This is a genomic window from Paenibacillus sp. 4624 (assembly GCF_050435065.1).
In the GTDB taxonomy this organism is placed as follows: Bacteria; Bacillota; Bacilli; order Paenibacillales; family Paenibacillaceae; genus Paenibacillus; species Paenibacillus amylolyticus_D.
Genome location: NZ_JBNDJR010000014.1, coordinates 57,672 through 142,186 on the forward strand (window position 1 = coordinate 57,672; position 84,515 = coordinate 142,186).

Annotated in this window: 73 protein-coding genes, 1 pseudogene and 2 riboswitches (1 of these 76 only partly in view); of the genes and pseudogenes, 22 read left to right on the forward strand and 52 right to left on the reverse strand. The window is 47.4% G+C overall.

Annotated features, from left to right (window positions below):
- From ABIE27_RS26380 to ABIE27_RS26390, 3 genes are all read right to left on the reverse strand, one after another.
- A protein-coding gene (locus ABIE27_RS26380) for an ABC transporter substrate-binding protein (protein WP_123065624.1) crosses the window boundary here: on the reverse strand, positions 1-49 show its 5' end (the start). The gene continues 1,253 nt to the left of window position 1, outside the view; only the first 49 of its 1,302 coding nucleotides appear in the window; it begins with the start codon at positions 47-49; its stop codon lies off the left edge, out of view.
- Between the two features lie 453 nt (positions 50-502).
- A complete protein-coding gene (locus tag ABIE27_RS26385) occupies positions 503-1,339 on the reverse strand; it encodes a carbohydrate ABC transporter permease (RefSeq protein WP_090918608.1) in 837 nt (278 codons plus the stop codon).
- Entirely contained in the window at positions 1,339-2,220 is an 882-nt protein-coding gene (locus ABIE27_RS26390; RefSeq protein ID WP_090918610.1) for a carbohydrate ABC transporter permease, read from the reverse strand. The genes ABIE27_RS26385 and ABIE27_RS26390 overlap by 1 nt, the downstream gene beginning before the upstream one ends.
- A gap of 143 nt (positions 2,221-2,363) precedes the next feature.
- Here ABIE27_RS26390 and ABIE27_RS26395 point away from each other — a divergent pair, with 143 nt between their 5' ends.
- Complete coding sequence (locus tag ABIE27_RS26395; RefSeq protein ID WP_123065623.1) at positions 2,364-4,202, forward strand: cache domain-containing sensor histidine kinase; 1,839 nt, start codon at positions 2,364-2,366, stop codon at positions 4,200-4,202.
- A 5-nt stretch (positions 4,203-4,207) separates the two neighbouring features.
- On the forward strand, positions 4,208-5,836 hold the full coding sequence (locus ABIE27_RS26400; RefSeq protein WP_123065622.1) for a response regulator transcription factor: 1,629 nt from the start codon (positions 4,208-4,210) through the stop codon (positions 5,834-5,836).
- Between the two features lie 82 nt (positions 5,837-5,918).
- On the opposite strand, the gene ABIE27_RS26405 is transcribed toward ABIE27_RS26400, so the two are convergent.
- Positions 5,919-6,884 (reverse strand): arsenic resistance protein, encoded by a 966-nt coding sequence (locus tag ABIE27_RS26405; RefSeq protein WP_429351913.1) that lies wholly within the window; start codon positions 6,882-6,884, stop codon positions 5,919-5,921.
- 229 nt (positions 6,885-7,113) lie between these two features.
- Here ABIE27_RS26405 and ABIE27_RS26410 point away from each other — a divergent pair, with 229 nt between their 5' ends.
- Positions 7,114-7,872, forward strand: coding sequence for a tryptophan-rich sensory protein (locus ABIE27_RS26410; protein ID WP_123065620.1), 759 nt, complete (start codon positions 7,114-7,116; stop codon positions 7,870-7,872).
- Between the two features lie 137 nt (positions 7,873-8,009).
- Here the strand turns inward: ABIE27_RS26410 and ABIE27_RS26415 are convergent, their stop codons facing one another.
- The 4 genes from ABIE27_RS26415 to ABIE27_RS26430 form a co-directional block, all read right to left on the reverse strand.
- Entirely contained in the window at positions 8,010-8,384 is a 375-nt protein-coding gene (locus ABIE27_RS26415) for a RidA family protein (RefSeq protein WP_090918620.1), read from the reverse strand.
- 130 nt (positions 8,385-8,514) lie between these two features.
- On the reverse strand, positions 8,515-9,195 hold the full coding sequence (locus ABIE27_RS26420; RefSeq protein ID WP_123065619.1) for an oxidoreductase: 681 nt from the start codon (positions 9,193-9,195) through the stop codon (positions 8,515-8,517).
- A 75-nt stretch (positions 9,196-9,270) separates the two neighbouring features.
- Complete coding sequence (locus ABIE27_RS26425) at positions 9,271-10,536, reverse strand: MFS transporter (protein ID WP_123065618.1); 1,266 nt, start codon at positions 10,534-10,536, stop codon at positions 9,271-9,273.
- A gap of 106 nt (positions 10,537-10,642) precedes the next feature.
- Entirely contained in the window at positions 10,643-12,052 is a 1,410-nt protein-coding gene (locus ABIE27_RS26430) for a sensor histidine kinase (protein ID WP_123065617.1), read from the reverse strand.
- Between the two features lie 237 nt (positions 12,053-12,289).
- On the opposite strand from ABIE27_RS26430, the gene ABIE27_RS26435 reads away from it, so the two are divergent.
- Positions 12,290-12,943, forward strand: a complete 654-nt coding sequence (locus ABIE27_RS26435) for a phosphatase PAP2 family protein (RefSeq protein ID WP_123065616.1) — start codon at positions 12,290-12,292, stop codon at positions 12,941-12,943.
- Here the strand turns inward: ABIE27_RS26435 and ABIE27_RS26440 are convergent.
- The 6 genes from ABIE27_RS26440 to ABIE27_RS26465 all read right to left on the reverse strand — a co-directional run bounded on the left by ABIE27_RS26440 (position 12,936) and on the right by ABIE27_RS26465 (position 18,434).
- Entirely contained in the window at positions 12,936-14,453 is a 1,518-nt protein-coding gene (locus ABIE27_RS26440; RefSeq protein ID WP_429351940.1) for an HD-GYP domain-containing protein, read from the reverse strand. The genes ABIE27_RS26435 and ABIE27_RS26440 overlap by 8 nt on opposite strands.
- A 328-nt stretch (positions 14,454-14,781) precedes the next feature.
- Positions 14,782-15,774 carry an anti-sigma factor domain-containing protein gene (locus ABIE27_RS26445; protein ID WP_429351914.1) on the reverse strand — a complete coding sequence of 331 codons (993 nt, stop codon included), beginning with the start codon at positions 15,772-15,774 and terminating at the stop codon, positions 14,782-14,784.
- Positions 15,771-16,367, reverse strand: a complete 597-nt coding sequence (locus ABIE27_RS26450; protein WP_123065613.1) for an RNA polymerase sigma factor — start codon at positions 16,365-16,367, stop codon at positions 15,771-15,773. The genes ABIE27_RS26445 and ABIE27_RS26450 overlap by 4 nt, the downstream gene beginning before the upstream one ends.
- 1,149 nt (positions 16,368-17,516) lie before the next feature.
- Positions 17,517-17,645, reverse strand: coding sequence for a YjcZ family sporulation protein (locus tag ABIE27_RS26455; protein WP_429351941.1), 129 nt, complete (start codon positions 17,643-17,645; stop codon positions 17,517-17,519).
- Between the two features lie 538 nt (positions 17,646-18,183).
- On the reverse strand, positions 18,184-18,288 hold the full coding sequence (locus ABIE27_RS26460) for a YjcZ family sporulation protein (protein WP_240037016.1): 105 nt from the start codon (positions 18,286-18,288) through the stop codon (positions 18,184-18,186).
- Positions 18,289-18,329: 41 nt separating this feature from the next.
- Positions 18,330-18,434 carry a hypothetical protein gene (locus tag ABIE27_RS26465; RefSeq protein WP_017690880.1) on the reverse strand — a complete coding sequence of 35 codons (105 nt, stop codon included), beginning with the start codon at positions 18,432-18,434 and terminating at the stop codon, positions 18,330-18,332.
- Between the two features lie 516 nt (positions 18,435-18,950).
- Between ABIE27_RS26465 and ABIE27_RS26470 the strand changes: the two genes are divergently transcribed.
- Entirely contained in the window at positions 18,951-20,072 is a 1,122-nt protein-coding gene (locus tag ABIE27_RS26470) for a hypothetical protein (RefSeq protein WP_429351915.1), read from the forward strand.
- 384 nt (positions 20,073-20,456) lie between these two features.
- On the opposite strand, the gene ABIE27_RS26475 is transcribed toward ABIE27_RS26470, so the two are convergent.
- The gene (locus tag ABIE27_RS26475; RefSeq protein WP_090918642.1) at positions 20,457-20,783 is read right to left on the reverse strand and encodes an MTH1187 family thiamine-binding protein; all 327 of its coding nucleotides are present in this window, start codon (positions 20,781-20,783) and stop codon (positions 20,457-20,459) included.
- A 770-nt stretch (positions 20,784-21,553) separates the two neighbouring features.
- Here ABIE27_RS26475 and ABIE27_RS26480 point away from each other — a divergent pair.
- The 4 genes from ABIE27_RS26480 (at position 21,554) to ABIE27_RS26495 (ending at position 27,811) form a co-directional block, all read left to right on the forward strand.
- Positions 21,554-23,887 carry a ribonucleoside-diphosphate reductase subunit alpha gene (locus tag ABIE27_RS26480; RefSeq protein WP_123065609.1) on the forward strand — a complete coding sequence of 778 codons (2,334 nt, stop codon included), beginning with the start codon at positions 21,554-21,556 and terminating at the stop codon, positions 23,885-23,887.
- A gap of 232 nt (positions 23,888-24,119) precedes the next feature.
- Positions 24,120-25,151: a ribonucleotide-diphosphate reductase subunit beta gene (locus ABIE27_RS26485; protein WP_123065608.1), complete on the forward strand. Its 1,032-nt coding sequence runs from the start codon at positions 24,120-24,122 to the stop codon at positions 25,149-25,151.
- A 231-nt stretch (positions 25,152-25,382) separates the two neighbouring features.
- Entirely contained in the window at positions 25,383-26,756 is a 1,374-nt protein-coding gene (locus ABIE27_RS26490; RefSeq protein ID WP_429351916.1) for an Imm51 family immunity protein, read from the forward strand.
- Positions 26,757-26,776: 20 nt separating this feature from the next.
- A complete protein-coding gene (locus ABIE27_RS26495) occupies positions 26,777-27,811 on the forward strand; it encodes a phosphotransferase family protein (RefSeq protein ID WP_429351917.1) in 1,035 nt (344 codons plus the stop codon).
- 239 nt (positions 27,812-28,050) lie between these two features.
- Here the strand turns inward: ABIE27_RS26495 and ABIE27_RS26500 are convergent, their stop codons facing one another.
- Positions 28,051-29,862 carry a S9 family peptidase gene (locus ABIE27_RS26500; RefSeq protein ID WP_429351918.1) on the reverse strand — a complete coding sequence of 604 codons (1,812 nt, stop codon included), beginning with the start codon at positions 29,860-29,862 and terminating at the stop codon, positions 28,051-28,053.
- A gap of 319 nt (positions 29,863-30,181) precedes the next feature.
- Complete coding sequence (fosB, locus tag ABIE27_RS26505; RefSeq protein ID WP_123065604.1) at positions 30,182-30,604, reverse strand: metallothiol transferase FosB; 423 nt, start codon at positions 30,602-30,604, stop codon at positions 30,182-30,184.
- A 160-nt stretch (positions 30,605-30,764) separates the two neighbouring features.
- Between fosB and ABIE27_RS26510 the strand changes: the two genes are divergently transcribed.
- From ABIE27_RS26510 to ABIE27_RS26520, 3 genes are all read left to right on the forward strand, one after another.
- Positions 30,765-31,664: an SDR family oxidoreductase gene (locus tag ABIE27_RS26510; protein ID WP_123065603.1), complete on the forward strand. Its 900-nt coding sequence runs from the start codon at positions 30,765-30,767 to the stop codon at positions 31,662-31,664.
- A 66-nt stretch (positions 31,665-31,730) separates the two neighbouring features.
- The gene (locus ABIE27_RS26515; protein WP_429351919.1) at positions 31,731-31,856 is read left to right on the forward strand and encodes a hypothetical protein; all 126 of its coding nucleotides are present in this window, start codon (positions 31,731-31,733) and stop codon (positions 31,854-31,856) included.
- The gene (locus ABIE27_RS26520) at positions 31,853-33,463 is read left to right on the forward strand and encodes a gamma-glutamyltransferase family protein (RefSeq protein ID WP_429351920.1); all 1,611 of its coding nucleotides are present in this window, start codon (positions 31,853-31,855) and stop codon (positions 33,461-33,463) included. Before ABIE27_RS26515 ends, ABIE27_RS26520 begins: the two co-directional genes overlap by 4 nt.
- A 109-nt stretch (positions 33,464-33,572) precedes the next feature.
- On the opposite strand, the gene ABIE27_RS26525 is transcribed toward ABIE27_RS26520, so the two are convergent.
- Positions 33,573-34,040 (reverse strand): hypothetical protein, encoded by a 468-nt coding sequence (locus ABIE27_RS26525; RefSeq protein WP_429351921.1) that lies wholly within the window; start codon positions 34,038-34,040, stop codon positions 33,573-33,575.
- Between the two features lie 195 nt (positions 34,041-34,235).
- The gene (locus ABIE27_RS26530; protein WP_154985266.1) at positions 34,236-34,721 is read right to left on the reverse strand and encodes a hypothetical protein; all 486 of its coding nucleotides are present in this window, start codon (positions 34,719-34,721) and stop codon (positions 34,236-34,238) included.
- Between the two features lie 516 nt (positions 34,722-35,237).
- Between ABIE27_RS26530 and ABIE27_RS26535 the strand changes: the two genes are divergently transcribed.
- On the forward strand, positions 35,238-36,245 hold the full coding sequence (locus tag ABIE27_RS26535) for a BMP family lipoprotein (RefSeq protein ID WP_429351922.1): 1,008 nt from the start codon (positions 35,238-35,240) through the stop codon (positions 36,243-36,245).
- Between the two features lie 24 nt (positions 36,246-36,269).
- Entirely contained in the window at positions 36,270-37,922 is a 1,653-nt protein-coding gene (locus ABIE27_RS26540; protein WP_429351923.1) for a methyl-accepting chemotaxis protein, read from the forward strand.
- Between the two features lie 871 nt (positions 37,923-38,793).
- Here the strand turns inward: ABIE27_RS26540 and ABIE27_RS26545 are convergent.
- From ABIE27_RS26545 to ABIE27_RS26605, 13 genes are all read right to left on the reverse strand, one after another.
- Positions 38,794-40,539, reverse strand: a complete 1,746-nt coding sequence (locus ABIE27_RS26545) for an NAD(P)H-hydrate dehydratase (protein WP_429351924.1) — start codon at positions 40,537-40,539, stop codon at positions 38,794-38,796.
- Between the two features lie 193 nt (positions 40,540-40,732).
- Positions 40,733-41,365, reverse strand: a complete 633-nt coding sequence (locus ABIE27_RS26550) for an NAD(P)-dependent oxidoreductase (protein WP_123065598.1) — start codon at positions 41,363-41,365, stop codon at positions 40,733-40,735.
- A 404-nt stretch (positions 41,366-41,769) separates the two neighbouring features.
- Entirely contained in the window at positions 41,770-43,557 is a 1,788-nt protein-coding gene (locus tag ABIE27_RS26555) for an alpha/beta hydrolase family protein (RefSeq protein WP_429351925.1), read from the reverse strand.
- Positions 43,539-45,119: a hypothetical protein gene (locus tag ABIE27_RS26560; protein ID WP_429351926.1), complete on the reverse strand. Its 1,581-nt coding sequence runs from the start codon at positions 45,117-45,119 to the stop codon at positions 43,539-43,541. The genes ABIE27_RS26555 and ABIE27_RS26560 overlap by 19 nt, the downstream gene beginning before the upstream one ends.
- Positions 45,116-45,913 carry a hypothetical protein gene (locus ABIE27_RS26565; protein WP_429351927.1) on the reverse strand — a complete coding sequence of 266 codons (798 nt, stop codon included), beginning with the start codon at positions 45,911-45,913 and terminating at the stop codon, positions 45,116-45,118. Before ABIE27_RS26565 ends, ABIE27_RS26560 begins: the two co-directional genes overlap by 4 nt.
- Positions 45,894-48,644, reverse strand: a complete 2,751-nt coding sequence (locus ABIE27_RS26570; RefSeq protein ID WP_429351928.1) for a lanthionine synthetase LanC family protein — start codon at positions 48,642-48,644, stop codon at positions 45,894-45,896. Before ABIE27_RS26570 ends, ABIE27_RS26565 begins: the two co-directional genes overlap by 20 nt.
- 120 nt (positions 48,645-48,764) lie before the next feature.
- Positions 48,765-48,902 (reverse strand): hypothetical protein, encoded by a 138-nt coding sequence (locus ABIE27_RS26575; protein ID WP_161556981.1) that lies wholly within the window; start codon positions 48,900-48,902, stop codon positions 48,765-48,767.
- Positions 48,903-49,075: 173 nt separating this feature from the next.
- Positions 49,076-50,371 (reverse strand): MFS transporter, encoded by a 1,296-nt coding sequence (locus ABIE27_RS26580; RefSeq protein WP_161556980.1) that lies wholly within the window; start codon positions 50,369-50,371, stop codon positions 49,076-49,078.
- Entirely contained in the window at positions 50,349-50,729 is a 381-nt protein-coding gene (locus ABIE27_RS26585; RefSeq protein ID WP_151458099.1) for a hypothetical protein, read from the reverse strand. Before ABIE27_RS26585 ends, ABIE27_RS26580 begins: the two co-directional genes overlap by 23 nt.
- A gap of 257 nt (positions 50,730-50,986) precedes the next feature.
- Positions 50,987-51,400: a GNAT family N-acetyltransferase gene (locus ABIE27_RS26590; RefSeq protein WP_429351929.1), complete on the reverse strand. Its 414-nt coding sequence runs from the start codon at positions 51,398-51,400 to the stop codon at positions 50,987-50,989.
- 68 nt (positions 51,401-51,468) lie between these two features.
- Complete coding sequence (locus ABIE27_RS26595; RefSeq protein WP_151458098.1) at positions 51,469-52,254, reverse strand: imm11 family protein; 786 nt, start codon at positions 52,252-52,254, stop codon at positions 51,469-51,471.
- A gap of 101 nt (positions 52,255-52,355) precedes the next feature.
- On the reverse strand, positions 52,356-53,183 hold the full coding sequence (locus ABIE27_RS26600) for an imm11 family protein (RefSeq protein WP_123065589.1): 828 nt from the start codon (positions 53,181-53,183) through the stop codon (positions 52,356-52,358).
- A 110-nt stretch (positions 53,184-53,293) separates the two neighbouring features.
- A complete protein-coding gene (locus ABIE27_RS26605) occupies positions 53,294-54,103 on the reverse strand; it encodes an imm11 family protein (RefSeq protein ID WP_429351930.1) in 810 nt (269 codons plus the stop codon).
- Between the two features lie 134 nt (positions 54,104-54,237).
- Between ABIE27_RS26605 and ABIE27_RS26610 the strand changes: the two genes are divergently transcribed.
- On the forward strand, positions 54,238-55,158 hold the full coding sequence (locus ABIE27_RS26610; protein ID WP_123065587.1) for a hypothetical protein: 921 nt from the start codon (positions 54,238-54,240) through the stop codon (positions 55,156-55,158).
- A 139-nt stretch (positions 55,159-55,297) separates the two neighbouring features.
- Here the strand turns inward: ABIE27_RS26610 and ABIE27_RS26615 are convergent, their stop codons facing one another.
- The 4 genes from ABIE27_RS26615 to ABIE27_RS26630 all read right to left on the reverse strand — a co-directional run bounded on the left by ABIE27_RS26615 (position 55,298) and on the right by ABIE27_RS26630 (position 58,782).
- Complete coding sequence (locus ABIE27_RS26615; RefSeq protein ID WP_123065586.1) at positions 55,298-55,531, reverse strand: YezD family protein; 234 nt, start codon at positions 55,529-55,531, stop codon at positions 55,298-55,300.
- Positions 55,532-55,689: 158 nt separating this feature from the next.
- A complete protein-coding gene (cysW, locus tag ABIE27_RS26620; protein WP_123065585.1) occupies positions 55,690-56,568 on the reverse strand; it encodes a sulfate ABC transporter permease subunit CysW in 879 nt (292 codons plus the stop codon).
- Between the two features lie 135 nt (positions 56,569-56,703).
- Positions 56,704-57,543, reverse strand: coding sequence for a sulfate ABC transporter permease subunit CysT (cysT, locus tag ABIE27_RS26625; protein WP_090918690.1), 840 nt, complete (start codon positions 57,541-57,543; stop codon positions 56,704-56,706).
- Positions 57,544-57,696: 153 nt separating this feature from the next.
- Positions 57,697-58,782 (reverse strand): sulfate ABC transporter substrate-binding protein, encoded by a 1,086-nt coding sequence (locus ABIE27_RS26630; protein WP_429351942.1) that lies wholly within the window; start codon positions 58,780-58,782, stop codon positions 57,697-57,699.
- A gap of 622 nt (positions 58,783-59,404) precedes the next feature.
- On the opposite strand from ABIE27_RS26630, the gene ABIE27_RS26635 reads away from it, so the two are divergent.
- The gene (locus tag ABIE27_RS26635) at positions 59,405-60,088 is read left to right on the forward strand and encodes an S-layer homology domain-containing protein (RefSeq protein WP_429351931.1); all 684 of its coding nucleotides are present in this window, start codon (positions 59,405-59,407) and stop codon (positions 60,086-60,088) included.
- Positions 60,089-60,430: 342 nt separating this feature from the next.
- Here ABIE27_RS26635 and ABIE27_RS26640 read toward each other — a convergent pair whose 3' ends face one another.
- Both ABIE27_RS26640 and ABIE27_RS26645 read right to left on the reverse strand, forming a co-directional pair.
- Complete coding sequence (locus ABIE27_RS26640; RefSeq protein WP_123065584.1) at positions 60,431-61,057, reverse strand: nitroreductase family protein; 627 nt, start codon at positions 61,055-61,057, stop codon at positions 60,431-60,433.
- Between the two features lie 265 nt (positions 61,058-61,322).
- Positions 61,323-61,784 (reverse strand): RrF2 family transcriptional regulator, encoded by a 462-nt coding sequence (locus ABIE27_RS26645; RefSeq protein WP_123065583.1) that lies wholly within the window; start codon positions 61,782-61,784, stop codon positions 61,323-61,325.
- 431 nt (positions 61,785-62,215) lie between these two features.
- Here ABIE27_RS26645 and ABIE27_RS26650 point away from each other — a divergent pair, with 431 nt between their 5' ends.
- From ABIE27_RS26650 to ABIE27_RS26660, 3 genes are all read left to right on the forward strand, one after another.
- Positions 62,216-62,941, forward strand: coding sequence for an MBL fold metallo-hydrolase (locus ABIE27_RS26650; protein ID WP_429351932.1), 726 nt, complete (start codon positions 62,216-62,218; stop codon positions 62,939-62,941).
- Positions 62,938-63,513, forward strand: a complete 576-nt coding sequence (locus ABIE27_RS26655; RefSeq protein WP_123065581.1) for a TetR/AcrR family transcriptional regulator — start codon at positions 62,938-62,940, stop codon at positions 63,511-63,513. The genes ABIE27_RS26650 and ABIE27_RS26655 overlap by 4 nt, the downstream gene beginning before the upstream one ends.
- A gap of 1,045 nt (positions 63,514-64,558) precedes the next feature.
- Positions 64,559-65,044 carry a CcdC family protein gene (locus ABIE27_RS26660; RefSeq protein ID WP_192895131.1) on the forward strand — a complete coding sequence of 162 codons (486 nt, stop codon included), beginning with the start codon at positions 64,559-64,561 and terminating at the stop codon, positions 65,042-65,044.
- A 423-nt stretch (positions 65,045-65,467) separates the two neighbouring features.
- Here the strand turns inward: ABIE27_RS26660 and ABIE27_RS26665 are convergent, their stop codons facing one another.
- Entirely contained in the window at positions 65,468-66,481 is a 1,014-nt protein-coding gene (locus ABIE27_RS26665) for an NADP-dependent oxidoreductase (protein WP_123065580.1), read from the reverse strand.
- A 365-nt stretch (positions 66,482-66,846) separates the two neighbouring features.
- Positions 66,847-67,593, reverse strand: coding sequence for a type I methionyl aminopeptidase (map, locus tag ABIE27_RS26670; protein WP_429351933.1), 747 nt, complete (start codon positions 67,591-67,593; stop codon positions 66,847-66,849).
- A gap of 209 nt (positions 67,594-67,802) precedes the next feature.
- On the opposite strand from map, the gene ABIE27_RS26675 reads away from it, so the two are divergent.
- Positions 67,803-68,012 (forward strand): hypothetical protein, encoded by a 210-nt coding sequence (locus ABIE27_RS26675; RefSeq protein ID WP_123065578.1) that lies wholly within the window; start codon positions 67,803-67,805, stop codon positions 68,010-68,012.
- Positions 68,013-68,196: 184 nt separating this feature from the next.
- On the opposite strand, the gene ABIE27_RS26680 is transcribed toward ABIE27_RS26675, so the two are convergent.
- The 3 genes from ABIE27_RS26680 to ABIE27_RS26690 all read right to left on the reverse strand — a co-directional run bounded on the left by ABIE27_RS26680 (position 68,197) and on the right by ABIE27_RS26690 (position 69,856).
- Positions 68,197-68,928, reverse strand: coding sequence for a serine/threonine protein kinase (locus ABIE27_RS26680; protein WP_429351934.1), 732 nt, complete (start codon positions 68,926-68,928; stop codon positions 68,197-68,199).
- Between the two features lie 11 nt (positions 68,929-68,939).
- On the reverse strand, positions 68,940-69,062 hold the full coding sequence (locus tag ABIE27_RS26685) for a hypothetical protein (RefSeq protein ID WP_429351935.1): 123 nt from the start codon (positions 69,060-69,062) through the stop codon (positions 68,940-68,942).
- Between the two features lie 98 nt (positions 69,063-69,160).
- A complete protein-coding gene (locus ABIE27_RS26690; protein ID WP_151458097.1) occupies positions 69,161-69,856 on the reverse strand; it encodes a hypothetical protein in 696 nt (231 codons plus the stop codon).
- Between the two features lie 579 nt (positions 69,857-70,435).
- On the opposite strand from ABIE27_RS26690, the gene ABIE27_RS26695 reads away from it, so the two are divergent.
- Entirely contained in the window at positions 70,436-71,389 is a 954-nt protein-coding gene (locus ABIE27_RS26695; RefSeq protein ID WP_123065576.1) for an L-lactate dehydrogenase, read from the forward strand.
- A gap of 167 nt (positions 71,390-71,556) precedes the next feature.
- On the opposite strand, the gene ABIE27_RS26700 is transcribed toward ABIE27_RS26695, so the two are convergent.
- The 6 genes from ABIE27_RS26700 to ABIE27_RS26725 all read right to left on the reverse strand — a co-directional run bounded on the left by ABIE27_RS26700 (position 71,557) and on the right by ABIE27_RS26725 (position 79,295).
- A complete protein-coding gene (locus ABIE27_RS26700; protein ID WP_123065575.1) occupies positions 71,557-74,265 on the reverse strand; it encodes a PAS domain-containing hybrid sensor histidine kinase/response regulator in 2,709 nt (902 codons plus the stop codon).
- Positions 74,266-74,567: 302 nt separating this feature from the next.
- On the reverse strand, positions 74,568-75,302 hold the full coding sequence (locus ABIE27_RS26705; RefSeq protein ID WP_123065574.1) for an ABC transporter permease: 735 nt from the start codon (positions 75,300-75,302) through the stop codon (positions 74,568-74,570).
- A gap of 1 nt (position 75,303) precedes the next feature.
- On the reverse strand, positions 75,304-76,020 hold the full coding sequence (locus tag ABIE27_RS26710; RefSeq protein ID WP_123065573.1) for an ABC transporter permease: 717 nt from the start codon (positions 76,018-76,020) through the stop codon (positions 75,304-75,306).
- Positions 76,017-76,931: an ABC transporter ATP-binding protein gene (locus tag ABIE27_RS26715; RefSeq protein ID WP_090918727.1), complete on the reverse strand. Its 915-nt coding sequence runs from the start codon at positions 76,929-76,931 to the stop codon at positions 76,017-76,019. The genes ABIE27_RS26710 and ABIE27_RS26715 overlap by 4 nt, the downstream gene beginning before the upstream one ends.
- 97 nt (positions 76,932-77,028) lie before the next feature.
- Entirely contained in the window at positions 77,029-78,615 is a 1,587-nt protein-coding gene (locus ABIE27_RS26720) for a HAMP domain-containing sensor histidine kinase (protein ID WP_123065572.1), read from the reverse strand.
- The gene (locus tag ABIE27_RS26725; RefSeq protein WP_123065571.1) at positions 78,612-79,295 is read right to left on the reverse strand and encodes a response regulator transcription factor; all 684 of its coding nucleotides are present in this window, start codon (positions 79,293-79,295) and stop codon (positions 78,612-78,614) included. Before ABIE27_RS26725 ends, ABIE27_RS26720 begins: the two co-directional genes overlap by 4 nt.
- 362 nt (positions 79,296-79,657) lie before the next feature.
- On the opposite strand from ABIE27_RS26725, the gene ABIE27_RS26730 reads away from it, so the two are divergent.
- On the forward strand, positions 79,658-81,412 hold the full coding sequence (locus tag ABIE27_RS26730; protein WP_123065570.1) for an alpha-glycosidase: 1,755 nt from the start codon (positions 79,658-79,660) through the stop codon (positions 81,410-81,412).
- A 242-nt stretch (positions 81,413-81,654) separates the two neighbouring features.
- Here the strand turns inward: ABIE27_RS26730 and sdaAA are convergent, their stop codons facing one another.
- From sdaAA to ABIE27_RS26745, 3 genes and pseudogenes are all read right to left on the reverse strand, one after another.
- Positions 81,655-82,590 (reverse strand): L-serine ammonia-lyase, iron-sulfur-dependent, subunit alpha, encoded by a 936-nt coding sequence (gene sdaAA / locus ABIE27_RS26735; RefSeq protein ID WP_123065569.1) that lies wholly within the window; start codon positions 82,588-82,590, stop codon positions 81,655-81,657.
- Complete coding sequence (gene sdaAB / locus ABIE27_RS26740; protein ID WP_123065568.1) at positions 82,580-83,269, reverse strand: L-serine ammonia-lyase, iron-sulfur-dependent subunit beta; 690 nt, start codon at positions 83,267-83,269, stop codon at positions 82,580-82,582. Before sdaAB ends, sdaAA begins: the two co-directional genes overlap by 11 nt.
- A gap of 113 nt (positions 83,270-83,382) precedes the next feature.
- Positions 83,383-83,518: riboswitch (glycine riboswitch) on the reverse strand.
- Between the two features lie 4 nt (positions 83,519-83,522).
- Positions 83,523-83,649: riboswitch (glycine riboswitch) on the reverse strand.
- A gap of 131 nt (positions 83,650-83,780) precedes the next feature.
- Positions 83,781-84,515, reverse strand: a pseudogene (locus ABIE27_RS26745) (collagen-like triple helix repeat-containing protein); the annotation flags it as partial.

The following is an 84,515-nucleotide window of genomic DNA, read 5'->3' on the forward strand; positions in this document are numbered from 1 at the left end:
CTGAAAAAGCAATGAGCATTAGCAATGTTAACTTTGTCATTCTTTTCATAGATACACTCTCCCTGTAAGTAGTTTCACTTTTACCGCCTGCACCTCTTGCTTACCCTTTTACTCTTTACTTCGTTTGTTTAAGATGACCCAGTCTTTGTTTATAATTCTTTTGCTTACTATATAGATGAACTAACGCAATGCCCACAAATGGTATGCGCAGTTGATCACGGATTAACGAACAAGCCGACTCTTGTCTCTCACTGTCTTTCCCTGCTCTGCTCCGGCGCATCTGTCCAAGCCCTGCGGGCAGATGTGCCTTTTGCCCGCCACCGTGCGAGGCAGGAGCGGAGGCATCATGATGCGCTGGAGGAGCGGAGCGTTCGCCTTTGAACCTCGGGGGCTTCCTTAGCCATCATACATTCAGGCCCCCCAGGAGCAACAGCGACCGAAAGCGCACATGATGACGGAGTGACTTCCCCCGCACTCTCCCCGGAGCGACCCGCCCTCGCACCTATCCTTTAACGGAGCCGGCAGTAATACCCTGAATAATATACTTCTGCATCAGCAAGAAGAAAATAATGATTGGCATGATCCCAAGTACCAGAGCAGGCAGAGCCAGATCCCACTGTTTCGTATATTGACCGAACAGCGCGAAGGTTGCGATTGGAATGGTGCGCAGATTGGAGCTTTGCAGGATCAATGATGGCAATAGATAGTCATTCCAAATCCAGAGCGTATTCAGAATGATGACGGTTACATACATCGGTTTCATCAGCGGGAATACGATGCGGAAGAATACTCCATAGGCCGAACTTCCATCGACACGGGCTGCTTCCTCAATCTCTAAGGGAACCGATTTAACGAATCCATGAAACAGGAAGATGGACATCGGTGCTCCAAACCCGAGATAACAGATAATGAGTCCGCCGAGACTGTCGATCAATCCCAGATTGCTGGTTACCGTAACAAGCGGGATCATGATAGACTGGAACGGAATCACCATTGCCGCAATAAACAGGCCGAATAATATCCGGTTGAACCTTGTATTGCTGCGAACCATGCGGTACGCGGCCATGGAACTGATCAGCACAAGCAACAGATTGCTGACGATCGTTACGATCAGCGAGTTCATGAGCGCCGATGGAAAACTAATTTTCTCCCAAGCGTTCGCGTAGTTGCCCCACTGGAACACTTCCGGCCAGGCAGCCGAATTGGTAAGCAGGTCACCGAAGGTTTTGACCGAATTCACAAACAGGAAGTAAAACGGAATCAGGAACAACAATCCGATCAACACCATCACAATTTCGGTAATTACGGTACCGAAGCGATAATTTTTTGTTGTCTCCATCAGGCTTCAACCTCCTTGCTCTTCGTCAAACGAACCTGAACCATGGTGATGATGGCAACGATAACAAAAAATATAAATGCTTTAGCGGTTCCAATACCGTACCGGTTGTTCACGAAGGCCTCATTGTAGATATTGAGTGCAACCGACTCGGTTGAGCCAAACGGACCACCCTTCGTGAGTGACAAGTTGAGATCAAACATTTTGAACGACCAGGAAATCGCCAGGAACAGACAGATGGTTACACCAGGCATAATGAGTGGTAAAATAATGCTCCGTAGCACCTGCCCGCGGCTGGCTCCGTCAATTTCGGCAGCTTCCAGCAGATCAGGTGAGACATTCGTTAAGGATGAGATATAGATGACCATCAGATAACCGGCGGTCTGCCATACAAACACGATGACAATTCCCCAGAAGGCCGTCGGCTCATCTCCCAGCCACGGGAGATTGAAGAAGGACCAGCCCGTCACGTCGCCTACTGCTGAAAACCCTTTCACAAATATGAATTGCCAGATAAACCCGAGCAGCAATCCACCGATTACGTTAGGCATAAAAAAGATCGTACGCAGAATATTTCTCGTCTTGAGCGGTTTGGTCAGGAAGTAGGCCAGGAAAAAACCGATGACATTGGTGAGGATCACCCCTACAACGGTGAAGCGTACTGTGAACCAGAATGCATTCTGGAACTTGGGATCGTTTGCAAAAATATGCACGAAGTTATCAAGCCCAACCCAGTTAATGCTGGCAGATACTCCATTCCAATCCGTAAAGGAATACATCATGCCAAGCAGGAAAGGGACCACGATGATGAGAATAAAAAATACAACGGAGGGACCCACGAACACAAGCTGCTGTAACAGCTGTGAAGATTTGCGATGCTTCATATCGTTCTCCCCTTCTATAGATGGATGATATTGGTCTCTTATTCTATTAAACTCCAAAATCGTGAAGGGAAACACCGACACTCGTGAACAGTTGGGTGTAAAATATTGTCCTCTCTTGACGAGTCACCAGAAGGGGTGTACTGATGTCCAAATATTACAGTATCCGCACCAAGCTCATCGCCTTTATGCTAATCGCAACGACGATTCCACTGCTGGCTTCGATCAGCATGACCTTTATTCAGACCAAGACAGCCCTGCGAGAACAAGCACTGGAAGAGAATAAACGTCTTATTTATCAGGCTTCAACCAATCTCAACAATTACGTCGATAACGTAGCACGGGCCTCGCTCGCCGTATACAATGATCCCAATTTCCTGCGGAATCTGGCTAAATTGCCGGGGGATTATCGGGCTGTTGCTGAGGTATACACAACGTTGCAAACGATCAGAGCCGCTGTACCGGATGTATTCCAGCTCTATCTGCATTCTTTTGTATCCAACCAATCCACCTTGATTACCAATCCTTTCCCAAAACGCGAGGAACGCAAGCAAGCTTATTCCGATTCACTGCATGGTAAAACGGGGGACGGAGGATCGGATATCTGGGTAGAATCTGCACATATGAGTCATACCTATGGTTTCAAGGCGGCCTCTCCTGATGATTCACCAAGAACCGTGATTACCCTGCATCGGATCATCAGGGATATCCCATCTCCTGAACGGCTGGGCGTTCTAGCCATTGATCTTAACATGAACAGTATTGCCGCAATCTGCAGCAGACTGTATGATCCAGCTAAAGAGCAGATCTATGTGGTCGATGGGCAGAACCGGATTGTTTATCAAGGACGAACCGAGGTACAAGCGGCCAATGAGGCTGGTCATCTGCAGCAAGTGGCAGGAAGTGTGCTTGAAGATGGACGAACCCTTGCCGGTTCGGCACGGAATGCTGCTGGTCATTTTGAACAAGATCATTCCATGTATGTATATCAGCAGCTCGGAAGCAACTATGCGGATTGGACCATTGTGAAAGAAATTCCGAATGAAACGTTATATGCAAGAGCTACAGCGCTAACTTGGAACAATGCGATGATTGCCATTGCTGCGTTACTCCTTGTAATCGTGGCAACGCTATTCATTTCCATACGTATTACAGGTCCGCTCAGGCAGCTCATGCGATACATGAATCAGATTCAGGCAGGCCGCCTGCATGTAGATATCCGTCTGTCGAGCCGGGATGAATTCGGGGTGCTTGCGAGACATTTCCGGGATATGATGGATACTGTGAATAACTTGATCTTGCGAGAGTACCAGCTGGAACTTGCGAATAAAACGAATCAGCTCAAAGCATTGCAAGCACAGATTCACCCGCATTTTCTATATAACACTTTACAATCCATTGGGACTCTGGCGTTACAACAGCAAGGGAAAAGAGCGTATACCTTACTTTCTTCCCTGTCCAAAATGCTGCGCTACAGCATGCGGGATCAGACCCGTGTAACCCTCCGCGAGGAAGCAGAGCATGCTCGGCTGTATCTGGAGCTGCAGCAGGAACGTTTTGGTGAACGACTGGAGGTACACATGGATTTTGCAGAGGATACATTATCTGTTCAGATGCCTCGCATGACATTGCAGCCATTAATTGAAAACTATTTCAAACACGGAGCCGATGTACAGCCAGGAAAAGGATATATCTCCATCACTAGCCGCCGGGTTGACGAGCACTGGATAGAGATTGAACTGATTAACAACGGTCCAGTTATTCCTGAAGATAAACTGATTGAAATACGCGAATGGCTGCAACCCCAAGAGACAGAATCTGCAATGTCCTCTCCGGATTCTGCCATGTCCGAATCCATCGGCATTCGCAATGTGGTACGCAGACTTGCACTCAACGCTCATCCCGGCATGCCTGCCAGGATCGAAATCGATAATTTAGAAGCAGGCGGTGTAAAACTTCAAGTCAAACTATACGCGGGAGAGTGAACAACATGAAAGCACTGCTTGTTGATGATGAACAGCATGTCCGCCATGCCATCCAGCTCCTTGGTCATTGGGATGACCTGGGGATCGACATATTGCTCGAAGCAGCAGACGGAAATGAAGCGATCGAGGCAATCACAGCGCATCAACCTGAGATTATACTGAGCGATATGCGCATGCCCGGCAAGGATGGAATGGCACTACTTGAATGGATTTCAGCACATGCCCCACATTGTAAAGTCATTGTCATTAGCGGATACGACGATTTTGAACTGGTGAGACATGCAATAAGGCATGGCGGCATGGACTACTTACTAAAACCCGTCGAAGCAGACGAACTGAATGCCTCTTTGATGAAGGCAGTGAAATCTTGGGAAGAGGAGCATACCCTACGCGCAGAGTCCACCAAACAATCCATCGTGGTTAATCGCATGCGCCCGCATTATCAGGATCGCTTGCTCACCGAGCTGGCCATTGGCAGAGGTAACACTTCCGCACATATTCAGCGATTACAGGAAGAATTGAATCTCCCCTGCCTCATTCCGATGTGCTGTGTAGCCGTCACCAGTCTGTCTCATCTGGATGCGGATTGTTTAGCTAAATATCGCAGTCAGCCAGATCTGCTCGTATTCTCCGTGCTCAACATCTGTGCGGAGATGATGCGTACACCGACAGAAGGGGTTACATTTCGTCAGCTCAACCAGCCGGATGAAATTGTACTGTTTCACTGGGGGGCACTGTCCTCACTGACACGCATCCTGGATAGCATTAACGATGGATTGGAACAGACGATTCAGCGCAGGCTTCATTTTGGGGTATCTACCTGTGAAAACTACCCTGCCGGTATTTCGGGAGCCTATTTGGATGCCAGCTCCAAATTGTGGAGGCGCAACACCATTGGTACGCGGCGGCGTATTCACTCTACCCTTGAATCTTCGAGCAGGAATAAGGGCCAACGTTTGACTGCTTTTGAAGAGCCTATGCGCATAGCAGCCTTAAGTTGTCATGCTGCCAGTGTAACCGATACCGTCACAGAGTGGCTTGAGCCGTTTACCAAGCTAGAGGTGATCGGTGCAGAGCAGCTGCAACAATGGATGCAAGAGCTGGAATGGATGCTGAGCCGTTGGCTGGATGATGCCGAAGGTCAGTTCTCCCCGGAGGAAGAAAGTGCCGAAGATCAATTTCCTCCTTTTGCCGAATTGCCTTTCGATCCTGAAGGTCTGCTTTCGTTCCCGCTTCTTCGTTCCCTGCTAGAGCAACGATTGCTTGCAGCCGGAAAAGCACTCACAGCTCAGCGTCACGCCGATCCTGATCCTATGCGTGAAATCGCTCGCTACATGGAAACTCATTATCAGGAGGACTTGTCATTGCAACAGATTGCTGCACGCTTTTATCTGAGCAGGGAGTACATTTCTCGTAAATTCAAACAACAGTTCGGATTGAACTGGTCAGAATATCTCGGCAAGCTGCGGATTAACAATGCCAAGCTCCTGCTCCAAAACCCTTCCCTGCGAGTTGCCAAAGTCTCGGAAATGGTCGGTTTTCAGGATGAAAAGTATTTCAGCAAAGTATTTAAAAAAATAGAGGGAATGACCCCTGCGGAATATCGTAAAACCATCCTACAAAGAGGTTCATAACAAACCTGTTTCGATTCCAAAAGAGGACTTCTCGACACATGCTGTCGGAAGTCCTCTTTATGCCTTACGTTTACACAGCCTCTTACCGATCTCGCAAAATCACAAGCGGTACAAGGCGGATATAGATTAGCTCTCCTGCAAGCTCCACCATCGTCTGCGTGACAATTACCGCGGCCGCAATGGTTGCCCACTCTGGTGAGAGCGACAATGCCAATGGCAAAACAACCAGCGAATTTCGGGTTGAAGCACTAAAGACTATAGCTCGGCCAGCACCCGTATCGAGTTGGAAAAGTTTCGCAATAATTCTCGATATCCAGGGCATAATGATAAGGAACGCAGCGTAGATCGGAATGACATCCACAATACTGTTCAGATCATTGTAGACCTTGCCAATCTGGGAAGCTACAACGACGGCCAACGCGATTGCCATCATTGGAACCGGAAACCATGCCGTAACATGAAGCAACCGCTGCGCACTTCCGCCTTTGTTGGCTAATATTTGTGTCATCAATGCGAGCAACAACGGAACCACAATTAGTAGCAAGAAAGCCTCTACAAATGGCCCTGCCCTCATTACTGCGGCTGCATCACTGCCCATGAATAACCAAAGATACCCTGGAAGCAAAATTATCTGTACTACAAACAACAGTGGAGTTGCTGCCAGCATCAGCTTCTCGTTCCCCCGTCCCAGCTGTGTAAACACGATGACATAATCGATACAGGGGGTTAACAAGACTAGATAGACTCCCATCAACACACCAGACGATTGCGGAAAAACAAGCGTAAGCAGCCAAACCACAATAGGAACAGCGATAAAATTCGCGATGAGCAGCGCAGCCATAAAATGCAGATTGGACCAGGATGCCCGAAGCTCTGTAAACGGAATCTGCACAAACATGCTGTAGAGGAGCACAGCAAGAACCGGTGACACCGCATTATGAAGTAGACTCCCCCAAGCTGGAGCGGCTAGCCCAATCCATGCACCTGCACATAGAGCCATCACATAGAACCAGGTCTGTTGTCTCTCCATTGTTTCTCTTATTATCATCTCTCTCCCCCTATTGCCTGAAAAAACTCATAAGGACATATTCACACCTGCATCTGCGTACATTGGGAAGAGTGCAACTCCGTTCCAATAAGCTTGACCGAGCGAGGTTTTCGGAAGATGTACGTTCTCAAATTTAGTACACATGTTATTAAAACGAGTCTTTAGTGGGTATATTCATTGTAGACTGACCCACGGTTCATTACATTTGTTAAACCAAGGAGGAAACGTCATGTCCCGTAACAATCCGTATAAGTGGTTAAACGCCCTCGGTTTTATTGCTGTTATTATTGTAAATTATCTCTCCAATGCTCTGCCCATTGGCGGCAAGACCAACAAGGAAGTTTCGGATATGTACCCTGTACTGCTGACCCCTTCGGGCTATGCCTTTGCGATATGGGGTCTGATCTACCTCCTTCTCGCCGGATTTATCATCTATCAGTTCACCCCCGCGTCCTGGAAAAACAACTCGATTACCCGTCTAGGATACTGGTTTCTCGCCAGCTGCGCCTTTAATGTCGCATGGATTTTCGCTTTTCAAAATCTAAAGACCGGACTCGCGCTGCTGATTATCGTATTGCTGCTGCTTACTCTGATTATGCTATACGTCAAAACACGTGCGATCAGCATGCCAACAACGGCTGAAATCTGGCTAGTCAAACTGCCGTTCAGCATCTATCTCGGATGGGTTAGCGTAGCAACCATCGTTAACACAGCCGTTTATTTGTACAAAATCGGATGGGATGGATTCGGCATCAGTGAAACGGCGTGGACGATTATCATGCTGATCGTCGGTATGGTTCTGGCCGTGCTTGTCAGCTTCCGTTACCGTGACAGTGTGTACCCACTCGTATTCACTTGGGCATACATTGCTATCGCTCTCAAACAAAAGGATGTCATTTCTGTCTACTATACGGGGATTATCATTGCCATCGTTCTGGCGATTTACGCCGTGTGGCTGTTCCTTGCACGCAATCAAGACCGCGATTGAGCACCCTTTTCTATTATAAAATAAACCGAACGCAAAAAGCCGATTTTCAGGTCAAACGACCTTAATCGGCTTTTTGCTGTAATGGTATACGCCACAGGATTCGATCGCTCATCCTGTGGCAAGGCTGAAATATCATCCTATTTCAGCGCGATCACTTCAATCTCCACCAGTGCATCTTTCGGCAAACGCGCAACTTCCACAGCACTACGTGCAGGATAAGGCTGCGTAAAGAAGCTGCTATATACTTCATTGACAGGAACGAAGTCATTCATATCCTTCAGGAATACGGTTGTTTTCACCACTTTATCCATGCTTGTACCTGCTGCTTCCAGAATCGCTTTAACATTACTGAGAGACAGGCGAGTCTGCTCCTGTACATCTGCACCAAATTCACCGGTTTGCGGATTCAGACCAAGCTGACCAGATGTATAGATAAAATCCCCTGCATCTACTGCCTGACTGTATGGACCAATAGCGCCCGGCGCCTGCTCGGTCGAGATTGCTTTTTTCATTCGACAGGTACTCCTTTGCGTTCGCTGCCCTGCCACGACATGGAGACAAGGCATGCTTTTATTTTTAAAGCCTATTATACCATGCACCCGTTCTGACAAGAAACGCTTATTGCCTGCGCCCTTGCAAGTCTCAAGCGTCCTGCACCCCAAGCACATGAATCACTTCATTGGGATAAACATGATTGCCCTTTGTCTGCACCATAGCGACATTTCTCATGGCTTGAGCAATCGTTGACGCTTGAATGGCCCGGTACTTGTCTAAACGGCCTTTCATCCAGCGGTCCAGAAAAGTCATAACATGCGCAGCGAATTGTTCACCCGGACGTTTCTCCCCGCGATCCCCCAGAATAAGGGATGGACGGAAAATGTGTAACGCACGGAACCCGATACTCGAAAGTGCATCCTCCATCTCACCTTTGGTCCGACTATAAAACACACGCGAATCCGCACTCGCTCCCATGGAGGAAATCACTAGCATCTGCTCCACACCATGCTGCTTTGCCAGCGTCGCTGCACGAACCGGATAGTGGTAATCCACTTCACGGAATTGATCTTGGCTGCCTGCTTTTTTAATCGTTGTGCCCAGACAGCAATACAGATCGTCGATCCCTGCAAACAAGTGCCCCTGACCTTCAAGCTGTTCGAAGTCCACAACGTATTGCTTCAGCCCGGGATGTTCCAGATCAAGTCTGCGCCTGACCAGAATGCGAACCTCACTGTATGCAGGGTGCCCCAGCAGACTGTGAACCAAAAGCCCACCCACAAGTCCGGTAGCCCCGATCACCATCGCTTTGCGTTCAGGATGATGCATCTCTTCAACCACCCCAATCTAATCATATATAGCTGAGTATCCTATTGATGAGTATCGTGATCCGCTTTTCTGTTTCTATTTTAAAAGAACCCGACGTCCCAAAGTAAACGTAAGCAGCAGCATCACTGTACCAACCATCACTTGGAATCCGTAGGTGGATATCCAAACCATCGCTTCCGAGAGAGTTTCCATCTTCTCGTACAGCCAGCCGCCAATCAGCGGGCCAATAAACGACGTTACGCCAGTCAGAGCTGAATAAACGGCTATAAACATCGGTCTTTCACTTTTCGGTGTATCGCCAATCGTAAAATTAAACGCGAGCTGGTTGAAACCGCCAACGCCAATCCCGAGAAAGATGTGGGACAGGAACAACGCAACCAATACCGGGGCAAAGGACATCAATCCCCACGACAGGCAGGACAAGGCGATGACAGGCAACGTCCAGAACAATAGCGTTTTGTTACTGTATCTGGCATTCAGGTTGCCCCAAATATAGAATCCTCCCATCATCACCAGCGTCTGCACAACCGTGATCAGAGAGACCATCTGATAGCTGACATTTAACAGATCCAGCATAACGTAAGAATAGAGAGGAACAATTAATGTCTGAATCAACAGCCATGCCGCCAGAAAAATGGTCGCTTTCAGGAAAACCCGATCCTGAAACGGTTTGATGAACATCCGTGAGAACGACTTTTCGGTCGACCGTTCAAAGGGCAGATCCGGATAGAAGAAATAAATAACCGTATTGGCGATGGCACAGATCCATACGGGAATAAACAAAATCAGAAAACCAGTCTCTCCCGGATAACGATCCAGCAAAATTCCGCCGCCAAATAAACAAACGCTTCCAAGTGCATTCAGAATCGTATTTCGTATCCCGAAATAACGTCCTCTTACCTTGGCAGGTACGATATCCCCAATCAAGGATGTCCAGATCATACCACCGATGGTATTACATATGAATGCAATCGTATACAAGCCAATAAAAACACTGACCCACCATTCCTTAGGGAAAATGAACGGAATTAATCCTGTTGCACTCCACAAAATACGGTGACCTCCAACGAACAGCAAAAGCGCGCGCTTACGGCTCCGAATACGTTGCATCCAGTATGCCGCGCCGATCTGCGCAATGTTTACAAACGTGGTAATCGCGAGCACAAAGCCAATATGTCTCGACCCGGCCCCAAGATACAGCAAAAACCCGGTTAGAAATGGACCACCCAGCAACGTTTGCAAAATAATTGCCGGTACGCCTTCCCATGTTGCAATTGATAAATTCGTGCGTTGTGTCGAACCCTTGCGCCGTGGCTTGCCTATGAACGAAGAGGGGTTCATCTTGACCGTCTTCTGAATGGGGATACACTCCTTAGACCGGGTAAAGCTTTGCCGGCCGATACTAGTTGTCACCCCAAATTCTACTCACGGCACAGAGGTTGTCAACTCATTTTTTCACGGTGAGTGGAAGCCACAGATGGAAGATACTTCCCTTGCCCGCAGCACTCTCGAGTTTGATGGATCCACCCAGCAATCTCGCCAGATCTCTGCTGATCGAGAGGCCAAGTCCGGTTCCCCCAAATTTACGGCTAATCGAACCATCAGCCTGCTGAAATGCTTCAAATATGGAATGATGCTTGTCCTCCGGAATGCCGATCCCTGTATCCTGAACCGAAAAAACAAGCCACTGACTAACCATATCTGCCTGTTTAGTCTGTTGGGTACTCACGGTTAGAGTAACCTTCCCTTTCGGCGTAAATTTGATGGCATTGGACATTAAATTCCGCAAAATCTGCTGCACGCGCTGTGGATCAGACCAGATTGTATCTGGCAGTCCTTTTTGTTTCTCCAGCACCAGTTCAATTCCTTTTTTGTCAGCAACGAGCCCAAAATGATTCATAGCATCTTCAATCAGTTGGCTCAGGCTGATATCTTCAAGTACAATATCCAGTCGGCCAGCTTCGACTTTAGACAAATCCAGAATATCGTTAATCAGTCTCAGAAGCTCTTGTCCAGACTGATCAATCATGTCTGCAAAACGTACAATTTCCTCCTGGTCCATCGTATCCGCATTCTCGCTAATCATCTGGGCAAAATTAATCACACTGTTCAGTGGTGTGCGCAGTTCATGCGACATATTCGCCAGAAACTCGGACTTGTACTGTGAGGCAATCGTCAATTGGTTGGCTCTCTCCTCCAGTACAATTTGCGCTTTCTGCAACTCCTCTTTCTGCACAGATAAAAGCCGATTCGTACTCTGGATCAAGAGAATCCGATTTTGTTCATTCTGAAAATCCCGTAAGATGAACGCAAATATAAGACTAAGCAAGATTCCACTAGGAAGCGTATAAGGCATAATGTGTGAGAAGAAATATGCGGTAGGAATGACACCTACTAAGGCGATGTTCACACTGTTAACAACATTAACAATCACTGTAACGATGATGCCTTTGACAATCAGCCTGTAGTTGCTGCGCCGCATCCAAATATTGAGGCCCGCACAGAGTAATCCAAGAAGAGACATATTAATAACCGCGGCGACGGTTGCATCGGAAATACCAAAGGTCAGCCTAGACAGACCGATTCCCACACCTATAATTATGACACTATAGGGTTGCCTGTACGACAGAACAGCAACAATTAGAGGTACATAACGAAGATCAAACACAACTTCATCATTCAACTGAAATCCAAACACCGTGCTGATCCAGCCTGCAAATATAAGCACTAGCACGGAACAGACCTGTTTCACTTGGGAAGAGGTGCGTATAACGATATATTTATAGAAAACACTTGCAAGATAAGCAATCGTAATAAGCATCCCCATATTGAGTACGAACATTTTCGAAAATTGCATGCATTCACTCCTGTTGTTCGACGTTATAACCCCAATGCTTATTTCGTTCGTATTTTTACATCATATCATGCTAGACCTGCCCCAGTATGGAAACATCGTCAAAAAGAAACAAAAAAATACACAAAATCAAGATTCAATTTGTGTGTAAGACATAGTAAAATATATTGTTGTTTCATTTTTTATATTTATCGCTATAATCATGTTTGCTTGAAACATGATGAAAGGAGATTTACAGCTGTGCAATTGTTAAAAGATAAATCCTACTGGCTGTCGCTTAGTCTGATGTTATCCCTGGCTGTCATGGGACTTTTCTATGATATTTTGAACAGTCCGGATCGTGGATATGTTATCCTGAACTCTCCAATTGACCGGATGCTTCCTTTTATACCCGCAATGTCGATTCCCTATCTGGGATGGTACCCGTTTGTATTCGGCGTGCTGGCCTATCTGTGTGCCAAGGATCGACTTATGTATTATCGGGTCTTGTTATCCATGAACATCTGTGTCTGGATCTGTTACCTAATCTACTTCAACTTCCAAACTATGGTTCCTAGGCCGGAATTAAATGGCTCTGGCTTGGGTGCAGTCGTCATCGGATGGCTCTACAGCCAGGATCGTCCTTATAACTGTTTTCCCAGTATTCATGCCCTGCACTCTTATCTGGTGATGCGTGCCGTTCTATCGGTTTCAACCATCCGTAAATCTGTCAAGGTGGCGGTAGCTGCCGGTGCATCCCTGATTATCATCTCTACACTGCTCATCAAGCAACATGTCATTTACGACGCACTGAGTGCAATTATTCTTGGTGAGTGTATCTTCACGATCATTACGGGTCTATCCCTTTATCGCCGTCGCAGAAAAGAGTCCAAATGGACTGAGGGGATCAACTAACCCCCTCTTCCGGCTTTTGGTCCAGTTGTTTCTGTCGTCTCCACTCGTCAATAAATAAACCTGCATAATAGGGGTCCCACTGGGTCCCCTTTCCTTCTTCCAGAATCATAAGCGCTTTCTCATCACTCATTCCATTCCGGTACGGTCGATTTGACGTCATCGCATCAAACGCATCTGCTACCGCAATAATACGGCCGAACAGCGGAATTTCCTCGCCTGCCATGCCATCAGGATAACCTTTGCCGTCATACCTCTCATGGTGGGATCGCACTCCAGGTAAGAAGTCTGCCATAGCATCCACAGGCTCAATCTGAAGCAAAATACTCTCTCCTAATACAGGATGCGTACGAATAATTGCAAATTCCTCATCACTGAGCTTGCCGTCTTTGAGTAATACCTCGTCAGGTATACCAATTTTTCCGATATCATGAAGCAAAGCTGACTTGTACAACAAGTCGGCCTGTTCGTCATTCATGCCGCTGAGCCTGCCGATCATAATGGAATACTCCGCTACACGCATGGAATGTCCCGCCGTATACTTATCCCTGGCATCCAGTGCAGCCGCAAGCAGAGAGAAGTAACTTTGCAACAGTTGCCGATTACGCTCCTGCCTCATCTCTAGCCGACTAATCATCATATTGAATCCCGAGATCAACTGCGAAAATTCATCTGAATACAAATCCGGTGTTCTTCTGCCGAACTCTCCTTCTTGGATTCGGTTCATCTCATGTGTCAGTTCTGCAACCGGATCACGGACATCCCGAATCAACAGCCAACTGCCAACCATGGAGAATCCTGCGCCCAAAATGACGATGAGCACACCCCACAACGTATATTCTTTCGCAAACAGCGGGTCTATGTACTGGAGCCGAATATAGGTAGCCAGAAAAAATAAACAAAGCGGAAATAAACCGATGAGTGCAGTGCTGGTCTGAAACTTCCGCTGTATCGGGATCAGGATACGTCCGCCAAGCGAAGGTTCCATTCCATACAACAACTTGCCTCTACGGCGAACTTCGAGAAGTAGCGGCCTCACTGCCCTCACTGTGAGGTAATACTCAATCAGGGCATGCATAATGGCTATCAACAATGCACACATCGCTGCAATCATGACATATCCATAGGGTATTTCAAGCCAGCCTGTGGATATCATCCACAGTGTAAGCCCTGCCGCAGGCACAGAAAAACCTAGCATGTGCGGCCCAAGAATACGATATATGGTTTGTCCCGGAAAGCGGTGAATTCGTTCGTACGTCCGATTTAATTCAGCCATTTCATGATGCTCGGCAGCGAAGAATTGACCTATTGGTCCTAGTTGAGCCCACAGCGTAATCACTTCTGCAACCAGCATAAACAGAATCGAAATGAGCACAACGGCAACCAATCGAACATATTGAATATTGGGTATCTGCAAGGTTGAAATCATCACCACGGTGCCCACAATAAAAATGGCTGATAACGAACCAATGAGATAATTGCGTAGCAGACGGAAGATAAATGAACGATACACTTCCAATCCAATCCCTCGCTCTCTATGTCTAACCCATTCTGCCTAGATAAAAAAGGGAGAATAAGGATGCTTCCTCCTATATGTTTATCGGCTATTCCCACGAAAAAAATTAATAAGATCCATGCGAATAATGCTGCAATATTCTGCTTAACTGTCTTCGGGGATTGCTTCGGGGATTGCTTCGGGGATTGCTTCGGGGATTGCTTCGGGGATTGCTTCGGGGATTGCTTCGGGGATTGCTTCATAAAAGGCCGCTCCCTGGGGGAGCGGCCTTTTATGAAGGTTTCGTTACGAATTTTCCATTAAAGCTCCTTTGGCGATTTGGCTTCTAGCTTGTTTTCATTTTAGCCGCCAAAATCATTGTGCCTCGTGGTTGATCCCCCAGAGCATCCGGTTCAAGCGTGATCGCTACGGTGTCATAATCGTTCGCTGAATCCAGCGTGTAATAGACCGCACCTGTACCGTCATGACTTAAGAACGTCCCCGCATTCTTAGGGGTATCCCCCTTGATCAGCCAGACCTGAAATGCCTGATTGCCTTCCAGTGCGGGCAGTTTCTCTGCCTGTACCACGAGATGTGTGCCTTTGCTGTCAATCACGATGGTCGCTAGACCTTGCGCAACAATATCTTGTGTTGCCGGGCTCAGTTTGACGGCCTCTCCCGTTTGCATGCCCTGCGCCGGCGCCAGCGCTGAGACGAGCTGTTCTTGCAGCTGTGCGTTCTGCACTTGCGCCTGAGCCAGCTGCTCCTGCGCGGCCGATACGCCTTCGGCTTGCTGCGTCAGCAAGTCGATGCGGCTCTGCAGCTGCGCCGCATAAACACCGAGCACCAGCGCCGCTGCCGCGAGGCCCGCACTGGCTGCGCGCCAAGCGCGGCCACCGCGCGCACGCGCGCGCGTTTGTGGCTGTCCCAGCTGCGCCTGGGCAGCCTCTTCGGCCCGGGCCGCAGGCACCGCCACAGGCGGCAGGCCAGGCCCGGGCTGCGCCGCACGCTCATGCTGCGGCGCAAGGTCTTCCTGAAGCACCGCGGATGCGGGTGCTTCAGACTGCTGCGCAGGAGCGGCCGCCGGCGCTTCGCCGGCGCTCTCCTGCGCCTGACCGAGCACGCTGCCCAGCACGCGTGCTCGCATGCCCGGCGGCGGTGCCACAGGGTCCGCCGCAAGTGGCAGGAAGCCGGTTACTTCCTGCAATTCCCTTACCTCCTGACGACAAGCTTCGCAATTCGACATATGTGCTTCGAATGCCGCCACTTCCTCTGCTTCCAGTCCACCCAGCACATACATCGGTGCCAGATCAGACCACTCCTCATGTCGTTCTATCATGGATGTATGCCCTCCCTTCCCGCGTCCGGATGCAATTCAGCATCAGCAAGTAACTTCTGGAGCTGGCGCATGGCAAGCCTGACACGGCTCTTCACCGTACCCAGCGGAATCCCGAATCGGCTGGATACCTCTTGTTGCGTTAAACCTGCATAATATATCGATTCAATCACTTGCTGCTGGTCCTCATTCAATTGGGTTAACGCCTCTTTAATGCGTGTACCTTCCCATTTGCGCTGGACCTCTTCTTCTGTATTTGTATATTCGTCAGCATACGCCGCCAATGTCTCATGCTCAACTGAAGTGGCCGCTGCTCCTTTCGATCTCCGCCTCAGCATGTCCACCGCGATGTTGCGCGTAATCGCAAACATCCATGTGGTCAGCTTCCCCTGTGAGGCATCAAATCGTTCCGCTTTATTCCAGACGCGCAGAAAAAGTTCCTGCACGGTCTCCTCTGCCGTCATCGAATCACCAACAATTCGGTAGGCAAAAGAATAGACGGCCCGTTCATATCGGTCATATAGCAGTTCCAGTGCAGAAGCATCACGTTCTGCAATTCGTTGCATCAACCTGCTGTCCTCTATCGATTCAGTCATCCGAGGGCCCCTTTCTGTATCTTCCCTCATATTATAACCTACGCAGAAACGTTTGAAGAGGATTACCCTTAATAACATTTTTTTGAGATATTTCTTCCAAACATTCCGAATATACTCTTCAAGTTATTTCTTCTGGGCATTTTTTTGTGTTATTTTTTCAGAACATACTTTTCGAGGTGTTTCTTCTGATTTTTCCGAAAATATTTTCTCTTTCTTTCATAAATATAATGCATCAAAATAATATTAACCTTACTCACAATCCTTCGCTGAGCATGAAACTCCAGACTCAAATGAAGACCTAAACTCGTGCTTCAAGGAACACCCTTCCTTTTTATTGCAATAAATTACAGACTGTGATATGATATAAAAGTTGTATAAACAACCTCATATGATTTTCTGTCTTCTTTTTAACCCCGGAATATTTTCTTCATGCTGCGACCGCAGCGAATATGCTAACTAACCTATGGAGATTGACGAACCTGAATCACAATAACCCGGTAGACTAAGGGTTTACAAGATGTTCCCATTCACACTGGCGCGGTCATCGGAGCCGCAAGGACAAAAGAGAGGTAGGGCTTTTGTTGTTTTGGATATCATTTATTCTTGAGAAGATTGAGAACATACATCAAGCACCCGGAATTGGGTTCCGGGTGCTTTTCTATATTCTAATCCTCTTAGCCAACTTGCCGCACTCTCCTCCCAAATCGAACAGATTCCACATCATGCTCACCAAGCAAGCTGCCCTACAATCTGCCTCAGATCGTTACACATGCACGGGTGAGCTGGCGGTGAACTTTCTTTTCTAAATTTCGTAAACCAACGTCTCTAAATTTCGTAAACCAACATCGAGTTATGTAAGTCTACAGTATTAAATTTCATTTGGACGTTACAAACCTTTGTGACCGTTAGTTACTCCAACTCCTTAGCCATGTCCCCCTCTCCGCAACAAAGCACACCAAAAAAAAGATAACCCCGCTGCCGGAGTTATCATGTAAATAATTATAATTTCCTTATATTCTCCCTTATATTCTTTGTCTGTCAGAAAGACTCTTGGGAGAAACGTATCTGCAATCGAGTAAATCCAGTCAGGCTTTCCGATTGGCCTGATGTTGCAGTTCACGTTTGAACTACGGTCTCTCAACAGAGGTTTTAGATAAACATGGTTTTGGAGATGATTACGAGCAGAATGAATAAAACAAGAATGGTTCCCATGGAGCTCCAGATGCCTCCACCATAACCATAGGCAGGTGCGCAACCATGGTGGTACCCCTGCACCATCGGTGCTTGATTCGGCTGGTAGCCATAAGGCATTGTTCCGTAATTGTACATTTCTTGACCTGGATATTGGTATCCGTACATATGTTCATGCCCTCCTTGTTGTCCGTAAACTTGCCCCTGTCCGTTCGGTGAGTTCGGTTTAACTTCGCTCATCGTCATGCCTCCTTAACATTTGCCTACACCTTAAGCTATGTATCTGCCCTACAAGGCGACCGGGCTATGGCCCTCATGATCACAAAATAGGCGTTTAACCCTGACCCTTATCTTTATTTGCATTCTCTCATCCTTCTGCTCCCACTTGTTCTTACTCTCCACTATCTCCCTATTTTCCTTTTCTGATCATCCCACTCCTGCTTTGTTACAAGTCGTAGAACTCCCTACTTCGTCTCATGCCACTATTATTTCTCATATCCCCTTCTAACGAGCGCCCAAAATGAACAACGTTACAACGTTTAGTAGATTGGGCTCTCTTCTCTTACTTAACGCAGCTTGTCCAGTCTCATAAAACCCTGCCGGCTAACCGGCAGAGCACGACACATTATACCCAGAACGACTTCGTGATGATAACGAGCAGAATGAACAACACCAGGATTGCTCCAGTGGAAGTCCAGCCGCCGTATCCCATTCCTCCTACTTCACTCATCTTAAACCCTCCCCCACGTGTGAATTTACCAAAACCGTTTATTAGATCAGGAATGCTTTAGAGATGATCACCAGCAAGATAAAGAGAACCAGAATCGCGCCAGTCGATGTCCATGCACCGCCGTATCCACCAACTACTCCACTCATGTAAAACCCTCCTTTGATTTGAGGTACAGTTCACTATATGCATCAGACACACAACCGACCGGGCGCAGATGTAAAATGGGCAGATTTCCAGTTTAGACTATATTTTTCACCAAGAAGAAATGTATTAGTTAAGCTTATAAATACATCCTTTATCGCCTTTCACTTATCTTAATTACTACTTAGTGTTATAATTTATTAGATTTGCGGCATTTGTGTTCCTAATATTGGGACATTTGCTACCCCTTTATTCAGGAGGGCTGCTATTCTAAAATCTATGTGGAAAGGAGTATTTCTGCTTGTCTTAAGCAATGTATCCATTTGTTACGAGGTGCAGTAGTTTTTAGATTGAATCAATCCATATCAATTATTAAAGTCTGATTAGATTGTTAATAACGTACGAATGACCAACCTTTATCCTGAAGAATTAAAAAAGTACAAATTTTAGAGTTTGGCATTTCACCTGATGACTGGAGTAAAAAACCCAACCGATGGGAAGCATACTAGGGGATTAGAAAAATGAAAACACGGGTTATGATTCTTGCTTTAACCGTACTGCTCAGCGCTTGCGGTAATTCGGAAACAACGAAAACAGCTGACAACAAACCCTCAGAAACAACGAATGCTGCTGAAACTGTCAAAGCTGAAGCTAAAGAAACAAAATATACTACATATAACGGGGAAGGATTTTCATTTTCATATCCTGAGTCTTGGAAAAGTGTAGATACAAGTCAAATGCACGCTGCGGTGAAGGGCGCGTTCTCAGACCAATCAGGAACAAAGAAGTTTGCAGATAACATTAATTTAACGATCGAAGCCAACACGTCAGGTTCAATCAACCCTGAGGAGCTTGCTAACAATACAGCAGACTATTATGTGCAAAATGGTGCGTCGATTGGTATCTCCGATTATAAGAAGACCAATTTTAGTATTAAGCCTTATAAAGACATAAATGCTGGTGTACTTGAAGGAAGTTACACTAATTCCACCGGTACTAATGTAGTTCTAGTTCAGTACATGATTCCAACAAATACAGACCTGTATACCTTAACCTTAACTTATGGCAAAGATTCATATCGTTCAGATGAAGTCAGTGATATTCTTAATTCCTTGAACATTACTTCTCCGCTGACGCAAACAGCTGTAACTACATCTGCCGGAGATTCATCGTCCGCAGCAACTGCCGCTGATTTCTTTAACGATCTTACATCATCCATCTCATCTGAGACAGCCGTGATGGAGCAGGAATCTTATAATTTTCTCGCAAAACATACCGGACTGTTCCCTGCAGATACTGCTGAGCTTCGCAAAAAGGTAAAAGGACTTGTCAAAGCCGATGTGACCACCCGACATCTCAATAAAAATGTAGCCAACTACTATGAAAATTTTGTGAAAATAAGCGGACAGGTTATTCAGGTGGAAGAAGACAATTCACTCGGATCACCCATTTCTATCTTGCTACTAGAGGACGATTACGCAAATTATATTACAGCCATATATCCTGCCTCGACCGGAGACTTGCTTGATGGGGACTATGCCACTGTTATTGGCGTACCTATTGCTAACTACTCCTTCGATAATGTTGGTGGCGGATACACCAATTCTACTATAATGGGTGCCTCTTTAATCATTGCTGAATAGTCAAGGTAATAAATGGACAAGAACAGGTCGGCTTAATTATAATTAAGCTGGCCTGTTTGTTGTAGAGTTCTTTTTTGAACGCCACATAATCACAAAACCTCGAACTGTTTTCTCAATTGGATAAAAATGGATAGAAAACGAAGTTTGAATAAACGTATGAGTTGATGCCCCCGTTTACTTTTGGCATATGGCTTATCGTTCTTGATATAGAGCAGAGCAGCACGTATTGTGAGACACGGTCAAAAACTCAAAAACGGCAAGTCCCTATTGGAACTCGCCGCGTAAAATAATTTTATGCAGTTTTTTAGAAAACCTCAGCCTGGGAGCGGAATAATCCACCATGAGTTGCCCACAGCCTATCTTCTTTCCACTCCATGTCTTTTCTCAATTCGGCCTGTTGTGTAGTGAAATCAGCTTATCCTGTACGGATTGCAGTTTCTGCACACTGGAAGCGTCCGGTTTATCACGCCGGTCATCGATTTTCACGGATGTGGAGACACGCTGGGCTCCTGACAGAAACGGAGCTTCATGCAAAGCCGCGATGGCGGTGAAAACTTCGTTCAGCGGGCCTTCAATAATGGTGCTCATCGAAGTCAACTGGTATGTAATGCCGCGTTGCCTTTCCAATATCTTTTGCATGTCTGCTACATAACTACTCAGACTGGTGGTTCCTGTTCCAATCGGAATAACGGTTACTTCTGCAATTGCCACTTCGCTCTGCCTCCTCTGGGCACCGTTCGAACCGTTGCCGCTCAAGTTTTAGTCGAGTTTTGACTGATTTTATTTTACCAGTTTAAAGTACTCCAATTCAAACTGACGTGATGACGTCATTCCAAATCCCGTAAATTTTTTTTCGCAGAATCTTCAAATCTTCCAGTCCTTTTCCTTTGCGGATTCCTTGCTTAAATGGTATACTCGGAATTACGTTTTATGGTTTCCCCCCTGTTTACAAACACTATATGTTGGGGTACATTAGTATGACAGCAACAAAATATAGTGAAATGGGATACCCCACTTCTTATATCCAGCATCTGGAATCTATCGAAAAACAAGATGAAATCACCTCCAAAGGCACGTCCCTGTAGGTGTAAATCGCTTTCTCGAAGACAGGGCTGGCTTGGAGGTTAACGGGGCTGTTTAGACTGCGTCCGTTATCTTTATTCACAGGTACGTAAATGATCAGACAACAGCTTACATACAGCAACTTGTTCTGTAGAAGTCATGCATAGATAAGACTGTTAAAAACCAGAACATGAATGGGCATTTTCAGCCGTAAGGCAAGGGGAATGCTTTTTGTATGAGCAGGTTCTGACCACTCCTTGTCGCATGATTTCATCCCAAACGTATCTGGTTACTGCCACTGTAGTCCGCAAAATCCGTTTTCTACTCACCGTTGTAGACCTCCAATTCTTATTTTCAAAGAATTGTTTAATTTATTTTTTTATCATTATTTTTTTATCATGTGAAAGCGAGGAATATTCATGCCACAAGTTGTGACCAAGCCGAACAATCGCCAGCTTGCCTTTGACGAGATGCGCATCTCGGTATATGCCGACCGTATCCTGGAAGGACTGGACATGCTCGACAAGGAACGTCTGGTTCGCGGAGTAACGAGCAAACTTCGTCGTGACGAAGTTACCGGAGATGAGATCAGCAACGCTTTTATGATGAGCGCTCTGGAACTGGTAACGAAAGAAGAGCCGAACTGGAAATTTGCAGCAGCGAGATCCCTGCTTACTTCCCTTTACAAAAAAGCGGCGACCAACCGCAGATACAAATCCTACCCGGACGAACCTTATGGTGCATTCCATCCACTGATCGTTGACCTTGTCAAAAAAGGCATCTATCGCGAAGAGTTGCTGGAATGTTACACCAAGGAACAGATCGACGAACTTGCGGAGTGCATTGACTACCGCAACGATCTGCTCTTCGATTACATCGGTTTGCTCACACTGGCTGAGCGTTACCTCGCCAACGATTTTGATGGAAAAGTCATGGAATTGCCGCAGGAGCGTTACATGGTTATCGCCATGTACCTGATGCACCAAGAGCCTGCCGAGAAGCGTATGGATCTGGTGAAAGAAGCCTACTGGGCAATGAGCAACATGTATATGACGGCAGCTACACCGACAATGTCCAATGCAGGTAAAAAGGTAGCCGGACAACTCTCCAGCTGTTTCATTGATACGGTAGATGACTCACTCGAAGGGATCTTTGATTCCAATACAGACGTAGCCCGTTTGAGCAAAATGGGCGGCGGCATCGGCGTATACCTCGGTAAAGTCAGAGCGCGTGGTTCAGACATCCGTGGCCACAAAAATACAAGCTCAGGCGTTATCCCTTGGATTCGCCAGTTGAACAATACAGCAGTTAGCGTAGACCAGCTCGGAACACGTAAAGGAGCAATCGCGGTTTACCTGGACGTTTTCCATAAAGATATTCTGGCTTTCCTTGATCTCAAGCTGAACAATGGTGACGAGCGGATGCGTGCGCATGACGTTTTCCACGGTATCTGCCTGCCTGACCTCTTCATGGAGCGTGTCGAAAGTCGTGGTGAATGGAGCCTGTTCTGCCCGCACGAGACCAAAAAAGTGATGGGCTGGAAAGATGAGAACGGCCGCGCACTGGGTCTGGAAGACTTCTACGATGAAACTCAGGGTCAAGGTACATTCCGCGAGAAGTATGAAGAAGCCGTGAATCATCCGCTGTTGTCCCGTATTACGGTACAAGCGATCGACATCATGAAACGTGTGATGAAATCGCAGCTTGAAACAGGTACGCCGTACATGTTCTACCGTGACACTGTAAACCGTGCGAATCCGAACCGGGCACATGGCATGGTATACTCGTCCAACCTGTGTACTGAAATTATGCAGAACCAATCCGCTACCGTGGTGGAAAAAGAAGAACTGGTGACTAAAGATGGTCAGACACGCATCGTGATCTCCAAAGTACCTGGTGACTTCGTGGTCTGCAACCTGAACTCAATCCACTTGGCTCGTGCAGTACCTCATAATGTACTGGAGCGCTTGATTCCGATTCAGGTTCGCATGCTGGACAACGTGATCGATATCAACAACATTGAGGTGCTTCAAGCTCAGTACACGAACAGTCAGTATCGCGCTGTCGGTCTGGGAACATTCGGACTGCATCACCTGCTTGCACTCGAAGGCATTCGTTGGGAGTCCGAGGAAGCTGTCACATATAACGATAATCTGTATGAAAAAATTAATTACCTGCTCGTTCAAGCCAGCATGGAACTGTCCAAAGAAAAAGGACATTATCCGAAGTTCAAAGGCTCCGATTGGGAAAGCGGCCATTACTTCGACCAACGTGAGTACACGACGGGTGAGCGCGTAGGCGAATTTGTAACTACAGATCAATGGAAAGAACTGCAAGCACAAGTGAAACAAAACGGTGTACGCAACGCATGGATGTTTGCTATCGCACCAAACGGTTCCACCTCCATCATCGCCGGTTCAACAGCAAGTATCGATCCACTGTATGAGCTGTTGTCCTATGAAGAGAAAACAACATACAAAATTGCCAACCCGGCACCGGATCTATCCGAAAAAACGATCTGGTACTACAAAACGGCATTTATGGTAGACCAACATGCGTCCATCAATATGGCGGCAGCTCGTCAGCGTCACGTTGACCAGGGTCAAAGCTTCAACCTGTATGTTCGTCCGGATATCAAGGCGACTGAATTCCTGGAATTGCATCTTCACGCTTGGAGAGCCGGCATGAAATCGACCTATTATGTTCGAAGCCGTGCATTAACGATTGAGGAATGTGATTCCTGCGCAAGCTGATCCGCATAAGCATTGTAACATCGTGATAGACATGGGTCCCCCATCCTGCCACGCTGACTAAGATGACCACCGGGGCATCCTGTTTTGAATGCAAAATAGCGTTGCCCTGGTTCTTTTTTGCCCAAAAACTGACCATAGCATCGCAAGATGTTAACTATATGCCAAGACAGATACACGCTTGTTCTGTCATCGTCTTTTTATAGTGTAAATTCATTCAAGGAGTGAACGTACTATGCAAGTACAGAAAATTTTCAATACCGAAGCGCCTAACCAGTCGACCCGTATTATTGAAGGTGAATGCTCGGGTATCCTGAACTGGAACGACATTCGTATGCCTCATATGTACAAATTGTACAAAGTATTGCTACTCAACCACTGGATTGCGGATGAAATCCCTATGTCCAAAGATGCTTCCCAGTTTGCCCAACTGGACGAAGAAGAAAAACGTACGTTCAAAATCAATATCTCCCTGCTGGCTGTACTGGATTCTATGCAAACGATGTTTGTTGGCGACGTGAAACGTTACTTTACAGACTCTTCCCTTGAAGCAATCTCTGCCATTATTGGACAACAGGAAGTCGTGCATAACCAATCTTACTCCTACGTGCTGTCTTCGATCGTATCCGATCAGGAGCAGAAAGAGATTTTCGAGTATTGGAAGCATGATCCAGTCTTGCTCGATCGCAACCGTTTCATCGCCGATATCTATCAAAACTTCCGGGACAATCCGTCTCCACAGACGTTCTTCCAAGCGATGGTTGCTGACCTGATTCTGGAAGGTATTTTCTTCTACAGTACATTTGCGTTTTTCTATAACCTGGCTCGTGACCAGAAAATGATGGCAACCAGCCAGATGATCTCGTACATCCAGCGGGACGAAAACCAGCACTGCTACTTCTTCGCGGAAGTGTTCAAACAGCTGCTTGTGGACTTCCCTGAACTGAACACACCTGAAAACATGGACTACGTGTACAAAACGATTGACCGCGCCGTTGAGCTGGAAACGAACTGGGCACATTATACACTTAGCAACGTTCGCGGCATCGACCTGAACGAGCTGGAAGACTACATTAAATACACAGCGAACAAACGCTTGCGTCTGATGGGTATGGAAAAGGCATATGAAGGCGTGGACGTGAACTGCATGCCTTGGATCAAACCATTCTCCGACGAAGCGTTGAATGCAACGAAAACCGACTTTTTCGAAGCCAAATCCCGTAACTACGGCAAAGTGGGCGACGATAACGGATTTGACGATCTGTAAGAATATAGATTCAGACAAAGCTCTTCATCGGATAGGAATCGAGTAATCTAACACCATATTGGATGCCTCGATGCGTCCTGCCAATCTCGACGATAACGGATTAACACTGCACACTCTCTCATGCTGGGAAGCTTTACGACTACCAGCATGAGAGAGTGTTTTTTTGTCTCTAAACCTTGTAAAATAGTGGGTAGAGTTTCCTATTCTTTTACTATGAAAAGAGGTCTAATCATGGATAGAGAGTTGCTGGAACAGATCAACACGTGGCATGCGCAGGAAGATTATGCTCTCATTGTTAAACGTCTTGAGGCATTACCCGAAGCCGAGCAGGATGCCGAAACGATCGGACAGCTTGCAAGAGCATATAACAATCTGGAAGAATATCGTATAGCCATTAAACTATTACAAGGCGTCAAGGAACAAGGCAAACTAGATCCGTTATGGCATTTCCGGTTAGGTTACGCCTACTGTTACGTCGCTGAATACAAGCTGGCGCTGGCAGCTTTTGAAGAAGCTAATCGACTGGAGCCCAATGATGCGTCTACCCTGGAATACCTGGACTGGATTCGCCCCAAAGCAGCCCAAATGGAGCGGGACCGTAATCGCTGGCAAGCAGAGCAGGCGGAATGGGAGCACAGCGGAACACTGAACCAGTTCCAAGCGGCTTCAGGAACATACGATCCTGCAACGTTCTGGCGATATAGCGATTATGCACAGGACAACCATGTATCTGCACCTTTTGACGAGGAATTGAAACAATCCATTGAACAGGAACTCGGATACAAACTTCCCGCTTCATATATTCAACTGATGAACAAACAAAACGGCGGTCTACCCGCACGCACAACGTTCCCGACTCAAGCGGGTACAAGTTGGGCAGAGGATCATATCGCCATTTCAAGCATCTTGGGTATTGGACGGGATAAGATGTATTCCCTTGGCGGGGAGTTCGGCAGTCGCTTTATGATTGAAGATTGGGGGTATCCTGACCTCGGCGTTGTCATCTGCGATTGCCCTTCCGCTGGTCATGACGTCGTTATGCTCGACTATCGCTTCTGCGGGCCAGAAGGCGAACCTTGTGTCGTTCATGTGGATCAGGAGAGCGATTATGAAATCACGTATCTGGCGCCGAACTTCGAGGTTTTCATTCGGGGTTTGCTGGACGAAGAAAACTTTGATTTGCTTGACGAGAATGACTTTGACACGCTTGATGAAGAACAAGCAGTTACTGCTGTATTCACAGAGAACCAAAGCGTGACAACATTCTCTAAAGAAGCCATTGCCCCTTTTAGGTTCATTGATGCAGGAACCAATTCCTATTCCGTGATTCTGAATGCGGGTACATATCTTCAAGACGTATTTGACTCACGTGCAGATGAAGGTTTCGAAGGTGGCGGTTACGATTGGGCCTCCCTCGCATCTGTGTTTCTTGAAGAAAAGATGCCGCATCTGACTTCGGTTATTCGTTTTGATCCGGAAGCCGATATGTTCTGTGCATATACGAATGACAAGGACGCTCTCATATCCTTTATTCTTGGCTTTAAGCAAGCCTGTGAGCAGTACGACCTTATTCTTGATTTATTTTCCCGAGCTGAGCTGGACTAAGAAGAGACAAGGAGCCATCTATGACGACTCGTATTTACTTTGCCACCAAAGGCCTCGGTCAAATCTCGGAACAAGATCTGCAACAGGCACTTGATTGTTTCAATCTCGGGGCACTAGTCCAATTCCACCGGACAGCTGAAGGGGTGATGGGGCAAACCTTGCTCGTTCAAACCACGGAAGGTGAGTTTATTCTGAAAGGCAATCCATTATACAATGGACAGTTTCAGGAAGAGCAGTTTTTCGTGGAGCAATTAGCGGCGCGCACAACCATCCCTGTGCCTGTTCCCTATCAGATTCAGGAAGACACACAGCTACTCGGTTGGAGTTACGTAATGATGCCGAAGCTGCCTGGAAGCCATTTATATGATCCTGTTTTTCAAACGACTCTAACTTCACAAGATCATGAAGAAATTGCAGATGTATTGGCTGAAACGTTAGCCGAACTACATCACTGGAAAGTTCCAGATGCCGGAGAATACGATCCAGTGGCAGACAAAATCATGCCTTTTGCCGGCTCGTATCTAGACTGGCTATACGGAAGCATCCGCCACTGGTTACACGATGCGGAAAAGTATTCCGTGATTACTGACGATGATGTACGCTGGGTGGATGAGCAATTGAAGCAGTCCGAAGCTGCATTTTTAGTCTCGTCGGTTCATGAATTTGTCATGGGAGATTTCAAAGTTGAGAATTTTCTTGTGCAAAAAGCAGACCCGCCTGCGTCCCCGTGGAAAATCAGTGGATTATTTGATTTGACGACGGCTTATTTCGGTGATGGCACAGCCGATCTGACTAAAATAACCGCAAGATACCTCCGGGAAGATCGGCCTGATCTGGCTGCGAGATTTCTTCATCATTACCGGGAAAAGGTCTGTGCAGACGATGTGGAAAAATGTATTCATTTTCGTTCGCGCCTTCTTATTCATTTATTATATCAACGTATTCTGTGGTGGAGTGAAGCGAAGGCGAAGGGACAGGTAACTTGGGAAGCGGATCTGTCTTTTGCTCCGTGGGCTAAGCAGTATATTGAGAAGGTACTTACTTTGCTGGACTAACGTCCAGAAAGTAAAACCCGCTTGCGACTTGCAAATGCTAAAGGACTCTATCACTCCAAGTAACTATGGTAAAATAAAGGGTACCTGACGTCCTAAAACGAAGATAGCCAGTGATCCTAGTGATCACTGGCTATCTTTTGTTGCTCTATAGTAGAGTCGATGTCTCCATGTCTGCATGAGCTGCCTCTAGTCAACATATGAATGATCCGCTGAGTTATATCGTGATCGAACCATTCGAATCAAACCTGTGTAACAGGAGTCTCTTGATGTTTTTGCAAAAACTCTACCATTTTGCGGTAAACCAAAATTTCATTTGTTCTTCTGGAGAAACCATGGCCCTCATCATCCAATACGATGTACTCGACGTCTACACCTTTCTCCTGTAGTGCGGCTACAATCTGGTCAGATTCAGCCTTAACCACCCTTGGATCATTGGCTCCTTGAATGACCAGCATCGGGTTCACCATCTGATCCAGATACGTAATTGGTGAGTCCTTGGTCAAGCGTTCACGGTCGCGCACCGGATCACCCAGCCATTTATCCATCATTGGCTTCCAGTCCTCCGGTACAGATTCCAGGAAAGTAAACAGATTGCTTGGGCCAAAAATATCAATAGCTGCACGGAACAGCTCTGGATGACGACCTGCAAGCAGCAGGGTCATATAACCCCCATAACTGCCGCCTACCACAAATAAACGCTCTGGCGAGCTAATCCCCTGATCAAACATCCACCCAATGCCTGCAACACAGTCCAGTCTCGGCCCTTCTCCCCAATCCCGCTCAACCATCTTCACGAATTCAGCACCATATCCCGTACTGCCCCGGAAGTTCGGAGCAAAGATATTGTACCCTTGTGCGAGCAACAATTGAAACATAGGACGCAAAAACTTGGCTTCCGATGCCTGTGGCCCGCCATGCGGCCAGAATACACTGTATCCGTTCGCCTGTTCTGGCTTCGCTTGAAAGAGCAGCGCTTCAATCTCCAGCCCGTCATAGGAATTGTATCGCACCACATCTGGATATACGAAGTCATCCGGGTTCAGACCGGTTACTCGATTGGCTGTTAACGGCTCCCAGGACTCAGAGCCTACGATGAGGCGATAAATGTTGTGGGGCTGCACAGCGCCGCGTCCAAGAATGTACACGTTACCGGATTTGGTCACGTTTACCTGTTCAATGGTATCGAGCGGCATGTCCATGCGGCGAGGTTTTTCAGCATCTTTTTCCAACACATACATGTGATACTCCGGCCCGGTCAGTGTCCAAATATATAACGTTTCAGATGCCTCATGCCAGCGGATTTTATCTACATCTTCACCCTCAATATGACACAACGCACGGAACTCTCCTGTATCGATGACATACTCAGCTACATAGGCATATGCCGAATTGTCATTCGTAATCAGCAACAAACGATCATTCCCCGCAAACAAAACATAGGGAACCTGACTCTGCCGCTCCGTAACCGGTACTATGGAATGAGATTCCCCGTTCCGGTGCAGATGGGCAGTCTGATACGTGTTGGAATACATTTTGATGATAACATAGGCTTCTTCATTTGGACTTACTGCAATAAGGCTGCTGGTTACCTCTTCTCCCTGATACAAGAGCTCGTCTTCTCCAGTCTCCAGGTCATGAAGGCGTGCATTCATATAATTCGGATTACCCGAACTGGTGTTATAATACAACCGTTTTCCGTCCTCAGATAAATGAGCATAATAACAGCGGTCACTCGGATCAGCTGGAACAATCGGAAGCGGAACTCCCCCCTCCGGTGGCAACGCATAGAGGTGATAGTTTTCGTTCCCATCTCGATCAAAAGCGGTTAGCAGATGACGCCCCTGCGGATCAGCCTTAATAAATTGACTGCTTTGGTTCAAATACGTCAAAGGATAAGGATATCCCCCAGGCAAGTCCATCGCCCAAATATTCGGTTGACCATTCAGGTTGCTATCCATATACAACTTCTTCTCATCTGCTGATACGGCAAAATGCGAAATACGATACGTCTGGAAATACTGCTCCACATCCGGTTTCGGAAACTGAATCATGATAAACCTCCTTAAGATGAAACCCATGAATTTAACATTGGTAAATTAAGGTGCTATTTGTCCAGTTTATCGTTTCTTCCATCATATTCACAATAGATATGTGAGCTTTAATTCCATTTTCTTTTATAAAAGCGAACGAACGGTAAATAATGAAAAGGCGGCATCTTGGTCGATGCCGCCCTTACTACTTTCATTTTTGCTATTCTATTAAAAACCTGAACATCTGAAGATTTATCTAATCTTCTTGTTCTACCTCCATCTGTACCACACAAACGGTTATCTAATAGATAACCGCCTGATCATAGTGCTGATGTATACGTTATTCCGAATAAAAGGTCATATGCGGTTTATCCTCACGATAATAGTCCAACCGTTGCTTCAAGCTGCCTGTGTGCAGTTCAAATAAATGTCCGTCCGGGTCTGTAAAATAAACCGATCTCCCATCCCGCTCATCTCTTGCTCTTCCGGGAATAATATCGGCTCCTGCAGCTCGCAGCTGCTCCACTGATACGTCAAACTCTTCTTCTTTTACCGTAAACGCAATATGGGTATAGGTTCGTTCCGTATAATTCCGAAGGACATCCTCCTGGTTCAAAGCAATCCAAAGACCCGCCAGTTCGAAGTAGGCCAGTTTGCGTCCTTTCACCTGAATTCGGGCACCGAGAGCCTGCTCAAAGAACGTAATAGACCGCTCCAGGTTCGATACGGAAAAGCACAAATGATTAATTCCCTGAATGTTCATAGAGCTCCTGACACCTCCACCAAATTTAAAGGGTTACCCTCTTATTATGGTATATATTTTCTGTAGAAAACAAGCTTGTAGCACCGCCAGACTGCATCTTTTTATGGAGGAATGCATAGGGTAGGCTTATCAAGGAACGTTCAAGGAGGATATCCAAACCATGAACCCTGTCTATCCATTTTACGGTGAGAAGACGGTATGCAAACCACAAAAATTAGCTTTTCCGCCCCAACACCAGGAACAACAGCCCGGTCTGGAATCGCTGATGGTTCCCGAACCGATCAGTGAAGACCCTGCTTATATTGGCAGTTGCAAACTTCAAGGCAAAGTTGCGATCATCACGGGCGGCGATAGTGGTATCGGGCGGGCGGCAGCCATTGCTTTTGCCAAAGAAGGTGCAGATGTTGTGATCGCTTATTTATATGAACGAAACGACGCAGAATGGACACGTGACCGAATCGTGGAGCTGGGGCAGCGCTGTCTGCTCATCGAGACGGATCTGCGACTAAAACCAAACTGCGAAGCGGTCATTCACAAGACCATGGAAACGTTCGGGAAAATCGATGTACTGGTCAACAACCACGCCGTACAGTATGTACAGCAAAGCATTGTCGACATCACCGAGGAACAGCTCTATCATACGTTTCAAACGAATGTGTTCTCGTATTTCTTCCTGATCCAGGCTGCCCTTCCCCATCTGTGCCAAGGGGCTTCCATTATTAACACCGCCTCTATTACAGCTTACAAAGGGGATGTACGACTAATTGATTATTCATCGACCAAAGGGGCTGTCGTCTCTCTCACCCGGGTTCTCTCCCAATCGCTGGCTGACAAAGGCATCCGTGTAAACGCCGTGGCTCCTGGGCCCATCTGGACGCCGCTTATTCCTGCCAGCTTCTCGGCTGAAGATGTGCAGGTATTTGGTACCGATACGCCTCTGGGGCGAGCAGGTCAACCTTACGAGCTGGCTGCAGCCTATGTCTATCTGGCGTCACGTGATTCCTCCTACGTCACCGGCGAATGCATCCATGTCAATGGCGGGGACATGGTGACAACGTAAGGGCTACTGGCATGAGTATGTGTACGTTCAAACGACTTTGCTTATTTTCTACGTTCCTGCCCCTTAATGTCAGGTTGGATTTGGATGTTGTGGCAGGAGATCGGCTTGTCGGTTCCGAAAAGGGTTAGAAGCTACAGTCCGGTTAAACAACGGAATCTGACATCTCGCGACAAGGAGCTGATTGACGAATGAACTTTGATCCCCTCTACCAACCTTATTCCTCGTACCGTGTGCCGGTATACGCTAAGCAAGGCATGGTCGCTACGTCGCAGCCACTTGCTGCGCAGGCTGGTCTGGATGTGTTGAAGCAAGGCGGCAATGCGATTGATGCCGCCATCGCCACAGCGGCAGCACTCACCGTGCTGGAGCCGACCTCCAATGGCATTGGCGGCGATGCCTTTGCCCTCGTCTGGACGGAGGGCAAGCTGCATGGCCTGAATGCCAGTGGCCCTGCGCCTCAGAGCATTTCGATTGAGGCGCTTCAAGCGGCAGGCTATTCGGAGATGCCGAAGCTGGGAGTTGTGCCGGTGACGGTGCCTGGCGCACCGGCGGGTTGGGCGGAGCTGAGCCGTCGGTTTGGACGGCTCCCGCTGGCGCAAGTACTGGAACCCGCTATCCGCTATGCGGAAGAAGGTTACCCGCTTGCGCCGGGGCTGGCCCGCCACTGGGCACGGGCAGCCGAGGTCTATGCACGCCAGGGGGATGCGGCTGCAGGGCGTGCGTGGTTTGAGACGTTTGCCCCTGGCGGGCGCGCACCCGCGGCGGGGGAACCGTGGCGCTCGCCGGGCCATGCGGCCACGTTGCGCCGGATTGGCGAGAGCGAAGCGCGAGACTTTTACGAGGGAGAACTGGCGGAACGCATCCACGCTTTTATGGCCGAGCACGGCGGTTACCTGACACGGGATGACTTGAAGGCTTTTCAACCGGAATGGGTTGATCCGATCTCTGTTTCCTACCGGGGTTATGATGTATGGGAGATTCCGCCGAACGGGCAAGGACTCATTGCCCTCTCCGCACTCAATCTGCTGAAGGGATTCGACTTTGCCGAGAAGGAATCCGTTCTGAGTTATCACCGGCAGCTGGAAGCGATGAAGCTGGCTTTTGCCGATGGAGAAAAATACATTACGGAAGAACGAAAAATGGGCGTATCCGTGGAAGAATTGCTGTCCGAAGCCTACGCCGCAGAGCGGCGCAAGCTGATTGGGGATACCGCACGTGCACCCGAGGCAGGTGATCCGCGCGGAAGCGGAACCGTGTATCTGGCCGCAGCAGACGACGAAGGCAACATGGTTTCTTTTATCCAGAGCAACTATATGGGCTTTGGTTCAGGTCTGGTAGTGCCGGGCACAGGCATCGCACTTCAGAACCGCGGACATAACTTCTCGCTCGACCCGCAGCACACCAACGCACTGGAGCCGGGCAAACGCACCTATCATACCATTATCCCTGGATTCCTTACACAAGGCAGTGAAGCCGTTGGACCATTCGGGGTCATGGGCGGTTTTATGCAACCTCAGGGTCACGTACAGGTCATTATGAATACGATTGATCATCATCTGAATCCGCAAGCCGCACTCGATTCACCTCGCTGGCAGTGGACTAAAGACAAAACGATACTGATCGAGCAAGGCTTCCCTCCTCACATTGCGCAAGCCTTAGCTCGCAAAGGACATGATATCCAAACCGAGCTTGATTCGTCCCAATTCGGACGCGGGCAGATCATCTGGCGCAACCCGGATACAGGTGTGTTATGCGGCGGAACGGAAAGTCGGACGGACGGATCGATTGCGGCATGGTAGATAAAAAGACTAAAAAAAGAAACCTAAACACTATTAGTCGTTCTAAAGTGTTTAGGTTTCTTTTTTAAGAGATGAGGTTTTACTGTATAGAATTCATTTAGTATCTGCCTCATTTGTTTTTCATTTTTTTCACAATCTTCAAGATTAGCACTAATCCCCAGTCGATAATATGATAAAAAACCGCTATGGAGAGTGCAGACCAGTAATCAGATATATATATACCATTAAAACTTGAAGCTAAAATGTAAATAATTATGCTATCTATGACAAGTGTAATCGCATTACGAGTATATTTAGAAACCTGTCTCTTGAATCCATAATTTAAGATAGTAATAATTATGGGATGAACCAAAGTCTCGAAAAGAAGAAATCCAATAATGATAAGCACTGAAAAAACAACAATATCTCCAACTTGATCAAAATGAATAAAACTACTAACTTTTTCGAAGCTATAAAAAAATAAACTGTACAATGTTATAAAAATTATCATAGGCAAGATGATCAAAGAAGCTAATAAAGGAATAAGCCATATCTTAACCTTAAGAGAAGGCGGGGTTTCCTTTTCTTTACCACTCATGTAATTGATTATCCAGTTTAGAGCAAGTAAGAGAATTAAAAGTAGTATGATGATGATGATCCAGTGTGTTAAATTCATAATTCCTCCAATTATAAATCCATTTTTTAGTATAAATACCTTATATAAATAAAAATATACTTTACTTCATTAGAAGTAAAGTATATTTTTGCTTGATTTAATGAAATATAACCAATTTTAGAGTCCTGCCAACCAAACGATGTATTTTGCGATCTCATATGCTTCTGCTGGTGGCACTCCAATTCCCACAAGGCCCGTTGCAATAATATTTTCTTGCCAATTGGTAATGGAGTCTAAGAAATCAGCGATTTTGCCAGAATATTTTGTTACATAGTTTCCAGCACTAGGGCTAAGTTTTGAAAGAAGTTTACCTAAATAATCTCCACCATAACGTAATGCAGAGGTTATAGCTTTTTTTATAACGTTAGAAATGAGGTTTTGTGTACTTACATCTCCATTATTTTGAGCAGTTGGAGTCACAATTACTGTGTTTGGTAGTTTACTGGAAGGTATTGTCGAAACACTACTTCCATTTAGTGTAGAACTTGAAATAGAAACGGTTTTCACAGGAGCTGGACTGGCCATAACTGTTACTGGAACAGATAAAGCTCCCATTAAAATTCCCGCAGCTAGAGTAGATGCAATAGTTTTTTTAAACTTCACAGAAAAAATCCTCCAAATCACTTATATTTAAATATTTGGATTATAACCCTTTTATTTCAGCGCTATTTATTTTATACAATATTTTATGCTAATTTGTATATACTTTCGACAATAAAAGTAATTATATTGCTTTTATTTACATAAAAGTACAATAATCTACATATATCTCTTTCTTACTCTGAACCTAAGAAAAAGAGTTTACACCGTTTATCAATTAAATCCCCACTCTAATCATATTGAATTGTCTAGCTATTAACATTTCTTTACTCGGTACCTTTCACAATTAGCCTATAAGTTCTTATAAGAATGATTAAACAACATAATTGTAAAAACTATGTATAATTCATGAAATAGATTTATGTTTCTGTAAATTTTCATTAGAGATCATAAAAAAACGGCTTTTTTCACCGATATAGATAAAGGGAAAAACTCGTTGCATAGATGATTGGGGTTCATCCATCTTCCAGTATATTTCCAGATTAATACATAAAAGCATACAGAAATGAGGGCATCTCAATGAAAACAAAGTTGTACATCCGTATGGGAATCACCGTACTCATGGCCCTGACGCTGATCTTGTTAGCTGCTTGTTCAACCGGCTCTAAAACAGCTGCCACTGACGTAAAGACCAGAGTGGGAATTGTACTTACAGAGGTCGGTCTGGGAGACCGATCTTTTAATGATGCGGCTTTTAACGGACTGGTCAAGGCGAGAGACGAGAAAAGCATTGTTTTTGACTATCGTGAACCAAGCAAGGAGTTAACTGCCGAAGCTTCGTTTGAGGAATTTTCCAAAGACAAATTCGATCTTATTATTGGACTCAGCGATACCGTAAAAGCAGATATGGAAAAGGTCGCTGCCAAATATCCTGACCAGCAATTCCTTCTGATTGACAGTACGTCTGACCTGCCTAACATTGCTTCCATATCATTTCGTGCGGAGGAAGGAAGCTATCTGGCAGGAGTAATCGCAGGTATGGCTTCCAAGGAGAAACATGTCGGTTTCTTGGGTGGAATGGAAATTCCCGTGCTCAAAAATTTTGAACAAGGCTTCAAACAGGGTGTGCTCGCCGTTGACCCGGAAGCTGCTGTAGATATTGTGTACGCTGGTGACTTTGGAAATGCCGATCTGGGCAAGCAGCTTGCAGAGCAAATGATTCAAGAGAAAGGTGCTGACGTGATTTATGTGGCCGCTGGCCTTACCGGTGTCGGCGCACTGAATGAGATCCAATCCCTCGGCAAATACGCCATTGGTGTAGATACGGATCAATTCTTTTTGGCGGAAAAAGCAATTCTTACATCTATGCTGAAAAATGTAGATGTCTCCATCTACAACGCCGTGAAGTCATTTATCGAGAACAAACATACCTTCCCGAAAAAAGAAATCGTAGAGGGTCTCGCCGAGAATGCTGTAGGCTTGACTGCGCTGCATAACATCACGCTGAGTGATGAACAACAGCGGACCTTCGATGATCTCAAAGCCAAAATTTCTTCGGGTCAAATCAAAATTACAGTGAATCCATAACCCACGATTCGAGGAGGTTCGCATATGAAACTACAGGGAAAGCTTATTGTCAATGCTCTGATCTCACTGCTTCTATGCCTTGCGCTGGTCGCTTATATTATTATGGAACTGCTCAGTATGAATGCAAAAAATCAAAACCTGGTACCTGCGATGCTCAAGGTAAGTGAACTGAACTCCAATCAGATTCAAACCCAGCAGGCGCTGGATGTCTACTCCTTCTCGATGACTGCCGGCAATCAGGAAGCTGTACTGCTTCTTTTAAAAGAAGGCCAAGCCATGATTAAGGAACTCAAAGGTGGATTGCTGGAAACGGATCAGGAGCTACAGCTCATCCAAACGGTTCAAACGAAGCTGCAAGCACTGGATCAAGGCGCAACCCAAGCGATGAGCAACATGGACAGTGCAGAAGCCAAACGTTACAGTGCCCGGGTTCGAGGCATACAAAATGACATCTACTCGCTGAATGAGATAACGCGGGAGCGCTACACTCAATATACGCTCGATCTGGAGAGTGACATCCAGCAGACATGGCAGATTGCCCTTGGCGGGGCTGCCCTTTTGTTCATCGCGGTCATGCTGTTTAATATGTATACTTCTCGTCAGATATCCAAGCGTATTCGTCTGATTAAGGATGCTGCCGGGCATATTGCCAGTGGTGACCTGACCCAAATGTTGCCGGAACCTCGGGGTAAAGATGAACTGGACGATCTGAGTCGTTCCTTTGGACAAATGACGAATAATATTCGCGGAATCATCCAATCCATTGACACGGCGGGGCAGCGAGTGGATCAGATGGCTCAGGATATTGATCGCGGTAATGATACGGTACAAGCTATCGTACAGCAGGTGTCACGTACCACAGAAGAGTTGTCCGTGGGCAGTCAAAAAATTGCGGAAGATCTCAGCGAAACGGTTATGGTCGTAGACAAAATGCAATCAACCTTTAACTATAATCTGGAGGCTACCTCCCAATCTGCTAAGGATGGACGCGATGTTCTAACCACAGTGGAAGAGGGGAATAAGGCGATTGAAGAACAGCTGCGACTCGCCGAAGTAAACCGCCACGCCATGTCCGAAGTGGAGCAGACCGTGCTGGAGCTGGCAGAGAGCGCGGCTCGCATTACAACGATGACGGGATATGTATCCGAGATCGCCAAGCAGACCACCATGCTCTCCCTGAACGCTTCCATTGAAGCTGCACGTGCCGGGGAAGCCGGACGCGGATTCGCTGTTGTGGCTGGAGAAGTGAACAAGCTCGCGGAGCAGTCTGCTCAATCGGTTAAACATATCTATGCCGCGGTAAACGAGATAACAGCCTCAATGGAAAAAGTAAAAAGTTCCGTGGTGCAAAGCATGCAGCTCTTTGGCGAACAGGAACACGCCACCGGTCAGACGCAAAAATCCTTCTCGGCGATCCGTGAGAGTGTGGAGCGCATCAGCGAAGGCATTCAGCAGCTTGCTGAGGACATGACACAATCGAGCAAACTTAGTTCACAGGTGCAACAAGCGATTGAAAACATCAGCGCGATCACCGAGCAATCTGCAGCCAGCAGTGAAGAAATCACCGCTTCCACCGCAGAGCAACAACGCTCTTTCTCCGAAGCCAGTATCAAGGTCAAGTCACTTCGTGATATTAGTGCCGAGATGCATCAGGAACTCCAGCGTTTCCGTCTGTAAGAGGAGTCCGAAAACCAATTCTGCTTCAGGAGTGGCTCATCTTCACGAGCGGGGAAGTCGAAACCAGTGATTAATCGTTCGCCCGCACGGAGTCACCGCATAAGTTACCCATTGGTCATATGGGGGATGAGAAAATAGCCTTTCAACCGCATAGTAAAGTAATCGATGAAATTGCACTATATATGCGCGTGGAGTACGAGGACTATGTGAGCGCAATGTGACCGGAAATTTATCCTAACGATCTCAGATGACCTTATTTGCATGATTCTGAGTCGTTTGAAATTCTAACGATCACCAGATAGCTTATCTCGGCCAAAATGCGGGAAAACGTCCTCTTCTCATAATAAATGATTGAAATAAGCTTCCCTGAGATCGTTAGAAAAGAAAATGGGTGAATTCGTGCCAAATAAGGTTTCTCATGATCGTTAGAAATGTTCACCCTGAACAATTGGGATTGGCACTTTGGAACGTTGCCTGGTCAACACTTGAGTAGGTAGTAGGTTATCTTAGTGAGTTGGGACGATAGAATGTGTGCAATAGTTAGATTCGTGAGTTGAGCTGACAGAGTGTGCGACGGGCAGGCTCATGAGTTGGATTGACGGTATGTGCAACAGCAATATTTAGGTTCATGAGTCGAGCTGACGAAATATGCGATAGGTAGATTCATGAGACAGGTTGATACTGCAGCAACGTTTGTAAAAGCAGCGCTATTGTGATGTTCTTTCATTTATAATAAATTAACTTCATATCAAAAGGAGCCTGCCATTTCTGGATGGGGCTCCTTTTGATATGTTTATACTTTTATGTGATACGTACTGTACTTAAACCTTATTGCTTCCGTATGATGTTGCACACTGGTTCGAAAATATCTTTACAGTGCATCGATAATATCTCCTGCCAGCAGGGAAGATGGATCGCCGCGATGCAATGCTGCCCGTTCGGCGGCCTGTCCATGCAGGTATACACCGAACGCGGCGGCTTGCTCCGCGCCTAGTCCTTGGGCGAGCAGACCGGCGATGATGCCGGTCAACACGTCTCCTGCGCCGCCCGTTGCCATGCCGGCGTGGCCGGTGGTGTTGATGTACGCCTCGCCGGAAGGCGTTGCGATGACCGTTCGTGCTCCTTTGAGCACAAGGGTCACGCCCTGCTCGCGGGCGTACCGCGCAGCGTGTCCAATTCGGTCACGCTGCAATTCGGGGGTCGACATGCGCAGCAGTCGGCCCATCTCGCCAGGGTGCGGCGTCAGTATGGTCGCCGCACTGCGCTGGCCCCAGGTGCGTGGCCCATCTGGGCCTGCATCTGCCAGCATGTTGAGGGCGTCCGCGTCGATGACGAGCGGACGATCCGTCTGTTGCCACAGACGGCGCAGCCAGTCGGTGTCGCCTTTGAAGCGACCAAGGCCCGGGCCGGTCGCAAGCACGTCGCGGCTCTCCGCAAGGCGCAGCACCGCTGCGGCGGAAGCCGCATTCCATTCGCCGCTGTTGCCATCGGCTGCAGCGGCGAGCATCAGCTCGGGCACGGTGCCGATGACATGCGGCAGCAGTGCCGCGGGCAGCGCCCATGTGGCGAGCCCGCAACCAGCGCGCAGCGCGGCTTTGGCCGAGAGCAGGCCAGCGCCGCTCATCGGCATGCTTCCTGCGGCCAGCAATACATGGCCGTAGGTGCCTTTATGGCCGTCCGGTGCCCGGCGACGGCCTGTGTCCACGCGCAGCGCACCCCGCAGCACCTCGTCCGTTAACAAACGGACCGAGGGGCCATGCTCTGGCGCAAGGCGCGCGGGAATGCCGATGGCGCGCACAACGATACGCCCCGCGGCAGAAGCGCCCGGGTATTGTACCAAGCCACGCTTAAGCAGCGCAAGGCATACCGTCACCCGGGCTTCAATGCACGGCTCGTACACCTCACCGGTGTCGGCGTCCAGCCCGCTTGGCACATCGGCGGACACGACTGGCTTACCGCTGTCGTTCGCCGCGCGAATCAGCGCCGCGTATGCTCCGCGCGGCGCCCCCCGCGAGCCGGTGCCCAGTAACGCATCGACGATGCCTGTGCACCGGCTAAAGTCCATGGCTTCGCGCCCGTGGACAACGGCAGGGATGCCGAGCTTCGCAGCGGCATCCCGTTGCACTGCGGCTTCGCCCTGCAGTGCAACGGGGGCATCGGCGTAGACTAACGTCACGCCCAGCCCCGCTTCAACCAAATGGCGCGCCGCAACCAGCCCGTCACCGCCATTGTTGCCCTTGCCGATCAGCATGTACCAATGCTGATCACCGGGATGCGCCATCACCAGCGCCGGATCGGCGAGGATGTCACCCCCGTAACCGACACGATCGCCGGGCCCGGTATGTGCCCGCCAAGCCTCTTTCTGCTGGCCACGATTAGGCCAGCCATAACCCCCATCACCGCCCTCAACCTGACCATTTCCACGCTGAGCTTTATCGACTTCTCCGCAATTGCCTCCACCACGATCATTATCAAGCATTCCTTCCCGGCACAGCTTGATGACTTCCTCGGCGATGGCTCTGCCCGCATTCTCCATCAGACTGACCGCAGGAATGCCAAGCTGCTGAATCGTATACTCGTCCACAGCCCGCATCTGATCAGCGGTTACGATAAACAACACTCATCCCTCCCCGGTCGCATTAATGAATAGCACTGTTTACAGCATCACAAACATGGGTCTCCCCTTCTCATAAGTTTTACATTGCCATTAGCTTCACCATCAATCGTGTGTCACTCGTTTTCCGATCATGCATGCCTTATGGGTTTTCCATCCATTCATGTCTCATTAGTTTTCCGCAACGTATGATTCGTTAGTACCCCACCGTAAACCTCGCTTGAATAAACTGCGGATCATCCAGTTCATCCACCAGAGCTGCGGCAAAATCACCTACAGAAATGCTGCTTTCGCCCAAATCATCCGTAATGACACGGTTCATGCCAATCCGGAATTGACCTGTTCTGCGCCCAGTAGTAATCGTTGCTGCCGGACTCATATACGTCCAGTGAATATTCGATTCTTCAAAAAGTCCATAAGCATCCGCATGAGCCTGCGCAAGAGGTTTGATTTCCTCCGGGAATCCGGGGGTATTCATCAGCATCTCGCCTGAATCGGTCATCAGACTGCCTGCTCCGCCAACAACAACCAGACGTCCAGCATTTGCGCGGCGCACGCCCTCAATCAGTGAACGCGTTACTTCCAGCAGTTCCTCTTCTTCGCCAAACTTCGGCCCGTAAGCACTCACTACCGCTTCTTGTCCCGCTGCAAAATCAGCAACCTGATCCGGGTTAAGCACATCTCCCTGCTCCACACGCAAGCGCTCATGCACCATCTCCACCTTGGACGGATCACGTACGACTGCTGTCACTTCATGCCCACGATCCATCAATTCCCACAAAATCGTCTTGCCAATCGCTCCGGTCGCTCCAAAAATCGCTACTTTCATATCCGAATCCCTCTTTTCTATCGATGTCATCTAATTCACATACCGTTATTTTAATACTTAATCCTATTGTTATATACCTTAAACGGCTCACGCCATCTTAAACCGGATAAACCCACTTGTAAACTCGAATCTTCATTAGCGCTGCCAACGCGCCTCAGCCGAGCATTCCTATTTCATCCATGCATGATCAAGTTCTTCATCATTTTCTTACAGGTTTCTTGCCCTTCTCTAGCTCAGATCTGTTCTCTAATCCATTCTCCATCCACCTCTCTATTCATCCCTGCTTTGCCCCTCTTCTCTCATCCAAACTAATATCGCGTACGCCAAAAAAGCCGCACAGGCGGCTTCCACAGTTCTCCTTGATCATCTTATCCTGGCTGCTTATCTTGGTTGCTTACTCTTGTTCATCTTAACTTCGTTGCCTGTTCTGGCTGAATTACCCTGTTTTGAGTTAAAAAATGAACCGCCCTCGCCGCCCAGATTCGCTCTGCATACACCTCATGCTGCAGATCATCAATGATATGCATCTCAAGTTGCCTGCCTTTCGCCTCTACAGGCTCTTTCCGCTTCAATATCTCCCGATATAAGTGCTCCGTCTGTTCCACCGGACAGAGCTGATCATTCCGGCCGTGAACAAGCTGTAGATCCACTTCACACAATGCAGACGCATAGGTTAAAGGACTTCTATCCCGCAGTGCGGATTTATCCTGTAACAGTTCTCCAATTTCCGTTTGCAAAAATGATCTTAGCTTCGCACCACCACCGGCGTACAAGCTGCTCAAATCTGTAAACGGTGCACAAGCCACGACGTTGCTCCACAGCTCCGGCTTTCTGCCCGCAGCTAACAGCGCTAGGTAAGCTCCATAACTGACGCCGTACAGTGAAACTGCCGAATAGGAACCTAGAACCTGCTCTCGGATCAACCGAATAACGTCCGCATCCACACCGCCCCAATCATCCTGAATACGTTGCTTGTAATCAGAACCGAATCCTGAACTGCCTGGATAATTCAGCCCGATCACCCTCACTCCAGCCTCATATAAACGTGCAATAACCGGACTGTAACTATCCAGAAGGCAATTATGTGGCCCACCGTGCAGATAGATGACTGCCTGTTCTTTACCTTCCGGATGGATATCCATATAAGGAATGAACGCGTTCCCGTAACGCATGTGTTTGTACTTGGTCTCTGGTTGCTTTACAAGATTACTTATAGGCCCATCTCCATGCTTGACAGAAAGTGGAGTAATGTGACCAAACGATTCAGATATTCTACATTTTGCGGGCACCGGGGCGGTCGTAATGGACTCGTATTTTCCAATAAGGTTTTGTTTGTCCCTGCTGTGAACCGCTTGTGTTAACGTTCCCGGATAATCACACAGTTCAAATGTTTTTTCTCCATCCAGCGTGTACTGAATGTATTGCCACTTACCACGCAATATTCCCTCGCATAAGATATGCTGTTGATCCACATCCAGCTGGATACGAATCAGCTCAGAGAACGGCTCACTGTGCTCCAGACTGCCATGAACAACACGCTCCTGAACGCTCATCCAGCCAGGACAAAAACCATCTTCCATCGGAATGCAGACAGCAATCCGATCACCCTGCTTGTCCATAACCGGATAAGCATACTCCTGATAAGGAATTTCCCGAGATGATCCGTTAGCTTTCCCGTAAAAATAAACTCTGCCGGCTCCACCCACATTAACACCAATCTCTCGCTCAGTCTTGGCCCAGAACACAAATTGCAGGTTATCCAGTTCCGGAGTAACCCACTCGGCTTTTTCTTGTACAGGATCATACAGCCCGATCTGCACAGTCCCTGAACGATGCCTAACCGCAAAAAGTAGCTGGAGTTGTCCATCTTGCCAGGCAAGCTGCATCACCGGAAACGGTAATTTTAGAGAGAGCGTTTGAATCACTCTTATGTGCTCCCGTTCTTTTTGGAATACATGAATCCATCTCTCCGTCTTCTCCTTGGTAATCGCCGCCACTTGACCTGTACCGATAAATAGAACATGCTGTACAGTCTGGCCCAATCCTATCCAATGATCGGAAAGACAATGCTTGGCTTGGACATCGCCAGCATCGTCAAGCTCACACCATTCGCATGTTTGGTCGTCATAACACAGGATCATGCTCGTCCGCTCCCGGTTCACACTCATTCGGTTCAGGAATGGATCGCCCAACCGGATTCCCTCCCCTCATGCCAATGCTTGAATTGCTCCCAGGAATCGAGCTGTATTTCCAACTTGAGCGTAAGCTGATGATGTGTGGCCGCTGCTGCGGCGCTCTCTGTTCCCAAACTACTTAACGCTTGCCGGATCAAACGGATTTGCTGCAGATTGGATGCTGGCAATCCCGCAATCAGAAGACGATACACCTCCGCTGCACGTTCCTCTTCCCCTTGCTGGATCAGCACCCCAGCCAATTCAATGGAACGTTGCAGCAATTTGGAAGGAATTGAACCTGTCTTCATCCTTAGCACCTGAATCAACATCTTGTATTCTAACTCCTGTTCGCCGAGTTGTTGATATACCGACATTTTTAATTGAAGTATATGCCCGAGCCAACCCGAGTACACACCTGTGCAGAGCTTTTCGGCAGCTATTAGTGTCGTTTCCGCATCCATGAGAAGTCCTGCCCGGATTTGCAGCCCAGCAATGTTCAGAGCCGTTTGAATCTGAAAAACATGCCGATCCGGCCCTGGGGGGAGTTCACGAATACGCATACCAGCCCGCTTCTCCAGTTCAATTGCACGTGAGATATGGCCTTCCTGCATCTCAATTAATGCTTCACCATTATCTAGTGCCGCCTCTTTTCCAATGCGATAGACTTCGTTTAATTCTTCATGCTCCAGAACGGCCCGGGCATTGGCATAACATTCTCTTGCCGCGGCATAATCATCCCCAGTTTTGGTTAATAGCTGACCCAGTTCAAACCACAGAATGGCCTGCTGCGCGGCCGATAATTGTTGGAATATGGCGTTTTGACTAAAAAAGCGAAAACAAGCCCTGTACCGCAGGCGATTATCCGATTTGCACAACAAAACCCAAGCCAGCCTGTTATAGAGAGCCAGTGCTTTACGATGTGCTTTATGTTGAAGTTTGCCTTGGGTTTGATCTTGGGTTTGATCTTGGGTTTCACTTCGGACTTCCTCCGTACTTCGCACTGTCGTTTGCGTTTCCCCTTGGCTATCCTCTTCTTCGGCCTCATCGTGTCTACCAGCCATTCGCAGCTGTTCATTTAACAAAAGCCGGGTCTGTTCCGGCGTATCTCTCACCAGTGAAACAGCCAGCCTCGAGACATGTCGGGGAAGGTTAACTCTCACGGGATATTGGTGAAAAAATAACAATACGCTTACGTCCTTTAGTTTCTGACGATAGAGCAGATGATGAATGGCTCCAAGGTCTGCAGGGTGCAGACCAGAGACCACCTCGACCAAAATCCATTTCCGTGGTCCCGGTGCCCAGCCGGCTCGATGAAATCGGAGCAATGCATTTTTGCACGCCACCAGATCATCAATCGGGTGAACCGGGTTCAACTGATAAATGAGTGGCAGCGTGTGATACGCATCATCAAGCAGAAGGTGAAGCGCCTGATCCTGCCAATGCATACTTAACTTTTGAAGTTCATGCTGCACGAGATCCGAACGTCCCTCAACCACAAATAACCCTGGTTCATGGCTCGCACGAAACCATTTACTTCTCAGATCATGATAGTCCGTACTTTCCAGCAAAACAGGTTTCATGAGGACTCCCCCTCTTTCCTGATCCGGCATACATGTATTAGTTCAGGCACCTGCTGTAATGGCAATGCACTCATCAAGCGATAGCTGCCCTGATTGTTTGCATCAAGAGAAGCTTTGATCTGCAGTTCCGGGTCGGAACTGCACTGATGGAGAGCATAGGCAACAAGCCACCGTGCCCAGCCCTTGCGTTTTGCCGCAGGGATGGTGAATATATGTGACAGAAGGATGCTACCGAACTCATCACTTAACAGACAGCCTCCGATCTTCGTTCCTTCCAGTTCCACAAGTCCCGATCCGTCCAGTAAACGCCCATACACCCCCTCATAAATATCCTCCACTGCCTTGCGAGCAGCTTGGATTCCGGGGCAGGTTAAATCACTGGTATCAAGCAAATGAGCCATAGCTTCCGCTTGACCATCAGCGGGTTGCCACCTTCCAGCCTGATCCGGCATTACCGGAACAGAAATGTGCTTCCGTTTACCGTAAAACCGGTATCGTTGAGCCAGCACATCTGCCTTATACCCGAGCCTTTCCCATGGAAACGAGGCAGGTGCAGTTACATATATAGAGGAGTAAGACAACTTGTCCAATAAGGTTGTGATCTGTCCTTCCCAATATGCATGAGATGAAGCTTCGCTCCACAGATCCATCATATATTGACCTTCCCCATGATCTATTACCAGAATGGAAGAAATCGCTTCTCTTTTTCCAGGCTCACTTGCGTAGTATCGATCCCCGACCTTTACGGATTCATGCTGACATTGGGGCAGGATATCAGCTATGGATGTTTGCATCATATACCTGTACCTCCCTGGTCTGGTCGAAGCCTGAATGTACCAGCGGTTCAAAAGAGACCGCAGGATAAAATCGACGAAGCAGAAAAGAGTAAATCCCCATGTATCCTGTCATATAGTCCGGAGAGAAGGATTCCATATCCTCCAGTGGCCACATCCACAAGTCTTCCTGCTCATCACTGCGAAGCACGTATAGACTCTGTGTATACTCTTTCAATTTTCCTTCATATCTGCCAGGAAAACTCCGATTGGCCATGATCAAAAAGTCTCCATTACCTGCAATCCCATGACACTGGCCGAAAGAAGCAAATATGGTCGACTGGGCGACTGCATCTGCGGCCTGCTGACCAAGTCTGTAACATACCGGATCTTGCAGAACCTCGGCTGCAGTCAGTAAAAACCGACCTATACCCGCAGAACCATTACACCAATGAACCCAGAGAGCGTCCGGCTTTTCGAGGGAAGCAGGCCATAACCTTACCCCATTCTTTCCTTCGTGACTTGCACGTTCCAGCGTGTCCACAATGCGCTTCACTGCCGAATAATACTCGGCTTTCCCCGTTAGCTTCGCTAAGGCAAGCAAGAAATAACCGATTCCTGCAACGCCATGTGAGAACCCATACGAGTGGTGGCTTTTTTTATCCGACTTGTCCTTCACTTCCCATATGCTCATCCCGTCTTCTGTTCGCTTTTCCTGTTGTAAAATCATTTCACCGAGTTCATCAGCTCTCGTTAAAAGCTCGTTACAGTCCCCAAGATGATGTATCTCCAGCAGCATTAACCCCAAACCTGCTGCTCCATGACTGATATTGGTTTGAACCGGGTCATGTCTCGTCATCTCCAAGGCAAGATTTTCAGCAATGCGAAATAACGGTTTATCATCCAGCGCATCTGCTGTCTGTGCCAGCGCCCAAGGAACAGCACCATAACCGAAATACAGGCTCTCTGGCGTTTCCCCGGGAACATACGGCGTATGATTTAATATCCACTCCAATACTTCACGTGAATACTGATAATACTGTCTGTTCTGCGTGATCTGACCAAGTTGATGAAAACCGTAGGCCATGCCCGTCCATCCAAAGTTGAAATTGGCCGGGTGGAACATTTTGCTCATACTATTTTCGGGATATAGTTGGTGAGCATTGTTCAAATCAAGGGATTGATACAATTTGTTAGCCATAAGCTCGGCTTGATGAAGTACTTCTTCGTCCGTCATGCCTGCTTCATTCGTACGCGAAGATTGCTCGCTCCCTGTTAAATCGCCCTTCTCTTGCTCACACATACGTATTAGCTGTTCACGTATTTCAGATAAATCGTTATATCGTCCAGACATGATCTCGATCCCCAGACTCCCCAGCCCAAGTAGCTGTCTATCATTGAGATTGTCCAAGTATGCTTGTCCAGCAGACAGATGAGACTGTCTGTATTTCAGATAAGGGTCCATGGAGGTTGCCATGTAATAATAAACGGCTCCCAGCGCGTAGAGATCATCGGAGTATTCCGATCGCTGACTGTGCTCTCTTCCTCGAAGCACATAACCAGGCGTGTGCCCTGTTAATGGTTTTACCTGACTTTTGTTATCTTTCACATAGGCTAACTCCAGATCGATCAACCGCACACTTCCGTCAAGCAACACCACAATGTTGTTCGGCGTGAGATCGTTGATGACAATACCTCTGGCGTGAAACTCGTGCACAATATCCAGAATATCTGAGCCGATTCGGTAAAATTCTGCCTCATTGCCATCGGCAGCTACATGTCTGCGGTGGATGTACTCGCGCAAGCTGATGCTCTCGAAGTATTCCAGAATCAGATATCGATTCCGTTCTGCGCTGAACAGATCGATTGGCCGCGGAGTATACCCTGTATCCTTCATCAGATCTAGCACATGATACTCGTTATCCAGATAATCATGGGCAGAACGTCCGGCACCATCCACACGCATGAGATGAACCGCTTCTTTCATGACAGCCTGCTCATGCCGGGACGTGGAGACAAGAAATACGCCTCCTTTACCTGACTTTTTGAGCACCCGCCTCACACGGATTTTACGTATTCTAAATTCATTGTTACTAGAATTATTCGGATTGTTTACTGCCTCATTTTCTTGCTTCCATCCGGTCTGTATGCTCACCAGTTCTTCCGGCTCATCTATCCACTCGGGTTTGTATCTGCCAGGTGTTCTTCGATCTTCCTCCAGTTTACCTTCCGGGTTCTGGATGGCATATACCTTAGCACCAGAGTAACGATCATAATAGAATCGGTCTACAAAAGCCCCGTAGCGATAAAATACACATGAACTTCCCCGGTAAGCCCGATCTGTAGGGATCGCGGGGCCTTTAAGATCACCCGTACATGCATACATCTCCTCAAGCAATTGTATAAATTGTTCATCACTGCGTGCATAAATCGTCATACACTTCCCGGTTTGGGGCAGCGGTGTAGAACCATTGGATGCTTCAATTAACTTCAGCCCGCTGTTTACGACTTTCCACATTACACCATACGTTGTCAGAATCGGTGTAATCCTTCGTAGCAATTCAGCTCCCTCCACAGGGATAACCGATAAATGAATTTTCCAGCCCTGTGCCGGAAGTGTTAATTGTCCCGGTTTAAAACAAATCCAATGGCCGTCATTCGACCATTGGATGGAGTCGGGGAGATCCCGGATTATATGTTGCAAAGCGTTCTCATAGGCGTCCTTCTTTTCAGTCAGGCTTGCTGATTTCAATGAGAATCACTCCTTTTTGAAGTAGAGTAAGAGGGGGAGGTACAATTATTTTAGTTTAGTAATGCGAAATCAAAGACTTATCTTAAAGAATCATTCAGTGGTTCGAGACGATGAAGAGTTCTAAGCCTCTACAACGATTGTTTGTGAGCTTGTCCAGCTGCACACTGTACACAAGCTAGTTTCTTCGAACATGTTGTTATCCTCTTCAACCTCCAGAGCCATCAAATCCTGTACAGATAAAATTTCCTTGTTTTCCATGATAAATTACCTCCCATTTGTCTCCCCCTCTTAATAAACCAAATTCTACATAAAATTTTAAATTCCTTCTTTTTAATTGAATTTTTTTACAAAAATTATTTACGTAATCCATATATAGTTGTAATACCTGTCATAACCTTTGTTTTTTCCTCAAAAAAAGGAATGATCTAACATCAAATTTCAGACGGAATCGAGGATTTTCTGTGTGAGGTATGTCCTGCTCGATCTTCTCGAAAAGGTCTGACGAACAGACTAGCTGTGCCCATAAAAATAACAAATATGCCGATTCCCATGTACACCCAGGATGGACTATAGGCTTCAATTAACCATCCTCCGAGTAACAAGCCGAGCGGATTGCTCACCCCACTCATAAGTACCCCCATACTATTCATGACACGTCCTCTTTTTTCTTCCGGTGTAGATAACAGAATGGAAGTGACTAACGGTACATTTACAAGAGCAAGCCCCAGCATTAACAGGAAAGAGCAAGCAATGGCAAAGTACAAGTTAGGAACCATCGGCATCAACAGCAAGCTTGCGCCAGAGATCAGATAACTGATTAAGAACCAGTGGGCTAGTGACAGACGTTTGGCATACTTTCCACTGAGCAAAGAACCAACGATACTGCCAGCGGCAAAAGCAGATTGAAGCAACCCATATCCTTGTGGCCCGGCTTCAAGCACCATATTGGCAAAAATCGGCGTGAAGATATGTAGCGGGGCTCCTGCAAAATTGATAATGGCACCAAAGATAATACAGCATGCCAAAACTTTGTTCGAAAATAAAAAGGTGATGCCCTGCATGCTGTCTCTGACAAAACCTGAAAATCCTTTTTGTTTGACCACTTTGGTCGCAGGGATACGAATAAAGGCAATAGCAAGTGCGGATAACAGAAAAGTGATCGCATAGATGAACAGGATCGACTGTACGGAGATGAAGGCAATTAAAATTCCTCCCAAGGCATAACCGAGCAGTTCTATCGTTTTGGAGGAAGAGTTCAATAGGGCATTGGCTGGAGCGAGTTGCTCTGCCGGTTTGGGCAGAATCGCCGGAATGACCGTCTGAGTGGCAGGGTTGAACATGAAACCGAGAATCGCAATGAGCAGATTGGCCGCATAGATATGCCACGGAAGCATGCTGCCCGTCAGAAATAGAATCGCAAGGATACAAGCAATAACTGCTCTCCATATGTCGGTCCAGATTAGCAATTGTTTCTTTGGCAGACGGTCACTAATCGTTGCAAGCGGGATGCCCAGGAAGGCATAGATCAAATAGGGAAGCATCGGAATCAATGCCGCAGCAAGTGCGGATTCAGTTAACTGCAAGATGTACCACATCGTGGCCATGGAAAATAAAATCTGACCTGCACCGGAGACAAGCCTGCCCACGAGTAGCACTGTAAAGGAAGGTATTCGCAACACGGCAAGGTAGCCGTCTTCGCCAGTCTTATTCGTTGTTTTCTGGTTCATTTCCATCGCCTCCGATCGGAATCTCTCCACGTTCATCCGCTTGTTTTAATCGAGCAACCAGACCCGATTCTTGTATTCTGCGTTGCATTTTGGCTTTGACTTGTTCCAGTTCTGCCGTGTACTCCTGCATCTCGTGAAACAGCGTCTGGTGAGTGCGAATTCCTTCCCGAATCAGCATCGCAGTCGCATCCGAGCGGTTTTTGGCGAGTTCCAGAAACACCATTTGGTCGATCACATCAATCTCATCCTGACTTAATCGAACAGAAACCACCCCCTTGGTGCCTGAAAGATTTTTAGCGGCCTGCTCCATCGATCGCTCGACCATTTGATTGAACTGTATTTTTTGATTTTTGTTCAACATATTTCCTCCATTCTCATTGTGAATTGCTGGCATAGGTCACAAAAAGATCATTCGTTAGATTTGTATAACCTAGTTTAAGTAGTTGAACTTGTATTCAGAATTTATAATTTGTAATTCGTAAATCGTAAATTGTATTTATTTTACATTATCATGTAAAAATATGGTTGTAAAGCAAAAAACCTTTGGTTTCCCAAAGGTCTATGGTCGTTATTTTTATGACATCGGCTTTTTGTTGTTAGGTTCCGGTTAAAACTTTACTCTCCCTGTCTCCACCACATGCCTTCTGATTTCGGGCTCGTATATTCAAAACCAAATTGAGCATACAGACGATCCGCAGGCACATCGGCCAGCAGGCTGACCACCCCCCGCGCAGGCACGGCTTCACGCAAATAGTTCATAATTTCGATCATAATCAGTTTCCCGTATCCCTTCCCTTGAAGATCAGGATGCACTGCAATATCGACCACTTGAAAAAAACAACCACCATCCCCAATGACACGTCCCATCCCGATGAGAACATCAGCTTCTCGCAAACATACCGCAAATAAGCTGCGCGGCAGCCCAATCTCAGCCCCCTCCCGGCTCATCGGACTCAGTCCCGCAATCTGCCGCAATGCCAAATATTCAACCGCAGCCGGCGGTGCATGTTCAATTTTCACCTCATCCATCCAATGCTCCCCTTCCTGTTAGAATCTCTATAACCAGAATTAATTCTAAATCTTAGCTTTTAATTCCTTCATAACCTATGACATTTTTCTGATGACTTGACCTCATGCCAAGATTCGAATAACAACACTGGTGGAATATACGTTGGCATCATCCATTGATAGGACAAATCTTTCAGCAACTCACCCAGCCAAAATTGCCCTTGATCATCCAGCTTCATTTTCCATCGCCCGCTGATCATCGTTTTTCCCTGATCCACAAGTTCACGGGCATCCTCATAGGCATACTCTTTTCCTTTGTTTTGTTCTATCAATTCAAGTGCAGCATCATACAATCGTTGCTGCTCATCTTCCTTCTCTTGGGTAAATTCGGAGTCAAAAATTAGCGTAAAATCAAGCCCTTTAAACTTATGCTGATTCACTAATTCTTTAAATTCTTCTGTTACATAAATTTGGTGAGATGCGGTTTCCTTCAGCTTAAAAATCGCTGTCCCGTTTCGTATTTTAGATACATCGAAGAATATTTTATTGAACCTGGAGAAACGCCCCCTAGAGGTATACATCACATCCGAACGTTTCCAATCCACACAATCAAGGATAGTGACCACATTAACAGCGTATAGATCCAAGCTGTCATGCAACAATTCAAGAAACTCTACATGTGACTGTAACAAAGAAACCAATGCATCTCTTACTTCACCTGTCACAATGAGTTTTCCTAGCGTAAAATCCGGGAAGTCATGATAAACTCTTTTTTTTAACGTGACTACCTTAACTGGCTCCCAAAGTTCTTTTAACGGGCTACCATTAAAATCAGAATTAAGCAGGTGCTCTGAATTTTCTAAATTTATATCCATACTTTTCTGATGGCCACTCAGTTTGTAGACTTTCAGTATCCTCATCTTCTTTCTAACATTTCTATAGGGTAGGGGCATAGTAATAGGTTAATTTCACGTGCTTATTGTTCCAGAAGATCAGCCTCATGCCAGGATTCCAATAACAAGACTGGTGGAATGTACATTGGCATTATCCATTGATAGGACAAATCTCTCAGCAACTCACCCAGCCAAAATCTTCCCTGATCATCCAGCTTCATTTTCCATCGCCCGCTGATCATCGTTTTCCCCTGATCCACAAGTTCACGTGCATCCTCATAGGCATACTCTTTTCCTTTGTTTTGTTCGATCAATTCAAGTGCAGCATCATATATTCGCTGCTGCTCCGCTTCCATTTCCTCAGTAAAGTCAGCATCATACACTTGGGAAAAACTAAGTCCTTTGAATTTATGCTCCTCAACCCATTGTTTAAACTTTTCAGTAACAAAAACCTGTACACCTGGAGTTTCCTTAATCTTAAACATACACGTTCCATGAGGTATTTTGGCAGGATCAAATACAAGCTTGTTAAAACGGGCCCATGATCCGTCTTTAAATCTCCCAATCTCAGAACGGTTATAATCAACACAATCCAAAACATTAACGACATTGAGCATAAACAATTCTTCATTATCATTTGTTAAAGGTAGAAACTCCACTTCACCTTCTAATAATTGATCTTTGTCCATCGCCTCTTTCACTCTTTTTGAGATTATAGGCTTACCAATAACATAATCAGGAAAATCATTATACGTTCTTTTGTAGAGAGTTTCTAAATTTATACTGGTCCATTCCGTTAACTTAGATTCACCATGAAAATCACTATTAATTGGGTGATCATCATTATCGACTGCTGCTAATAATTTCGATTTTTGATCATTTGTAAATTTATAAACTTTTATATTGTCCACCTCGCTAATAAATTACCTAATCCCCAATTCTAATCTTCCTTCGAGTAACCCCTTACGCACACACTCAATTCTATAGGGTAGGAGCATAGAAATAGGTTAATTTCACATGTTCATTGTTCCAGAAGATTAGATTCATGCCAAGATTCCAATAACAACACTGGTGGAATATACGTTGGCATCATCCATTGATAGGACAAATCTTTCAGCAACTCACCCAGCCAAAATTGCCCTTGATCATCCAGCTTCATTTTCCATCGCCCGCTAATCATCGTTTTTCCCTGGTCCACAAGTTCACGGGCATCCTCATAGGCATACTCTTTTCCTTTGTTTTGTTCGATCGATTCAAGTGCTTGCTCATACAATCGTTGTTGTTCGTCTTCCTTCTCTTGGGTAAACTCGGAGTCATATACTACGTTGAAATTCAAACCTTTGAATTTATGTTCTTCCACCACTTGTTTGAATAGATCGGTAACGAACACCTCTACGGTGGCGGTCTCTTTTATTTTAAACATATATGTATCCGCTGGGATTTTAATAAAATCAAACACTATGTTATCAAACCCTGCCCATGATCCGTCTCTTTTCTTCCTTATATCGGAACGATTCCAATCCACGCAGTCCAATACATTTGTAACATTTATTACATATAATTCTAGTTCATCATGCTTTAAAGGGAGAATCTCTACTTCCTTGGAGATGTAGGATTCAAGCACAGTTTTAACGTTTCCATTTATAATTGGTTTCCCTATAATCAAGCTAGGAAAGTCACTATGTCTTTTTTTGTACAATGTTTTCACAGTAGTTGGAGTCCAGATTCCACCTTTTATATCCCCGCTAAATCTTGAAGCCAACTCGTGATCCCAATCTAAAATCTGCAACTCCATACAACTATCTTTATGTCTTAGTTCATATAACTTCAAAAAATCCCCTCCTCATTTTTTCTTGATCCAATGATTCAACTGCTTGAATTCATCTACTTCCTGTGTAATAGTGAGAGAAGGCTTGCGTAAAGCGTGTTCAGATACGTCAAGTTGGTTGTAAAGGAGGAAATATCGTGTTTCAACGTTGGTTGGATAACCTGTTATCACATCCCGATGCTACGTTTATACTGCTTGGTGTTGCTGCTTTGCTTCTGGCAACTTATCTATGGTCCGCCACAGAAATTCGGCGCAGCCATGAAAGGCATATGCAGAGGATACGAGATACATTATACATAAGCACAGGCCTTTTGGGACTACTTACCATTTGGGAACAACGAAAATATGAAGCTACCGCGCAGGAACATCATGAGTTGTTACAAGCGATGCAAGCCTGCAAAACGGCCTCATGCCTCTCCCCGCAGCTTCAGGATCAGATTCGTGACTGCGTTAAAAATGAAGATGCCGCCAGGCTTGCTCTGATGGGTAAAGCACTTGAACGGGAGTGCACTGCACTATCGGATGAACTCAGCCGAAATACATATTCGTTGCACTGGGGCCGTGTGATCTGGGCCATTCTCAGGCCTGCCGCCGAACCTGCTGCACTCGCAGCCACGGCACTTTTAATCGGAAACTTGTTCTACACAAAGCGTATCGCTAGTACGTCCGTAGATTCCTGGGATAACCTGTTGCCGTGGTTTCAGGCCATTTCCCTCATGCTTACGATACTATACGGTTATCTGCTTTGGTCCAGTCCAAAGCGTGGCACTTCAGGAGCACTGGTCAAATGGCTATCCCTCTTGATCGCACTCTGCTCTTTGCTTCATCTGATCGGACTTGCGGCGGCACCTTATGCCCTTGCTCTGCAGCTTATTCTGTTTGTTTCCGGATTCGGGTTAACCGGATCACGCTCCCGCAGTGAACGCCCATATGCCGGACACGCAGAAATAGATGAGAACAGTAGCTATAGCAGTATGGCTACACCAGGAAATGAGGCTGCAGTAGAGGATACTCACTCCCCTGTGACACCTCGCAGATCTGTATCGGCATCCGACTAGTTCACAGGCTCGAAGTGAAAAGCCCAGCCTCCATATGCACACAAAAATGGCTGTCCCTATGTCATCACGACGATAGGGACAGCCTGTTTATTTTCCGAATCAAGCATGTAACACAGGATTTTCTTAGGAAGAACGACTATTATCCTTTCGCACTCGCGTTTGATCCACGAACGGAACGGGCGGAGCTGCTTCTAGCCCCGGATTTGGAGGCGCTGCCTGAGGACGTATTTTCAAAACGCTTACGCTCGGTTCGCTCCATCTGCACAATTTGTCCCTCATGTACCACGATGTGCAAAGAACCAAATTCCATGTCATCCAGCTGCCCGGCAATTCGGTTTAACCATACCTCATCCACTTTTAACGGCTTAGCCACTTGAGCCGCCTCCTCTTCTCGGGTGATCACCCGTTATTAATCCTGTACGCACCTGTGTTTCAAAGGTTGAATTATAATTCATCCTTATCCAACCTATATACTTGGTTTATACAATATCAGGGCTTCCAGCAGCTGTCAATTGATATTTTGATGCAACACTATGCCTTTTCCGAAACAGCTTTATGACCAAGCCAGCTCTTGAGCAGCAACGTAGCTAAAGCCAAGATTAACAGTAGCGAAGCAACGGCAAATGAGGCGGAAAACTGATATTCGTTATACAAAATCTCTACGTGAAGCGGCAAGGTATTGGTTTCTCCACGAATGTGTCCGGATACAACCGACACTGCTCCAAACTCACCCATAGCACGTGCATTACACAGGATAATTCCGTAGAGAAGTCCCCATTTAATATTGGGTAGTGTCACGCTCCAGAAGATGCGCCACCCGGAGGCTCCAAGTGTTACAGCCGCTTCTTCTTCTCGCGTGCCTTGATCCTCCATCAGTGGAATCAACTCTCTCGCCACAAAAGGAAAGGTGATAAATAACGTCGCAATCACGATTCCCGGCAGTGCAAAAATGATTTTGATATCATGCTCGGCAAGCCAGGGGCCAAACCATCCGTTTGAGCCAAACACCAGTACAAAGATCAAACCGCCAACGACAGGCGAGATGGAAAAGGGAAGATCGATCAGTGTGATGAGCAATCCTTTACCTTTGAATTGGAACTTGGTGATGACCCAAGCCGCTGCCACGCCAAAGATCGTGTTGAGCGGAACGGTTATTGCGGCAACCAGCAACGTCAGCTTCAGTGCAGACCAGGCATCCGGTTCCGTCAGTGCAGCGATATAGACCCCCCAGCCTTGCTTCAACGCTTCCATAAGCACGATGAACAGCGGCAGGATCAGCAACCAGATCAGGACGAGACTCGCAAGTCCGATCAGCAGCCATTTTACCCAAGGCGCTTCTGTTGTGGCGCGATTTGTACTTCGGCTGGTTTTTACGGGTGAGACAGAACTAAGAGGGACAGAACCCGCCATACTTACACCTCCTTCGGTTTGGTGAGTGCGCCACGTTGTGGCAATGTAAATCCATCCGGGCCGCCACGAATGGGCAAGCCGCACGGACAGAATGTGAAGTGATCAGGCACTATTCTGGCTCTCCTATTGCTCCGATCACACCCTCCCTGCCTTCCGACTCCAGCGTTGCAGGGAATTGATGATGAGCAGCAAGATAAACGAGATCAACAAAAGCAGCAAGGCTACGGCTGTAGCTCCTGCATAATCAAACTGCTCCAGCTTGGACATGATGAGCAGCGGTGCGATTTCCGTTTTCATCGGCATATTGCCTGAAATAAATACAACCGAACCATACTCACCTATGCCCCTCGCAAAAGCTAGCGCAAAACCCGTTAGCAGCGGTGGGATTAAATCCGGCAGCAAAACGGCACGGAATATCCGCCATCGCCCTGCCCCCAGCGTCGCCGCTGCTTCTTCCACCTCAGCTTCCAGCTCTTCCAGCACCGGCTGCACTGTACGCACGACAAAAGGGATGCCGATGAACATAAGTGCGAGTGTAATCCCCACTTGAGAGTATGCCAGCTTGATGCCGAGCGGTTCTACAAATTGTCCGATCCATCCATTTCCGGCATAGATCGCCGTCAGGGCCACCCCGGCTACGGCCGTGGGCAGCGCAAATGGAAGATCAATCACCGCATCGAACAATCTCTTACCAGGGAATTCATACCGAACCAGCACCCAGGCCAGGAGCAGGCCCAGAAACAAATCGATTAGCGCCGCCGCACCAGCTGTCAAGAAACTGACCCGGAACGAAGCCAGCACCCTAGGATTGGTAGCCACCTCCACCATCGTTGCCCAGGTTAATCCCGTGGAGTTAAATAACAGTGCCGTCAGCGGAATCAGCACCACCAGACTCAGGTATAACACGCTGTACCCCATCGTTAATCCGAATCCCGGCAGCGTCCGCCTTCCCCGGGCTGCGATAACCTTGCTCATGCCTATTCATCCTCTCTGCCGTCAGCCGGTCGGGCTGGTTGGCCGCGTACAGCCCAATGTGTGCTTTGACTGGTTTGCTTTGATTGGTTGTTTTGATCAGTTTGCTTTGATTGATCTCTTTTACTCGCTTTTGATGCTATTGCCCCGTTATTCTTAGCTGCCCGGCACGTAGATTTGGTCGAAGATACCTCCATCATTAAAGTGTTTGGCTTGAGTATCCCGCCAAGTACCAAAGACATCTTTTAACGTAAACAGCTCCAGCTTCGGAAACTGATCTTTGAATTTCTCCTTTACGCTGTCCAGCGTAGGCCGGTAGTAATTTTCGGCAGCAATCGTCTGGCCTTCTTCGCTGTAAAGGTATTTGAGATAAGCATCCGCCACGTCGCGAGTGCCTTTTTTGTCTACATTTTTATCCACGATCGCTACAGGAGGTTCAGCCAAAATGCTGATCGAAGGCACAACAATGTCGAATTTATCCGGCCCAAGCTCCTTTACCGACAGGAATGCCTCGTTCTCCCAAGCCAGCAGGACATCGCCAATACCTCGTTCCACAAATGTTGTCGTTGCCCCGCGTGCCCCCGAATCCAGCACAGGCGCATGCTTGAACAACTCTGCCACGAACTGCTTTGCCTTCTCTTCATCGTTGTTGCTATGCTTCAGGGCGTAACCCCATGCCGCCAGATAGTTCCACCGCGCTCCGCCCGATGTCTTCGGGTTCGGTGTAATGACCTGGGTGTCTCCTTTGATTAGATCGTCCCAGTCCTTGATGCCTTTCGGATTGCCCTTGCGCACCAGGAACACAATTGTGGACGTGTACGGCGAGCTGTTATGCTCGTATTTGTCCTGCCAGCCTGCGTTAATCAGACCTTTATCCTCAATCGCATCGATATCGTAACCCAGTGCCAGTGTCACCACATCTGCGTCCAGACCGTCAATGACGGAACGGCTCTGTTTACCCGAACCTCCGTGAGATTGTTTAATGGTCACTTTCTGGCCTTTCTCTTTCAGCCAATGGGCGGCAAATGCTTTGTTATATTCTTCATAAAGTTCCCTTGTCGGGTCATAGGAGACATTGAGCAGTTCAACTGCTTTATTGCCTTCCTTATTCCCATCTGTCCCCGTTCCTGTTGCTGCACCTGCCGCACTTGACCCGCCGTTATCTGATCCGCAAGCCGCCAGCACCCCCGTTAACACCAATGCCAGCCCAATTAGAATTCCTTTGTGAACTCTCTTTTTCATCATCTTACACTCCCCCCGATATAAACTTGCATGATCAACTACAGGTCGGCAGAACAGCGGTACGCACCAGAAAAGGACAAAAAGACGGAGGAACCCCCTGCGCACTCTTCCCTTCATTAAGTCATACCGCCTCCTAAAGTCGTGTATGCTTCATCGGTAAAATGCACTGTGGTGTTCCTCCGTCTATACGGTGAGAACGCTATGCTGTTCAAGTGCTTGCACTCATGTGTCTGTCATGACCCATTCCGCAAAACAATCAGTCATTTTTATTATTCCTACCTGTTTAGTAAGTTATATACGTATAATAAAGGCAGTCTATATGACTGTCAAACGTTTTTTCCGCTTTTTACCGAAATTTTGTACCATTGACAAAAAAGAGGACAATGAACGATAACGACTGAACCATTAAACAGATCAGCGCTGAGCCGTGGCCAGTAACCGTACTATTTTCACGACTGTTCAGCAAAATGATGAGTCAATCGCCACCGATTACCGGAACCAATCCAAAGAATAAATTTGTGGAAAATTAAAGCAACCTTTTGCACAAAAGGGTCGTCTATAGGAGCAAATCACTTTAAAACAAAGGGATATGAACTTCCTGGAAAAGCGAGGCGATACTGAAATGAAGAAAAATATTATAGCAGCCTTTACGGCAGGAGCCCTACTTACCCTCTCCTTAAGTGCGGGCCCTCTCCATGCTGCGCCGTCAAAATTTACGGATACTCAAGGTATTCCGGGTGCAGACAAAATCGAATCTCTCCATCAGGATGGATTAATCAAAGGGGTTAGCGATAACTTGTTCAAGCCAGAAGAACGGCTGAGTACCGCGCAAGGCGTTCAATTGATCGTAGACGGGCTGGACTTAAACCTGAACGCTATTCGTTTTATTAAAATGCCTGTGCCTAGTGATTATTTCTCTGATGTAAAAGACGGTGTCTGGTACAGCGATGCTTTCATCCGCGCACAATACAACAGCATTAAGCTACCGCAAAATATTGATCCATCCAAACCGCTCACTCGCGAGCAGTACACCCTGTTCCTCATGCAAGCGATTGAGGCCAAAGGTGGTCTGCCTATGATCAAAATACAGCCCGTAGACATTGCGGACGAGAATGAGCTTACACCAGAGTACCAAGGTGCCGTACAGCGTTCTCTGGTGCTGAAGATCAGCGCACTTGATGCGAACGGACAGTTCCATCCGAAACAAGCCATTACTCGCGCTGAGGCTGCCGTGATGATGTACAATGCCATTCAGCACATGGAATCCTTCTTCACACCGCAAATCCCGGAAACACCGGAGAAGTAAAAGGTATCTCGGGGCAAAAGAATAGAATTGCAAACCCCGCATCTTTTCTTCTTTGGAAAGTGCGGGGTTTTGTGTACAGCCTGAGTGTAAGTCTGCGCCTAAGGATTGGGATTATGTTCTGATATCAGCTTTGCCTGATCCTGTATTCATATCCTATTTTATCATGCACAAAAATTTCCAGTCATACAAAGAGCGCCTTTACCACGGTCCTTCAATGAGCACACAGCAAGCCGTAATCAGTACCCACGAGCTGTAGAAATAGCAAAAAAGCGAGTACTGCCCTCCGATAAGAGGATGTACTCGCTTAGAATATTACTGCCTATAATCCACGTTTAGATGGACTTAGAAAGAACCTTTTACAACGACTTCGGACAACGGGAAGCGACCTGATGGACGAGCTGGCTCAGCAGCTTTACCTACAGTAATCAGCAAAGTTGGCACAAAGCGTGCAGGGATGTTGAACGCTTCGATCAATTGTTGTGGGTTGTATCCGCCCATTGGGCAAGTGTCGTAACCCAGTGAACGTGCTGCCAGCATAATGTTTTGGGAAGCAAAAGAAGCGTTGCGGATTGCTTCATCACGAGCGATTTGCGGGTTTTGGTAAGCACCGTTAATTTGACCCACCAACGCGTCACGAACTTCAGCAGGCAGCGCGCCAGCTTCAACAGCTTGATCGTAAATGAATGTATTGCGGTTCGCTTCCAGATCACCAAGAACGGCAATCGTAACAGAGCTGTCCACTACTTGTGTTTGTCCGTAAGCGATAGGCAACAACTTTGCTTTGTCTGCTTCGGATTCAATCACGAGGAATCTCCAGTGTTGCAAGTTCCAGGAAGACGGGGCTTCGGAAGCTGCAGTCAAGATTGCGTTCAGGTCAGCCTCTGGCAATACAAAACCTTTTTCATACTTTTTAACTGCGTGACGTTCGCTAATGACGCTGAGTGTTTCATTTTTTTCAGTAACGGACATGTGTTCCACTCCTTAGTTCTGTTTGGAATATTATATTTTTACGTTCGCAAAGCACGCCTTGAAAGCCAATCCGCCCCAAGCACAGGCCTTCCGAAAATAACATCAGCGCAGACGAACGCTCCCCATCTGTGTTCACGTTATGCCCGGAATTACCTCAACTTTCAAACTCTTTCACACCGGAGCATACGCCTCTCTTACACTTTTCTCCCATGCCTGTTTAACCACATCATCATGCACTTAAAGCCATGACTCTGACAGCACCCATTCAAGTCTTCTCTTTGGTAGATACACCTTCCATCGGAAACGGTCCTTCCCCACGCTCAATGCTTTGCTTCACATCAAGTATCGATATGCGGTCGAAATAAGCGCTCAGCGCCTCTTCCCCTCCATCGTATATAGCCCCCATCACACCCTGCATATTAGAGGAAACTTTACACGGTGAACCCGATTCACCTGAACACCAGCTTGGCCCGAGCGAACCTCCGGCGACCAGTCTGTACACTTCTCCAAGCTTAATCTCTTCACTTGGCCGACTAAGCAGGTATCCCCCATGAGCACCTTCTTTGGTCGTCAAGTAACCATGTTTACGCAGAACACTCAGTACCTTGCGGACTCTGGCCGGGTGTGTGCCCACACTTTGAGACAGGTCTTCACTGTTGGCCATACACTCGCTTCTCATTGATAGAAAAACAAGACAATGCACCGCAATGGTAAATTCGCTGTTCATAACTTACTCCCTTCCCGGCATACAACACCGATGAACTTCATTCCAAGGTAAGTATAACTGTCATTATATGAGTAACAGTTATGTTTGTCAACATTTGCTCCTGAACGTCATTTGATCATAGATTTCCCTGTTATATCAATACTTACACTCTCGCGGGTGATCTGCCGAAGGCTGATTCAAAACCTGAGGTTGAAAACGTTCTATGCATAAAAAAGTGAGCCTTTCGCTTCGCGAAGGGCTCCAATAAGATAGACATATGAAAGGGCTTACGTGATTATTATAATCGCTAATCTTCATTTTGAAAACGCTTTTTTTGTAAAGTTTGATTTTAAGCTGATTTAGGAGTTATCCCGTTATGCTGAAAATTTATATTGCGTAAACTAATGGTATTAGTTATATTACTAACATCATTAGTTTTAGGAGGATTTCCGATGCGTATCACCCGTGAGTACGATGTTCACCAAATCTCATTCCTTCCCCGTCTCTTTCCGGTAAATGTCTACCTGGTTGAAGAGGATCAAGCCTTGACTCTGATTGATGCCGGAATGCCCTTTAGTCTCAAAGGTATTCTGGAGACATCCGCTTCCTTGGGGAAACCCATCACCACCATCATCCTGACTCATGCCCATGCGGACCACGTTGGGGCGCTTGATGGTCTTAAGGATGCGCTCCCCGATGCTGAGGTATGCATCTCCAGCCGAGATGCCAAGCTGTTAACCGGGGACACATCGCTGTTGACGCACGAGCCGCAGACCCCGGTACGCGGCAGTGTGCCCAAAGGCATCCGTACGAAGCCGGATCGCCTGCTCAAAGATGGCGACCAGATCGGATCGCTGGTCGCTATTGCTTCTCCAGGCCATACGCCTGGGCATATGGCCTTCATGGATACACGCAGCCGAGTGTTGATCGTCGGCGATGCGTATCAAGTGCGCGGGGGCCTCGCCGTGTCCGGCCGCGTGCGCCCGCTCTTCCCGTTCCCTGCGCTGGCCACGTGGAATCGCGAAGCGGCACTAGCCAGCGCGAAGCGCCTGGCGGAGCTGGAGCCGTCCGTGCTGGCCGTTGGCCACGGACGAATGCTCCGCCAGCCCGCGGCGGGCATGCGCGCGGCAGTCGCTGATGCGCAGCAGCGACTGCACCCAGCCGGGGGGCAGCGATGAGCCCCCGGCAAGGTCTGGATCGCGGCGCGCTGCTTGACGCCGCGATCCAGATCGCGGACAGCGACGGCTTTGAGGCGCTGACTCTTGCCGCTCTTGCGAAGCGGCTGGATGTGCGCTCGCCGTCGCTCTATAACCACATCAGCGGGCTCCCGGGGCTTCGCCAGGAACTGGCGCTGATGTCAGTGCAACAGCTTGGCCTTGCCGTAAACGAGGCTGCGGCGGACCGCACCGGCGACGAGGCCATTCAAGCCATCGCCGCCGCTTATATTGGCTTCGTTCGCCAGCATCCCGGGCTCTATGAAGCCTCATACCATGCACCCGACCTGAATGAACCGCAGCTCGCGGCATGCAAAACAGATCTGCTGAACATGCTACTGCATACATTGCAGCCATACCCCCTTACCGAAGCGCAAGCATTGCATGCTGTTCGGGGATTACGCAGCCTCTGCCATGGTTTTGCCTCCATTGAGGCGCAAGGTGGCTTCGGCATGGATTTCAGTCCGGACGACAGCCTGCGTCTGACCGTGTCCGCTTTTCTTCACGGGCTGCGCCACCTGTCCGAAGACGTATAAACGAAGGGCAAAGCTAACTCTGTCGGGATATACGCTAGCATCTATAGCTTATAGTCCCTATGAACAGAAAGGTAAACGTTTCTGGACAACGCTAACGCTAAGTATCCAAGCAAGAGAAAACAGCCGCGACACTCGTAAGCAACCGAACGAAAGAAGATACTCTCGGGAGCTGATCTTCACCAAGTAATCGAAGCCCGTCTAACCAAACGAATTAAGTTCCCCGCACCGCTTGCAGCTCCTAGCACAAGCGGTGCCCCACTTCATGGCAAGCATGTCCGCGACTAAGCTAACCCCGGTCAGATTAATTGAATCTGACCGGACTACTACAACTACTACAATTTCCTCTCAACAAAGTGAGACTTCCATACGTCTGCCAAAATTCTAACGATCACCACAGACCTTATATACTCGATAAACAGCCTTTTGGAATTCTAACGATCACCAGAGACGCTATTCTCTCAAAATTGGGCTAAAAACCGTGAAAAAGACCGAAATTCATAAAAATAAGGTTTCTCGTGATCGTTAGAATTAAATGAGCACAAAATGCGGCAAATAAGCTTCCTGGCGATCGTTAGCCTGCAAGGCTTGTGTGCAGGAGATAATTGAGTCGGGATAGTCGAGATATACCGTGCAACGTCTGTCCATCTGTAGTAATCGCTTGTTAGTATATCTGCTTCATTTCCTCTTATTCGTATAAACGACAACTCAGCGGGAACAATACTAGGGCGTGTCTTGAAACCTACTGAAGTGCATCTTCCCCCTTTTTCGCCCCCTGCTACGTCACTTTCCCTTGACGTGCCCCGGCACGCCTGCGGGAAACTTCCTTGCTTGGAACGAAAATTCGGCAAAATCTGCTTTCTTCAGAGTTTACAGACACTCCCTACATATTTTCCAAATAAAAACGATCAACATGGCCTGCATTTTTAAAAGATATGTGTTCTATCGAGTTCCTGTGTTTGTGCTATAATAGGAACTGAAAAATCAGGTCATTTTGTACTTATCCGATTTTACGGATTACATATCATTGTAGAAAGAAGGCGTTTACGTGGCTCAAATCTCTCCGTACTATCTTCAAATCGGGGCGACCGTTGGCATGCTTGTCATGGCCTTACTTGCCATCTTCATTCGTATGAAAGCCAGCCACCGGCCGGTCACCATCCGTAAAATTATTATTCCGCCGCTCGGCATGAGCACAGGCTTCTTTATGTTTGTTGTACCAGAGACACATGTTCCGCTATTGTGGGCATTCATCGCGCTCCTGGTTGGCTGGTTTATTTTCTCGTATCCTCTCATTCGCAGTACTCGGTTTGAACGCGTAGGGGAAGAGATTTTTGCCACACGTTCCCGCAGCTTTGCCTTCATTTTGCTAGGACTTCTGGCTGTACGCCTGATTCTGCATGAAGTCATCCAGAAATATGTCAGCATTCCGCAAACCGGCGGCCTGTTCTTCCTGCTGGCGTTCGGTATGATTGTGCGCTGGCGTGTGTATATGTACAAACATTACAAGGAAGTGCTCGCTGTTCAGAACTAGATGGTAGCTAAAATACTCCGGCTCTGCCATGATTTTTATAGGTCTAGAGCAATAAAGTTTTAACATTTAAACAATCAAGGTATTAAGCATCTACCAATCACATTGATCACATCAACATCAACTTATAAAGACACGTTCAACACACCTTCAAAAGGTGCCGAGAACGTGTCTTTTGCTTTTGCTCTACTTTTGCTCTAATTTTTGCTCTACTTCTATTCTAACCTTTGTTTAGCGCTTTTGGTTTCACTTTTACTTTCGTTCTAGCCTTTGCTCTTATACTCCTATGCCTACTTTTATCTTCAACATGAGAATAGGAGAATCGCAGGCTGCAACCACTTGATCAGAACTGTCATGCGGAAGTCGCTTTAATAGGCGGAATGAATTAATTCATCCATCAACCCATATGATCTAACTTCACTTCATCTATTGAGGGTCTGCAACCTTCACCAGCTGTTTGCCCAGATTATCTCCGGAAAAAAGACCGATGAAAGCTTCTGGCGTCCGTTCGAAACCATTCACAATGTTCTCTTCATATTGAAGTTTACCTTCCTGAATCCACTTAGCCAGCTTGGCACGGCCTTCCTTGAAGGACTTCGTATAGTCGCCCAGCAGAAAACCTTTCATCAGCGCCGTGTTCGTTAGCAGCAGCGTTTGTGGACGCATGCCGATATCCGGTTTCTCCAGATTATAAGACGAGATCTGTCCGCACAGCGGAATACGTGCATTCCGATTGATATGACGCAGTACAGCATCCGAGATATCGCCGCCAACATTGTCAAAATATACGTCGACTCCGTCAGGACAAGCCTTTTCAATCGCTGCCGACATATCTTGCTCCGTCTTGTAGTTAAGCACAACGTCGAAACCAAGCTTTTCTCTCAGATAAGCACATTTATCGTCAGAACCTGCAATACCGACCACCCGCGCACCGACGATTTTACCGATCTGACCCGCGATCATACCCACAGCTCCTGCCGCACCAGAGACTACAACGGTCTCTCCATCTTTGGGTTTGCCGATATCCTCCATGCCGAAATACGCGGTCAAACCTGTCAGGCCCAATGCACCGAGATAGGCTGTAATTGGAGCCTCGTCTGAATCAATCAGTGACAGATCTGTTGTATTGACCGCAGCATATTGCTGCCAGCCCCACATCCCCGTCACTAGATCACCTTTGCGTAAATTTGGCTCGGATGATTCCACAACTTGCCCGATCGCGCCTCCCTTAATGACTTCATTCAGGGCGTACGGCGGTGCATAGGATTTCGTATCTTTCATTCGTCCCCGCATGTACGGGTCGACCGACAAATATAATGTACGAACCAGCACTTGTCCAGCTTCCGGTTCAGGTAGCGATTTCTCAACGAATTCAAAATTCTCTTTGGATGGGGTTCCTTCAGGACGGGAAGCCAGTACGATCTGTTTGTTTACACTCATCAAAATAACCTCCTGATTCCCAGTGGCTTCAAGGTCAGCCCTTGTCATCTGCAGTAACACAGGCGCACCACTGGCTCTATGTTGATCTTCATAATAGTTTAAACCGAAACAGGCGGATCACAAACGTGGGCCGCCCGGAAATATACAAATATCGTCACATTATAGTTCTAAACCATGCTTCGTATCGTTTTTTCAAGTATCCTTATTAGGAATCTCAGTCACCCAGCCTTATAGCTTTTCTGAACTAAATTTACCACACAGTGATAATGAATTAGCCAATAGTGAAATGACACCATCTTTTCATACTGGGCGGGTAGCCTTACATCTGTTGCGTGTAATCCACCCATCTGAATCCCTACCCCATCTTATTGCGCAGTCAGAATGACCGGTCCATCGGCTGTAATGGCAATGGTATGTTCATACTGAGCGGACAGACTCCCATCCAATGTACGCGCAGTCCAACCGTCTGAATCCAGCTTGCTGCGGAATGTCCCAATATTCAACATCGGTTCAATGGTGATGACCATGCCTTCCTTAAGCCGCGGACCACGATGCGGTGGGCCATAGTGAGGAACCTGAGGTTCTTCATGCATCTTCTCTCCGATACCGTGTCCAATAAATTCACGAACCACGGACAGACCTTCTCCTTCAGCATACGTTTGAATGGCATGCGAGATGTCTCCGATCCGGTTACCGACAATAGCAAACTCAATGCCTTTGTATAGAGAGTTTTTCGTCACGTCCAGCAAATGCTGCGCTTCAGGACTTACATTCCCCACAGCATAAGACCAAGCTGAGTCTGCCAGCCAGCCATCCAAATTCACGACCATGTCGATGGTAACGATATCGCCGTCTTTCAGCACATATTTTCCCGGAAAGCCGTGACAGATCACGTCATTAACCGACGCGCATGTCGCATAAGGGTACCCGTTGTATCCCTTTTGCTCCGGTATAGCGCCATTTTTCTTCATAAATGCCTCTGCAAACTGGTCGATTTCCTGTGTCGTGATCCCCGGACGAATCAGTTTTGCGATTTCTCTATGGCACGCAGACAGAATTTCTCCAGCTTTTCTCATTTGTTCAATCTGTTCTTTCGTCTTTATCGTGATCATGCCAACTACTCCTTGTCCGTTATGATCTTATCCTGTCTTCTATTGTAACGCGAAACGCTCAAAATAAAAAATTCCGATAACTGAACCAACATCCTATTATACGCCAAGCTGTGAATGAATGAGTATTTTTTTCTCCAAAAACACGAAACCGTCTTGGGCAAGCCACGTATTAGCATAAAAATAACTGAAAACGAAAGGATGAACGACTCATGTTTAAGAAGCTCATAGGCAAACTCATCGACTCCAAGTCCTCATCTCACCACAAACGTTACAGTTCTTCCAACAGACGTTCCTATAAAAAATACAGCAGTTCCTCTGGCAAACGCGGCTACAAGCGCTATTCCTCATCCGATATGAAGTACAGGGATCAGCGCCATGGATCAGGGTATTACAAAAGCAGAAAGTATAGCTCCAGCTAAACGATACTGAACCTGCCCAATTTATATGCCCAATGAGCTATGGTCTAACTTTGCTCAACTCTGATTGAATCTGACTCTTAACCACCAGATATAACAAAGGGGTGTTCCATCGATACCGTACACACGGTCTTCGGAACACCCCTGCTTTTTATTTGATATGAACCCTTACTTCGCTCTTCTACTTCTACAGCAACGCTCTCAAACGATCCATCTCATGCTGTAACTCTTCCGTCCCGCCAACATAACCTGGGCGAAGCCCAAGCAATCGCTCCAGCATCTCATGCAGTTCAGGCGTAAGCCGAAGCTCTTCTTGCCAGCTGGCAGGAGTGCTGCCTACCTGCGGCTCATAGGCGGAGTACAGCATGAAAAGCAAAAAGTGACCGATATCCTGCAGATCCTGATCTGGTACAGCCGGTTCATCTTCAGGCTCAGGCACATCTTTCATTCGGCGTTTCAACTCTGGCAACAACGGCTCCCCCAAGCGTCTTGCCAGGCCAAAATCAATTAAATGCACTCGTCCCTCTCGTATAATGACGTTAGGGATTCGCACGTCGCCATGAATGAATCCCTGCTCATGTACATGAGCTACCGGAGCCAATAGCTGAGAAGCGAGTTCCACGCATTGACGCTCTGTATATTGCTGACCTTCTTCGAAGATCAATTGTTCCAGCGTCTGTCCGCAGACATACTCTGTCACCATATAATTCTGTCTTCGCACGTTAAAAGTATCCAAAAGCTTAGGAATTGCCGGGTGATACAGATGCTGTAATACATCCGTTTCCCTGTTCAGCAGCCTCGCAGCAAGCTTCCCCTTACTCGGTTTCGATTCCTTCAACGCGACTTCCCTTCCAGTCTGCTGATCCACGCACAGATAGGTCAGTCCATAACTCCCCATGCCTAGAAGCTCCCGTATCACATAACGATCTCCTACAACCGTTCCTTGCCGCCTAGGGCGATCTGTAAATAAACCGAGCAATCTTTGCCAGCTTCGCTCCAGCTCCACGTTGCCTCCCACGCCAGCTTCTGATGTCTGATCCGGTTTCCTGTCATGAGAAACGGCTGATCAGCGGCTGGACTTCATGTTGTATTGGAGCTAATTATAGCAGGCTATACATATGAAATCACGATCATCCATCATGCAGAATCACTTAGGCTTCTTTATGTTTCTTTGGCATCAAGCCAAATAACATGCGAAGCGAAGTGATTTTGGACTTTCGTTTACGTCCCTGATAACTGCGCAAATTCGTCACGAGTTCGCGGTCTCGTTCCTCCTCCAGCTTTTCGTTCATCCACTGACGTTGCTTCTCCATCTGTTCCTGAAGCGCAAGATGAGTCTCCGCCAGATGCTGGAGTGTCAGCTCCAGTTCATCCACCCGGTGCTGCAGCACCTGAACGCGATCTTCCTGTTCCTCCTTGGGTTCTACCGCACCGTAGGTGACCTCACTTACAAGCTGGCCGAGCCCTTCATAGGATCTCAATTGCCCATACTGATCCACTTCCAGCGGCGGTAACGGATTAGATCCAGATAAGACCGTACTGGCTACAGCACATTCCTGCTCTGTTTGCTCACGAATGGCTTGGACAGACTGCTGTTCTGTTTTCCCTTCTGCTGGAGACAGCACCGTAACCACCGCATCAGCCAGAGGCAGGTTATGCTCTCTAAGCTCAGTCATCAGACGTTCAATGCACTCGATATCATCGGATTTGAACAATCTGGATTTATTCGCAGAACGTTCGAAGCGGTATCCCTGCTCCTCAAGTGCTGCCGCATATTTACGAAGAGTACTGGCACCTATACCCAGGCTCTTGGCCGTTTCCGTCGTTGCTCCTACTTCTTCAATCATCATAAATTCCCTCCCGGTATGAAGTCTTTTGGGCTTGCAAAATAACGACTTTAGCGCTCCTGCAACGAACTGTCATCGGATCGGGTGACCTTTCTCTTACACTTTGTCTTGCACAACATTGGACTATGCACATGAAACATGAAACCTTAAACAACCCAAAACAACCTTCCTCATGTAACCCGCCAGTGCTTCTCTCTTTGCATGTCGGTAAGTATTCGTCAGTCTACTTGCAGAACCCTTTGACGGTTTAGTTCTGTTTCTAGGGATTCATAAGAACTTTTGTCAGGTATATATTTCGCATAAAATCTCCTTCATCCGACAAGCTACAGGAATGCTGTCGTGTCGAAAACAGTATATGAAAACGCCGTCTAAATTTCGGAGTGCATCGAATTGATGTCAATTTTGTTAACTCCACTACTCCAACACGCTCCCGCGACAGAGGGAATCATTGCTGTATCGCTTTCCCTTGTGTTATCTTATGTAACGTAGAATTGAATATCGGCATAAAATAAAGCACTATACTTAACATAACAATAATCAAGTAACGGATAAATCCAATGTAAACGGAGGCTGAAGGCAGTGTTAGGCAAATCAGGGAAAGTAGCAGTCATCGGGGCGGGTCTTGTAGGTTCAAGTTGTGCATATTCGATGATCAATCAATCGATATGCAGGGAGATTATGATGGTCGATCGGACGTATGACCGTGCTGTAGCACAGGCACTCGATTTTTCCCATTGCATGGACTTTACACATAACCGAACGAAAGTGTACGCGGGAACGTATGCCGATTGCGGCAGTATGGATGTCATTATTTTGACCGCAGGAGCCAATCCAAAGCCTGGACAGACAAGACTGGATGTTCTGGAGGAAGCAGAGTCCATTGCCAAAGATATCGTAGTTCCGATCATGAACAGTGGTTTTAACGGCATCTTTGTTGTCGCAGCCAACCCCGTGGACATTGTTACGTATATGGTATGGAAATTGTCCGGTTTGCCACGTGAGCGTGTTATCGGGACGGGGACTTCGATTGATTCTTCAAGGCTCAAAACACTGCTCTCCGAGGTATTCTCCATCGACCCGCGCAGCGTACACGGCTACGCACTCGGTGAGCACGGCGAGTCCCAATTCGTGGCCTGGTCACATGTTACCATCGGAGGCAAGCCTATTCTGCATATTTTGGATCAACACAAGGAACGGTTCAAACATCTGGATCTGGACGATATCGCCAAAAAAACGAAGGATGCGGGCTGGGAAATTTTTACCCGTAAAGGTTCGACCCAATTTGGCATCGGGAATGCACTTGCCCATATTACTCGCTCCATCCTGAATGACGAGCATAAAATTATTGCCGTATCCGCGATTCTCGATGGCGAATATGGACAGCGGAATGTTTGTGCAGGAGTCCCTGCAATCATCGGGGAAGGCGGCATTCAAGAGATTATCGAATTAAATCTCGATCAAGCAGAGGTTGAGAAATTCGAGCGTTCCTGTGAAATTTTGTCCGGTAATATTAACCGCCTAACCCTAGCCTGAGTCTCCGTAACTTCTGAATAACAACAGGTTTAATCCATGAGCTTGTTACAAAATAGAACACAAAAAACAACCTTCATTTCACCACACTGTGGAAATGAAGGTTGTTCTTCTACACTAAATTTTTAATCCGTTGGACTTAATCCAATGATAATCACATGCATATCCACTTAACTAGGCCCGATTCGCGGCTCATCAGACGGTCCCCATTGCTGGAGGACACGCTTCAATTCACTTAGCATCACCGGCTTGCTGATAAAGTCCCGCATGCCAATCTCCAGACAGGCCTCTTTATCTTCCCGCCTGGAATTGCCTGTTACGGCAATAATCGGAGGAATCCGATCCTGTGGAATTAACCGATGCAGCAAATTCGTAGCTTTGAGCCCGTCCATAACAGGCATATGAATATCCATCAGCACAATATCATAGGCATTCTGCGAGATGGCATCAATCGCCTCTACACCGTTAGTGCACACATCAGCCTCATAGCCCAGCTTCTCCAAATATTCCTGTAGAATCTTCCGGTTGACCGGATGATCTTCCGCTACGAGAATACGCATTGCCACCTTGTCACTTTGACGTGTGCGGTCATGCTGGAACTCACTTGCTGACTTTTCACCTGATGCTTCAACTCGCGTCGTCGGAATGGCAAACCGGAAAACGGAACCTTCTCCTTCGGTACTCTCCACACTAATGCTTCCACCCATAATTTCAACAAGTCTCTTGGAGATCACCAGCCCAAGTCCAGTACCGCCGTATTTGCGATTAATTACCGGATGTAGTTGCGAGAACGACTGGAACAGCTGATCCAGCTTGTCCGCAGGAATACCAATACCCGTATCCTCCACCGCAAAATCAAGGACAGTATCCTCAGGCTTGCTCCCCTTGATGATATCTACCGTGACATCAATACTTCCCTGATCTGTGAATTTCAGTGCGTTGCCCACAAGATTCACTAGAATCTGCCTTATTCGCATGGAATCTCCTGCCATATAATCGGGGATATTCGGATTCAGACGAAAACGAATATCCAGATGTTTCTCGTCTGCCCGCGGCTTGAACAGCTCCGCGACCTGCTCCAGCATCTTGCGCAGCGAGAACGGCTCGTAGGCCAGGGCCATTTTACCCGACTCCAGCTTACTGAAGTCCAGAATATCATTCAGGATGTTCAGCAGTGCATCGCCGCTCTCTTGAATGATCTGAGCATACTCCCTCTGCTCCTCTGACAAGTCTGTACCCACCAATAGCTCGGTCATTCCTACAATGCCGTTCATGGGTGTCCGGATTTCGTGGCTGACGAGCGAAAGAAATTCGGACTTGGCCTGTGCAGCCAGCTCAGCCGTTTCCTTGGCGCGAACAATTTCACGTTCACCGGTAACGTCATTAAAGACAACTACCGCACCACGAATCTGACCTTCATCAATAATCGGAGTAACCTGATATTGGACGAGGAAACTGCTCCCGTCTTTTCGCCAGAACACATCCTCCGTCACTGAACGCGCATGACCATCGAGCACCGTCATATGAATCGGACATTCTTCTTTTGGAAAATAACTTCCGTCTGCACGGGTGTGATGGATAATCGGGTGTGAACTTTTGCCAATGAATTCATGTGCTTCATAACCAAACATGGATGCCGCCGCCGGATTCATGAACATCGTAATACCATCCGCATCGAGGCCGTAGATTCCTTCGGTAACGGTATTGAGAATCAACTCATGCTGCTTGCTCAGCTCCTGAATACGCTCTGTGTATTCCTTGCGCTCCGTAATATCCGATACTATACCGTAAGCACCCACCATTTCGTTATCTACAATGATGGGCACATTGGTTACTGAAACTTCGATCTTTCGGCCACTGGAACTCACAACACGAGACTCATAGTATTGGGCTTGCCCCTGCTTCACAAGCTCAAAACAGGCTTCACCTTTGTGCATTTCTCTTTTATCCAAATTCGACAGAAAGGACTGCCCGATCAGCTTGCTGCGCGGGATATCAAGCATCTGCACCATATTACTGTTCACTGCACTATAGTTCCCTTCCAGATCGAGGGAGTATACCGCAGCCGGATTATATTCAAACAATGACTTGTAACGTTCACGACTCTCGCGGAGACGTCTGTCAGCATCCATCTGCTGGGTAATATCCCTGCTGATGCTGACAATTTGCGTTATCTTGCCAAGCTCGCCAGCCACGGGTTTCGCCAATGTCTCCATCCAGATGTAGTGACCATCCTTGTGCAGCACCCTCATCTTGCACCCATTACCAATATTCGAAATGGGCAAAGGGTCAGGATAATCCCCCGGGTAACAGTAAGATTTAAATGATTTTCCTGTGACTTCCTCCGGCTCATAACCAAGCAGTGTACGAACAGATGGAGACACATACAGGAGTTCGCCATCTATGGCACAGGTTGTAATCAGATCTTGTGCATGCTCGGCCAGCACCTGATACTTCTCCTGTGTCTCCTGCAGTTCCTGCTCGATGATAACCTTGTCCGTGACATCCTTGGCAATTCCGTAGATGCCGACGACCTCATCACCTTCTGTTATTGGTATATAGGTCACCTGTGCATGTTTCACAGTACCATCTTTATGATAAAACGCCATCGATTCACTGACTGAATGTCCAGCCAGCACTTCTTCAATGAATTGTACTCGTCTCTTTTCACTTTCAGGCGGGCTGATGCGATCCCGACTCACCCCTGCAAGCTCTCCAATTTTGTAGCCGGATAACCGTTCAAAGGAAGGGTTAGCATCCATATGATTCCCTTCAACGTCCATCACATAGATGGCATCCGGGTGGTTAAAAAACAATGATCGGTAAGAGCTACCCTCAGAAATAATTCGTTTCAGGGTTTCCGTTTTATTACGCTCCAAAGGCTTACCCCTCTTTTCTCAGCCAAAATCTTCTTTTCACACTGCATATACGCCACTTCTGGCTGTAACAGGCTTACCCTCGAATAACCATGTTCGACTGACTAGAAACAGCTTTTTTTATTTTACCAGATTCTCGTCTCATTTTGCTTATCAAATAGGATAAAATTCACATCACTGGGCATGCAAAAGATGGAATTATATCTTTATCGCATAATATAAAAAAACTGAGACTGTCTGCATACCAAATCATTGGATGCGCAGCCTCAGGAAGGTTCATTTGTTATTCTCATCGTACTTAAGCTTTATACTTCCTTCTTCGAAAAATAAATCATGCCAATCGCAATAAACAACGCGGCGCTCCCCCCAACTACGGTCAAAAGTGTACCGAGCGGAACATTGAATGCACCGAACCCTGTGCCCTCGATGGGAAGCATCAGAATCATCGGCTGTGCCCATGGATAATATGGCCCATACGTTGCGGAGTTTGCAACCAAAATATTAGGTATCGTTAGCGCAAAATTCAAGGCAAGCGGCGCGGCGAAGCTGCTCCAGATCAGAGACACAAACATCTGTAATGCCGCCAGCGGGATACATGCCAGAAGTCCAAGCAGCATTTTGCTGACAAGGAATCCCCAAGGTACCGGGGTTGCCATGCCATGGATTAACCCTGTCAATACGATACTTCCGAATAGAAGCAACTGTGTACCAGCCAGGAGCAGTAACACAATCGTGAATTTGCCTAAATACACACCTGTACGTGTAAGTGGCAAAACCAAGAGTTGTTTCCATCCGCCCCCTGCATGTTCAAAACGACATACAAATGAGGTGAATACACCTGTTAGCATCGGTAACAAAAGCATACCATGAATCATCACCATGGCTGACATCAATGCTCTCCAGTCACCCGATGGGGAAGACAGCAGACCAATGAGCAGTGCGATTAACGGACTGATCAGAACCAAAAGCGAGATCGGCGATTTTGCCATTTTCAAACGTTCCGCAGATAAGATACGAAAATAGGTTGCTGCAAAATTCATATCAGGCCACATCCTTCCGGCTGAAGTGTATCATACCTGTCAGCAGAATGATGATTGCTAAACCTGCACCCATTCCTGCGTATAGGTACGCGTTAGGCGCACTCCAAGCCATTTGTGCCCAAGCAAGTGGAAAATGTGGAGAGATGCTGAGTGAAAACATACCGGTGATGGCAAGAATAATGCCGAATGTAACCGGTAGCGCCTGATTTTTGGATACCAGCGTAAACCATAATTCAATGGACAATACAGGCAGTGCGCCTGCAAGCGGCATAAGCCCCAGCTTCAGCGCCTGTGCCCACGGTATATCTTTGGCATCGAAACCAAGCACAAGCCCCAGTCCAACAACCCCCGCGGTTAACAACAGACATGATATCATTAGCAGCACACAAGCCAGCAGAAACTTTGCAAGATAAACGGCTGGTCTTTTAATCGGCATCGCCAAAAGTTGCTTCCACGACCCCTGCTCATGCTCTATTCCAGCTATCATCGAACTCAGAATGGTCGCACCCAGCATTAAAGCGAGTGGCACAAAAACAATTACGTTACCCAGCAGACCTCCCCACAAATTATCGGCATACTGCTCTTTCAGATAATCCAGTCGTAATCCGAAATTCAAAGCCTGCATGGCCGTTAACCCGATTGGGGCAAGAAACACCAGAAACCAGATGCCTTTGCCACGAATTTTAAGCCAGTCGGCTGACAATGCACGTCCTGTCATAGCGAAGCCCCCTCGCCAATGACACGCATGAAGAGATCCTCCAAAGACTGTCTCTGTTCTTCGACCCGGTATACATCATGATCCTGTTCAATTAAACGACGCACCAGCAGTGCAACTGCGCTGTTATCCATGTAGGGGAAGGTAAGCTCAGCACCCTGCCTCTGACCAAATTGCCCCTGCTCACGAGCAAGCTTCATGGCTGCCTCCGGTTCCGACACCGTAAGCCTGATTGAGCTGCCTGTCTGACTATGCAGACTTGCCATCGTATCCTGCATCACCATTTTGCCATCTCGTATAATGCCGACACGGCTCGCCATCTGCTCGACTTCACTCAGCAAGTGACTGGATACAAGAACAGTGATGCCATGCTCCAGCGGCATACGTTTGATGAGTTCCCGAATCTCCTGAATCCCCGCTGGGTCAAGTCCGTTCGTTGGCTCATCCAGAATAAGCAATTCCGGTTCACCGAGCAGCGCGCTGGCAATACCCAAACGCTGTTTCATGCCAAGGGAATACCCTTTTACATTTCGTTTAGCATCTTTCGTCAGATCAACAATAGATAACACTTCCGCAATCCTTGACTTGGGTACATTGATGATGCGACGCAGCACCTCAAGATTCTCTACCGCATTCAGATGACCATAATACGAGGGGTACTCTACCAAAGAACCTACGCGACGCAAAATGTCCATACGGTCCTTACGAATATCTTTGTCGAAGACCCTGATGACCCCTTTGGTCGGTTTGATCAAGCCAAGAAGCATGCGGATCGTTGTTGTTTTGCCGGCACCGTTGGGACCAAGGAAGCCGTAGATATCTCCCTTTTTAATATGAAGATCAAGTTCACGAACCGCCGCGCGGTCCTTGTATGTTTTCCATAAATTCGCTGTTTGAATAATATTTTCGCTCATTCATCATCACCTCGGAACTATCGTAACCCTCCAAGGTTAAAGCAAGCGTACGTCCAAGGTTAAGTTTAGTTTAAAAAGAAACCTCTTCTCCCTGCGTTCAAACTTCCCGATCATTCTCTTTGCCGCTGTATAGATAGGTGCGGACACCCGCATCCGAGCTATCTACCCGCTTCCGCAAACCCATCTCACGAATCAGCAAATCGACAATGGACAAGCCAAGTCCTGTGCCCTTCGTACCCGAATCCGGTTGAATCCCCGGCCCGCGATCCTCGATCACTACGGCAGTTCGGCCCTGAATCTGCTCCGTGAAAATGCGAATATACTTTCCGCTCGCCGCATGACGAACTACATTTTGGAACAGATTATCCAGCACACGCCGTAGCCCTTGCGCATCTACATCCCAGATTAGCGGAGTTTCAGGCAGATCGATATCGATCTCAAACTCTTCCTTCTCCCACACCGGATACCATGAAGCAGCAGCTTCTCTTATCATACGCAGTGCATCCTTCTGCTCCAGTTTTAAAGTGTATCTTCCACTAGTCAGCAGATTATACGTGAGCAAATTGTCGATCAGTTCACCAAGATCCTGTATCTTGCCTTCCATCCGACTCAGTGCCCGCACGCCTTGCTCACTTAGGTTTTCTTTATGCAGTGCATGCATATGTCCGCGAATTACCGTCAACGGTGTTCTCAGGTCATGTGATAAACCTGCCACCAGCCGTTTGCGAAGCTGCTCCTCTTCCCGCTCACGCTGGAGGCTATCCGTTAACTGATATACCATCTGGTTAAAGGATTCCTCCAAATGTCCAATTTCATCCGATCTGTTAATGTCCACTGGAAGCGGTATGCCCTCCTTGCTCGGGGTAACCATGGCAGATTGCAAGTGAATCAGTCGTTTGCGAATTTTAGCAAAGAACAGAACGGACATCACAATAAAGATCACAAACACAATCAGCATCACTGCTCCAAAATAGATGAATTCTAATAGCCCGTTATTGGTGAGGTTTTGAATGAGCTCACGAGGGACTTCAATCACCATAAACCCTTGTCCCTTATTCACATTTCCTCCGCCAATAAAAGAAACCACGGTTAGAGGATCGCGATAGAAGGCTTGCTTCATAAACTGAACCGCATCATTTGGTGTCCATATTGCCGGGATTCGAGTCTCTGCTTTTTCTCCAGTTGCCAATGACCACTTCAGAATGACATCTGTATTTAAAGACTCCGGCTCCCCTTCCGAGGTGACTGAAGGATTTAATGACTTAGATTTTAGTACCTCCGCCTCTTCACCACCAAGCACTAACATCGTTCTGCCTGCCGCATCTACACGATACATAGCTGATTTAGGGTATTTCTCCTGCAGTTCTTTCATCCGTTTATCTATGATTTGGTCAGAAGCCCCGCCCAGTTTTTTGGATTCCATGGCCCACAGTTCGGTAATTTGGTCAGCGTTTCCGTAAGGCGCTTCTTCACTAGAGCTTACGTTATTGATGACCACAATAAAAGCCGTTGCTACCAGCGGCACCACAACAGGTACAAACAGTACCGCTGCCAAAATCAGAAGCATGTATCTGGACATCAGAGATCGCCCAAACTTTATTTTGGGACGGATAGGCTGTTCTGTTTTACTGCCTCTGTTCAGTTCAGACTTTCTTAACTTCCGTTCTCTAATCCACTTCATCATGGTTTCTTCACGCGATAGCCAACACCGCGTACCGTCTGAATAATGACAGGATTGGCCGGATCAAGTTCCAACTTCTCGCGCAGATGCCGGATGTGCACCATCAACGTTTTGTCCCCATCCAGATAAGACTCGTTCCAAACCGCCTCATAGATCTGTTCTTTGGTGCGGATCATGCCCATATGCCGAAGTAAATAAGCGAAGATGTGGAACTGTTTACCCGATAAAATAATCTCTTCCCCTGTCTGTTCATTGACGATCCGGTTATCCCGCTCATAGATCGACAGATGATCCAGTTTAAGTACCGCTTCACTTGAAGCTACCGCTCCTGCCTTCCGCAGTTGAACCTCAATTCGCGCTGCAAGCTCGTCCGGATGAAACGGTTTGGTCACGTAATCATCGGCAAAATCAAGTCCATGCAACTTGTCATCAATGGATGTTCTGGCCGAGAGCATGACGATGGGCACAGCAGGATATTCTTTTTTTAATCGCTGGCCTACCGTAAATCCGTCCAACCCTGGCAACATGACATCCAGGATGACTAGGGCGCAGTCTGCCACTGCCTCGGTGGCCCCTTCACCACTCCCAAGCCAAACGACCTCATATCCACGCTCCTCCAAGTCTTCTCTCACCCATGTTGCGATTTCCGTATCGTCCTCAATGTATAACAGTTTGGTTTTCATCTATGTACTCGTTTCCTTTCCATCCTCATTGGGTTAATGATATACCTGGGCAGCATTACTTATCTATATGAATTTTATGCCCTTTAATTTTGAATGGGCGAGCTTTCGCACCAGATTAAATTCAAGCCCGAATGCACAAGCTACAATGTTCGTTGTCTAGGTTTCAGTGCATTCCATGTCACTCGTTTGGAGCCAGTCCCCTCTGTTCATACCCTATTATAACGCAATCTGCAGTCACGTAATATGAAGCTATACCATTGAGCATGATGTCTACATACCACCTGTACTACTAGCATATTTAATCTACATTAAATTAATTGGTTTCTGCTTACTTCATTCATATCGGACAGGAGGAATTACATATGCTGCTTGAAGCCATCTTTCACCAACCGAAACGAAACTGGGCCTATGCCTATGATCAGGATACGATTCGTCTGCGTCTGCGTGCCAAAAAGAATGATCTCACCGAGGTGTATGCTCTGACTGGAGACAAATACGCGTGGGAGGAAACAAGAGATATGGTTCCTCTGACCAAATTGACGTCAGACTCTATGTTTGACTACTACGAGGGGGAAGTGAAACCTCCGTATCATCGATTGAAGTATGCTTTTTTGCTCAAAAGTGGAAAAGAACACATCTGGATGACCGAGACGGATTTCCAAGAGGAGGAGCCGGATGATCCAGGCCGCATGTTCCAATTCCCGTATCTTCATGCCGGAGCTGTATTCACACCCCCAGCGTGGGTGAAAGATGCTGTGTTTTATCAGATTTTCCCCGAGCGGTTTGCCAATGGCAACCCGGATATCAATCCCGAAGAGGTTGAACCTTGGGGTGGTGAACCCACACCCTTTAATTTCTTTGGCGGTGACCTGCAGGGCGTAATCGACCACCTCGATTACCTCAGTGAATTGGGCATTAATGCGATTTATTTCACGCCAATTTTTGAAGCCACAACCAATCATAAATATGATACCGAAGACTATCTGCGTGTAGACCGCCATTTCGGTGATGCTGACACGGTGAAGCGTCTGGTGAAGTTGTGTCATGAACGTGGTATTCGTGTGCTGCTGGATGCCGTGTTTAATCATTCTGGTAAAACGTTTGCTCCTTTTGTTGACGTACAAAAGCATGGTGCTCAGTCCAAATACAAGGACTGGTTTCACGTACATGAATTCCCGTTGGACGTGAAGGATGGCATTCCAACTTATGAGACATTTGGCTTTGAACCTCATATGCCCAAATTGAATACAGAGAATCCAGATGTGAAGGCCTACTTGCTCGAAGTAGCCGAATATTGGATCAAGGAAGTTGGTACGGACGGCTGGCGTCTTGATGTGGCTGATGAAGTGGATAATGCTTTCTGGAGAGATTTTAGACGAGTTGTTAAAGCGGCCAACCCGGATGCCTATATATTGGGTGAGATATGGAATGAATCTTCTTCCTGGCTGCAAGGTGACCAGTTCGATGCCGCCATGAACTATCCGTTCACCGCTGCCGTCAATCATTTCTTTGTGGAAGATAAGATGCACGCGGAACAATTCGCGAGTGCCCTTGGCCGCCAGCTATCCCGCTACCCACTTCAAGCGAGCGAGGTGGCATTCAACTTGCTCGACAGTCATGACACCCCGCGCCTGCTCACCTTGTGTGAGGGCGATCAACGCAAGATGAAGCTGGCTGCCTTGTTCCAGTTCAGTTATATGGGAGCCCCATGTATCTATTATGGTGACGAGATTGGGCTCGACGGCGAACATGATCCGGGATGCCGCAAATGCATGGAGTGGGACGAAGCGAAGCAGGATCGGGAGCTACTTCACTTTTATCAAAAGTTGATTGCTCTGCGCCATGCTCATCCTGCACTGCGTGCAGCAGGAACCATTCGTTTCCTGCAAGCTCAGGAAGGCGGCAGCCAGCTTGTGATGGAGCGGCAAAGTGACGAGGAACGCATCCTCATTCTGTTCAACCGTTCTGAGGAAACGGCCATCGTTGAACTGGACGCAGGGGAGCAGCCTTGGACGGAACTGTTTGAGGGCAACCATCGCACCGCTCTGGAAGACGGTATGCTTGCGATTGAACTGCCTGCTTACGGATATGCCGTGATTCGCACAGAAATAAAGTAGATGGAATTTTGAAACTCACCATAACTAACTGCCTTCTCCAATTATGATGGGTTGATTGCTATCTGGCTGGTTTAGGCACACTGAACAAACAAGCGTCTCGCATAACCTGAGCAAACCAGGTTCGCGGACGCTTGTTTGTTATGATGGAAAAACGACTTAGCATGCTCTATTACTACTTGTTGATCGGGTCCTGGTTGTATGCTCCTGAGCTATCTGACCTATCCTGTATATGATCCGACTTGCTATTCTGCCTCTGAGCCTGTTTGTGATGTTTCGGATGTCTCATCCGGCACTCGTTTGGCTTTGGGTTTCGCCAGCTTCTCCATCATCTTGCGGCCTGTAGGTGTCTGAGCGAGCCCACCTTGTGCTGTCTCGCGGTGACGACTTGGCATCGCACTGCCTACCTCCAACATAACGTCGATGACTTCGTCAGACGGAATGGCACTGCGTACACCAGCAAGTGCCATATCTGCGGCAGCCAGTGCAGTAACGGCACCGAGTCCATTGCGAACGATGCATGGAATCTCTACAAGGCCAGCAACCGGATCACAGATGAGGCCTAGTGTATTTTTCAAAGCCAATCCTACAGCATGCACCACCTGCTCTGGTGTTCCTCCGCGAAGCTCTACCATCGCGCCGGCAGCCATGCCGATCGCCGAACCTACCTCCGCCTGACAACCGCCCTCAGCCCCAGAGATAAATGAATTGTTGGCAATTACGTAACCGATAGCTCCGGCGCAAAACAATCCATTCACCAGATGTTCATCCGTCCAGCCAAATCGTTCTTGGGAGCTGATAAATACACCAGGAATGATGCCACAGGAGCCCGCTGTTGGCGTAGCCACGATCCGTCCCATAGAGGCATTCACTTCCGATACACATAACGCATAGGCCATGGCAAGGGCTGAAGCATCGCCAGAGCATGTTTCACCTTGGCGAATATATTCGGCCATCTTCTTCCCATCCCCACCCGTCAGTCCGCTACGTGAGGTGGTATCTTCTGTAAGTCCTTTGCGTACCGCTTCTTTCATCACCTGATAGTACTCCGACATCTGCTTTACCACGTCTGTTTCGGGTGTATTGGTCTCCTGTACCTGCTCTTCAATCATCAACTGTGCAATTGTTTTGGACTCCGCAGTGCAGATGGTGTTCAATTCATGTAGATGTTTAAACCGCATCCGAATCACCCCCTCTCTTCAGATCAATCACACGAATGTCCAGCATATGATCCAAAGAACGCAACTTGTTCAACGTGTCTTCACTCGGTGGTGCATCCATCTCCATTGCTGTTAGTGCCTCACCATCACGAGCCTTTCGATCCACTTGCATATAGCCGATATTCACTCCGGATGAGCTAATGGCGGAGGTCACGGATGCCAGCACACCTGCTTTATCAGCATGACGCAACACAAGTGTTGGAAACTCTCCACTGATCTGTACGCGAAAATCATTTAACGCATGTACAGACACACTGCCGCCGCCGATGGAAGCACCTACTAATGAGCATTCCCGTTCTCCGTGCCATAATTCAATCTTCACTGTATTTGGATGAGGCGCTGGCAGACCGCTGGTGTAAAATTCAACCTCCATGCCCGCTTCGGCCGCATATTGCTCTGCATCAGGGATGCGCGGATCATCCGTGACATAATCGAGCAAACCGCCAATGAGCGCCAGATCCGTCCCGTGCCCTTGATAGGTATCCGCAAATGAACCGTATAACGTGAGCCGCGCACGATCCGGTGTGCATCCCAGCCATTGACGTGCAATCCGGCCCAGCCTTGCAGCACCCGCTGTATGTGAACTTGACGGTCCCGTCATCGACGGGCCAATAATTGAAAAAACATCTTTAAATCGCACTTTTAACCCTCCAATTGGTTTTGTCATCAACATCTGGACAAGACCCACCACAATGTTCCTGATTTACTGAATGATGACATTAAAAAAGGACAGAAGAAGGCCGTTAGCCCTCCCTCTGTCCTTGATACCTGAGAGTTTCATGATCACAGCAATCGGGAGAACGAGGTCAAGTGCGTTTCAGTACAAGACGGTTCTCCAAGCTAAGAATCATATACCCCTTGGGTGGCGCATGTTGCGCACTCTCCAGAGCTGCGTCCAACGACGGTACATTTACCTGAGAGATTGACCACTGCGCCGGGTGCGCAGGAGCTTGCTCCTTCGGTGCCTGAACATCACGCCAATAATGCCTGGCACGTTCAAGTCTCTCCCGCTCGTTATCATTCGCTGTTATATCATTTAATTCTAGTGAAGTATTGAACGCTGAATTTACGAACCATGTATAAGATTAGAGTAATGTACAGTATCGGATATGTCAACAAAGGTGACCCGTATCATAAAACGGACGCTCATTTTAACTGAATGCAATGGCATTGATATTTCTCACTTGTGCTGAAGCACTTGTGACACTTGTAGTTGTAACAAACGAAATGCTTATAGTATAAACGTTGGTTGTTGTAGAAGTCGCTGTATCTACATAAGTGTTGGAAGAAAGGAAATTTAACGTTCCCGCAGCATTCCCCGTTCTGGAGAGCAACAGTTGGTTAATCAACACTCCGTTCACTCTGAGGTTAATATTATATGCAATACTCCAGTTGGACCCCACAACTATTGAAATTTGTGTACTGTTATCAATTTTCACTCTCTGGCCTGTCACGACAGGTACATTGAGTGTCTGAATTGTCGTTTCAGCCACTAACGAAAGAGCTAATGATGATGTCTGACTGTCAGCAAACAAAGAGGAGCTCGCTGGCGCAGAAGCCGCTGTAGATCCTGTTGCACCCGTAGCACCTGTGACTCCCGTTGCTCCTGTTGCTCCGGTTATACCTGTCGCTCCTGTGCCACCAGTGGCTCCGGTCGCCCCCGTCACACCTGTTGTTCCCGTCACTCCCGTGACTCCGGTTATACCTGTCGCTCCTGTGCCACCAGTGGCTCCGGTCGCCCCCGTTACACCTGTTGTTCCCGTCAGTCCTGTAGCTCCAGTCACACCGGTTGCTCCAGTCACACCGGTTGCTCCTGTTTCACCAGTTAATCCGGTCACGCCTGTCACGCCTGTCGTTCCCGTCACTCCCGCGGCTCCGGTTATACC

Bases quoted from the DNA above. Each gene is read 5' to 3' on its own strand.
- ABIE27_RS26595 (WP_151458098.1), bottom strand. From the start codon at position 52,254: ATGGATATAAATTTAGAAAATTCAGAGCACCTGCTTAATTCTGATTTT.
- ABIE27_RS26450 (WP_123065613.1), bottom strand. From the start codon at position 16,367: ATGACTGAATCGATAGAGGACAGCAGGTTGATGCAACGAATTGCAGAA.
- ABIE27_RS26580 (WP_161556980.1), bottom strand. From the start codon at position 50,371: ATGAACCAGAAAACAACGAATAAGACTGGCGAAGACGGCTACCTTGCC.
- ABIE27_RS26720 (WP_123065572.1), bottom strand. From the start codon at position 78,615: ATGATGAAGTGGATTAGAGAACGGAAGTTAAGAAAGTCTGAACTGAAC.
- ABIE27_RS26550 (WP_123065598.1), bottom strand. From the start codon at position 41,365: ATGAAAGTAGCGATTTTTGGAGCGACCGGAGCGATTGGCAAGACGATT.
- ABIE27_RS26710 (WP_123065573.1), bottom strand. From the start codon at position 76,020: ATGACAGGACGTGCATTGTCAGCCGACTGGCTTAAAATTCGTGGCAAA.
- ABIE27_RS26575 (WP_161556981.1), bottom strand. From the start codon at position 48,902: ATGGAAAACAAGGAAATTTTATCTGTACAGGATTTGATGGCTCTGGAG.
- ABIE27_RS26690 (WP_151458097.1), bottom strand. From the start codon at position 69,856: ATGATTGAAGAAGTAGGAGCAACGACGGAAACGGCCAAGAGCCTGGGT.
- cysT (WP_090918690.1), bottom strand. From the start codon at position 57,543: ATGAGCAAGGTTATCGCAGCCCGGGGAAGGCGGACGCTGCCGGGATTC.
- ABIE27_RS26540 (WP_429351923.1), top strand. From the start codon at position 36,270: ATGAAACTACAGGGAAAGCTTATTGTCAATGCTCTGATCTCACTGCTT.
- ABIE27_RS26470 (WP_429351915.1), top strand. From the start codon at position 18,951: ATGAAAACACGGGTTATGATTCTTGCTTTAACCGTACTGCTCAGCGCT.
- ABIE27_RS26630 (WP_429351942.1), bottom strand. From the start codon at position 58,782: ATGAAAAAGAGAGTTCACAAAGGAATTCTAATTGGGCTGGCATTGGTG.
- ABIE27_RS26565 (WP_429351927.1), bottom strand. From the start codon at position 45,913: ATGCAAACATCCATAGCTGATATCCTGCCCCAATGTCAGCATGAATCC.
- ABIE27_RS26415 (WP_090918620.1), bottom strand. From the start codon at position 8,384: ATGAAAAAAGCAATCTCGACCGAGCAGGCGCCGGGCGCTATTGGTCCA.
- ABIE27_RS26705 (WP_123065574.1), bottom strand. From the start codon at position 75,302: ATGAATTTTGCAGCAACCTATTTTCGTATCTTATCTGCGGAACGTTTG.
- ABIE27_RS26385 (WP_090918608.1), bottom strand. From the start codon at position 1,339: ATGGAGACAACAAAAAATTATCGCTTCGGTACCGTAATTACCGAAATT.
- ABIE27_RS26430 (WP_123065617.1), bottom strand. From the start codon at position 12,052: ATGCAATTTTCGAAAATGTTCGTACTCAATATGGGGATGCTTATTACG.
- ABIE27_RS26400 (WP_123065622.1), top strand. From the start codon at position 4,208: ATGAAAGCACTGCTTGTTGATGATGAACAGCATGTCCGCCATGCCATC.
- ABIE27_RS26560 (WP_429351926.1), bottom strand. From the start codon at position 45,119: ATGAAACCTGTTTTGCTGGAAAGTACGGACTATCATGATCTGAGAAGT.
- ABIE27_RS26490 (WP_429351916.1), top strand. From the start codon at position 25,383: ATGGATAGAGAGTTGCTGGAACAGATCAACACGTGGCATGCGCAGGAA.
- ABIE27_RS26590 (WP_429351929.1), bottom strand. From the start codon at position 51,400: ATGGATGAGGTGAAAATTGAACATGCACCGCCGGCTGCGGTTGAATAT.
- map (WP_429351933.1), bottom strand. From the start codon at position 67,593: ATGATCACGATAAAGACGAAAGAACAGATTGAACAAATGAGAAAAGCT.
- ABIE27_RS26650 (WP_429351932.1), top strand. From the start codon at position 62,216: ATGCGTATCACCCGTGAGTACGATGTTCACCAAATCTCATTCCTTCCC.
- ABIE27_RS26465 (WP_017690880.1), bottom strand. From the start codon at position 18,434: ATGAGTGGAGTAGTTGGTGGATACGGCGGTGCATGGACATCGACTGGC.
- ABIE27_RS26515 (WP_429351919.1), top strand. From the start codon at position 31,731: ATGTCAGGTTGGATTTGGATGTTGTGGCAGGAGATCGGCTTGTCGGTT.
- fosB (WP_123065604.1), bottom strand. From the start codon at position 30,604: ATGAACATTCAGGGAATTAATCATTTGTGCTTTTCCGTATCGAACCTG.
- ABIE27_RS26480 (WP_123065609.1), top strand. From the start codon at position 21,554: ATGCCACAAGTTGTGACCAAGCCGAACAATCGCCAGCTTGCCTTTGAC.
- ABIE27_RS26445 (WP_429351914.1), bottom strand. From the start codon at position 15,774: ATGATAGAACGACATGAGGAGTGGTCTGATCTGGCACCGATGTATGTG.
- ABIE27_RS26520 (WP_429351920.1), top strand. From the start codon at position 31,853: ATGAACTTTGATCCCCTCTACCAACCTTATTCCTCGTACCGTGTGCCG.
- ABIE27_RS26715 (WP_090918727.1), bottom strand. From the start codon at position 76,931: ATGAGCGAAAATATTATTCAAACAGCGAATTTATGGAAAACATACAAG.
- ABIE27_RS26495 (WP_429351917.1), top strand. From the start codon at position 26,777: ATGACGACTCGTATTTACTTTGCCACCAAAGGCCTCGGTCAAATCTCG.
- ABIE27_RS26500 (WP_429351918.1), bottom strand. From the start codon at position 29,862: ATGATTCAGTTTCCGAAACCGGATGTGGAGCAGTATTTCCAGACGTAT.
- ABIE27_RS26730 (WP_123065570.1), top strand. From the start codon at position 79,658: ATGCTGCTTGAAGCCATCTTTCACCAACCGAAACGAAACTGGGCCTAT.
- ABIE27_RS26725 (WP_123065571.1), bottom strand. From the start codon at position 79,295: ATGAAAACCAAACTGTTATACATTGAGGACGATACGGAAATCGCAACA.
- ABIE27_RS26645 (WP_123065583.1), bottom strand. From the start codon at position 61,784: ATGAACAGCGAATTTACCATTGCGGTGCATTGTCTTGTTTTTCTATCA.
- ABIE27_RS26675 (WP_123065578.1), top strand. From the start codon at position 67,803: ATGTTTAAGAAGCTCATAGGCAAACTCATCGACTCCAAGTCCTCATCT.
- ABIE27_RS26395 (WP_123065623.1), top strand. From the start codon at position 2,364: ATGTCCAAATATTACAGTATCCGCACCAAGCTCATCGCCTTTATGCTA.
- ABIE27_RS26405 (WP_429351913.1), bottom strand. From the start codon at position 6,884: ATGATAATAAGAGAAACAATGGAGAGACAACAGACCTGGTTCTATGTG.
- cysW (WP_123065585.1), bottom strand. From the start codon at position 56,568: ATGGCGGGTTCTGTCCCTCTTAGTTCTGTCTCACCCGTAAAAACCAGC.
- ABIE27_RS26485 (WP_123065608.1), top strand. From the start codon at position 24,120: ATGCAAGTACAGAAAATTTTCAATACCGAAGCGCCTAACCAGTCGACC.
- ABIE27_RS26510 (WP_123065603.1), top strand. From the start codon at position 30,765: ATGAACCCTGTCTATCCATTTTACGGTGAGAAGACGGTATGCAAACCA.
- ABIE27_RS26460 (WP_240037016.1), bottom strand. From the start codon at position 18,288: ATGAGTGAAGTAGGAGGAATGGGATACGGCGGCTGGACTTCCACTGGA.
- ABIE27_RS26420 (WP_123065619.1), bottom strand. From the start codon at position 9,195: ATGCATCATCCTGAACGCAAAGCGATGGTGATCGGGGCTACCGGACTT.
- ABIE27_RS26685 (WP_429351935.1), bottom strand. From the start codon at position 69,062: ATGACAGGAAACCGGATCAGACATCAGAAGCTGGCGTGGGAGGCAACG.
- ABIE27_RS26635 (WP_429351931.1), top strand. From the start codon at position 59,405: ATGAAGAAAAATATTATAGCAGCCTTTACGGCAGGAGCCCTACTTACC.
- sdaAA (WP_123065569.1), bottom strand. From the start codon at position 82,590: ATGCGGTTTAAACATCTACATGAATTGAACACCATCTGCACTGCGGAG.
- ABIE27_RS26640 (WP_123065584.1), bottom strand. From the start codon at position 61,057: ATGTCCGTTACTGAAAAAAATGAAACACTCAGCGTCATTAGCGAACGT.
- ABIE27_RS26655 (WP_123065581.1), top strand. From the start codon at position 62,938: ATGAGCCCCCGGCAAGGTCTGGATCGCGGCGCGCTGCTTGACGCCGCG.
- ABIE27_RS26535 (WP_429351922.1), top strand. From the start codon at position 35,238: ATGAAAACAAAGTTGTACATCCGTATGGGAATCACCGTACTCATGGCC.
- ABIE27_RS26525 (WP_429351921.1), bottom strand. From the start codon at position 34,040: ATGAGTGGTAAAGAAAAGGAAACCCCGCCTTCTCTTAAGGTTAAGATA.
- ABIE27_RS26455 (WP_429351941.1), bottom strand. From the start codon at position 17,645: ATGGTGCAGGGGTACCACCATGGTTGCGCACCTGCCTATGGTTATGGT.
- ABIE27_RS26410 (WP_123065620.1), top strand. From the start codon at position 7,114: ATGTCCCGTAACAATCCGTATAAGTGGTTAAACGCCCTCGGTTTTATT.
- ABIE27_RS26390 (WP_090918610.1), bottom strand. From the start codon at position 2,220: ATGAAGCATCGCAAATCTTCACAGCTGTTACAGCAGCTTGTGTTCGTG.
- ABIE27_RS26665 (WP_123065580.1), bottom strand. From the start codon at position 66,481: ATGAGTGTAAACAAACAGATCGTACTGGCTTCCCGTCCTGAAGGAACC.
- ABIE27_RS26425 (WP_123065618.1), bottom strand. From the start codon at position 10,536: ATGAACCCCTCTTCGTTCATAGGCAAGCCACGGCGCAAGGGTTCGACA.